Raw genomic sequence first — 112,700 nt, forward strand, 5'->3', positions numbered from 1 at the left:
GAACGTCATCGTCGTCGCGGGGGTGTGCGCGCTCGTCGCGCTCGGCTGCCTCGGGCTGGTCAGGGTGCTCGGCAGACTTGGGTGATCGGGCGTCGGGGAACGCTACGCTTGGTCACATGGAGATCGTGTTCGAGCATGAGTTGCACCCCGACCTCAAGGCCCTCGAGTGGCTGGTGGGGACGTGGGAGGGCGATGGCGTCGGGGACTACCCGTCCATCGAGCAGTTCCGTTTCACCCAGCAGATCTCCTTCACGCACATCGGCAAGCCCTACCTGATCTACACGAGCCGCACCTGGCGGCTGGATGAGGACTTCAAGCAGCGCGAGGCCCTCGCCATGGAGACGGGGTTCTGGCGGGTGCCCGGCGGCGGCCGGAGCGTGGAGGTGCTGCTGTCGCACCCGACCGGGGTCCAGGAGATCTACACCGGCGAGGTCGCGTTCAACAAGGTCGAGCTCGCCACCGACGTCGTCGCGCGGACCGAGACGGCCAAGGAGATCACCGCGGGCAAGCGCCTGTACGGCCTCTTCCCGGCCCAGGAGGGCACCGAGGACCGCGACCTCGGCTGGGTGTACGAGATGGCCGCGATGGGGCACCCGCTCCAGGTCCACATGTCAGCGCAGCTCAAGAAGGCGAAGCCGGAGTAGGCCGGGGCGTGCCGGGTCCGGGGGAGAAAAGGGAAAATCCCCGGACCTTCCGCGCTTGGGGCGGGTGCCGTCAGGACTGGACGGCGGTCCGGGGACCCGGTGTCTGCTGGAGATTCGCCAGGAGACTGCTTGTCCCGCTGGGGCGCTCCTAGCGAGCAGCCACCTCGCAAGTCCTCGAAGAAATCATTTCGTGGACCACCTCCTTTCCTGCGTGAGACCGAAGCTATGCGACGTCCCGGGGTGCAGGCAAACGGTTTTTCCGGACATAGGATCGGGACATGGGTGAGACGACGTGGCAGGAGGAGCTGCGGGCGCGCGGGTACCGGGTGACGCCCCAGCGCCAGCTCGTCCTCGAGGCCGTCGCCGCGCTTGAGCACGGCACCCCCGAGGAGATCTGCGCCCAGGTCCAGCGGACCGCCACCGGGGTGAACATCTCGACGGTCTACCGGACGCTCGAGCTGCTCGAAGAACTCGGTCTCGTGAAACACGCCCATGTCGGGCATGGACCGCCGAACTACCATCTGGCCACCGAGGCCGATCACGTCCATCTGTGCTGTCGCGGGTGCGGGAAGGTCGAGGACGTGCCCCCGTCCGTCGCGTCGGGGCTCGTCGCCGCGCTGGACGCCGACCACGGCTTCGAGACCGACGTGCCCCATCTGACGGTGTTCGGCCGATGCAGGGAGTGCCGCTCATGACGTTCTACGCAGACCCCCCGGACCAGGAGCTCGCCGCGCATTTCGGCGACCCCTACGCCGAGCAGAAGGCCCTGGAGGGCGGTGAGGCGGCCGTCAGGCGGTCGAACCGGGGCGTCGTGCGGGTCAGCGGGCCGGACCGGCTCTCGTGGCTGCACAGCCTGCTCAGCCAGCATCTCAGCGAGCTCACGCCGGGGTCGGCGACCGAGGCGCTGCTGCTGTCGCCTAACGGGCATATCGAACATCATCTCCAGCTCGTCGACGACGGGTCGGCGGTGTGGGCGCATGTGGAGCCGGGGACCGCCGCTGATCTCGCGGCGTTCCTTGACCGGATGCGGTTCATGCTGCGGGTCGAGGTCGCGGACGTCTCGGGTGAGTACGACGTGGTCACCGGGGCGGGGCTTTCCGGTGAGTTGAGCCTTCCGGACGTCGCGGGGATGACGAGTTTGATCGTCCCGGCTGGGGCCGCTGTCGACGGGTGTTCGGATGCGGGGATCTGGGCGTATGAGGCGCTGCGGATCGCGTCGCACAAGGCGCGGCTCGGGGTCGACACCGACCATCGGACGATCCCGCACGAGATCGGGTTCATCGGCTCGGCCGTGCACCTCAACAAGGGCTGCTACCGGGGGCAGGAGACCGTCGCGCGGGTCCACAACCTCGGCAGGCCGCCGCGTCGGCTTGTGTTCCTGCACCTCGACGGCAGTGAGGACAGGCTTCCCGGCAGGGGTGAGCCGGTTCTGGCCGATGGGCGACAGGTCGGATTCGTCGGGTCCGCCGCGCGGCACCACGAGCTCGGGCCGATCGCGCTGGCGCTGGTCAAGCGGACAGTGCCCGTCGAGGCGGCCCTCGTCGTCGACGGGATCGCCGCGGCGCAGGAGGTGATCGTCTCGCCCGATACCGGGGCGAACGTGACGATCGACCCGGCGTTGCGAGGCCGTCGCAGGTGATTGCCGACCGTCAATATGGGATAAAGAGAAGATCGAGGTAGCCCTTCCCAACGAAGGCGGTACGCGGTCATGGTGTCCCGTAAGGCGGCCAGGCGAGGATTCGGCCAGGACGTGGAGCAGATCGCGTGGTGGCTTGTGTTCGCCGCGCTCGTCGGCTTCGGCGTCTTCACCTGGAACTGGCGGGTCCTGCTGTTCACCCTGCTGCTGTGGAGCTTCTACGAGATCTGCCTCGTCCGCACCCGCTGCCGGGTCAAGACCCGTCAGGGCAACGAGTGCATCGAACGCGTCCGCGGCCGTGCCTTCGCGCACAACGCCGCACACCAGGACATCAAGAACGACGGCCTCTGGCAGCTCATCGGCCGCCCCAACCCCTTCTACAAGCCCAAACTCTCCGACCCCAACCGGGCGACGGGCGTCGTCCTCGTCGCCCCCCGAGTCCGCCACCGCCTGGACCAACAAGACCGCTACATCCTCTACGCCGCCTTCACCGGCCTCGTGATCTCCCTTGTGGGGATGCTGTGGGGCCTCTTCTAACCCGGGGGATGGCCGGGGGCGGGGTCAGAGGTCGATGATGAGGGTGATCGGGCCGTCGTTGACCAGGGAGACCTTCATGTCCGCGCCGAACCTGCCGGTCTCGACGTGCGCGCCGAGGGCGCGGAGCTCGGCGACGACCGCGTCGACCAGCGGTTCGGCCACGTCGCCCTTGGCGGCGTCGAGCCAGGACGGCCGACGCCCCTTGCGCGTGTCCCCATAAAGCGTGAACTGACTGATCACCAACAGCGGAGCACCCACGTCCGAACAGGACTTCTCCCCGTCCAGCACGCGCAGCCCCCACAGCTTCGCCGCCAGCTTGGCGGCCTTCCCCCGATCGTCATCATGGGTGACCCCGACCAGCACCATCAGGCCGGGCCCGTCGATCTCCCCGACGACCTCTCCGTCCACCCGGACCGCCGCCTCGCTCACCCGCTGCACCACCGCACGCATCCCCCAAGTCTCCCACCCCCGGGGCCCTTCTACCCTCACGACCGCATGCCGCATGCCGCATGCCGCATGCCGCACGACCGCATGCCGCATGGTCGGGGCCGGGGCCGGGGCCGGGACCGGGGGCCTCCTTCTACTTTCACGGCGCCGGGGACGGGGCTGAGGTGGCAGCCCGTCAGGTGGTAACGCGGGGCTGGGGCCAGAGGCCGGGCCCAGGGGCTGGGGCCAGAGGATTCCTTCTTTACGGCCGCAGGGCCGGGGACCCGGGACCCAAGGGCCGGGGGCAGGGCCGGGGACCGGGGGCCTCCTTCTACTTTCACGGCGCCGGGGACGGGGCCGGGGTGGCAGCCCCGTCAGGTGGTAGCGCGGGGTGGGGGGATCTTGGGGTCGCTTAGGGTTGGGGGATGGGTGAGGCTCATCCGGTTTTGGTCGAGGTGGAGCGGTCCGGGTTCGTGGAGTCGCGGCACCGGGGGGTTGCGGTGGCGCTCGACGCGGACGGGCGGGTCGTGCGCGCGTTGGGGCCCGTCGCGGAGCCGATCTTCCCGCGCTCGACGGTGAAGCCGTTCCAGGCTGTCGCGATGCTGCGGAACGGGCTCGCGCTCGACGGTGAGCTGCTCGCGTTGGCGGCGGCGAGCCACTCGGGGGAGGAGTTCCACGTCGAGGGCGTCGCGCGGATCCTCGCGTCGGCCGACCTCGGTTTCGACGCGCTCGGCTGCCCGCCCGACTGGCCGCTCGACGCCGAGGCGGAGCGCGCGCTCGTCCGCGCGGGCGGGTCGCGCGACCCCCGCTACATGAACTGCTCGGGCAAGCACGCGGCGATGCTCGTCACCTGTCGGGTCAACGGCTGGCCGCTCGACTCCTATCTCGACCCCGCGCATCCCCTCCAGATCTCGATCCGCGCGACCCTTGAGGAGTTCGCGCGCGAACGCGTCGCCATGGTCGGCGTCGACGGGTGCGGCGCGCCCCTCTTCGGCCTGAGCCCGCTCGCCCTCGCCCGCGCTTTCCACAGCCTGGGGATATCCGCGCCCGGCACGCCCGAGGGCCGCGTCGCCGCCGCGATGCGCGCCCACCCCGCCTGGACCTCGGGCACCCGACGCGACGAGAACACCCTCATGTCCGACGTCCCCGGCCTTATCGTCAAGTCCGGCGCCGAGGGCGTCGAAGCCTTCTGCCTCCCCACCGGTGCTTCCGGCCTCGTCAAAATCGACGACGGCTCCGCCCGGGCCCGCACCCCCGTCACCATCGCCCTCCTCACCCTCCTAGGCACCACAACCCCCCTCCTCACCACCCTCGCCACCACCCCCATCACCGGCGGCCCCACCCCCGTAGGCACCCTCCACCCCACCCCCACCCTCCCCTAACCCCCACCCACAGCACCTCCCCCGTAGCCAACCGCACAGCCCACCCGCCCCCCGTGCGGCCCGTCCGTCGCCCTCCACGCCCGGCCTACCCACAGGCCCCCCGCGCCCGCGCTCAGCGCCAGGACCCGGGCCCAGCCGCAGAACCTGCCCACGCCCCAGTCGCCCCCCGCGCGCGCCCCGCCCACCCGCCCCCGCGCGGCCTGCCCGCCTCCTCCACGCCCGTGCTCAGCGCCAGGACCCGGGCCCAGCCGCAGAAGCCGCCCGCGCCCCACTCGCCCCCCGGACAGCCCGCGAACCGCCCTGCGCGCCCAGCGCCAGCCGCAGGGGCCTCCGCACCCGGGGACAGCCCCAGGAATCGCCCGCGCCCCGCCAGAACCCGGGCGCAGCACGGACCCCGCCTGCGCGCCCGGGGCCAGCGGCAGGGCCGCCCGTGCCCGTGCTCAGCGCTAGGGGCCGGGGCCAGCCGCAGGGGCCGCCGCACCGGGGACAGCCCCAGGAGTCGCCCGCGCCTCGCCTGAACCCGGGCCGCGTCGGACCGCCCTTTGCACCCGTCAGCCGCAGGGGCCGCCCGAACCCCGCGCGGCGCGGGCGGCCCCCCTGAGCCCAAGCGCGGCACGGGCCTCTCTGCGCGCCCGGGTTCAGTCGCAGAGCTGCCATGTCCGGGGGGGCTAGCCCTAGGCCCTAGGGCCCGGGTCAGCCGCAGGAGTTGCCCGCGCCCCGCCCGAACCCGCGCGGCGCGGGAAGCCCCACCTGACCCCGACCGCCGCGCGGAACGCCTGCGCGCTCGGGGGCAGCTGCAGGGGCCGCCGCACCGGGGATAGCCCCAGGAATCGTCCGCGCCCCACCCGAACTCGGGCGCAGCACGGACCGCCCCTTGCGGGGCTGCCCGCGCCCCAGCCGAACCCCGCGCGGTGCGGGCGGCCCCCCTGAGCCCAAGCGCGGCGCGGGCCTCTCTGTGCGCCGGGGTCAGCCGCAGGGGCCGTTCGCGCCTCGCCCGAACTCGGGTGCGGGGCGGGGAGCCCCACCTGAAGCCGGGCGCGGGGCGGGCCGCTTGTGCGCTCGAGGTCAGCCGAAGGCTGCCGTGCCCGGGGTCAGCCGCAGGGGCTGCGCGCGCTCCACTCGGACGCCGGGCGGCGGGTGGGCCGCTCTGTGCGCACAGCGTCAGCTGTGGGGGCTGCCGTGCGTGGGGTTGGCGGTAGGGGTCGGGGGCAGTCGCAGGGGCGGTCCGCGCTCCGCTGGAGCGCTGGGTGGGGTGTGGGTGCTCTGGGTGCTCGGCGTCAGTTGTGGGGGGCTGGGAGTGGGGGTGGTGGGGGTGGGTTAGGAGTAGGGGATGGTTAGGGTGGTGGTGGTTAGGGTGAGGGTGGTGGATTCGGTGGCTGTGGTGCGGTAGCGGGGGTCGACGGTGTCGATGACGAGGGTGAGGCGGTGGGTCTTGGGGACGGTCCAGCGGATGGGTTGGAGGGGGAGGGTCAGGGGGTGGGGGCGGCCGGGTGGGACGTTGCGGAGGGTGTAGGGGGCGTGGGTGATGAGGCGGGCGGTGCCGTCAGGGGCCTCGTCGTAGAGGTAGGCGAAGATCGTCGTGTTGCGGGCGGACGGGGTGAGCGTCGTCCGGAGCATTGGCGCGCCGCTGACAATCGCGCGCTTCTTCAGCACGGGAGTGCGGTGGACAAGGGCGTTCGCCCGGTTCACCTGGGATGGCCGGATTGTCCAGTGGATTCCGGCTTGCGCGGCGATCCCCGTCGCCTCGACGATGCCGCTGTCGGCCACGGTGTTCACCCCTGCGGCGATCCGCTTCCGCTTCGGCAGGGTGTACTTGCGGGTCTGTGTGGTCTGCGCCCGCCATGAGGGGAAATACACCCACTTGCCGCCGTTATTGGGCTTCAGCGCGACGGGTCCGGCCGCCCCGATCCCGTTCTGGCGGCCGCGCAGGTGCCGGTCGAACCATTTGAGCGTCTGCGTCCATGTCTCGTTCGGCAGGCCGAGCGCGCCGAGCGCCTCCGGGGTGCCGTGGTCGCCCGCCTGGAACGTCAGGCGCTTGGGCACCTTCAGCCGGTTGTAGAAGTCGACGTACTGGGCCGGCGGGAAGATGCCGTCCTGCCAGCCGTTCGCGAGCATGATCGCCGGCTTGTTGGCGTTGATCTTCTTGACGTAGTGCGCAGCGCCTCGGATCGAGGCGAGTTTCACGGCGGTGCCGAACTTGTCCTTGAGGTAGCCGTCCTGGACTGTCAGGAAGTCCTCGCCCGGGTCGCCCGTGAGGTGCCCCGCGGTCAGCAGGAGCGCCGCAGTCTGCTCGCTCACCGTCTGGTTCTGGTAGAGCGAGTCGGGCAGGCTCGCCCAGCCGCTCATCGCCGAGACCGCGCGGATGCGCGGGTCGTGGGCCGCGCCGAGCAGGGAGATGCCCGCGCCGTAGGAGATCCCGGCCGCGCCGATCCGTCTTCGGTCGGCCCTCGTGTTCCTGAGCGACCAGTCGATGACCTTGCTGACGTCGCCGACGTCGGGCCGTCCCGCGATCTCGATGCGGCCCTCGGAATCCCAGAAGCCGCGCGAGGTGTAGGCGACGACCACGTAGCCGGTCGCGGCGAACTTCGCGGCCGCGCCCGCGTACTCGGCGTGGAAGAGCGACCAGCTCGCCGGCATGACGATCAACGGGAAGGGCCCCTTGCCCTTCGGCTGGTAGACCAGGGCCTTGAGCGGCGTGCCCCCGTGGCCGGGGATTGTCCGGTAGGCGGTGGTGTATCCGGGGGCGGCGACGGCCGGGGGCGCGGCCGTCAGCGTCGCGAGCAGCGCCGCCGCGACGAGGGCGGCGACGGTTGTCGTTCCGCGCACGCGGCACCTCCTCTTTACTCGTGAGTAACGTCGGACGAAGTAAATAACCTCTTACTTGTCGCGAATAGGGCGATTTGTTATGAAACATGGGATCTAATGTGTGGAGAACCGAGGGGTACTACGGGCCGTAGTGACCGGGAGGTAGAATCGGACTTGTGAAGGGTTTGGGAGAGCTTGAACGCGCTGTGATGGAGATCCTCTGGGCACGGGAGGAACCGGCCACGGCACGCGACGTCAGCCGCGCGCTCGCCGACCGCGACCTCGCCCACACCACGGTGATGACGGTTCTCGACCGGCTCGCCAAGAAGGACTTCCTCGTCCGTGAACGCTCAGGCCGCGCCTGGGCGTACCGCCCCGCCGAGTCCCGCGAGGGTTACGTCGCGGAACTCATGCTGGGCGCGCTGGCCATGAGCGGCGACCGAGACGCCGCTCTCGCCCATTTCGCCCGCTCGGTGAGCGGCGACGAAGCGGCCGCGCTCCGGCGCGTCCTGGAGGACCTGGAGTGACCACCCCCGTCCCGCGCCGTCAGCGGGCCCCCCTGAGCGCTCGGGCGATCCCATGAGCACGTGGGTCGCGCTCACGATCATCGCCTTGGCGACGGTGCCCGCGGCCGAGCTCCTCTCCCGCGCCAAGTGGACCTGGCGAACCCCGCGCACGGGCATCCTGCTGTGGCAGGCGCTCGGCCTCGCCTGGGGTCTCGCCTCCATCGGGGCGCTCGTGGGCTTCGCCCTCGCGCCCCTCGGCCGTGGTGTGCTGCACGGTCTTTTTCTCCTTCCCGATGACGGACTGCATCTGTCGCTGCCGCGTCAGCTCGCGCTGCTCGCGGGCATGGCGCTCACCGGCTCGCTGATCGGCTCACTGCTGCTGTCGGGCTTCCGCGTGGTGCGGGCACGGGCCAGACACCGCGCGCTGCTCCGGCTGATCGCCGACCGGGGCCGCCGCAAAGGGGCCCTCGTCGTTGACCATCCGGACGCCGCCGCCTACTGCGTCCCCGGCATGCGCTCCAAGATTGTGATCAGCGCGGGCACGCTGGAACTCCTCGACGACGGCGAACTCGAAGCGGTGCTCGCCCACGAGCTGGCTCACGCGCGTGAGCGCCACGACCTCGTGCTGCTGCCTTTCACCTCACTTCCGCGGATCGGGTTCGTCGGCCGGATCCTCGACTCCGTCGCGCTGCTGATCGAGATGCGGGCCGACGACAGGGCCCTGCGGCACCGTTCGCCCAAGGAACTCGCCAAAGCGCTGCTCCGCTTCGCCACGGCCCCTTCGGCCTCGGCGCCCTCGTGCGCCCTCGCCGTCGCCCATGAGGGCGGGGCCGTCATGGCGCGGGTCCAGCGGCTGCTGAATCCCGAACCCAGGCCCACGTTGGCGCGTTCCGCCGCACTGCTCTGCTCCCTTCTCCTCGTCCTCGGGCCGCTGGGCCTCTGGACGCTCTACTGACGCCCCGGGCCGCCCTCCCGGCCCGGTCGCGACCACTCTCCCCGACTTTTTTCAAGATCGCCCAGACCCCTGTGGATAACTTTCTCAGGGGATTTTTCGCGTCCGGGGTGCGGTGATGTGGGCGGATTCTTGGGGGTTTGATCGTGGAGAAGGCGATCATCCCGATAGGGTTTCCCGGGATCCCGGGTTCGGTTCCGGGAGTCGGGCCGGGGAGTGGATGTGCGCGCGGCGTTGCTCGTGCTGGTGGCGCTCGCGTTGAGCGGATGCGGGGGAAGCGGGCCCGCCCCCGGAGCGACGCCGCCGAGCGCGACCCAGACGCCCGAGGTCAAGCGCGCCCCCGTCGTCATGTTCCTCGGGGACAGCTACACGGCCGGATACCGGGACGTCGAACGCGAGGAGACCTACGCGGGCGTCCTGTCCCGTGCCCTGGGCTGGCAGCCTGTCATCGGAGGGCATCCCGGCACAGGGTTCCTCGCGAAAGGCAAGATCGGCAAGGACTTCGGGCGGCTCTTCGACGACCAGCTCGGCTGGCGGCCCCCACCCGACCTCGTCCTCATCTCCGGCGGCCACAACGACGCCCTGCGCACCCCCACCGCCACCGCACTCGACACCGCGGTCCGCGACCTGCTCACCGACGTCCGGACGACCTGGCCCGGCGTCCCTGTGGTCGTCATCGGGCCCATTTGGGGCGGGACGCCGCCCGAGCGGGCCCTGGCCGTCCGCGACACGGTCCGGGACGCCGCGGCCGCCCTCGGCGTGCCCTTCGTCGACCCGCTCGCCGAACAGTGGTTCACCGGCGACGTCAGCGACGGCACGGGCAACGCCCCCGCCTACATCAGCCGCGACGAGGCACACCCGACGCGGACCGGGCACGCCTACCTCGCCGACCGCGTCTCCGCCGCACTCGCCACGCTCGGCCTACCGGCCTCCGACACGCACTGACCCTTACCAGGGGCCGTACGGGCCCATCCGACGGCCGTCTCCCGAGCCGTACTCCTTGAGCGCGGGACGCACGTCCGCGAGGTAGATCACCGCGGCGACAAAAGCCGCGATCGCAAAGATTCCGAGCGTCGTCACCTGTCCGAGCGCCGCGAGCATCCCGAAGAACGTGGCGACGCCCAGAATGATCAGCCACAGGCGCTTCGTCTGCTTGTTCGCCGCGGGGAACGCGTCAGCCGGCCGGCGCGCCGCGTCGACCAGCGCCCACACCTCGAGCACGAACGCGATGATCGCGAGGCCCGCGAACACCAGCGCCAAGCCTCCATTGACCAGACCCATCGATTCCACCCTCCCTCAAACCCTGCCGCCACACTACAAAAGTTCCCGGCCCCCGCGGACCGACCGCCCGGGTGGCCGGGAAGTGCGGCGTGCGGGTCCTACAGCATGCCGTGGGGGGTCTCGGAGGGGTCGGGGAGGGGCTGGATTACGTCCCAGTGCTCGGTGATCTTGCCGTCGGCGACCTTCCAGATGTCGACGACGGCGACGCCGCGCTCGTCACCCGGCGGGGTCATCAGGTAGTGGGTGACGACGAACTCGTCGTCGGCGATGACGCGCCTAAGGTCGAGCCGTGCGCCCGCGACGGGGGCGGAGGCGATGAACTCGACGAAGGCGTCGCGTCCGCTGGGGTTTCCGGGGCTGTGCTCGATGAAGTCCTCGCACAGGAGGGTCCGGAGAATCTCCACGTCGCCTGCCGCGAACTTCTGGAAGCCGTCGATGATCAGGTTTTTGTTGTGTTCTGCGAGGTTCATTCCCTGACGGTCGCAGCAGGTGTCCGGCGGCGTCGATTACCAGCCTTGTAATGGCGGTGGGCGGCGGCGTCGGGGCAGACTCGGGTCCGTGATCGAGGACAGGCCCGTCGGGCGACTGCTGCGGGAATGGCGGCTGCGTCGGGGGTTGAGCCAGCTCGACTTCGCGATCCAGGCCGGTGTGTCCGCCCGGCATGTCAGCTTTGTCGAGACGGGGCGGACCATCCCCAGCAGCTCGATGGTGCTGCACCTTGCCGAGCATCTGGGCGTCCCCTTGCGCGAACGCAACCGGCTCCTTGTAGCGGCCGGGCACGCGCCGGTCTTTCGGGAGCGACCCCTTGACGACCCCGATATGGCCCGTGTGCGTGAGGCCGTCCTACAGGTCCTGCGGGGGCACATGCCCTACCCGGCGCTGGCTGTGGACCGCCGCTGGAACCTCGTACTCGCCAACGACGCGGCCGAGGTCTTCCTCGACGGGGCCGCCCCCGCGCTGCTCAAGCCGCCGGTCAACATGATGCGGCTCGGCCTCCACCCGGACGGCCTCGCGCCCCGCCTGCGCAACCTCGACCAGGTGCGCGCCCACCTCCTGCCGCGCCTCGCCCGGCAGGCCGCCCAGACCGGCGACCCCGAACTGCACGGGCTCCACGAGGAACTCAGGTCCTACGCGCCCGACGCCGAAGCCCCGCCACCCGACCCCGCCGACATCGCCCTCCCCCTCCACCTCACCTGGCGCGGCGCCGAACTCTCCCTCATCAACACGATCTCCACCTTCGGCACCGCCTTCGACGCCACCCTCGACGAAATCGCCATCGAGTCCTACTTCCCCACCAACCCCCCCACCACCCACTTCTTCCACCAAACCACCCCAGAGGGTTAGAAGGGGAGGAGGTTGTAGGTGTGGAGGATGAGGAAGAAGGGGGGGAAGGCGAGGAGGGGGAGGGCTTGGAGGGGGCGGCGTAGGGGGGTGAGGAGGGTGAGGGCGGTGGCTGTGATGGCGGTGAGGAGGGCTGTGGCGGCGAGTGGGGGGAGGACGGCGAGGCGGGGGGAGTTGAGGGTGAGGAGTTCGTTGACGGCGTTGGGGTCGGCCATGGCGGTGGCGATGCCGGCGACGAAGGCCGTGCTCAGGGTGGCGGCGGTCCAGGTGAGGAGGGAGGCGGCTCGGGATAGGAGGGGGACTTCGGGGGTGCGGTGGCGGAGGGCGCGGGACAGGGCCGTCAAGGGGGTGAGGAGGGAGGTGAGGGCGAGGGCCAGGGCTGAGAGGCCGAGCAGGGCAAGGTGGAGGGACGGGGAGGCGTACCAGGGGAGCTTCGTCCAGGTCTCGGACGGGTTCATCGTGGTGGCGAGGGTGCCGTCTTCGCCGAACGCGAGCCTGTCCTGGCCGCCTCGTTCGCGGAAGACGCCGTCGCCTTCCGGGTCCCAGCGCTGGGTCTCCTTGGCGGGGTCGGCGGACAGGGCCGTGGTGGTGAGGGTGCCGTCGGGGTGGGCCTCGACCGTGGGGGAGGAGAACAGCGCGGCCGCCTTCATCAGGCTTGTGCGGCTCACTCTTAGGGAGCGGTACGTGCCGGCGTACGCGGAGGCGTTCTTCTCGACGGCTTCCGGGGCAGTCGGGGCGGTGGTCTCGGCGGGGAAGTAGCGGTCCACGAACGCGTCGATGAGGGCCTTGGCGTCGGACGGGGCCGAGCCGGCCTCGCCGTCACCGTTGAAGGCGACGTAGACGCCCGTCCGGCTCTCCGGGAGCAGGGCGAGGGCGGAGTGGTGGCCGGGCACGTCACCGTCCTTGAACAGCAGCTCACGGCCGTTGCGCGGGCGCTGTTCGAGGACATAGCCCATGCCGGGGAGGTCGGGGTGCTCGGTGTGGTGCCGCGCGCGCAGCAGGGCCGGGACGCCCTCGCCGAGACGCGGGTCGTCGGCGAGCTGGGCGGTGAGGAAGCGTGCCATGTCGGCGGGCGTGGTCACCGGACCCGTCCCCGAGGGCGTCCACGGGCCGTATTGGCCGCGCACGGTGGTCTGGCCCGCGCCGGATGGGCGGTAGGCCCCGGCGAGCGCCGCGTCGAGTTCCGCAGGGTGCGGCACGGCCATGCTTGTGGAGCCCATACCGAGCGGTCGAAGGATGTGCTCCCGTACGTAGTCGGCGTACGGCTGGCCTGAGGCGAGTTCTACCAGGTGGCCCGCTAGCGCGACCCCGTAGTTGTCGTAGGCGACGTGCTCGCCTGGCGGCCTCACCCTGCGCGGCTGCCTCTCGGCGAGGCTCTCCGCGAGGCCGCCTACGTCCTTCGGATCGGCCTTCGCCAGGCCGACGAGGTCCTCGTCAAAGCCAGCCGTGTAGGTGAGCAGGTGCTTCAGCGTGACGGGACGGCCCGGGTATGTGTCCTCGACCTTGAAGGACTTGAGGTACCGGTTGACGTCCGCGTCGAGGTCGAGCTTCCCGGCCTTGACGAGTTGGAGCGCCGCCGTTGCGGTGAACACCTTCGCGAGCGATCCCGTGAAGAACCCTGTCTCGGCGTTGACGGGCTTGCCTGTGGCGACGTCTGCGACGCCGTACCCCTGCGCGAGTACCGTCCGCCCGCCGGACACGACCACTACGGCCGCCCCGGGGATCCGATCCCTCCGCATCCTCTCTTCGACCTCGCCCGCCAGGAACCCCTCGAGGCCCGTCAGGTCCGGCTTCCCCGATTCCCCGACGGTGGACGACGCGGGGGAGGGGCCGACGGCGGTCGCGGCAGAGGGGACGGGGAGGGCGAGGGCGCAGCCGAGGGACAGCGCAAGGACAAAGCGGGTGAAGCGGGACGATCTCATGCCGCAAGCCTGGCCGGGAGGGGTGGGCGGTCGACAGTGTCAGGCGCACCGGTGGCACATGCAGAATGCACGAAACGGACATTTAGCTAGACTGCGTCGCCGTGGCGGTCCTGCTGATGGTGCTCGCCGGGGTGATGGTCGACCCGCTCGACCCGGTGCCGGGCCCGGCATGGGTCGCCGTCGTCCTGCTCCAGCTCGCGCACGCCGTGCCCGCGTGGCGGCGGCGGTACGGGCCCTTGACGCTCGTCCTCCAGGCCCTGCTGAGCCCCTGGGCGGGGTCCGGCGCGCCCGGCCTCGTCGCCGCCTCGGCCCTCCTGATCGTGCGCGGACCCGCGCGCTGGGCGGCGTTCTGCGCCGTCGTCGCGGCGGCGGCCGTGCTGGGCGCGGGCGACCCGTACACCGTCGTCAACGCGGCGGTGAACGCGCTCATCCAGGGGCTCATCGTCTTCGCCGTGACCCGGCTGCGCGACCTCGGCGTGGCGCTCGCCGCAGCGCGCCACGAGCTCGCCGAGGCGACGGTCGCGGCCGAGCGCGCGCGCAGCTCCCGCGAGCTGGCCGACGCCCTGGGCTCGGCGCTCACCGCCATCGTGGCCCTCGCGGGGCGCGGCAGGGCGGCCGAGGCGGTCGCCGTCGCGCGGAGTGCCGCGGACCGGGCGCGCCGGCCCCCGCCGCCGCCCGACCGGCCCGCGCCGCCCGGACTCGCGCCGCGCCTCGCCGTCCCCGTCCTCGTGGTGGTGCACGCCGGGTTCTCGTTCGTCGCCGTGGTGTTCCTCTGGCAGGAGGGACTCGCGCCGCTTCCGTTCGCCGGGGCGCTCGCGTTGGTCTGCGCGGTGGCGGCGCTCCAGATAAGGCACTCGCTACCGCGGCCGTCGGGAGATCGGCTTCCGCACACGTCGTGGACGCTGCCCCTTCAGCTCGTCCTTTCGCTGGCTCCCTTGTTCCTGCCGGGGACGTCCTACCCTCAGCTCGTCGGTCTTGGGGCGGGGGCGTTGCTCGTCCTATGGCCGCGCCGGGCGGCCTACCCCTCGGTGGCCGTTGTGCTCGGCGTTACGGCGGCTGTTATGGCGGTCCGTGATGTGTCGTGGGCGGACAACCTGTATTGGACGGTCAACGCGCTGTCGATAGCCGTGATGTTCTACGGACTCGCCTTGCACGCCGAACTCGTCGGCCGCCTTGAGCGCGTCAGGCTCGACCTCGCCGCCGTCGCGCTGGCCGGGGAGCGCCGCCGGATCTTCCGCGACGTGCACGATCTGCTCGGCTACAGCCTCTCGGCCATCGCGGTGAAGGGAGAGCTTGCCCGGCGCGTCCCCGAGCGCGCGGAGGCCGAACTCGCAGACGTCGTGCGGATCGCGCGCGGCGCGCTCGCCGACCTCGCCGCCATCCCCGACGACGGAGCCGCGCCGTCCCTCACCGTCGAGCTCGCCTCGGCCCGCGAGATCCTGACGGCCGCGGGCGTCACCGCCGACGTCGCCGCCCCCGGCCTCCCGGCCCGCCTCGCCCTGCCCGGCCACGTCGACGCCCTCTTCGCCACGGTCCTACGCGAAGCCGTCACCAACGCCCTGCGCCACGGCGGCGGCCTCCATTGCCGCATCGACCTCACCTTCGAACCCGGCCCCGACGGCGGGGTCGCGCGCCTGCACGTCCGCAACGACCTCCCCACCCCGCCGACACCGCGCACAACCACGCCGCCAAGCAGCCCAACAGAGACGGCCCAGCCGTACGACCCGGCAAAGGCGGCGCGCGCAGGCAGCACGTCGTCAGCGGGCGGAGGCAGCGTGTCGGGAGCACCGCGCGTAGGCGACGTGTCGGGGGCAGCGCGCGCAGGCGCGTCAGAGACAGCGCTCGCAGGCAGCGTCTCGGGGGCCGCGTGCGCAGGCGGCGCGTCAGAGGCGGTGTGCGCAGGCGGCGTGTCAGAGACAGCGCGCGCAGGCGTGTCAGAGACAGCGTGCGCAGGCGGTGCGTCAGAGGTGGCGCGGGTGGGGAGTGGGCGGGGGCATCTGCGGGAGCGGGTGGCGGCGGCGGGCGGGGAGATGTGGGCGGGCGTGCGGGGGGACGGGTTCGAGGTCGTCGTGCTACAGCCAGCCGGCCTCGGTCGCGATGCGGACGGCGTCGAGGCGGTTGCGGGCCCCTAGCTTCGTGACGGTCGCGGCGAGGTAGTTGCGGACCGTGCCGCGCGACAGGAACAGCGCGGCGGCGATCTCGTCGTTGTCCGCGCCGGACGCGGCCATCCGCAGCACCTCGGCCTCCCGGTCGGTCAGCGGGTTCGGGCGCAGCGCGAGGGCCTCGGCGGCGAGCTGCGGGTCGACGACCCGGTCGCCCGCCGCGACCCGGCGGATCGCGGCCGCGAGGTCCTGCGGCGGGATGTCCTTCAGGACGAACCCGTCGGCGCGCGAGGCGAGCGCCCGGCGCAGCGTCTCGGGCCGTCCGGCCGAGGTGAGCATGAGCACCCGGCAGCCGGGAGCCCGCGCGACGATCTCGGCGGCCGCCTCGATGCCGTCCATTTCGCCCGGCATGTGCACGTCGAGGACCGCCACGTCGGCACGCTGCCCGACCGCCGCCTCGACGGCCTCCCGCCCCGTCCGCGCCTCACCGACCACCTCAAGATCCCCCTCAAGCCCGAGCAACGCCACAAGCGCCCCCCGAATCAAATCCATATCCTCAGCCACCACAACCCGAATCACCCTCCACCCCCTCCCCCCCCCCATCCTCCCAACTCCCCATACCCCCCGAGCAACGGACCCCACAGACACCAGTGGGTTGTCGTGTGTCAGATGGCACGGCGAGGAGGTCCCCGGCGGAGGCGACGGTGAAGCCCGCATCCGCGCCGGGAGAGCCGACGGCCCCCTTCGCGCCAGCCGAACCCGCCCACCCCTCATTACCACGCTAGCTGCGGGGGGTTAGGAGGTTAGGGCTTGGGCTGGTTCTAGGTGGGCGGCTTTGGTGGCCGGGTAGGCGCCTGCGGCGAGGCCGACGCAGAGGCCGGTGAAGGGGCCCGCGGGGATGAGCCAGGGCGGGATGGCGGCCGTCCAGTCTCTGGCGAGGGCGATGCCGACGGTGAGGTCGAGCCCGGCGAGGGTGCCCGCGGCGCCGCCCAGCAGACCGAGCGTTCCGCTCTCGCACAGGAACTGCGTGAGGATCGAGCGTCGGGTCGCGCCCACCGCACGGCGCAGGCCGATCTCATGACGGCGTTCGAGAACCGCCACAAGTGTGGTGTTCCCGATGCCGATGGCGCCGATGAGCAGGGAGACGGCGGCCATCGCCAGGAACAGCGCGCGGGTGTCGGTCTCGACGCTCGCGCGCAGCTGCTCGGGATCCGGCGGGACCTGTGCGACGAGCCGGCCGGGCCGGTCGGGGTCGAGTGCCACCTTGGCTTCCGCGCCGACCTGCCGGGCGGCGCCGGCCTTGGTGCGGATCACGACATACGGGTCGCCGAACGCAAGCCGCGACCACGGGTCACGCGCCACCCATGCGGGGACGATGGCCGACAGGGGCGCCTGCGAGTCGAAATCCGGGGTCGTGACTATGCCGACCAGCAGGTAGGGGACCCCGGCGATGGACACGATCGACCGGCCGTCGACCCGATCGACGCCGAGCGTCCGGGCGGCGATGTCGCCGAGCACGACGACCCGGTGGCGCTCGCGCTCATGCACCGGATCCAGGGCGCGTCCTTGGACGACCTCGACGCCGAGGGCGTCAAAGGCACCGGGGCTCACCGCCATCACCGCGGTCTCCACGGCGGCGGACGAGGGCCGTCCACCGGCCTTGCTGACGGGCGGGAGGGCGTCCCGGGAGACCGCGACGGTGCCGGCCGACACCACTCCGTTGAGGCCGCCGACCCGCGTCAGCGCCTCAGGCGCGACGAGTGGGGCCAGCAGCCCGTCAGCGGTCGTCTCTGAGGGGCCGTCGGCGGTGAACCCTTCGACGGTGACCCTCGTCGCCTTGAGCGCGTCGAACCGGGACGAGACCTGCGCGGCGGCGGTGCTGGTCAGCCCGACGGTGGCGACGAGCGCGAGCACGCCGAACGCCACCCCGGCCACGGTGAGGAGGCTGCGCACCCGGCGTCCGAGGATCGCTTCGACCGATTCGCGCGCGATGTCGAGGACCGACCGGGGATCAACCATGGCCGGTCACCTCCGCGAGCCTGCCGTCGCGCACGCGCAGCACCCGGTCCGCCCGCGCGGCGACGGCGGGGTCGTGCGTGACGACCACGACGGCCAGGCCGTCGCCCGCCATCCGGTCGAGCAGGTCCATGACCGTCGCCGAGGTCTCGGAGTCGAGGTTGCCGGTCGGCTCGTCGCACAGCAGCATCGACGGCCCGTGCACCGTCGCCCGCGCGATCGCGACCCGCTGCTTCTCGCCGCCGGAAAGGGTCGCCGGGTACGCGTCGAGGCGGTGGCCGAGCCCGACCCGGTGCAGCTGCTCCTCGGCCCGTCGCCGCCGGTCCCGGTGGGGAACGCGGGTGTAGAGGAGCGGGAGGGCGACGTTGGCCCACGCGGTCTTGTGCGCGACGAGGTGGAACGCCTGGAACACGAATCCGATGCTCTGCGCGCGGACCCTCGTCCGCTCCCGCTCGGCGAGATGGGCGGTGTCGGAGCCGCGCAGGAGATAGCTGCCGGAAGAAGGCCGGTCGAGGAGTCCGAGGATGTTGAGCAGCGTGGATTTCCCTGACCCCGACGGCCCGATGATCGCGACAAGCTCACCCGCGCCCACCTGGAAGTTCACGTCTGTGAGTGCAGTGACGGTGCCCGCAGGCGAGGCGAAGAGCCGATGCACGTCACGCACGTCAAGGATCGGGGGCATGGGTCAGCTGCCTGAGGGGTCGGCCGTGACGATGACCTCGTCGGACGGCAGCAGTTCCGCGCCGTCCAGGGGCGTGACCGCGACCTTGCCCTCGGTCTCCAGGCCAGGCTCGACGGCGATCTCGACCTCGCCGCCGTCTCTGCGGACGCGCACGACGGTGCGGCCGTCCGGCCTCGACCACAGGGCCGATGACGGGACCACCGGGCCCGTTCCGTCGGTGCTCTCCAAGACGATCTCGGCCCGGTACCCGTCGCCGAGCTTGACCGTCTTGGACGGCCGGAGGGAGACGGTGCCCGCCTCCTGTCCACCTGCGGCGTCTTCGGCTCTGGAGGGTTCCGTGACGTTAGCGCGCTGGACCGTCGCCTTGACGTGTGCGCCATTGGGGGTCGTCACGGTGGCCGTCAGTCCCCGGGTGAGGTGCGGCATCAGCGACATGTCGTATACGGGGCACTGCACTACGGCGCGTCCTGAGGTGAGGACCAGGGCCCCGGTGGCCGCCTTGCCGCCGACCCGCGCCTTCCGCTGGCCAAGACGTGTGGCGCGCTCGGGGACGATCATGACCTCGCTTCTGGGCAGCGTCACCGAGGCGGCGGACGGCCGGTCGGAAGCGCCGGGCTCGTCACCCTGCCCGTCACCCTGCCCGTCTTGGACGGGCTCGTCGCCTTGCCCCGCACCTTGCCCGTTCTCCGGAGGGGCTGACGAGACTCCCGGAGCCGGATACCCCCTGAGCCGGTACAGCCTCACGATCGCCTCCCGCGTGCGCGCGTCGAAGGTCCCGCTCGCCTGCGCGGGACCGAGCAGGCCGAGCCGCACCAGCGACGCCTGCACCTGCCGCACGTCGGGACCCTCCGCGCCCGCGGCCAGATCGCGGTACGCAGGAAGCGCGCCGCGCAGCACGATGACCGGCCGTCCCGACACCGCCATGACGACCATGCCCTCACGGACCTGAGCGCCCTTCTTCACCGGGAGCGCCGTGACGATCGGGACGCCGTACCCGTCCGGCGTGGCCACCGGCACGGGGAAGCGGAGCGCGGGGATCGCGGCGCACTCCAGCCGCGCCGTCCGCGCGAGCCGCTCGACCCGCACCGGAACCGTGATCGTCGACGGCGGCGGCGGTTCCGCCTGGGCCGCGAGCTGCCGCGGCGACCTCGCCTGCGACGCCAGCGCCCACGTCACCCCGGTAACGGCGACGACCCCCGCACACCCGACGGCGACGAAGACACGCCGCCGCCCGGACCCCGCCGCCCCGACCCTTTCCGAATTCCGCCTCATTTCACGATTCACGAGGCGAGAAGCGTTCTCGCCCGGACCAACGCCCCCCGATTCAGCTCCCGAGTCGCAGCGATCTCCGTCTCATACCCACCCATCCCCGCCGCCAGATACCGGTCTTCGAGGATGCGCCTTTTGCGAACGTAATCCGTGTCATTCTCGCATTGCGCGTCCGCAATAGCGAGATCCACTTCCCGGGTGAAGGCGGTGGTCTCATCGCCCTTCTCATAGAATGAAGCGGCGAGGTCCATCGCCTTGGCCGGGGATTCCAGATCAGCGAAGGACTTCGCCGCCATGCACTGCGACCATTCGACATTTAGGGCGCGCATCGCCGGGTCCTTTTCTGCCCGGCTGATCAGACCTTCACGGAAATCGCTGCCGAAACGTTGGCCGAGCAGCCAATGCTCGACCGAGCCCCATAGCGCGGTCCGCGCCTCGGCATCGCACCCTGTCGTCGGCGCGCCCACCTCATCTCCATTCGGCATGGTGACCGATACGTTCGGGGCCTCCTTGCCTCCCGGTCCCCCCAAGGTCTCTCCCCATTTCTTCACCGCTTCCGGGGACATCTTCTTGAGAAGCGCGTCCAGGGGTGAGGGGTCAGGCGGCGCGGTACGTTTTCTGATCTCGTAGCCCTTGCGCCGCGCGGCCTCCTCGGTGATTCCGTACCGGATTTCGAACGCGGGAGGATCGGCGCTCAGGGGCAGTTTCACGTAGGGCTGCCCCGCCTGTCTCATACATCGGAGAACGAGTTCCTCCGACGCCTGGCCCAGCAGCCGCTGTTCCCCGGGAATGCCCAGGATCGCGTCCCTGACCCCCGGTGCCGGGGCGTCGGGCAGCCGACCGATCTTCAGCCCCCCGGAGCTCTCCGGTCTTCGCTCCCGCGAGCTTGTCGGCGAAGGCGTCGGCGAGACCAACAGAACCTTGCCATGAGCTCGTATCCCATGTCCACATGGTCTTGTCAGAATTGACACCAAGGCCAGGACGCAAACGCGAGAGTGGTGCCTCTGTCAAGTAGCGTTTGGATCGGGAGAACGTCCAGGCTCTGTAGGGGATTAACGGGATGGCTGGGGGCCGAGGGTCGTGGCCGGGGGATTTACGAGGGGCCAGGGACGGGGTAACGGTTCTCGTTAGCGGCTGGGAGCAGGGTGGGCAGGGAACGCAAAAGGGGAGGAGGTAGAGCGACCTCGCGTCCGACAACGTCTATGCTCGCCGCCGATCGGTCCTTGAACGAGTTGTTTATTCAGGTGATGGTGGGGCTGCGGCGTTCGAGCAGGATCACGTCGCGCCAGCGGCCGTGGTGGCGGGCGATGCGCTGTCGGGTGCCGATGCGGCGGAATCCCGCGCGCTCGTGCAGAGCGAGGCTCGCGGTGTTCTCGGGAAAGACGCCGGACTGGATGGTCCAGATGCCGACGGCTTCGGTGGAGGCGATCACGGCCGCCAGGAGCGCGGTGCCGACGCCCTGGCCTTGGGCGTCGGGGCGAATGTAGACGGAGTGCTCGACGACGCCCGCGTAGGCGGGACGCGCGGACGTCGCGCTGACGGCGATCCAGCCGAGGACGCTTCCGTCGGGACCGGCCGCTACGTGCCGGTGGTCGGGGAGTCTGCCGGTGTCGAAGGCGGCCCAGTCCGGGGCCCGGGTTTCGAAGCTGGCTTGTCCGCTGTCGAGACCCGCCTGGTAGATGGTGAGGACCTCGTCGGCGTCGTCAGCGCGCATGGGACGCAGCAGGTAGCTCATGAGATGTGCTCCGGACGGGTCGGGTGCGGAGCGCCGCCACAGCAGGAGTCGGGTTCGGGGGCGCGTGGGGTGCCGCATCCGGTGTCCGCGCCGGGGAGGAGGTCCTCGGTGATGAGGCTGGTGGCGCAGACTCCAGTCGCGGGCAGGTCGAGATGGACGGCGTCGGCGGCCTCGCGGTCCCCGGCGAGCGCGGCGACGACGGAGCGGACCTGCTCGTAGCCGGTGGCCAGCAGGAACGTCGGGGCACGGCCGTAACTCTTCACGCCGACGATGTAGAAGCCGGTCTCCGGGTGGGCGAGGTGGCGTTCGCCGTGCGGGGGGACGGTGCCGCAGGAGTGGAAATTAGGGTCGATCATCTCCGCGATGCCGACGGGGGCCTCGGTGGCGGGGTCGAGGGCGGTGCGCACCTCGCGGAGCATGGCCAGGTCGGGGCGGAAACCGGTGGCGGCGACGATGAGATCGGCCGTCAGGGTCCGGGGTCCGTCCGGGGTCGAGCCGGTGACGGCCACCGGCGCGCCGCCGCCGATGCCGGTGATGGTGAACGAGCGGACGAGTTCGATCGCGCCGCCGTCGACCGCCGCCTTCAGCCGGGTGCCGAGCGCGCCGCGCGCGGGCAGGTCGTCGGCGTCGCCGCCGCCGTACAGCCGGGCGACGGACGCGCCGCGCACCGCCCAGGTGATCCGGGTGCCGGGCTCCTGAGCGGCGAGTTCCGCCAGCGCGAGCAGCGTGTTGGCGGCCGAGTGGCCCATCCCGACGACGAGGGTGTGCTGCCCGGCGAACCGTGCGCGGTCGCGGCCGAGCACGTCGGGCAGCGGGCCGGTGATACGCGACGCCGTCTCGTCCTCGCCGGGGGCGGGCAGGCCGGAGTGGCCGAGCGGGTTGCGCTGTCCCCAGGTGCCCGAGGCGTCGATGACGGCGCGGGCCGCCAGATCCCGGACGGTCCCGTCAGCGTCGCGGACGCGCACCAGCAGCGGACGCTCGTCGCGGCCGATCGTGCGGGTGGCGTCGACGCCCTGACGGGTGACGGCCAGGACCCGCGCCCCCGTGCGGATCCGTCCAGCGAGGGCGGGGACTGCGGCGAGTGGCGCAAGGTAGTCCCGGACGAGCTCAGCGCCGGTCGGCAGCGCCTCCGGTTCAGGCGCAATCCAGCCTTCGCCCTCGAGCAGACGGCTTGCGGCGGCGTCGACGTCGTACCGCCACGGCGAGAACAGCCGCACATGCCCCCACTCGGCGACGGCCGCGCCGACCGTCCCCCCAGCCTCAAGGACGAGGAAGTCGAGCCCCCGCTCGGCGAGATGCGCGGCGGCGGCGAGCCCGACGGGCCCGGCCCCGATGACGACGACCGGCAGGTCGTCACCCGGCGCGGAATCGGCAACGCATCCGCACCCGGCGTCGGTCTTGGCCTGGATGACGGTGACGGTGGGGTCAAGGGCCTGCTCGGCGTCGGTACAGCACGCACTGACGCCACAGCAGCCGACGGGTACCGCGGGATCGGTCATGACCGTCTCCTGATTCGAAGTTCATCTAAGTAGCTCCGAGTTTGTCTTTCTGGATAGATGGATGTCAAATTAGAAGCATGTCGAAGTTCCTGGAGCTGGAAGACGTCACGGCCGCGTCGTGCTGCGCCCCGCTGAGCGGCCCGATCCTGGACGAGGACGAGGCCGCCGAGCTGGCGCGCGTGTTCAAGGCGCTGTCCGACCCCGTGCGCCTGCGGCTGCTGAACCTGATCGCCGCCAGCGAGGGCGGCGAGGTCTGCGTCTGCGACCTCACCACCCCGTTCGACGTGTCCGCCCCGACGATCTCCCACCACCTCAAGGTCCTGCGCCAGGCCGGCCTGATCACCGGCGACCGCCGCGGCACCTGGGTCTACTACCGCCCCGTCCCCACCGCGATCACCCGCCTCTCCACCCTCTTCACCCTCCCCCACCTGACCCCGCCCCCCGAGCTGGTCGGCCTTGACGAAGAAGCGTAGTCAGCTCCACAGCGAATAATGTCGGGGGAGTGGTCGATCTGGGTGTGCAGGGTGTAGTGGTGATGAAATCTGGCGAAGAATTAATCGGTTGTATTTATGACTCCTTATGGAATCTACTGAAAGTGCTGCTCCAACATGACGGTGCATGTTTGGCGGACTCCTCACCCACGGGCTCGGAATCGCACAATGGCTCGGGTGACAAGCAGGACATGGCCGAGAGTAGCAACGGCGACAATGTGTCGACGCTGAAGAGTGACGAGGTCGGGTTGTGGAAGATGAACGGCGGCTGGTGACGCGTTCGCTTGAAGACACGGCGACGATTCGAGTCTCGGGCGTGAGCAAGGTCTATCGGTCTGAGGTTGAGGCCGTTCGGGCGAACGGCAGGGCATGGACTCCCGATAGGCTTGTCCCACGGCCGCAGACCGGGGGGAATGGCTTACAAGTACGCCACCACCCGCAGGGACTACGCCTACCTGGCCGGCGGGTCGGTGTTCCACTCCGCGCCCGGCTTCCCCGTCCGGCTGGCAAGCGAGACGTTCCAGCGGGCGCTCGCGCTGCGCGGCGCCGGCGAGCCGGTTGTGCTCTGGGATCCGTGCTGCGGCAGCGGTTACCTGCTCTCCGTGCTGGGCGTCCTGCACCGCACCGACCTCGCCGCGCTGGTGGCCTCGGACTTCGACCCCGAGGCGGTGCGCATCGCAAGCCGCAACCTCGCCCTCCTCGGTCAGGAACCCCTGAAGGCGCGGGCCGCCGAGCAGCTGGAGCGCGCCGAGCGGTTCGGCAAGACGTCCTACGCCGAAGCCGCCGAGGCGGCCGAGCGGATCGCACGCGAGCTGAAGGCGCGCGGCGGCGACCTGCCCCATTCCGTGAGCCGGGCCGATGTGTTCGACCCCGACCGGCTCGCGGCCGTCGTCGCCGAGAGGACGCCGGACATCGTGATCACCGATGTCCCCTACGGCGAGCAGACGGACTGGTCGGGGCCGCATGCTGGGGAAGGCGTGGAGGGAATGGCGCGCTCCCTGGCCTCCGTGCTCCCGGACGAGGCCGTGCTGGCCGTCGCCGTTCGGGGGAGGGCGGTCCCCCAGGGCGGCGTCCGCCCCTCGTCGTCGTTCAGGATCGGTTCCAGGGCCGTCGCTCTGCTCAGGGCAGGAGAGGTGCTCCGGCCCGGCCGGACGGGGCCGCGGCGGGTTTGAACCTGCTCCACCAGGCGCGGTTCTCGCGGTACCAGGCCACCGTCTCGCGGAGCCCCTCCTCGAAGGCGATACGCGGGCGGTAACCGAGTTCCGACCGGATCAGGGAGGCGTCCAGGGAGTAGCGGCGGTCATGCCCCTTGCGGTCTGGCACCCGGCGCACCCGGTCCCAGGTCGCGCCGCACACCTCGAGGAGCAGCGACGTGAGCTCCCGGTTCGTGAGCGCGGTGCCGCCGTCGACGTTGTACACGGCGCCGGCCTCCCCATCCCGTGCCCGGCAGGGGCGCAACCGAAGAAGCCCGCGACGACGAACGTGTCACGTCGCTGTACCCGCGAGTGATCACTGGCGGAGCGGAGTGTCTGGATTCTTAACCACCCCATAACCACCAGGAGCCTTGAGAAGCCGGTGATGACCGTGGACCGCCGAGATCTCGAACAGGAAGGGCCCCTGACCAGATTGCCTGGTCAGGGGCCCTTTTCGCTTGCGTGGCGGCTGGTGGGTTCGAACCACCGTAGGCTGTGCCGACAGATTTACAGTCTGCTCCCTTTGGCCACTCGGGCAAACCGCCGTGGGTCGCTTGCGACGTCAGAAATACTAGCGGATGAGGGGAGTGGTCGTGACACGGGTTTTGGGGGTGGGGGAGGGGGCGGGGGCTGAGAGACTTGGGGGATCAGGGTTGTGAAGGTGAGGAGTTCGGTTTGGCTGGGGAGAGTTCGTTCGACATCGTGTCGAAGCTGGACAAGCAGGAGACGGATAACGCGCTGAACCAGGCGGCCAAGGAGGTGGCGAACCGGTTCGACTTCCGGAACGTCGACGCGGGGATCCGCTGGTCGGGCGAGGCGATCGAGATCCAGGCGAACAGCGAGGAGCGGGCACTCGCCGTCCTCGACGTGTTCAAGGAGAAGCTGATCAAGCGCGGTCTGTCGCTGAAGATCCTCGACGCGGGCGAGCCGAAGGCGTCCGGGAAGATCTACAAGATCGGGGTGAACCTCAAGGAGGGGATCTCGCAGGAGAACGCGAAGAAGATCGGCAAGATCATTCGCGAGGAGGGGCCCAAGGGCGTCAAGGCGCAGATCCAGGGCGACGAGCTGCGCGTCAGCTCCAAGAAGCGCGACGAACTCCAGGAGGTCATCGCGCTCCTGAAGGGCAAGGAGGACCTCGACGTGGCCCTCCAGTTCGTGAACTACCGCTAAACGGTACGAAGTTCATGGCCCGGGACGGACGGGCTTCTCCGGGTGAGCCGACACTCCCGCCCGGAGAAGCCCGCCGCCACGGCGATCGTCCGTCCCGCCCCGACACCCCGCCATGGGCCAGGCGTCCCGACGCGGCCGGGATTCTCCCGCGCGTCCGCCGTCAGGACGGTGCACCGATCTGTCGCGTACTTACCGATTCGTGAGGGCCGCGTGAAGCCGGACGGGGGAGGAGAGGGGAGGGCGAGGGGAAGGGCGCGATGAGGTTCGCGGACAGGGTGGTGCTGGTCACCGGGGCCGGTTCGGGGATCGGGCGGGCCACCGCGGTGCGGGTGGCGGGCGAGGGCGCGCGGCTGGTCCTCGTGGACCTCGACGCCGACGGGCTCGACGGCACGGCCGACGCGGTGGTGGCGTCGGCGTCGAACACCGACGTGGTGCGGATCGTCGCGGACGTGGCCAGGGAGCGCGACGTCGAAAGGTACGTCACCGAGACGGTCAAGACCTTCGGCCGTATCGACGCGTTCTTCAACAACGCGGGCACAACGGGCGGGCAGGGTCCCGTGGCGGACTGTTCCGTCGCGGAGTTCGACCGCGTGGTCGCGGTCAACCTGCGCGGGGTCTTCCTGGGGCTCAAGTACGTACTCGCCCAAATGCGGGCACAGCGCCACGGATCCGTGGTGAACACCGCAGGAGCGGACGGAACCGGCGCGGTCGCCGCGTCCAAGCAGGGCGTGGTCGGTCTGACGCGTGAGGCCGGCGTCGCGTACGCCGGGTACGGCATCACGGTCAACGCGATAGCCCCCGGGGCGATTGGGACACCGCTTCTGGAAACAGAGCTGGCCAGGACGAACCCGGACGACCCCGAGCGCGCCGCGGCGGATCTCGTCGGCGCGAATCCGACGGGCAGGCTGGGCACACCGGAGGAGGTCGCCGCTCTCGTCGCGTTCCTCCTGTCGGGCCAGGCGTCGTTCGTCAACGCGGTGACGATCCCGGTCGACGGTGGACAATCAGCGACGTACTAGAGCAAACCGACTAGCGAAAACCGACCAGCGAAGACACCGACGAAGTGGTCTGACGATGCACAACGCCCATATCGCCATGGTCGGGATTCCCGCCATCAGCCACGTGCTGCCGAGCCTCGAGATCATCCGCGAGCTCGTCGCGCGCGGCCACCGGGTCACCTACGCCAACGACCCCGCGCAGCCCGCCGTGGCCGACGCGATCCGGGGGACGGGCGCGGAACTCGTCCCCTACCGCTCGACGCTGCCCGTGGCCGACAACGACTGGCCCGACGACCCGATCGCCGCCTCCGAGCTCTTCCTTGACGACGCCGTCAGCGTCCTAAGCCAGATCGCTCCCTACTACGACGCACAACCCGCCGATCTCTACCTCCAGGACATCGCCGGTTACGCCGCCCGTGTCTTGGCCGAGTCGCAAGGCCGTCCCCTTGTCCAGCTCTCTCCCGCCTACGTGGCGTGGAAGGGCTACGAGGAGGAGGTGGGCGCTTACCTGAAGGGGTTGCCCGGGGCGTCGGAGTACCACGCCAAGTTCGCGGCCTGGCTTGCGTCGACCCCGGCCACCACCAAGGACCCCGACGCCTTCAGCGGCCGTCCTCCGCGCTGTGTGGCGACGGTCCCGCGCGCGATGCAGCCGCACGCCGACCGGGTGGACGAGTCGGTGGTGACGTTCGTCGGACCCTGTTTCGGCACAAGGGCCGAGCAGGGTACGTGGACCCGTCCCGACGGCGTAGACAACGTCCTGCTCATCTCGCTCGGCTCCGCCTACACAAGGCAGCCCGACTTCTACCGACGCTGTGTGAGCGCGTACGGCGACCTGCCTGGATGGCACGTGGTGCTCCAGATAGGCGAGTACGTCGATATCGCGGAGTTGGGGCCGCTGCCTGCGAACGTGGAAGCGCACGCGTGGGTACCGCAGCTCGCGATCCTCACGCAGGCCGACGCGTTCGTGACGCACGCCGGGATGGGCGGCTGCGCCGAGGGCCTGTACACCGCGACGCCGATGATCGCCGTCCCGCAGGCCGTCGACCAGCCCGCGAACGCCGACCGCCTTGTCGAACTCGGCGTCGCGCGGCGGCTCGACTCCGCGACGGCGACGCCCGCCGACCTCCGCGAGGCGCTGCGCGAACTCACCGCGGACCCCGACGTCCGCGCCCGCTGCGCCGACCTCGCCAAACGCGCCCGCGCTGAGGGCGGCGAGAAGCGGGCCGCCGACGTCGTCGAGTCCCTGCTCTGACCTGCGCGAACGCGACGCCCCCACCCGCCGGTCGCGGACGGTTCCGTAATCGCGACATTACGTGACGGTCATCACGTGTCACGTGTGATGTTGTTTGCCCGGTTATGACCCGGAAAGGGGTTGCGGCACACGAAGTCGAGAGCGAGGAAGGGAAAAGATGAGCACGATCGAGCAGTCGATCGACGTCGAGGTCCCCGTCCGCACGGCCTACGACCAGTGGACGCAGTTCGAGGAGTTCCCCCGGTTCATGGAGGGCGTCGACCGGATCGAACAGGTCACCCCCACCTGGACCCGCTGGGAGACGAGCATCGCGGGCGTGCACCGCGAGTTCGACGCCGAGATCACCGAGCAGCGGCCCGACGAGCGGGTCGCGTGGCGGTCGGTCGCCGAGCCGAGGCAGGCGGGCGTCGTGACGTTCCACCGGCTCGACCCGGTGAACACCCGCGTCATGGTGCAGATGGAGTTCGACCCGGAGGGGTTCGCCGAGCAGGCCGCGGACAAGCTGAACATCGTCGAGCGCAGGGTGAAGGGCGACCTGAAGCGCTTCAAGGACTTCATCGAGTCGCGCGACACCCCCACCGGCGCGTGGCGCGGTGAGATCCCGTCGCCGGACGCGCGCGGCGCGGTCCCGACGGCCCCGGCGAGCGACCTTCCGCCCGCCACTGAGTTCCCCGCCACTGAGTTCCCCGCCACCGAGGGCCCGGCGCGGACCGCCGACCCGCTCGCGGGCGAGCCGTACCCCGCCGACCCGTCGGGCTACCCGGGCCGTCCGCCCCTGTAGACCGACGGCCACGGGAACACCACGCCGTTCCCGTGGCCGCCGCCAAACGGGCGGGCCGTCAGCGCGTCGGGGGCGCTGGCGGCCTTTCCGCATGTCCGGGAGGCGGGACGGCAGGGGCGGCGGCGTAGACGGTGAGCCAGATGGCGCGGGCCAGGGTGCGGGCGAGGGGCGGGTCGGCGGCGGGGGGTTGGGTGCGGCAGTGCATGGAGATGGTGCGTTCGACCATCCAGGTGAGCACGGACGCGGTGGTGGAGGGGTCGAGGTCGGGGGGGACGGCGCCGGACGCCTGGTCGGACTCCAGGCGGTGCCGGGTCAGTTCGGTGAAGCGGGTGAGGCGGGCGTGGTAGAAGGCCGCGACGTCGGGGTCGTAGGCGGACACTTCGCTTAGCGCAAGGAGGACCCAGCGGTTGGCGCGGTACTCCTGGAGCATGCGGGTCATCGCCGTCTCGACGCCGGAGGGGCCGTCGGAGTGGTCGCCGCGCCACCAGGCGACGGCGGCGTCGAACATCGCCTGCCCGCCCTGCTCGGCGAGGGCGATGAGCAGGCGGCTCTTGTCGGGGAAGTGCAGGTAGAACGTCGAGCGGGCGACGCCGGCGGCCTCGGCGATGCGCTGCACGGGCAGCTCGGTGTAGGGGGTTCCGTCGGCGACCAGCGCGTGGACCGCGGCGAGGACCCTGCGGGCCACCTCGTCGCGGCGCTCACGGGCCGCGCGAGATCGCGTGGTGGAGGGCACGGACGCAGTGTAACCCCGGCGGGGACGCTTTGTCGGACAGTGTGTCGACGAAGTGTTGACAGTATGGCCGACGCGACGGACACTCCGAGCGGCGCCCGTCCGCACCCCCCGACACCCCCCGACGACGGGCGACCCGAGGAGGTGCCCGATGGGTTCCGCACGCCGTCGCCTCACCGCCGCCGCCGCCGCCGCCGTCCTGCTCGCCGCGCTCGTGCCGGGCCAGGCGAGGCCGGCTCCGCCGCGCGTACCGATCACCGACGTCAAGCGCTCCGACCTCACGCTCGTGCCGGGCAAGCTCGCCGAACCGTCGGACGACGGCCCGCACCCTGGCTCGCTGACCGAGTGGTGGTACGCGCACGTCATCGACCCCGCCACGAGGCGGACGTTCATCGCGATGCTGTTCACCGCGCCGGTGCCGACCGGGCTGATCTTCTGGTACCCGGAGAAGGGCCGGAAGCTGGCCGTCCCGGCGCTCACGGCCACGGTGACGGCCAAGGCGGGCCCGGTGGTGGAGAGCAGCGCGGGCAGCCTCGTCCATGACGCCGACGCCGGCATGTACCGGCTGCGCTGGCACGGCGGCTTCGCCGAGGCCGACATCTGGTTCACCGAGGCGGTCCCCGGCGTCACCGGAGGGCCGATCGAGTACGACGGCGGCCAGACGATGTACTGGAGCGCGCCCGTCGCGACGAGCAAGGCGAAGGGTTGGCTTAAGCCGCCCGGTACGCGCGAGCGGATAAGCGTCGACGGGTGGCGCGGCTACCACGACCACAACTGGGGCCGCTTCAACGTCGTCGACCAGCGCTACGCGGGCTGGGAGTGGGGCGTGTCCCATGAGCCCGACGGCTCCGCGACGCTGCTCGGCGGCGTGGTGAAGGGCGACGGGACGTGGCAGGGGGTCGTCGGAAGGGCGACCCCGGAGAAGACCTACGGGTGCATGGCCACCTTGAAGCTGTCGGACTGGAAGACACACGGGCTGTTCACCTACCCGGGCACCACGAACGCTTCCTGTCCGTCGTCCCTCCTGGCCACCCCCGAGGGTCTTACCGGGGAGTTGCCTGGCGTGGACGTGGACTTCCACGTGGTCGACCCGTTCATTCTCGACGTAGGGCTCCTCGCGCTACCGGAGTCCCTGGGACGCACAGGGCCCGGCTCGCTGGGGCTCATCGAGCACATCCGCACTCTCGCCGGTCGGGTGAACCCGTGAGCGGGCGGTATCCGGTCGGGCGTAGGCAAGTCCTCGCCTCGGGGCCCTGATGTTCGCTCCGGTTCCGCTGGTTTCCGCGCCCGGTAAGCGGGTCGCCGTACTGGGCGGAGGGATGTCCGGGCTGGCGGCCGCGCACGAACTCGTCGAAAGGGGCTTCGCCGTCACGGTGTACGAGCGCAAGGCGCTCGGCGGCAAGGCGCGCAGCATCCCGGTGCCGGGGACGGGCTCGGGCGGCCGCGGCCCGCTGCCCGCCGAGCACGGGTTCCGGTTCTTCCCCGGCTTCTACCGGCACGTCACCGACACGATGCGGCGCGTCCCGACCGGAGGCGGCGGGAACGTCGCGGACAACCTCGTGGGCATCTCCGCAGGACGCCTGTCGCGCGCCGGAGGCCGCGCCGACCTCGGCGTCCCCGACCTCGGCGCGCCCCGGCGGCGGGCTCGACCCCGCGTGGCTGCGCGAGACGCTGACCGGGCTCGCGCAGCAGCTCGGCGCGCTGCCCCCGGCCGAGGTCGCGTTCTTCGTCAACCGTTACCTGGTGTTCCTGACCAGCAGCGACGCGCGCAGGTTCGGGCAGTGGGAGGACGTGCCGTGGTGGGAGTTCGTCCGCGCCGAGGGCAAGTCCCCCGATTACCGGGCGATCGTCGCGAAGTTCCTGACGCGCGGGCTCGTCGCGGTGAAGGAGGAGGTCGCCAGCACCCGCACGGTCGGGAACATGGGCCAGGCGTTCCTGCTGTCGGCGGTCGGCCTCGGCCGCGACGGCGACGCCGCCATCGCCAGGATGCTCAACGCCCCCACGAACGAGGCGTGGATCGACCCGTGGACGGCGTTCCTCAGGGCACGCGGCGTCCGGTTCGTCCTGGGGCGTACCGTCGAGGGCTTCGAGCTGTCAGGCGGCCGCGTCAGCGCAGCCCGCTCCGTCGACGCCAAGGGCGGCGGGCACCGGATCGAGGCCGACTGGTTCGTGTGCGCGGTGCCGCCCGACCGCGCCGTCCGGTTGTGGACGCCCGAGCTGCTGCGCCGCGCCCCCGCGCTGGAGGGCGTCGGCAGGCTGCGGACCGACTGGATGAACGGGGTCCAGTTCTACCTGCGGGAAAGCCCGCGCGGCCTCGGCGAACTCCTCAGCTTCATGGACTCGCCCTGGCAGCTCACGGCCGTGCTCCAGAGCGCCATCTGGGACAGGGACTTCAAGGCCGACTACGGGGACGGCTCGGTAGCCGACTGCCTGTCTTTGGACGTGTCCGACTGGGACACCCCCGGCGTCCTGTACGGCAAGCCCGCCAAGCGCTGCTCTCCGGGCGAGGTCGTCGCCGAGTGCTGGGCGCAGATGAAGGCGCACCTCGAGGACACCGGGGCGTCCGTGCTGCCGGACGCGATCCTGCACTCGTGGTTCGTCGACCCCGCGATCGTGTGGAACGCGGCCACGGGCGGCAATACCAACGACGAGCCTTTGACCGTCAACACGATCGGCAGCTGGCGGGACCGTCCCGAGGCGCGTACGGGCGTCCCGAACCTGTTCCTCGCGGGCGACTACCTGCGCACGCACACCGACCTCGCGACGATGGAGTCGGCGAACGAGTCGGCCCGTGCGGCCGTCGCGGCGCTCCTCGACGCGGCGTCGTCCCCGTCCGCGCCGCCGCCCGTCTGGCCGCTCTACCAACCGCCGCAGCTCGACGCGCTCAAACGCCTCGACGCCGCCCGCTTCGCGCGCGGCCTCCCGCACGTCCTCGACCTGTGACGCCGCAGGCGCTCAGGCGAACCAGGAGGGGGCCGCGGTCTTGAGGAGGGCGCGGAGGATGGGCGGGGTCTGGAAGGCTTCCTGGAGGTAGCGGGCGAGGGTCTGGAGGGCGAAGGGGTCGGCGGAGGAGGCGACGAACATGGCCGGCTCGGACTCCAGCGTGATGAGGGGGATGAGGTCGGGGGAGCGTGATTCGAGCGTCGAGCGGGCCACGCCGTTCCAGCCCTGGCCGTCGCTCTCGCGGTCGCACTCCTTGAAGACGGGTGCGGTCTCGGCCATGCAGTCGTCGCTGAGCATGAGGCAGTACGTGCCGGGCCTGTGGTCGTACTCAAAGAAGACGAACGGTGCGTACGTGGAGCGATCGGTCACGCGGCAGACCTTATCGGAGGGGGCGTGCTGTGCCCTGTGTGTCAGAAAGGGGTGGTTTGGGGGCTCTTGAACGGGCGGCGGAAGATCCCTACTCTCGGGTAAGGATCGGGTCGGGGGGCCGGTCGGCGCCTTCTGGCGCGCGCTCTCCCACCCCCTTGGAGCAGGTATGACCCGTCGTTTCGCGGCGGCCGTGGCGGCGGTGCTCGCCGCGGCCGCGCTCGTCCCCGCCGCCCCCGCGCACGCCGCACCGGCGCAGCGCACCGTCAAGATCCGCAGCTTTGACGGCGTCCGCATCACCACCCACTTCTTCCGCGCGCCGGGACTGAAGAAGGGCGAACGCCGTCCCGTCGTCATGCTCGGCCACGGATGGGCCGGACGCGGGGAGACGGCACGCAAGGAGGGGCAGCTCGGCTACCTCCTGAAGGCCGGATACAACGTCGTCACGTGGAACGCCAGGGGGTTCGGCTCCGAGGGCGCCGCCAACGTCGACGACCCGCGCGTCGAGGGACGCGACATGAAGCGGCTCATCACGTGGATCGCCAAGCAGCCCGAGGTACGCCTGGACAAGAAGGGCGACCCCAGGCTCGGCATGGCTGGCGGCTCGTACGGCGGCGCTATCCAGCTCGTTACGGCTGGCTTGGACGGCCGCGTAGACGCGATCGTGCCCAGCATCGCGTTCAACAGCCTCGTGGACACCCTCTACACGGACGGCATCTTCCGCGCCGGTTGGGGGACCCTGCTGTGCACCGGAGGGTTCCTCAACGGGAACAAGCTCGCGTGGCAGGTCCAGAAGGGCTGCGTCACCGGGCTGGCGAGCGGCCAGATCCCCGACGACGTCGAACGCTGGTTCCGTCAGCACGGCCCCGACCACCTCGTGCAGCGCATCAAGATCCCGACGCTCGTGCTCCAGGGCACGGTCGACACGTTGTTCACCCTTCGCGAGGGCGTCGCGACCTACCGGACGGTCAAGGCCAATGGCGCGCCTGCGAAGATGATCTGGTTCTGCGGCGGGCACGGCCGCTGCGCCACCGGCGCGGGCCCTGCGGACCACCTGGAGAAGGCAACCCTCGCCTGGTTCGACAGGTATCTGCGCGGCAACCGCAAGGCCGACACAGGGCCGGGCTTCGAGTACATCGACCAGTACGGGGTCTACCGGGGAGCGCCGTCTTACCCGCTGCCCCCGGCCGGATCCCTCGACGCGCGCGGGACGGGTTCCTTGGCGTTCTCCCGCGCCGACGTCTTCCCCTACCTGACGCGCGAGCAGGAGAAGTCACAGAGCGGGCTGCCGTTCCCGTCGTACGTGATGGTCGCCGAGCCCGCGAAGAAGGCGGTGAACGTGCCGATCCCCGCGCCGTCGGGATGGGCGCAGACGGTCGGGTCGCCGAAGCTGACCGTGCACTACAAGGGCAAGGCCAAGCGGGCGAAGACCGCGCTCTTCGCACAGATCGTGGACCGCAAGACCGGCCGGGTCGTCGGCAACCAGGCGACGCCCCTGCCCGTCGTCCTGGACGGCCGCCACCGCACCGTCACCCGCGACCTCGAGGCGATCGCCCACACCCTCACCCCGAACTCCGACCTGGTACTCCAGATCATCCCGATCACGGGACTCTTCGACTGGCAGCGCTCCGCGGGCACAGTCGACCTGGAAGCAAAGATCTCGATCCCCCTGACAACCCCAGGCACCTGACCACCCCCAAACCCCAAATACTTCCCCGCAGTCCCTTCGGGACTGCGGGGAAAGCGAGGTCCCTCCGGGACGGGATCGCATGGGTAGGCCCGAGTCCCTCCGGGACATGCCCGCGCACCAGGCTCGGCCCGTCGGGGCCGCAGGGGCGTAGGGGCTGGAGACTCCGGGCCCCTGACTCCGACGCCAGAGCGCCCGTAGACCTCCCCCGCAGTCCCGAAGGGACTGCGGGGGAGGGGGGTTAGAGGCCCCAGAGTTCGGCGATGCGTAGGTGGGGGGTGGCTTCGGTGTCTTTGTTCTGGCGTTCGAGGGTGCGGCCCAGGAGGAGGTGGGCGTAGGCGTCGGCCGGGTCTAGGTCGAGGATGTGCCGTAGTTCTGCCTCGGCGCGGGTGAGTTGGGCGGAGTGGTAGTAGGCGCGGGCCAGGAGCAGGCGCGTACCGGTCTGGGAGGGGAACTCCTCTACCAGCGGCACGAGCAGGTCGACGGCCGTGCGGTAGTCCTTGGCGTCGAAGAACAGGTTCGCCTGGTCCCAGCGGTCGGCCGCGGACCCTGCGCCCGGGAAAACGGGAACGATCCTCATCGTGCCTCCTCTCACCGGCCGTCAACGACGGTCGGGTCCGGGATATTTCCGGCGCTGACCTGGGCGGGGTTCCGTTACGGGCGTTGGGTGGTGAGATGGGCGGATGGGTGTGGTGACGGCGGACGGGCTGGTGCGGGACTTCGGCGGCGGACGACGGGTCGGGCCCGTCGGGTTCGCGGTCGGGGAGGGCGAGCTGGTCGTCCTGCGCGGCGGGAACGGCTCGGGCAAGTCGACGGTTCTGCGACTTGTGTGCGGGGAGGAGGCTCCCGACGAAGGCGGCGTCGCCGTATGGGGGCGTACGCCGCGCAGAGCCGAGCTGTGGTTCCGCGCCCGCGTGGGCGTCCTGGACGACGTCAGCGCCTTCCCGGAGCTGACCGTCCGCGAGCATCTGACGCTCGTCGCGGTCGGCCACGGCCTGCGCGACCGCGCGGCGGCGAGGGTGGACTGGGCGCTCGACGCGTGCCGCCTCGCCGACCACGCCGACGTCAGCCCGTACAAGCTGAGCCGCGGCCTGCGCCAGCTCCTCGGCCTCGCGGCGGTCCTGATCCCCGAGCAGACCCGCCTCCTGCTCCTCGACGAGCCGGAACGCCATCTTGACGCCCGCGCCCGCGCCTGGCTCGCCGAGACCCTCACCGAGCGCAGGAACTCCGGCACGGCCGTCCTGGCCGCCACGCACAGCCCCGAGCTGCTCGCCGCGGCCTCCCGCACCGTCGACCTCGACCCGGCGGAGCCGTGATGACCGCCCTCGCCGACGACACGCGGGCAGTCCTCGCCCTCCTGCGCACATCCCGTAGGAGAGGCCGCAAAGACGTCCTCTACAAGCTCTACCTAGGCGTCCTCGCCGCAGCCGTCGCAAGCCCGCTGGTATGGACGACGGTCCAGGACGCCCTGCAAGGCGGCGCGAGCCCCGGCCGAGCCGTCGTGCTCGTGCCCTTCGCCGTAGCCCTGACGGCCCTTGCCGCGCTGTGGGCCTCGATCCGCGAGGGCCTGACGCGCGGCGCGGTCTCCCTCGACGCGGCGGTCATCGACTGGGTCCTTCCGTCGCCCGTCCGCTGGGAGAACGTGCTCGGCACCGCGTTCACCAAGGGCGTCGCCCTACGCGCGGCTGCGGGGGCCGTGATCTGCGTCGCTCTCTTGTTCGTCCTCTGGCGGACCGTACTGCCGCTCCCGATAACCCCGGCAAGCACGATCGCCTCAAGCGCGCTCGCGGGCGCGCTCCTCGGTGCCCTGAGCGCCGCGCTCAGGGCGCTGGGCGCGCACCGGCTAAGACGGTCCTGGTACGCGGGCCTGCTCGTGCTCCTGGGCGGCGCGGCCGCCCTCGCCTGGCGCGGCGTGCCCGGCGCGTCGGCGGTGCTCTGGACGGGCCCGTGGGGATGGGCCGCCCAGGCGTTCGTCGGCGGCCCTTATGTCTGGGCCGCGCTGACCGCCCTCGCCGTCGTGACCGCCGTCACTCTCGCACTGGCCTCCCGTCGTCTTACCTCCCTCACCTTCGCCGAGTTGAGACGCGGCGCGGAGACGACCGGCGGCCTCAAGACGGGCCTGTGGCTCGTCGACCCGGCCTGGGCCTCCGGAACAACCCAGGCCGCGAAAGCCGATTTCTCCCCTTCGTCCACCCTCCCGATGCCCTCGCACCGCGCGCTGACGCCCGCCTGGCGCGACGCGGTCTCCCTGCTCCGCGACGCCGACCGCCCGCTCAGGTCGGCCGTCCTGACCGTCCTCGCCCTCCTCGCCGCCCAGCTGCCGGGCCGCACCGCCCTCGCCGCCTCCTGCGCCCTGCTCTACCTCGCGGTCTCCGCCCTGGTCGAGGGCGCGCGCGCCTGCGCCGCCGACCCCGGCCGCACCCGCTACCTCCCGCTGCCCCCGACCGCCCTGGCGCTCGCCTTCGGCATGACGCCCCTGGCCGTCATGGCGGCCATCACCACCGTCGCCGCCCTGGCCCTCGCGCCCCTCGGCGCGGCCCCCGCCGCGCTGGCCGCCGTCGCCGTGCTCCTGCCCGCCGCCACCGCGACCGCACTCGCCGGGGCCTACCGCGGCTTCCTGCCCGCGTCGGCGACGACCGGCTTCGACACCCCCTTCGGCAACACCGCGCTGTTCCAGATCGTCTCCTGGCACGCCGGCGGCCCGATCGCGCTCACCGTCATCGCCCTCCTGGCCGCGACGCCGGGCCCGTCCGGCGCGCTCTGCCTGCTCGCCGGAACCGCCTCCGTGACGCTCTGGGCGGCCCGCAGGGGCGCGCGCGCTTTCGCCGCCTAGGACGCGGGAAGAATCCCCAGCGCCTGCTGACGGCTCCGCCCCGCCCGCCACAGCCGCGCCCACCGCTCATCGAGGTAACTGTCGAGCCGGGAGGACGCGGGACTCGGGTTGCCGGGGAACGAGTGCGACCTGGTGAACTCCTTGGCGAGCCTGTCCGGGTCGATGACGTGCGACGCCCAGAACGCGGCGGCAGACGGGTCGTGTACGAGCTCCTCGTAGTCGAGGAAGGCCACGCGTTCGAGGGGCAGCCGCGCGGTGGCCCGGAGCATCCCGAAGACCCGAAGCCGCAGGTTCCAGCGGTTGAAGAGGGAGAGCAGCGCCGCTCCCGGCCGGGTGAGCTGCACGTGTACGGCGAACCGTACGAGCGCGCTGTTGTCGGTGAGCGCCATCCCGTACGCGGTGCTGCGGGCCCCGCGTGCGAGCGCCCGGTCCGACGAGCCGTGGATGCCCGCAAGGGGACGCCGGGTGAGGATGACGCGCGCGTCCGGGAAGGCGTCGAGCAGCAGCGCTTCGCGCCCGGTGTCCGACGGGTTCTTCAGCACCGCGACGCCGGAGCGCTCCTCGATCTCCCCGGCGACCCTGCGCAGCAGCCCGGCCCCGCGCGCGTGGAACCGCGAGGTGAGCAGCGGGGCGGCCTTCTGGTCGACGAGCAGCCACCCGTACTCCTCGGGCGTGGCGTCGGTGACGGGCCTGGCGTCCACGCCCCGGTCCACCGGCTCGGGCGCGCTGACGAGCGCGTCGAGCCGCGCCGACAGCCCCGGCGAGCCGTGCCGGATGAGGTCGCCGACGGTGAACGGCTCGCCCCCGGACGCGGCGGCGACCGCCTCGAGCAGCACGGTCGTGCCACTGCGGTTGAAACCGCTGACGAAGATGATCAAGCACGCCTCCGGGTGTGTGGTGCGGGCACACGGGAGCCACGAGGTGACCGTGATCATCAAATCTCAGATGTTGGGCACGGACTAGCCACGTTACTGACAAATTTCACAATATTGCGGTGCAACTCTTTTGACAGGTGACGGTTCCCTGTCAACCCCGCCGCGTTGCGGGCGATGCACGCCGCACTAACGGCCAGGCCGTATCCGGACGGTGTCCCGGCGACCCCGCCCTGTGCGTCACCCGGGACAGGCCCGCGTGGGCCGTGACGCCCCGGGCGTCATCGCGTGGTAGACCGTCGGCTTCCCGAACAGGTCGATCACCACCGCGCACGCCCCGGACACCCCGCGCAGCCCGTGGATGGGCGTACCTACGGGGACGAACGGCGCGGTCCCGTCCGGGTAAGACGGCGGGCCCAGGGCCGAGTCCGCCGAGCCGGTCGAAGGCAGCGAACAGGTGATCTCCCCGAGTACGTTCCCCACCCGCGCCGCCGAGACGGTCTCCGGCTCCTTCCCTCCGGTCCACGCCTCGTACTGCCGCCCGTCGAACCACACGAACGCGACCCAGTCGATGATCGCGTCGCCCTCCCCGGTAGGGCAGCCGCGCTCGTCCACATAGGACGGGCTCAGCGCCTGCGGCCACCCGGCGGGACGCGGCACGAGATCGGCCCGCACCGCCCCGGCGAACCCGCCCGCGACCACCACCGCCAGCACGGCCGACGCCCCCGCGACCCGGCCCCACCTGACGCCCCGCGAACCCCCGCCCCGCTCCAACGCGTCCACGACGACCACCTCCCGCCCCCTTGACGGCCCGGGGCCGCCTGAGCGTTGCACAAAGCGAACGATCAGTCGTAACCACGGGACACGACCGTCCGTTTATCCTGACAGCGAGACAACATGGAGAGGAGGGCTGGTGTCCGTGGACTCGGACCCCGGTCATAGACAAGGGCGACCGAAGGCTCGGGAGGTGGGCCGGTGACGGTCGCGCTCGGTCTTCTCGCGGTCGTCCTGTTGACCGCAGCCACGGGTTACTTCGTGGCACAGGAGTTCGCTTACGTCACCGCCGACAGGCTCGCCCTGCAAGAGGCGGCACGGGACGGTGACAAGAACGCGGCCAGGGCCGTCAAGGTGCTGGAGCGCCTGTCGTTCATGCTGTCGGGCGCGCAGCTCGGCATCACGGTGACGACGCTCGTCGTCGGGTTCATCGCCAAGCCGGCCATCGCCGGGGTGATCGCGCCGCCGCTCGCGCCGCTCGGGGTGCCCGAGGCGGCCGTCGCGGGCCTTTCGCTCGGCCTCGCGTTCGTGATCGCGATCGTGATCCAGATGGTCCTCGGCGAGCTGTTCCCCAAGAACCTCTCCCTCGCCAAGCCAGAGACGCTCGCGAGGTTCCTCGCCCCCTCGACGCTGGTGTACCTGAAGCTCGCCCGCCCGGTGATCGTGCTGTTCGACTCCGCGGCGAACCGGCTGCTGCGCGCGGTCGGGATCGAGCCCGTCGAGGAGCTGCACCACGGCGCGACGCTGGAGGAGCTCGGCCACATCATCGGCGAGTCAGAGAAGCACCTCGCGCACGACCACGTCGACCTGCTGGAGCGGGCGCTCGTCTTCTCCGACAGGACCGCGAGCAACGCGATGGTCCCGCGCGTCGACGTCACCACGATCGAGGCGTCGGCGTCGATCGCGGAGATCAACGAGGTGATCGCCAGGCACGGCCACACCCACTACCCGGTCGTCGGGGAGCGGGTTGACGACATCGTCGGCGTGCTCGGCCTGCCCGAGCTGATGCCGGTGCCCGACGGCGACCCGAGGCTCGCGGGCGACCTGGCCCGTCCGGCCCTCGTGGTGCCGACGAGCCTCGCGCTGCCCGCGGTCTTCGCCCAGATGCAGGCACGCGGCGACGAACTCGCCTGCGTGATCGACGAGTACGGCGGCTTCGCCGGCCTGATCACGCTCGAGGACGTCGCCGAGGAGCTCGTCGGCGAGATCTCCGACGAGGACGACGGCGACGAGCCGCTCGCCCGGGTGATCAACGGCTGGTGGCACACCGACGCGGGCCTGCGCATCGACGAGATCGCCCAGCACACCGGCCTGCACCTGCCGGAAGGCGACTACGACACGGCCGCCGGCCTGCTCCAGCAGCGGCTCGGCCGCATCGCGGGCCCCGGCGACCTGATCGAGGCCGACGGCCTGGTCATCGAGGTCATCTCCGTCGACCACCACGTCGCGGAGAAGATCAGGCTGCGGCCGCAGCCGGTGGCCGAGCCGGTGCGGGAGGCGGCCCGATGAGCCTCACCACGGGACTCGTGCTCACGCTCGTGCTGCTCGCGGGGAACGGCTTCTTCGTCGCCGCCGAGTTCGCGCTGGTGGCCGCCAAGCGGCCCAAGCTTGAGCAGGCGGCCGAGCGCGGCAGCCGGGCGGCGGCGCAGGCCGTCGCGGGCATCCGCGAGCTGTCGCTGATGCTCGCGGGCGCGCAGCTGGGCATCACGATCTGCTCGCTCGGCCTCGGCGTGGTCTCCGAGCCGGTGATCGCCTCGGTGCTCACCCCGCTGTTCCACGACGTCGGCCTGTCCGACGCGCTCGCGCACGCCGTGTCGTTCGTGATCGCGCTCGCGCTCGTGACGTTCCTGCACATGGTCGTCGGCGAGATGGCCCCCAAGTCGTGGGCGATCGCGCGGCCCGAGCGCTCGGCGCTGCTGCTCGCGCTGCCGTTCCGCGGGTTCGCGTGGCTGTTCCGGCCGCTGCTGACCGCGCTGAACCACCTCACGAACGGGCTGCTGCGGCTGATCGGGGTGGAGCCGCGCGAGGAGATGGAGGTCTCGCGCACCCCCGAGCAGCTGAGGCATCTCGTGGAGGAGTCGCGACGGCTCGGGCTGATCGAGGAGGCCGACCGCAACCTCCTCAGCCGCGCGCTGGACGCCCCCCGCACGGGTCTGGGGGATCTGGTGATCCCGCTGGGCCGCGCGGTGTCGGTCCCGTCAAGCGCGCTTCCGCAGGAGGTGATCGACGTGTCCACCCGCACCGGCGTCACGCGGCTGCTGCTGTGCGGCGACGACGGCGAGGTGACCGGCGTTGTGCACGCCCGCGAGGCTTATCTGGCGCGGGCCGAGGGCGCGGCTCCGGCCGCCGAGACGATGGCGCACCCGATCCCCGTCGTGCGGCACGACATCGCGGTCGCCGACGCCGTCACGGACCTGCGGCTGCACCGCAGCCAGCTCGCGCTGGTGCGCGGCGAGGACGGGACGATCACCGGCGTCATCAGCCTGGACGACCTCCTGACGCGGCTGCTCGCGCCCGTGTAGGCGTCGCTAGGGCTTGCGGGCCGCCCCGCCGACCATGAACCCGGGCTCGGCGGCCCGCGCGGCCTCAGCGTCCTCAGGACGCCAGTGCGGCAGGTGCACGAGGCCGGGCGGCATGACGTCGAGGCCGTCGAAGTAGCGCATGACGTCGTCGGTGGTGAGCGCGCTGGGCTGCTCGGTGGACAGGACCGACTGGTAGATCTCCACGATCGGCCCGGCGAGGTCGGGCCGCTGGTCGAACACCACGTGCGAAAGCCCGAGGTGGCTGCCGGAAGGCAGGACCTCCATGAGCGCGTGCACGCCCTCCACGGGCCCGTCGGGCTTCGGGATGAACTGCAGGGTGCCGAGCGCCAGCACCGCGACGGGCTCGCCGCCCTCCAGCAGGCAGCCGACGGCCGGTTCGGACAGCAGGTCGGCGGGGCGGACGACGCTGCCGTCCACGACCGCGGTCCCGGCCGCGCCGCCGAGCAGCGCGCGGGCGTGCGCGAGGACGACGAGGTCGTCGTTGACGTAGACGACGCGGGCGGAAGGGTCGACCGCGTGCGCGATCTGGTGGGTGGCGTCACGGGTCGGCAGGCCCGAGCCGAGGTCGAGGAAGCGGCGCACCCCGGCGGCCAGCAGGTGCCGCACCAGACGACGGCGGAAGTCCTGCATCTCCTCGGCCATCGGCTTGATCTCGGGGGCGAGCGCGAGGAGCGCGTCGGCGGTCTCCCGGTCGACGGCGAAGTTGTCCTTGCCGCCCAGGAAGTAGTCGTTCATCCGGGCGATGTTGGGGGTCGCCCGGTCGAGGTCGCGTGCCGCCCTTTCCTCGTTCTCCGCGTCTTCGACCATCCGTAGCCCCCCTCTCGCAGCGCGGTTACGCAACATATAACGAAGTATCCGACTCTCCGCGAACGTGGCCGGTTCGCGCCACCGCGTGTTGACAACGGCAAGACGGCCCGTCGAGGGCGGGAGCAGGGGAGCCGTGCAGTCCTTTCCCCATGGTCGGGTAAATCGACGGTCGGTGACGATCGGGTGGCACTAGGTTGCTGCGGGCATGTCATCCGACGGAGGGGGACCGATTTGTTCGGGCATGTTGTGCGCACAACGGTGATCGCGGCGGTGGCGGCGGGGGCCGTCGCGGGGGCGCCGGGCGCGGCGTCGGCGGCGGCCAAGGCGTGCGCCGTCGGCAAGTGGACGATGGTGAAGCACTCCTTCAGCGCCAAGGGTGAGGGCTACGACTTCACCGGCACGGGCGGCAAGGGGGTGCGCCTGACCGTCGGCAAGAAGTCGCTGTCGTGGGACTTCCGCGGCTCCAAGCGGCTGGTGAGCCAGGGCACCCGCAGCGGCGAGAAGGTCGCCATGTGGAGCCGGTACGACGGACGGCTGCGCGTCCCCGCGTCGTTCAAGGGCAACAAGAAGGGCCTGCTGACCGCCGACGTGCGCAAGGCCAAGGGCGACGCGACGGCACGTACCGGCAAGGTGGGCGCGAAGCGTCCCGACGCGACGTACCCGCTCGCCCCGAACTACCGCAAGGGCAAGCCGGAGACCATCGCGCTCGGCTCGGGCAGCTTCACCTGCACGGGCAGGTCCCTCCACCTTGTGCTCGCGACGAAGTCCGCGACTGACTCGTCGCGGTTCGACACCTGGTTCCGACGCGGCTGACCCGTCCCGCGTACCTGTGCGGCCGTCCTCGTCAGGGGGCGGCCGTTCGCTGTTCCCGGGGCCGCGCCGCGCCGAGACGTCGAGAACGTACTTCCGTGACATACCTGGCGAAAATGGCATCCCTCCGTGATCCGGGACGGGTAGGTTTCGTCCGTTCTGTTTCACGACAACGGAGGTAGGTCTTGTCCAAGAGACTCGGCCGGGCGGGGTTCGCGGCGCTCGTCGTCGCGGGCGGCGTGCTCGTGGCGCCCGCGACGGCCTCGGCCGCGCCCAAGGCGTGCGCGCTCGGCACCTGGAAGGTCAGCAAGCACACGTTCACCCTCACCGGCGACGGCCTGAAGATGACGGGCAGCGGCGGCAAGGGCACCAAGCTCACCATCAGCGCCAAGTCCCTCAAGTACGACTTCTCCAAGTCGACCAAGGTGGTCGGCAAGGGCACCGGTCCCGGCGGCGAGGACCTGGGCAGCTGGGGCAAGTACACCAAGACGATGACCGTCGGCGGCGCGTTCAAGGGCAAGAAGAGCGGCACGTTCGCGCTGCGGCCCAAGACCGCCAAGGGCTCGGCCGTCGTGCGGGGCGGCGACGCCGGCTCGTCCACCCCGACCGAGACCTACAACCTCGCCAAGTCGCTGCGCGCGGGCAACCTCGAGCCGATCATCCCGTTCAGCGGGAAGTTCACCTGCGGCAAGAAGTCCCTGCACCAGTGGTACAAGTACACCGGTGACGGCGGCACGATCAAGGTGGACGTCTGGTTCAAGCGCTGATCCCGGGCGTCCCGCGCGGCGCGCGGGACCTCTGGCAGCGGAAGCCGTGTCCTTCCCCCGCCGGACGCGGCCCCCTCCGAAGGCGTCTCCCGGAGGGCCGTGGAACGTGGCAATGTCCGGTTACTGGGCAGTATTTGCGAAAAGTGGCCATTGAGTAGGGCGTAAGCGTTGATATCCGGGCGAAGCATGGCTAATCATGGCGAACGCGAGATGCGTCCGTAACACCCTGAGCCAGCCGTCCGCGGTGCCCGCTGTCCGTCCGGTCAACCGGCCGGGGAGAAGACCGACGCCCTCGGCGACCGAGCACTACGACGGGCAGGAACCATGACCCACCCCGAATCCACCGCCAAGCTCAACTGGCTCCTCGACGACCTGGTGGAGCGCGTCGAGCAGGTGCACCAGGCGGTCCTGCTCTCCCGTGACGGCCTCATGATGGGCGCGTCGCGCGGCGTCTCCCGAGCCGACGCGGAGTTCCTCTCCGCCCTCTCGGCGGGCTTCAACAGCCTCGCCAACGGCGCCCGCGAGCACTTCAAGGCACGGCAGGTACGGCAGGCAGTCATCGAGATCGACGACAAGCTGTTCTTCGTCGTCCCGGCGGGCAACGGAAGCTGCCTCGCCGTCCTCAGCAGCGCGGGCCAGAACGCGGGCCTCGTGGCCTACGAGATGGCCATGCTCATCAAGCGGGTCAGGCAGCACCTGACGGCCGCGCCGCGCTCTCCCGAGCACCGCCCGGCCGCGGGCTACAGGTAGGAGGGCCCATGGACGGTCCGAAGGAACGCTGGGTCGGCAGAGACGCCGGCCCGCTCGTGCGCCCGTACACCATCACCCGAGGCCGCACCCGGACGTCGGGCATCCGCCTCGACCTCGTGACGATCCTCGTCGCGACCTGGAACCCGGTCCGCGACCACATGCGCCTGACCAGCGAACAGCACAGGCTGCTCGCGATGTGCCGCAAGCCCATCACCATCGCCGACCTCGCGTCCGAGATCGACCTTCCGCTGAAGGTCGTGCACGTCCTGCTCGGCGACCTGTGCGAGCACGGCCTCCTGCAGGAGGTCCCGCAAGCGCAGCAGACCCCCACCGGGCGGCACGACGCCCGGCTACTGATGAGAGTCCTGAATGGCCTACGAGAACTCTGAGCCGGAAGGCGGCCCCGACGACCCGCGCGTCGCGCTGAAGATCCTCGTCGCGGGCGGCTTCGGCGTCGGCAAGACCACCCTCGTCGGCGCGGTCAGCGAGATCCGTCCGCTGCGCACCGAGGAGGACCTGACGGACGTCGGCGCGGGCGTCGACGACCTCACAGGCGTCGAACGCAAGACGACGACGACCGTCGCGATGGACTTCGGCCGCCTCACCTTCGCCGACGGCCTCCGCCTGTACCTGTTCGGCACGCCGGGCCAGGAGCGCTTCTGGTTCATGTGGGACGAGATCGCCTACGGCGCGGTCGGCGCGGTCGTCCTGGCCGACACCAGGCGGCTTGAGGACTGCTTCGGCGCGATCGACTTCTTCGAGCACCGCCGCATCCCGTTCGTCGTCGCCGCGAACTGCTTCGACGGCGCGGCGCGGCACTCGCCCGAGGAGCTGCGCGACGCCCTCGACATCGACCCCCACGTCCCGGTCGTCCTGTGCGACGTCCGCCGCCGCGAGTCCGTCAAGGAGGTCCTGATCGCGCTGATCGAGCTCGCCATCCAGGACTCCACGGCCCCCGCCCCGGTCTCCTCGCGCACCCACTACTAACCCCCCACCCCCACCGGACGCCCCCCGCCGACGCGCGGGGGGCGTCCGGCGTTCTCCGGGTTTTGTCAGACGCGCACGGTAGCGTTCACGGCACGCTCGGCGACGGGAGGTGAGGGGAATGCTTTGGGGGAGATCGCGGTGGTTCGGGGCGGTGCTGTGCGCGGTGTTCGCGGTGGTGTCGTGCGGCGGCTCGGGGGGTGGTGGTGCGCCCGTCGTCAATCTGTACAACGCGCCGCAGCAGAACCTCGCGGGGATCGTGGAGAGGTGCAACCGGGAGGCGGGCGGGGCGTATCGGATCGCGTTGAACACGTTGCCGCGCGGGGCCGACGACCAGCGGGAGCAGTTGGTGCGGCGGCTCGCGGCCGGGGATCCGGGGCTCGACGTGCTGGGGCTCGACGTCACCTGGACCGCCGAGCTGGCCGAGGCGGGGTGGATCAGGGAGTGGACGGGGGAGAACGCGGCGCGGGCGAAGGCCGGGACGCTCAGGCAGCCGCTGGAGACGGCGGTGTGGCAGGGGAAGTTGTACGCCGCGCCGTACAACACCAACGTGCAGCTGCTCTGGTACCGGGCCGACCTTGTGCCCGAACCACCGGCGACGTGGGACGGGCTCATGAAGGAGTCCGCGAGGCTGGCGCGTGAAGGCAAGCCGCACTACGGCGAGGTGACGGGCGCGCAGTACGAGGGCATCGTCGTGTGGTTCAACAGCCTCGTCGCCTCGGCCGGGGGGAGCATCCTCAGCCCCGACGGGGAGAAGGTGGCGCTCGGGCCGCCCGCGGAGAGGGCGCTTGAGGTGATGCGGGCTTACGCGCGGTCGAAGGCGGCTGATCCGTCGCTGTCGAACGCCAAGGAGGACGACGCGCGGCTCGCGGTCGAGGCCGGACGGGCGGCTTACCAGGTGAACTGGCCGTTCGTGTACGCGTCGATGGCGGCGAACCGGCCCGATCTCGTCGGGGACTTCAGGTGGGCGGCGTACCCGGGCGTCAGCGGGCCGGGGCGTGCGCCGCTGGGCGGGGCCAACTTCGCCGTCAGCAGGTACTCGCCGCACCCGGCGGCGGCGTTCGCGGCGGCGCTGTGCCTGCGCGACCCCGAGAGCCAGCGGATCGCCGCCACCAAGGACGGCCTCCCGCCCACGATCGAGGCCGTCTACCGGGCGCGGGGGATGGCCGAGGCGTACCCGATGCGCGACGCGATCCTCGAGGCGGTCCGCACGGCGGTACCGCGCCCTAAGACGCCGACTTACCAGAACGTCTCGACCGTCACGGCCGTCACGCTGTCGCCGCCCGCCGCGATAGACCCGCCGCGCACGCTCGTCACGCTCAGGGAGCTCATCGGGGACGCGTTGCGGAGCAAGGGGGTGCTTCCTTGACGGGCGTACAAGAAGTCCCGCAAGGCGGGCGCGTGGAACTGGGCGAAGGGCAGCGCGCCGAACGGCGGCTCGGGTTGTGGCTGTGCGCCCCGGCCGCCCTGGTGATGCTGCTCGTGGCGGCCTGGCCCGTCGTGTACTCGGTCATGCTGTCGTTCCAGCGGTACGACCTGCGCTTCCCCGGCGACAAGGCGTGGATCGGCCTCGACAACTACGCGACGGTGCTGACCAGTCAGTTCTGGTGGAACGCGCTCGGCGTCACCGCGCTCATCACCGTCGTGAGCGTCGCGGTGGAACTCGTCCTCGGCATGGGGATCGCGATGGTGATGTACCGGACGCTGCTCGGGCGCGGGCTCGTCCGGACCGTCGTGCTCATCCCGTACGGGATCGTCACCGTCGCGGCGGCTTACGGGTGGAAGTACGCGTGGACGCCGGGCACCGGCTGGCTCGCCGCGCTGCTGCCGGAGGGCGCCGCGCCGCTCACCCAGCACTGGCCGGCGATCGGCGTCATCATCCTCGCCGAGGTGTGGAAGACGACCCCGTTCATGGCGCTGCTGCTGATGGCAGGGCTCGCGCTCGTCCCCGAGGACGTGCTGCGGGCCGCCGCGATGGACGGCGCGGGGCCGTGGCAGCGGTTCCGGCTCGTCACGCTGCCGCTGATGCGGCCCGCGATCGTCGCGGCGCTGCTGTTCCGCACGCTCGACGCGTTCCGGATCTTCGACAACATCTACGTCCTCACCAACGGGGCGCAGGACACCAGCTCGGTGTCGATGATCGCTTACCACAATCTGATCGGGGGGCTGAACCTCGGGATCGGGTCGACGATGTCGGTGCTGATCTTGCTGACCGTCGCGGTCGTCGCGTTTGTCTTCGTCCGGGGGCTCGGGGCGAGTGCGCCGGGGGGTGGGCGGTTATGCGGGGGCGTTGGGCGGTGCTGAACCTTCTTGTGCTTCTGTACGCGCTTGTGCCGGTCGCGTGGATCGTGTCGTTGTCGTTCAAGGATCCGGCGACCATCACCGACGGGTCGTTCCTACCTACGAAGTGGACGTTCGCTAACTATCGCGGCATTTTCGCCGACGACGACTTCACGCGCGGACTCGTCAACTCCATCGGGATCGGGCTCATCTCGACGGTCGTCGCGATCGTCGTCGGGACCATGGCGGCCTATGCCGTCGCACGGCTCGCGTTCCCCGGGCGGGCGGCGGTCCTCGGCGTCTCGCTGCTTGTGTCGATGTTCCCGCAGATCTCGCTGGTGACCCCGCTGTTCCAGATCGAACGCTCGCTCGGCCTGTTCGACACCTGGCCCGGCCTGATCCTCCCGTACATCACGTTCGCGCTGCCGCTCACCATCTTCACCCTCGCGAACTTCTTCCGCGAGATCCCCTGGGACCTGGAGAAGGCCGCGAAGATGGACGGGGCGACCCCGTTCCAGGCGTTCCGGCTCGTCATCGCGCCCCTCGCCATGCCCGGCGTGGTCACCACCGCGATCCTCGCGTTCATCGTCTGCTGGAACGACTTCCTCTTCGCGATCTCCCTCACCTCGACCAGCGCGGCCCGCACCGCGCCCGCGACGATCTCGTTCTTCACCGGCGCGTCCCAGTTCGAGGACCCGACGGGCTCGATCGCGGCGGCGGCGGTCGTCATCACCATCCCGATCATCGTCTTTGTCCTGTTCTTCCAGCGCCGGATCGTGTCCGGCCTGACCTCCGGCGCGGTGAAGGGGTAAGTCCATGGCCGAGATCGTCCTCGACGGCATCACCAAGCGTTTCCCGGACGGCGCCGTCGCCGTCCACTCCCTCGACCTCACGATCGCCGACGGCGAATTCGTCATCCTTGTCGGCCCCTCAGGCTGCGGCAAATCCACGACCCTCAACATGATCGCCGGCCTCGAACAGATCACCTCAGGCGAACTCCGCATAGACGGCGTCCGCATGAACGAACGCGCCCCCCGCGACCGCGACATGGCAATGGTCTTCCAGTCCTACGCCCTCTACCCCCACATGACCGTCGCCGAGAACATCGCCTTCCCCCTCCGCCTGGCCAAAACTGACAAGGCCGAGACCGCCCGCAAGGTAAAAGAAGCCGCCCAAACCCTGGACATCGAACCCCTCCTATCCCGCCGCCCCGCCAACCTCTCCGGCGGCCAACGCCAACGCGTGGCCATGGGCCGAGCCCTGGTCCGCAACCCAAAAGCCTTCCTGATGGACGAACCCCTCTCCAACCTCGACGCCAAACTCCGCATCCAGATGCGCACTATGATCTCCCGCCTCCAATCCCGCCTCAACACCACAACCATTTACGTCACCCACGACCAAACCGAAGCCATGACCCTCGCCGACCGCATAGTCCTCCTCAACAACGGCCAAGTCCAACAAATAGGCCCCCCCGAAGCCCTCTACAACACCCCCGCCAACCTCTTCACCGCAAGCTTCATAGGCTCCCCCACCATGAACTTCCTAACCGCCACCCTCACCACCAACGCCCTCCAAACCCCCCTAGGCCCCTTCCCCCTAACCCCCACCCTCCACAAAACCCTCAACTCCCACCCAACCCGCACCATAACCATCGGCATCCGCCCCGAATCCTTCGACCCCGCCCCCACCACCCCCTCCACCACCCCCTCCCTAACTTTCACCGCCCACCCCGACCTCATCGAATCCCTAGGCCCAGAAAAATACGCCTACCTCCCCCTCCCCACCGCCCCCTCCACCCCCCTAGTAGCCCGCCTCCCAGGAAACTCCCCCGCCCAAAAAGGCACCCCCCTACAACTAACCATCCCCACCAACTCCCTCCACCTCTTCAACCCCACAACCGGCCAATCCCTCACCTGACCCAATCCTTCCGCAGCCACTGCCCCGACCACCGGCCAGGGACCATGATGGGTGCCATGGTGGGCGAACTCATCAAGGACCTGAGGGGCGTGCGGGGTTGGTCCCAAGGCCGCCTCGCCGCAGAACTGAACAGGGCGTCCGGTGGCGACAGCCTCAACCGGGAGTACGTCTCCCGGTGGGAGAACGGCAGACGCACCCCGGACGCCTACTGGCTGCGCCACCTGGCTACGGTCCTCGAAGTGCCCCTCGCAGTGCTGGAGTCCGGAGTGAAACGCCGCACCTTCCTGACCGACGTCGCAGCCACGGCGATCGCGCCCGTCGTCGCGGCGGACCTCCTTCGGAGCGGGTTCGCGGCGGCCCTGTCCGGGGGGCCGAGCGCCGACGACTGGTCGGGAAAGCTCGTCGCCTACGGCGAGGACTACATGAAGCTCGGCGCGGCCGAGATCCAGCGCCGCCTCTCACGTGACCTGCTCGTCCTCCAGCAACAGCTTGAAAAGCCGGGAATGTGGCAGATCGCTGCGAAGCTGATGACGCTTTATGCCAAGACCTTCCCCGGCAGCGATGGGACCAAGGCCGTCGGCTGGTACTCGACCGCCATCGAGGCGGCCGACCGCTCCGACGACGCCGCGACCCGCGTCTGGGTGCGAGGCCGGGCCGCTATCGCACTCGGGTACGAGGGCGCGGCTCTGGGAATGGCCGACCTGTTCGCTGAGCAGGCCCTCCAGATAGAGGAGAAACCTTCTCTCGGCCGTGTCAACGCCCTGATGGGCAAGGCTCATGCGGAGGCCCTGAGAGGCAACCTGACGGCGGCGCTGGCCCACGCCGAGGAGGGCCTGCGCGTTTTCGACGTCGTCGGCTCGGGCGACGGCGAGGAGTCCGACTACGCCGTGCCCTACTGGCGCTTCGAGGTCTTCCGCTCACTCCTGTACGCGCGGGTCGGCGACGAAAAGCGAGCTTTGGACGCCCAAGACCACGCCGCGCACTACCTGCCCGACTCTCTCCCCCGATTCCGCACCCACCTGGAAATGCACAAAGGTCTGATGCTGGTCAGATCGGGCGACCGCGAAACCGGAACAGCCCACGCCCAAGCGGCACTAGATGCCCTCCCGCCCGAAAAGCACTCTTTGACCCTCCGGATGCTCATGAACGAGATCACCGCATAACAATAATGGCCACTACTCCGGCCACTACGACGACGGTCCGTAGTTCGCTTCGCTGGTGCCATGAACACCACACCCGCAGAAGAAGGACACCCCGCCGATCTCCCCCCGTCCAAGCTCACGCCTTTGCCCGATATGCACGAAACCTTCCTGGAACTCCTCAGAATCGAAATCGACAGGCACCCCGCACATGGGCGCGGGCATAGTCTCGCGCGACGGACGCCCCGTCCTGTTCGTCGTCCACGGTGAGACAGGCCGAGCCGCCGACATCGGCGTCAAGGCCGAGCCCAGCGCCTACCGGTTCACCTGGGCGACACACGAGGGCGACCGCCACCCCATCGGCACATCCGAACACCTCACCGAAATCGCAGCCACCATCGTTCGGTCCCTCGGACCACCCGGGCTCAGGTGAGCGGCGGTGGATGTGGCGAATCTGCTCAGCCAGTTGGCCCGGCAACGTGGACTCGCCCGATATGGACGACGTTCTCGCGGCGCTTTTCGACGCCGAGGTTGACGCTCTCCTCCGGCCCGCCGAGGGACCACGGGAACCGACGGATTCCGCGCGCCTGACCGACGTCGCGGGACCGGGGCCCCGGTGGTCGATGCGCACGACGTGGACGGCACCGACCTTCTCATCGCCTGGGGTGCCTCGGTGAGGGCGCGGCGGGCCGAGGCCACCAGCGACAGGGTGTGCGCGTCGTCGCTCACTCGGGGGGTCGCTCGACGCGCTTCCGGTTGGCCATGAGGCGGTGTAGGTCTGCGGCACCGATCGACTCACTTCGGGAGATCTCGGCTTCGGCCTCGCGGATCTCCGCGAGAGCGCCCGGCTCGGACAGGAGGTCGAGTGTTTGTTCCAGGGCCGCAAGGTCTGCGACCGCCATGAGCACTGCTTCCGGGTGGCCGTTGCGAGTGATCGCGAATCGCTCGTGTGTGTCGCGCACGGTGTCGAGAAGTGCGGACAGTCTGGCTTTGGCGTCGGCCAGTGGAATTGTCTTCATGAACTGAATCATGGTCACGATGGCGTCGGGTGTCCCTCTTTCCCGCAGGGGTCAGGTGAGGGGGTGGGTGGATTCGTTTTTGGGGAGGTTGCCGGCCAGGAGGGCGGTGAGGGCGAAGAGGGGTGGGAGGAGGCCGGCGGCGAGGAAGATGGTGGGGGTGGGGATTAGGTGGGAGAGGGGGCCGGTGAGGGCTATGGAGAGGGGGAGGAAGGCTAGGGAGACGAAGAAATCCAGGCTGGCTACTCGGCCCAGGAGGTTTGGGGGGACTCGGCGTTGGAGGAGGGTGCCCCAGATGACCATTGCCGCGCCGTCGGTGAGGCCGGCGATGAAGAGGGCGGTGGCCATGAGCCAGAAGGAGTCGGTGTAGCCGAGGACGGCTATGGGGGCGTTGCCGAAGCCCCAGCCCAGGAGCATCGTCGTGAGGTAGCGGCGGGGGAGGCGCCAGGAGGAGACGGCCAGGGAGCCGATCACCGCGCCTACGCCGAAGGCGGTGAGGAGGAGGCCGTAGGCGCGTTCGCCGTTGGTGAAGGCGTCGCGGGCGAGGAAGGGGAGGAGGACCCCTACCGGGCCCATGACGACCATGACCGTCAGGCAGGCGAACAGGAGGGTCCACAGGAGCCAGGCGGTCTGGACGGTGAAGGCGACCGCCTCGCGGAGTTCGGTGAGGACTCCGGTGAAGCCGCTCTTTCCCGGCGAATCCGGCTTCTGTCCGTCGTCTCCTGTGGGCTTGGCGGTGAGGGCTTCCTTGGGGAGGAAGAGGATGAGGGCGAAGGCGACGGCGTAGAGGGCCGTGACGATCAAAGCGCCGGTGGCGGGGAGGAAAGCGCCGACGACGAAGCCGGCGAGGGCCGGGCCGCCCGCCTGTTGGAGGGCGGGGCGGAGGGCGCCTTCTAGGCCGTTGGCGGCGAGGAGGTCGCGTTCGCGGAGGATCGACGGTAGGTAGGCGGTGTAAGCCGGGTAGTAGAAGGCCATCGCCGCGCCCAGCAGTACCGACGCGACGGCGAGGTGCCACAGCCGGATGTGCCCGGTGAACGCCAGCAAGGTCACCACAAGGGTGACCGCCGTATTGAGGGCTTGTACCGCGATCAGTAGCGCGCGCTTGGAGAGCCGGTCAGCTGCGACGCCGCCCGCGAGGGCGAAGACGAACATCCCCGCCGTGAGGCCGGGCGCGACCGCCGACAGGGCCAATGCGCTGTCGCTGATCTCGATCACCTGGAAGACCAGGACGACGGCCCACATGCCGGACGCGCACAGCGACAGCGCCACCGAGCCGATCAGCGGACGGTACGCGGGGGTCCGCAGCGGCGCGAGCGCACGCCACCGGGCGGTCTCCCCTTGCGTCGGCTTCTCGGCCATCCCACGTTCCTAACAGGACGGGGAAACCGGGGTCCAACCTTTTTTGGTGTGACGGCGTCACAGAGAAAGGGGGGAGGGGCCCGGCCGGGCCGTTCAGAGGAAGCCGTCCCTGGGGTGGGGAACGGCTAGATCCGCCGCAGGCGGATGCGCTGGACGGCGTGGTCGGGCCCCTTGTGCAGGACAAGGGTGGCGCGGGCACGGGTGGGGAGGATGTTCTCGGTGAGATTGCGTTCGTTGGTCTCGTGCCAGATGGCCTTGGCGAACCCGACGGCCTCGTTTTCGCTCTGCGCGCGGGCCTGCTCGTGGAAGTAGGAGCGCGGGTCGGCGAACCTCGTCCGGCGCAGCGCGAGGAACCTTTCGACGTACCAGTCGCGGATGTGCTCGACCTTGGCGTCCACGTAGATCGAGAAGTCGAAGTAGTCCGAGACGCTGAGCGAGCCGGTCGGCGGGACCTGCAGGACGTTGATGCCCTCGAAGATCAGGATGTCCGGCGTCCGGACGGTCTGCCGCTCGCCCTTGAGGATGTCGTACTGCAGGTGGGAATAGACGGGAATCGTCTGCTCCTTGGCCCCCGCCTTGATCCGCGAGATGAACCGCAGCAGCGCCCGCCGGTCGTAGGACTCGGGAAAGCCCTTGCGGGTCATCAGGCCGCGCCGCAGCAGCTCGGCGTTGGGGTACAGGAAGTTGTCCGTGGTGACCAGTTCCACCCTGGGGTGCTCGGGCCAGCGCGCGAGCAGCGCCTGGAGCAGCCGCGCAACCGTCGACTTGCCCACCGCGACGCTCCCGGCCACCCCGATCACGAACGGCGTCGGCCGCACGGACTCGTTCAGGAACGTGCTGAGCGCGTCCCGCAGCCCGCTGTCCCCCGTGAAGAACAGATTCAAAAGCCGCGTAAGCGGCAAATACACGTCCTCGACCTCGTTGATCCCGATCGGATCGCGCAACCCGCGCAACTCGTCAAGATCCCCCTGGTCGAGGGTGAGCGGCGTGTTCGCCCTGAGCTGCTTCCAAGCCTCCCGGGAGAACTCGACATAGGGGCTCGGGATCGGTTCCCAGGGCGCGTTCATGGGTGATGAGGGTAACCAGAGGGGTTGCGCTGGTGGGGCGGCGGGGCTCCTGTCTTTGACGGATCGACAGATAGTGTGGCGTTCATGTGCGGAATCGTGGGTTACGTCGGTGGTCAGCAGGCCGAGCAGGTCGTCGTTGACGGGCTGGCGCGGCTTGAGTACCGGGGATACGACTCGGCGGGCATCGCGCTCGTCGTGGAGGGGAAGCTGGCGACGGCCAAGAAGGCCGGCAAGCTGATCAACCTCCGCAAGGTGCTGGAGGAGGAGCCGCCGCCGGCGTCGACGGTGGGGCTCGGGCACACCAGGTGGGCCACGCACGGCGCGCCGAACGACACCAACGCCCACCCGCACGTCGACTGCGTCGGCAGGGTCGCGGTGATCCACAACGGGATCATCGAGAACTTCGCGCCGCTGCGCGCCGAGCTGACCGAGCGCGGGCACGCGTTCACCTCCGAGACCGACACCGAGGTCGTCGCGCACCTGCTCGAGGAGCTGGTGGGCGAGCACGGGCTGCCCGAGGCGATGCGCCGGGTGTGCCGCCGCCTCGAGGGCGCGTACACGCTCGTCGCGGTCGACGCCCAGGACCCCGAGGTCGTCGTCGGCGCGCGCCGGAACTCGCCGCTGGTGGTCGGCAAGGGCGTCGGGGAGAACTTCCTGGCCTCCGACGTAGCGGCCTTCATCGAGCACACCCGCGACGCGATCGAGCTGGGCCAGGACCAGGTGGTGGAGCTGCGCCGTGAGGGCGTGACCGTCACCGACTACGACGGGCGTCCGGCCGAGGTCCGCGAGTACCACGTCGACTGGGACGTGTCCGCCGCCGAGAAGGGCGGTTATGACGCGTTCATGCTGAAGGAGATCGCCGAGCAGCCGCGCGCGGTGGCTGACACGCTGCTGGGCAGGATCGGCACCGACGGCCGCCTGCACCTTGACGAGATGCGCATCACCGACGAGCAGCTCCGCGAGATCGACAAGATCATCATCATCGCCTGCGGCACGTCCTACCACGCGGGCATGATCGCCAAGTACGCGATCGAGCACTGGGCGGGCGTCCCGTGCGAGGTCGAGCTGGCCAGCGAGTTCCGCTACCGCGACCCGATCCTCACCAAGACCACGCTGGTGATCGCGATCTCCCAGTCGGGCGAGTCGATGGACACGCTGATGGCGGTCAGGCACGCGCGCGAGCAGAAGGCCCGCGTGCTGTGCATCTGCAACGTCAACGGCTCGACGATGCCGCGTGAGTGCGACGGCGTCCTGTACACGCACGCGGGCCCCGAGGTGGGCGTCGCGGCGACCAAGACGTTCCTCACCCAGCTCGTCGCGGTCTACCTGATCGCCCTGTACATCGCGCAGGTGCGCGGCACCAAGTGGGGCGACGAGGTCTTCGCGATGGTCCAGCTGCTCGGGTCGATGCCGGAGAAGGTGGAGAAGGTCCTTGAGACGATGGAGCCGGTCCGTGAGCTGGCCCGCTCCCTCGCCGACGAGAAATCGGTGCTGTTCCTTGGCCGTCACGTGGGCTACCCGGTGGCGCTTGAGGGCGCGCTGAAGCTCAAGGAGCTGGCGTACATGCACGCCGAGGGTTTCGCGGCGGGCGAGCTGAAGCACGGGCCGATCGCGCTGATCGAGGACGGCCTCCCGGTGATCGTCGTGGTGCCGCCGCGCGCCCGCGACGTGCTGCACGACAAGATCGTCTCCAACATCCAGGAGATCAGGGCGCGGGGGGCGCGCACGATCGTCATCGCCGAGGAGGGCGACGACTCGGTCGCGCCGTACTCGGACACGCTGATCGAGGTCCCTGCGGTCCCGACGCTGCTCCAGCCGCTGGTGACGACGATCCCGCTCCAGGTCTTCTCGTGCGAGCTGGCGACGGCCAAGGGCCACGACGTGGACCAGCCGCGCAACCTGGCCAAGTCCGTCACGGTGGAATAAGGCGGAACTTTCCCGACCTTTCCGCTGTCTGATCCGTAGGGATCGGACGGCGGGAGGGCGGACTGTGCTGGAGTGCGGTGTCATCGCACGCGGGGTGCGACGGTCGTTCGGCGACGTGAAGGTCCTCGACGGCCTCGACCTCACCGCCCCCTACGGCAAGGTGACGGGCCTGGTCGGCGCGAACGGCGCGGGCAAGACGACCCTGCTGCTGATCCTCGCGACCCTCCTTGCCCCCGACGACGGCGAGATCACCGTCGCGGGCCTCGACGCCCGCGCCAGGCCGCGTGAGGCGCGCGAGCTGCTCGGCTGGATGCCCGACACGTTCGGCGTCTACGACCGCCTGACGGTCGCCGAGTACCTCGACTTCTTCGCCGACGCCCACGGCCTCCGCCCCCGCGCCGGGGCCGCGCGGACCGCCGAGCTGCTGACGCTGATGGGCCTTGAGCCGTGGGCCCGTCAGCCGGTGCACCTGCTGTCGCGGGGCCAGAAGCAAAGGTTGGGCCTCGCCCGCGCGCTGGTGCACCGCCCGAAGGTGCTGCTCCTTGACGAGCCCGCCTCTGGCCTCGACCCGCGCGCGCGGATCGGCCTGCGTGACGTGCTGCGCGGCCAGGCCGCCGAGGGCGTCGCGGTGCTGGTCTCCAGCCACATCCTGGCCGAGCTCGAGGAGATCGCCGACCGGGTGGCGCTGGTGGCGGGCGGCCGCTCCGAGGGCGAGTGGGAGATCGGCGACCTGCTGACGGCAAGGCGCGGCATGTGGCGGCTCCGCGCCCTCGACGGCCCCGCCGCGGCCGCCGCCCTCGACCGCGCGGACGTCCCGCACCAGCCCGCCCCCGGCGGACGCGGCCTGGACCTCGGCCCCCTCGACGAGCCCGAGGCCGCCGACGTCCTCGCCGGACTCGTCACGGCAGGCGTACAGGTCGTCGCCTTCGGCCCGGTGGGCGGCGCACTGGAATCGGCTTTCCTCTCCCTCGCCGAGACGACCGCGCAGCCGGACGACGGCGGCCCCCCGAGCCGGCAGCCCCCCGCCCTCCCCGACGGCTTCGGCCCCCGAGAGGTGATCTGACATGGCGGACGCACCGACCAAGCCGGACGCACCGACCAAGCCGACCAAGCCGTACAGGGCGATAGGGCTGCACGGCGTCCTCGTCGTCGCCCGCCAGGAGTTCCGCACCCGCGTGCGGACAGGCCGGTGGAAGACCCTCCTTGCCGTCTGGTTCGTGGTCCTCGCCCTGATCACCGGCGCGCTGTCCCTCGGTTTCGCCGACGAGGAGGGCTGGGGCGTCGGCGTCTTCGTCGTGCTGCTCTCCTTCGTCCTGCTGCTGACCATGGTGGTCTCGCCCGCGCTCGCCGCCCAGACGATCAACGGCGACCGTGAGCGCGGCACCCTCGCGATGCTGCAGATCACCAGGCTGACCCCCGCCGAGATCGCCGCGGGCAAGCTGCTCGCGGCGTGGGGCGCGGGCCTCGCGGTGCTTGTGGTGACGCTGCCGTTCATCCTGTGGCCGGTGCTGACGGGCGCGGTCGGCGTCCACTCCGCAGTGGTCTCGCTCGTGGTGACGGCGCTGCTCATGGGCGTCGTCTGCGCGATCTCCCAGTTCTTCTCGGCGGTGGTCGCGCGCGGCGTCACCTCGATGCTGCTGTCCTATCTGACGGTGTTCGCCCTGATCTTCGGCACGTTGATCCTGAACGCGATGGCGGCGGTCGTCTCCGCCGAACTCTTCAAGCGCTCGGGTGAGGACCATGGAGGGTGGACCTGGTGGCTGCTCGCCCCGAACCCGTTCGTGGTGCTGGCCGACGCGACCCCGAGCCTGCCGCACGAGGTGAACTGCGAGAAGTTCGAGGGCCCCGTCTACGACGGCCCGGAGACGTCCTACGCCGAGCGCGAGGTCTGCGTCCGGGTCGGCTCGGACCTCGACCTGTTCGGCGACATCAGCGAGACGATGCGCGAGATGCGGCGCGGCGACGACCGCGACGACTACCACGAGAGCGACAGTTTCGCCCCCGGCGAGGAGCCGGGGAACCCGGGCCCGATCTGGTACTACGGCCTCGGCTTCGACCTGGCCCTGGCGGCGGGCGCGTTCACGGTCACCGTGCGGCGGCTGCGCGTGCCCGTCGAGGCGGTCCCGCGCGGGGTCCGCATCGCCTGACGCCGTCGGTACGCTCGTGGGGTGATCGTGGGCATGGGGATCGACGTGGTCGACGTGGCACGGTTCGCCGCGTCCCTCCAGCGGACGCCGAAGCTCGCCGAACGGCTCTTCACCGAGTCCGAACGCGGCCTCCCGGTGCGTTCCCTCGCGGCGAGGTTCGCGGCCAAGGAGGCCCTGGCCAAGGCCCTTGGCGCGCCCGGCGGCCTGCTGTGGACCGACGCCGAGATCCGCCGCGCCCCCTCGGGACGCCCTTCCCTGCACGTCAGGGGCACGATCGAGGCGGTCGCGGAAGCCCTCGGGATCACCGTCTGGCATGTGTCGCTCAGCCATGACGGCGGCATCGCGACCGCGATGGTGATCGCCGAAGCCGTCTGAACGGGTCTGAACGGGTAGGACGCGGAAAGAGGGCCCGAACGCGGGCGAGGCAGGGCACTTCAGGAGGCGGCGGTGCGGTACGCGCACGCGGTGGACGAGGTACGGGCCGCTGAGGCGGCGCTCATGGCGCGGCTGCCCGAGGGCACGCTGATGCAGCGCGCGGCCGCGGGGCTCGCCTCGGTGTGCGCCCAGCTGCTCGGCCGCCTGTACGGGTCGCGGGTGCTGCTGCTGGTCGGCAGCGGCGACAACGGCGGCGACGCCCTGTATGCGGGCGCGCGCCTGGCCCGCAGGGGAGCCCACGTGACGGCCGCGCTGGCCGCCCCGAAGGCGCACGCCGACGCCCTGACCGCCTTCCGCCAGGCGGGGGGCCGCGTCATCGATCACACCCGCCTGGAACCCCTGCTCACCGCGCGGCACCCCTTCCAGGGCACCGACCTGGTGATCGACGGCCTCACCGGCATAGGCGGCCGAGGTTCCCTGCGCGGCCTGTACGGCGCGCTGGTAGCCGCCCTGCCCGACGACGCCGCCGTCGTGGCCTGCGACGTCCCCAGCGGCGTCGACGCCGACACCGGCGAGGTCGCGGGCGAGGCGGTCCGCGCCGACGTCACCGTCACCTTCGGCACCCTCAAGCCGGGCCTGCTCATCGACCCCGGCGCTGATCACGCGGGCGTCGTGGAGCTGATCGACATCGGCCTGTCCGGCCTGCCCGCCCCGACGGTGATCGCCCCCTCAACGTCCGACGTGCGCCCGCCGCGCCCGGCCGCCGAGACCGACAAGTACCGGCGCGGCGTCGTCGGCGTGATCGCGGGCGGCTCCCACTACACGGGCGCGGCCCTGCTCTCGGTCGGCTCGGCGCTGCGCGGCGGCGCGGGCATGGTCAGGTTCGCTTCGGCCGCCCGCGTGGTCGGCCTCGTGGAAGCGCGCTGGCCGGAGACCGTAACGGCGGTCCTGCCGGACGACGGGGAGCCCGATCTCGAAGCCGTCGGGCGCGTCCAGGCATGGGTGGTCGGCCCGGGCCTGGGCGTTGACGAGCGCGGCGAACGCCTGGTCAAGGCGGTCCTGCGCACCGACGTCCCCGTCCTCGTCGACGCCGACGGCCTCACCGTCCTCGCCGAACTCCCGGCGGGGGAGCGCCGCGCCCTCCTCGACCGCCCGGCCGCGACCCTCCTCACCCCGCACGCGGGCGAGCTGTCCCGGCTGACGAACACCGGCCGCGACCAGATCGAGGCGCGCAGGCTCGCCAGCGTCCGCGCGGCAGCCGCCGACCTCGGCGTGACGGTCCTGCTGAAGGGCTCCACGACCCTGGTGGCCGATCCCGGCGGTCCCGTCAGGGCGAATCTCACAGGGACGCCCTGGCTGGCCACGGCGGGCTCCGGCGACGTCCTGTCCGGCCTCGCCGGGTCCCTGCTCGCCCAGGGCGTCAGCGCCGTCGACGCCGGGGCCTGGGCCGCCCACCTGCACGGACTCGCCGCCCGGATCGCCGCCGCGCCCCGCCGCGACCGCGCGCCCGCCCCGATCACCGCCGAGGACGTGCTCGCCGCGCTGCCCGAGGCGTTCGCGCAACTGCCCTGAGCTGCGCCGACCCGCCCCCGCGACGGGTCCGACCGGCCCGCGTCGTGCGGCAGACTTGGGGACCATGACGCATCCGACGCGCGCGCTGGTGGACCTGTCGGCCATCCGGGACAATGTGCGGCTGCTCGCCGAGGCGGCGGGCCGCCCGGTGATGGCGATGGTCAAGGCCGACGCGTACGGCCACGGGGCAGTCCCGGTCGCGCGGGCCGCGCTCGACGCGGGCGCGACATGGCTCGGCGTCGCGTTCGCCGACGAGGCGCTGGCGCTGCGCGCTGCGGGGATCACCGCGCCGCTGCTCGCCGGGGTCTGCCCCCCGGGAGCCGATCTTGTGGCCGCGATCAAGGCCGAGGTAGATCTCGGCGTCGGGTCGATCCGCCTGGTCCGCGAGGCGGCCGACGCCGCCGTCGCGGCGGGACGCCCCGCGCGCGTCCATCTGAAGGCCGACACCGGCATGTCGCGCGGCGGGCAGACCGTCCAGGGCTGGCCCGCGCTGGTCGAGGCGGCGCTGAAGGCCGAGGCCGAGGGGTCGGTCCGGATCATCGGGATCTGGTCGCACATGGCGTGCTCCGACGAGCCGGAGCACCCGTCGGTGGCCGGGCAGACCGCCGCCTTCGCGGAGATGGTCCGCTATGCAGAGAACGCCGGGGTGCGCCCTGAGCTGCGGCATCTGGCGAACTCCTCGGCCGCCCTGCACCTGCCGGACACCCGCTGGGACCTCGTGCGGCCCGGCATCGCGATCTACGGCCTGAACCCCGCGCCCGCGCTGCCCGACCCCGGGCTGCGGCCCGCGATGACCGTCACCTCGACGGTGACCGTCGCCAAACGCGTCCCCAAAGGCTCGGGAGTCTCCTACGGTCATCAGTACACGACCGAGCGGGAGACGACGGTCGCGCTGGTCCCGGCCGGATACGCCGACGGGGTCCCGCGCGCGGGCAGCGGCATCCTCGAGGTCCTGGCGGCCGGTGCCCGCCGCAGGATCGCCGGACGGGTCTGCATGGACCAGTTCGTCCTCGACGTCGGCGACGACGCGGTCGCCGAGGGCGACGAGGTCGTCCTGTTCGGCCCCGGCGACCGGGGCGAGGCGACCGCGACGGACTGGGCCGAGGCCGTCGGCACCGTCTCCTACGAGATCGTGACACGTCTGGGCGGGCGGGTCCCGCGCGTCCACACGGGCTGACCTGACCGCACTCGCCGGAGGACGACTTGGACGGACGGAGCAGAAGAAGGCTCGGCATCGCCGGAGCCGTCGCGGGTATCGGCGCTGCCGGGTTCGGCGCGGCGATCGCGGCCCGCCAGTACGCCGTGGGCAGGGTCCGCGCCCAGCCCGACCCGGAGGCCGCCGAGCCGTTCGGCCGCCCGCGCGGCGACTCCCTGACGGTCCTGGCCGACGACGGCCTCCCGCTGCACGTGGAGGTCGAGGAGGCAGTCTCGGGCAGCCAGGACGCCCCCACGCTGGTGTTCTGCCACGGCTACTGCCTCGACCTGCACACCTGGCACTACCAGCGCCGCGACCTCACCGAGTTCCGGCGGATCGCCTGGGACCAGCGCAGCCACGGCAAGTCGGGCCGCAGCGACCCCCGGCACGCGACGATCGACCAGACCGGCGCGGACCTCGCCGCCGTCCTGCGCGCCACGGTCGGCGCGGACGAGCCGGTGGTCCTGCTCGGCCACTCCATGGGCGGCATGACGGTGATGGCGTTCGCCGAACGGCACCCCGACGAGTTCGGCGGCAGGGTCCGCGGCGTCGGCCTGGTCAACACCTCGATGGGCGACATCCAGCAGATGACGTTGGGCCTGCCGCTGATCCTCGCCAAGGCCGCCCGCCCGCTCACCCCCGGGATCATCAAGGGGCTGAGCAGGCGCGGCGCGCTGGTGGACTCGTCCCGGAAGATCGGCGCTGACCTGGCGTTCTGGGTGATCCGCAGGATGGGGTTCGCCGACAGGTCGGTGAGCCCGACGGTCGTGGACTTCGTGGAGCGGATGATCAGGGCGACCCCGTTCGAGGTGATCGCCGAGTTCTACCCGACCCTGATCGGGCACGACAAACGCGCCGCCCTCGCCGTCCTGGACAAGGTCCCGGCGCTGGTCATGACGGGTGACGCCGATCTGCTGACGCCCGCCGCGCAGGGCGCGCAGATCGCCGAGGGGCTGTCCGACGTGGCGTACGACGCGGTCGAGACCGCGGGCCACCTGCTGCCGATGGAGCACCACGCCCGGGTGACCGCGGCGATCCGGACGCTCGCCGCGCGCGCGGCGGGCCGGGGGAGGAGCGAGTGAAGGTGCGGATCGACACCGCCGAGCGGATGCACTCCCTCGGCCTGGCCCTCGGCGGGCTGCTGCGCGCGGGCGACCTCGTCGTCCTGTCCGGCGGCCTCGGCGCGGGCAAGACCACGCTGACGAGGGGCATCGGCGAGGGCCTTGACGTGCGCGGGCCGGTGACCTCGCCCACTTTTGTCATCGCCCGGGTCCACCCGCCGCTCGGCGACGGGCCGCCGCTGGTCCACGTCGACGCCTACCGCCTCGGCGGCTTCGCCGAGGTGGATGATCTCGACCTCGACGCCGACCTCGCCGCCGCCGTCACCGTCGTGGAGTGGGGCGAGGGGCTGGTGGAGGGCCTGTCGGAGGACAGGCTGGAGATCAGGATGAGCCGGATCGGCGACTCCGAGTCCCGCGAGGTGCTGATCACGGGCGTGGGACCCCGTTGGGACATGTCCGACTGGAACGGGATCGTTCCAGATTAGATAGCTACCGCCTGGTACTCCCGGTTTCCTGTTTAGGTGTCGTAACCTCTAGCGAACATCTTCGATAAGGAAGTGCTTTCCCGGTACAAGACGGGTATGGGAGTCCTCCAGTGGGTGGTCAGAGGCGTAGAAGCACCGGATCCGAGCGGAGCATGGCGATCCTGCTCGCCGGCGCGCTCACCGGTGTGCTCGTGGTGTGTGCGATAGCCGGGCTGTTCATCCTCCGTAACGCCAGCGGCGGCGACCCCACGCAGCTCGCGCCCGGCGCGAGCCACCAGGCCGCGCCGTCCGACGGCGACGCCGAGGGGGCCGAGGGGTTCGTCCCGCTCGACGGGCCCCCGGACGCGTGCTCGATCCTCGCCGAGACCCCCGCCAAGCTCGTCCCCGGCAGCGAGCCGACCCCCGCGACCGCCACCGACACCGCGACCTCGGTCCGCTGCGCCTGGGGCGACGTCGGGCTCGGCGACGACCCGCGCGAGCTGTCCGTCGAGCTGCGCAGCGTCGTCGGGGCCGACCCCGTCAAGGACGCCGAGGCCCAGTTCGCCGAGGAGCACGACAGCGACAAGGCGGGCGACAACCTGCTGCCCGGCCAGCGCCAGCGCCACTTCGGCGACCTCGACGGCGTCGGCGACCGCGCCTACGTCAGGTACCTCACCGAGACGGCGTTCTCCCAGGGGATCGTGAACGCGCGGATCGGCAACATCCTCGTCACCGTCTCCTACGGCGGCAGCAAGGACGACAACACGCCGCTGTCCCAGGACACCTGCGTGAAGGGCGCGACCGACGCCGCCGCCAAGGCCGTCGAGGCGATCAAGAAGATGGGATCGGCCTGACCCGACCGCCGTATAGGCTTGACGGTCGTGCTGGTACTGGCTTTCGACACCGCGACCTCGGCGGTCACCGCCGCGCTCTACGAGTGGTTCCCCGGCGACCCCGCGCGCGAGCTCGCGGCCGTCTCCGGGACCGACCGGCAGCGGCACGCCGAGGTGCTGTCGCCGTCGATCTCCCGGGTCCTCGCCGAGGCGGGGGCGGCTCCGGGCGATCTCGACGCGGTCGCCGTCGGGGTGGGCCCCGGCCCCTACACGGGCCTGCGGGTGGGCCTGGCCACCGCCGACGCCCTGGGCAACGCGCTGCGCGTCCCCGTCCACGGGGTCTGCACGCTCGACGCCGTCGCCTGGGCGAGCGGGCGCACGTCGCCGTTCGTGGTGGCCACCGACGCGCGCAGGAAAGAGGTCTACTGGGCGCGCTACGACGCCTACGACAGGCGGGTGAGCGAGCCGTCCGTCGGCCCCGCCGCCGACGCCGCCGTCTGCGGGCTCCCGGCGATCGGGGAGGGCGCTGCGCTGTACGCGGCGGCCTTCGGCGGCGCCGGGCCCGAGGCGGTGCCGCCGACGGCGTCGGCGATCGCGGAGATCGCCATCAGCCGCCTCGCGGGCAGGCCGGGCCTGCCGCTGCTGCCGCCCGACCCGCTCTACCTGCGCCGCCCCGACGCCCAGGAGATCGGCGCGCGGAAGAAGGCGAGCCAGTGACCGAGGCGAAGATCAGGCCGATGACCGTCGCGGACCTTCCGGCGGCGCTGCGGCTTGAGCACGAGCTGTTCGGCGACGAGTCATGGACCGAGGGCATGCTCCGTGAGGAGCTCGAAGCCGTCCCGCACGCCAGGCACTATGTGGTGCTTGAGCATGAGGGCGAGGTCGTCGGGTACGCGGGGCTGGCCAGCGCGGGCGACGAGGGCGACGTCCAGACCATCGGGGTCGCCGCCGCAAGCCAGGGCCACGGCCTCGGCGCGGCCCTGCTCACCGAGCTGCTCACCGAGGCCGCCCGGCGCGGCTGCCGCAGGGTCTTCCTCGAGGTCCGCGCCGACAACGAGCCCGCCCAGCGGCTGTACGACAGGTTCGGGTTCGTCCGGATCGGCGTGCGCAAACGCTACTACCAGCCGTCCGGCGTGGACGCGATCGTGATGCGGAGGGACGAGAAATGACCGAACCCCTGGTGCTCGGCATCGAGACCTCCTGCGACGAGACCGGCATCGGCATCGTGCGCGGCCACACCCTGCTCGCCGACACCGTCGCCTCAAGCGTCGAGGAGCACGTTCGCTTCGGCGGCGTCGTCCCCGAGGTCGCCAGCCGCGCCCACCTCGAGGCGATGACCCCGACGATCGAGCGCGCCCTCGCCGAGGCGGGCGTCGCCCTGTCCGACCTCGACGCGATCGCCGTCACCGCGGGCCCCGGCCTCGCGGGCGCGCTGATGGTCGGCGTCGCCGCGGCCAAGGCGTACGCCCTCGCGCTGGGCAAGCCCCTGTACGGCGTGAACCACCTCGCCGCCCACGTCGCGGTCGACCAGCTGGAGCACGGCCCGCTGCCCAAACCGTGCGTCTCCCTCCTGGTCTCCGGCGGCCACTCCTCCCTCCTGCTGGTCCCCGACGTGGCCCGCGACGTCCGCCCCCTCGGCTCGACCGTCGACGACGCCGCGGGCGAAGCCTTCGACAAGGTCGCCCGAGTCCTCGACCTGGGCTTCCCCGGCGGCCCCATCATCGACCGCACGGCCCGCGCCGGCGACCCCTCCGCCATCGCCTTCCCCCGCGGCAAGATGGACGACGGCACCTACGACTTCTCCTTCTCCGGCCTCAAGTCCGCGGTAGCCCGCTGGGTAGAAGCCAAAGAACGCGCAGGCCACCCCGTCCCCATCGCCGACGTAGCCGCCTCCTTCCAGGAAGCCGTAGTCGACGTCCTCACCCGCAAGGCCATAGCCGTCTGCAAGGACAACGGCGTAGACCACCTCCAAATCGGCGGCGGCGTGGCCGCCAACTCCCGCCTCCGCGAAATGGCAGCCCAACGCTGCGAAAAAGCCGGCATCCGCCTCCGCGTCCCCCGCCCCGGCCTCTGCACCGACAACGGCGCCATGGTCGCCGCCCTAGGCGCCGAACTAGTCTCCGCCAACCTAGAAGACTCCCGCCTAGACATCCCCGCCGACTCCTCCCTCCCGGTCACCACGGTCCGGCTGTAGTCAGACGGTCAGTTCGAACCAGACGATTTTGCCGGAGGCGGTGCGGGTGGCGCCCCAGCGGCGGGCTAGGCGGGAGACGAGTTGGAGGCCGCGGCCGCCTTCGTCGTCTTCGTGGGCGTCGCGGAGGACGGGGAGGGTGTATTCGTCGTCCATGACCTCGACCAGGAGGTGTTCGGTCTGGACGAGGCGGAGTTCGATGGGGCGGCCGGCGAAGCGGACGGCGTTGGTGACGACCTCGGTCGCCAGGAGCTCGGTGATCTCGATCTGGTCGGCGAGGTTCCAGGCGGTGAGGGTGGCGCGGATGAGGCGGCGGATGCGGGCCGGGGTGGTGCGGCGGGGCTCCAGCATCCAGCGGGCGACGTTCGCGGCGGGGATGCCGGTGAGGTCGGCCATGAGGACGGCGACGTCGTCGCTTCTGTCGTCTATCTGCAGGTGGCGCAGGACGTCGTCGCACTGGGCGTCGAGGGTGAGGCGGCGGCCGTCGAGCGCGGTGCGGAGCTGTTCAAGGCCCGTGGTGATGTCCTGGCCGCGCACCTCCACGAGGCCGTCGGTGCACAGGACGAGCCTGTCGCCGTCGTGGACGGGCACCTCGATCGGCTCGAACGCGACGCCGCCGACGCCGATCGGCACGCCCTCGGGCACGTCGAGGAGTTCGGCGCGGCCGTCGGCGCGCACGAGGATCGGCGGGAGGTGCCCGGCGTTGGCGAACGTGCAGCGCCGCGCGACGGGGTCGTAGACGGCGTACATGCAGGTCGCGAGGTGGTTCTCGCCGAGGCCCTGGGCGAGCCCGTCGAGTTGGCGGAGCACCTGGTCGGGCGGCAGGTCGAGGGCGGCGAGGGTCTGCACCGACGTGCGGAGCTGGCCCATGATCGCCGCCGAGCGCATCCCGTGGCCCATGACGTCGCCGACGACGAGCGCGACCCGGCTGCCGGGCAGGCCGATCGCGTCGAACCAGTCGCCGCCGACGCGGGCGTGGTCGCTGGCCGGGAGGTAGCGGTGGGTGATCTCGACCCCGGCGAAGCGCGGCAGCCGGTTGGGCAGCATGCTGCGCTGGAGGGTGTCGGCGGCGGCCGCCTCCTGCCGGTAGCGGTGCGCGTTGTCGGCGGCGAGGGCGGCCTGGGCGACGAGCTGCTCGGCCATGAGCGCGTCGATCTCGTCGTCGCCGTGGCCGTCGAGGAGGACCGCGCCGAGGGTCCGGCCGCGCACGCGCATCGGGAGGGCGAGCAGCGTCCCGTCACGCAGCGCCGTACCGGACGCGTAAGCGCGCTGGGCCGCCTCGTCGGGCTGCTTGGGGCCCGCGACGAGCCGGAGGTCGTCGCCGAAGTCGGCGCGCTGGCCGAACAGGCTCTCCTGGAGGTACACGGTCGCGCTGCCCGCGAGGCGCGGCACGAGCGCGCTCACCAGCGACCGCGCGGTCTCGGCGGGGTCGAGCCGGGTGCCGATCCGCGCCGCGGCCTCGCCGAGGAAGGCCAGGCGCTCCTTCAGACCGTCGGCGGCGTCGCTCACGGTCACACCCGGCGGCAGTTGTAGAAGAGCTGGATCTCCGGGACGGCCTGGGTCGTGGCCGGCGCGTAGCTGAGGACGTTCTCCTCCTCGATCACGAACCCGGCGGCCTCGACGGCGTCGCGCAGCTCGTCGCGCAGCAGGCCGGAGACCAGCACCTCCTGGCCGAGGAACGGGATCGGGAACTCCTCGAGGTCGGCCTCGACCATCGACAGGCAGAACAGGCCGCCCGGCTTCAGCAGGCGGTGGATCAGCTCGAGGGACTGCGGGATGCCGGGGAGCGGGAGCATGAGCAGGACGAAGAACGCGACGACGGCGTCATAGGAGCCGGTGACGTCGCGGAGGTCGTCCTGACGGAAGGCCGCCTCGGGGACGTTGCGGGCGGCGATCCTGACCATCTCGGCGCTGAGGTCGACGCCGGTGACGGCGTGGCCGGCGTCGGCGATCTGCCGCGCCGTCGGCAGGCCGGTGCCGCAGCCGAGGTCGAGCACGCGCGCGCCGGGCGACAGCCGGTCGAGCAGCCACGCACCCGCGGCGACCTGGCCTTCCTTGTGCGGGAACGCCTCGTCGTAACGGGCGCCGATCACGTCGAACGCCTCAGCGTGGCGTCTTTCTCGTTCAGCCCACTTGGTCACTGCGCAGGGTCCCTGGGTCGGCTCGGGTGACTCGTCTGACTTGGCGGGTAATGCTGACTTGGCTCACTCTGACCTGGCTGGCCACTTTAGAGGTCTTTGTTGTGAATTGGGGGAAGTTCCCGAATCGGCAGCGTGTGATGTCGGTTTCTTGCGAAGATTCCCAAAGTGGATCTTCCTAAGGAGGCTTCTCCAATGCAGGAACCCGTATCTCACGACCTCAGCCGCCGCTCGATCATGACCGGGCTGGTCGCGGGCGCGCTCGTCGTCGGGCTCGACCCCGTCAGCCGGACCTGGGTCACCGCCGCCAACGCCGCAGGCCCCTTCGACGCCGTCCCGCCCCTCGACGGCACGCTCCGCACCGACGCCGCGTCTTTGGCTGCCGCCGCCGACGACTTCGGACACATCATCAGCCGGACCCCGCTCGCCGTACTCGAACCGGGTTCGGTCGCCGACGTCGCCAAGATGGTGAAGTTCTGCCGGCAGCGCGGCATCAAGGTGGCCGCACGTGGCCAGGGCCACACCACCCACGGCCAGGCGCAGGTCGCCGGCGGGCTCGTCATCGAGACGGGTCCGCTCGACGGCGTCCAGATCCTCGCCGACCGTGCCGTCGTCGGCGGCGGGACCACGTGGAGCGCGCTCGTCCAGGCGTCGCTCGCGCAGGGCCTCACCCCGCCGACCCTCACCGACTACCTCGGCCTGTCCGTCGGCGGCACCCTGTCCAACGGCGGCCTCGGCGGGCAGATCATCCACCACGGCGCGCAGGTCGACAACGTCCTCGAACTCGAGGTCGTCACCGGCAAGGGCGACGTGCTGCGCTGCTCGCCCACCCAGCGCAAGGACCTCTTCGACGCCGTCCGCAGCGGCCTCGGCCAGGTCGGCATCATCACCGAGGCCGTCGTGAAGCTCGCGCCCGCGCCCGCGACCGTCCGCAGGTACAACCTCTACTACCCGAGCGTCGCCGCCCTGACGGCCGCGCAGCGCGCCATGTGCGAGGACGGCCGCTTCGACTACCTCGAGGGCCAGATCGGCATCGTCGAGGGCGGCCACACCTTCCTGATGGAGGCCGTCAAGTACGACGCGACCCCCGCTGACGACACCGCCCTCATCGGCGACCTCACCCATACCTCGGTCACCATCGACGACCTCACCTACTGGGACTTCGCCGACCGCATCGGCCCCATCGTCGACATCCTCAAGGCCATCGGCGAGTGGCAGCGCCCCCACCCGTGGCTCGACAGCATCGTCACGGGCTCCTCGGTCAACTCCCTCGTCACCGAAGCCCTCCCGCAGCTCACCCCCGACAAGGTCGGCCTGAGCGCCGTCATCCTCCTCTACCCCATCCCCACCGCCAAGGTGAAGACCCCCCTCCTCCGCCTGGGCGCAGCCCGCGAACTCCACGAAAAGTACGCCTTCCTCTTCTCCCTCCTCCGCACCTCATCCCCGGGCTCCCTCGACCCCGCCGCCATGCTCGCCCTCAACAAGTCCTTCTACAACAAGTCCCGCCTGCGCGGCGGCGGCTGGTACCCCGTAGGTTCCAACCCCCTAACCAAGCCCGAATGGACCCTCCACTTCGGCCCCACCTACCCCTCCCTGGCCCTGGCCAAAACCAAATACGACCCCACCCGAACCCTCACCCCCGGCCAGGGCATCTTCTAACCCCCACCGCGGGGCCCCACCCCGGGGCCCCGCCCATGCCGGTGAGTTCCCCTTCGAAAGCGTGCGGGTCGGCTACGGTCGCCGAGGTGAGCATCTCAACGAGCGTGAGCGGTCCCGGTGAGCTCCGGATGCGTATGGTCGGACGCCTTGTCGACGCGGGCGTGATCGAGGACGGCCCAGTCGCGGAAGCCATGCGGGCGGTGCCCCGTCACGAGTTCGTGCCCGACGCCGAGCTTCGGGCCGCATACCGCGACGAGGCAGTCGTCACCCATCGGGACCCGGACGGGATCGCGCTCAGTTCGGCGTCCGCGCCGGGGATCGTGGGCGCGATGCTCCGGCAGCTCGACGTCCGAGCCGGGCACCGCGTCCTGGAGATCGGCGCGGGAACGGGCTACAACGCCGCGCTCCTGGACACGCTCGTCGGTCCGGACGGGACGGTCACGACCGTGGACATCCTTCCCGAGGCCGTGCGGGAGGCGCGGGCCCGCCTCGACGCCACGGGCCACACCACGGTCCGCGTGGTGCTCGGTGACGGCGAGTTCGGCGACGCCGCGGGCGGGCCCTACGACCGGATCATCGTCACCGCGGGGGCGTGGGACGTCCCCGCCTCCTGGGCCGCCCAGCTCGCTCCGGACGGCCTCCTCGTGGTGCCGCTGCGGATGCGGGGGCTCACCCGGTCGGTGGCGCTGCGGCGGCGGGGCGACCGGTGGGTGAGCGAGGATTCCGCCGAGTGCGGGTTCGTGCCGATCCAGGGCGCGGGCGCGGTCGCCGAACGCAACATCATGCTCGGGGAGAGCTCCGTGCTGCTGCGGTTCGACGACGACCGGCAGGTTCGGAAGGCGGCGCTCGACGAAGCCCTCGACCGGCCCGCGCACACCCGCTGGACCGGCGTGCGGCCGCCGCGCGGGGAGGCGACGCTCGACTTCTGGCTGATGACGCTGCCCGGGTTCTGCCGTGTCATCCTCATGGACGCCGCCTTCGAGCGCGGCCTGCCCCGCGCCCTGAACGCCTGGGGCAGCATGGGCGCGGTACAGGCCGGAACGTTCGCCTACCTCACCGCCCGAGGACAGGGCGACGCCCGCGAACTCGGGGTGTGCGCGGTGGGCGCCGACGGGGCCGGGCTCGCCGAGGGGGTGGCCGAGCGCGTCCGAGCCTGGGACGCCGAACGCGACAGCCGCGCCCGGATCGAGGTCCACCCGCACGGGGGAGCGCCCGAGAACGCCCGCTGGACCATCGACAAGCGCCACGAACAGGTGTCGGTCATCCTTGAGCCCTGACAGCATGAGTCGCGGCGCGTGTTCCTCTCGGTAGTGTCATTCTTTTCGGGCCTGAGAGTTGCATATCCGGGTCTGGGGAGGACAAGCGTCCCCGGCCTACCGTCGGCCACATGAAGCAGACGACGCCCACCGGGCTCACCGTGTCCGACCCGCACGACCTGTTCGACCTCGACGCGCAGGCCACGCCCATCGCCGACGTCGCCACCGTCATGGCCACCCCTGAGTGCACCAGCAACGGGTGCACTCAGGGCGGAGAGCACGACGGGGAGGACTGACCTCCCGTGCCCGGCCTGTTCTCCGCAGGCGAACCCCTTGCCCGGGTCCCGCTGCTCCCGGCGGAACCCGGGCAGGCGGGTGCTCGCCCTCTCGTGGAGGAAGGGGTCTTCCTCGCCTCCAGGTCAGCCGCTTCCGCGCGGCCGACTCACCGGGCGGCTGCGACCGCGCGCGGCTACGAACTGCGCGCCCGTCATCGCCCGACTCCCCATGGTGTCTTCGCCGGAGTCGCGTCCGCGAAGTTCACCGACGATCCGGCGACGCTGAGCCTGGGCACGCACCATGTCTCCCGCACCCATCCGAGCGGGCAGTGGCTGACCGAGGCGGCCGGGGTCCTCCTGAACGACCCGGCTCTGCTCGGGCGGCTGACCTTCACCACGGGCGACCTGATCGGCCGGAGCGGCGACAGGTGGGAGTGGGAAGGACAAACCGCAGAAGGCGTGGTCGAACGGAGGTCGGTCCGGGCCACCCCCGCGGTCGACCTCGTGCTGCGCACGTGCGCGCAAGGCGCTTCCCTCGCCGAGGTGACGGACGCCGTGACCGCCGCCTTCTCCTCCGCGCCCTGCGACGGCATCCGGTCAACCGTCACCGAGCTGACCCGGCTCGGAGCCTTGGTCACCGATTTGCTTCCCGTCGACGTGACCTCCGATCCGCTCGGCCACGTCATGGCGCGCCTGCCCCGGGACCATTCGGCGTGGGGTTCGCTCGCCGCACTCCGCGATCTGCTCACCGCCGCAGACGCCCGCGCACCCGGGGACCCCGAGCGCGGAAGGTTCCTCGCCGCCGCGCGGGACGCCGCCGATCACCTCGTCCGCGGCGACCGGCCGCTCGCCTGCGACACCCGCGTCGACGCGCTGATCGCCCTGCCCCGGCACCTCGCCAGGCAGGCCGCAGACGCCGGAGCCGTCCTGTGGCGGGTCGCGGCGACCGACGATCCCCTCAGGGCCTTCCACGACGCGTTCCTGGAAAGGTTCGGCAGATCACGCCGGGTTCCGCTGGCGGATCTTGTCGACCCCGTCACCGAGATCGGTCCGGGCCCGGGTTCCCCTTCCCCGGCACGGAACGCGACACTGGCCCGGATGCTGGCCGGGGCGATCGCCGACGGCCGCCCGGTGTCCCTCACCGACGCCCTGGTCGCCGAACTCGACAAGGGCGGCGAGCCTCCGCGCTCCGCCGAGATCGTCGTGCGGGTCGTCGCCTTCGGCGAACGGCTCGGTCTCGCGGTCGTGCCCGGCGGCGGCTCGCAGCACGCGGGGGCGACGCTCGGCCGGTTCACCGGCCTCCTGGGGGAACCAGCCCCCGGACGAACGCGGGACGAGGTCGAACTCGTCGTGCGGCCACGGGTCGGCTCCGCGCTGACGCTCGCGCCGCCCACCGGCTGGAACCGTCACCGGATACCCGTCGGGGTGCCTTGCGGCCCGTCTGACCTGCCGTTGGAGGACCTGTCCGTGTTCTCGGACGGCCATCGCCTCTTCGTCTGGTCCGCACGGCTGAACCGGACGATCACCCCGGTTCTGCACTCGCGGCTGTCCCTCGACCTCGTTCCTCCGGTCGCCCGACTCCTCACGCTGCTCGGCCGATCCGGTACCCGGCCATGGAAGACGTGGTCCTGGGGCGTGCTCACCGACGCGCCCTGGACGCCGCGTGTCCTGCGCGGTCCGGTCGTCCTTCACCCCGCCCGCTGGGCGGTCCCCGCCGAACTGCGCGCCGCCGCCGACGGCCGGGAGGAGTGGGGCCAAGGCCCTTGACCGATGGCGTCGCGCCGCCGTGCCCCGGCCGCCGGACGTCGTCGTCACGGACGAGGCCGACCGGCATCTTCCGCTCGACCTCGACCACGCGACGGACCGCGAATTGCTGCGCCGTCATGTCCGTCGAGGGCTGCGCGGGCTGTTCGAGCAGTTCGGCGGTCCCGACGCGACGGCCGCGATCCTGCCCGGCCGCGACGGACCCCATGTCCTGGAGATCGCGGTCCCGCTCCTGCGCGACGGTCCTTCGAAGGCCCCCGCGCCACCCGCTCCGAAGTCGCGGCCGGTCGGAGACGGTCTGTTCCTTCCGGGCGGATCCTGGTTGTCCCTGGTGATTCCGACGCCCCGGCACCGTCAGAACGCGGTCTTGTCCTGGCTGCGCGACGCCGTCGCGGATCACGTCCGCGGCCTCGACCTCTGGTACTGGCTGCGCTACGCCACCCCCGCGCATGGTCCGCACCTGCGGGTTCGGCTTCACGGAGATCCGCGTCTTCTGAACACGGAGGTGCTGCCGTCGCTGTCGGCATGGAGCGGCGGTCTCCTCGCACGCCGCCTGGCCGGAGCCATGGTGATCGAGCCTTACGACCGCGAGATCGAACGCTATGGAGGCCCTGACGCGATCGAGGATGCGGAGCGTGTGTTCGCCGCCGACAGCCGTCTCGTCCTCGCCGCGCTTGACCGAACCTCTGACGACAGACTCGTCCTGGCCGCGCTCACCGCCGCCGGCATCGTCGGCACCGTCGCCGACGGGGACCGCGCCGCCTTGCGCGGAGCGCGGACCACACGCCGCACGCGCGCCCGGTATGAACGACTCCGCGCCCGGACTCGATGCGAACACGAAGACGGCGAAAGCTGGGCCGATCACCACAAAGCCCTCGTTGCCTACCGTGCCGCCCTCGTCGCGGAGACGACCATCGCTTGCGCTTCGTCGCTCGTGCACATGCACGTCAACCGGATAGCCTCCCATGACGAAGAGCCGCTGATCCGAGCGCTCGCCGCCGACCTCCTCGCGCGGAACCGATGAGCACCGACCTCGCGCGCGCCATCGCGGCCCGCTTTCGCGCCCCCGAGGCCGCCGCCGTCGGCGGATCCGGACTGTCCGGCCTCGCCGGAACCGCGCTCCTGCACGCCCGCCTCTCCCCTCTGGACCCCGCCTTCGCCCGCGCCGCCGCCGTCCATTGGGAACACGCCCTTCGGACTTCGCCCCGCACCGGCTCCAGCATCCACCAGCCCGCCGGTGGAGTCGCGGCCTCCCTGATCCTCGGCACCCCCTGCCTGCCGGACCCCTGCGCACACGCCGACGTGGTCGGCCGGGCCGTCCGCTGGCTGTCCGCCCAGGCGACCTCGACCGCCGAGGAAGGCGCGGGCCGACCCCACTCCTGGGACGCGATCAACGGGCTCGCCGCCACAGGCCGCGTCCTCCTGGCCGCCGCCGCTTCGGGGCATGCTGCCGCAGAACCGGGTCTGCGTGCAGCCCTGACCTCCGTCACCGCAGTGCTCCTCGACACCCGCGACGCGCCGAGGCCGGGCTGGTGGACCGCGCCCGAACACCATCTCCGTCCGGCGACGGCACCGGGCTCAGGCTCAGCCGACACCGGACTCGCGCACGGCGTCGCGGGTCCCCTTGCCCTTCTCACGGCGGCGGTCCGCGCGCGGCGCGAGGTCCCTCGACAGACCCAGGCGATCGAGCGGGCCGCCGACTGGCTGGTGAGATGGCGGACCCCGGAGGGGGACTGGCCGCCCCAGATCACCGGCGAAGCGCTGGACACGGGACGACACCGCCCGCTCCGAGGACGCCGTGACGCCTGGTGCTACGGCACCCCGGGCATCACCAACGCCCTCCGGGCGGCGGCCGACACCATGGAGCGTCCCGCCTGGGCGAAGGCAGCCGCCGACGCGCTCGCGGCCTTCGCCGCCAAACCGGCCTGGGACGTCGAAGGCCCCGACGTCTGCCACGGCCACGCCGGAGTCCTCCTCGCGGTTCCGGCCGCCTCCGCCGCGTTCGAACGGGCATACGCCGCCCTCGTCGCCGACACCGTCCCGTCTGCTCCCGGCCTTCTCACCGGCGCGGTCGGCGTCGCGCTGGCCCTCGCGGCACGCTCACCCTCGCCTCAGGGCGAGCCCTGGCGGGCCTGCCTGCTGCTCGCATGACCCGGGTTCGGGGTGTCCGGAAGAGGGGACGCTGACGTGCTGGATCAGCGTGAGCAGCATCTGGCCCGGCGCACCCCCGCACCGCGCGACGTCGGTGGTCATCAGGCTCGCGCAGTCGTCCACGGGTTCCACGCCTTCGCCGACGGCCCTGATCACCACGACCACGGACGCGGACTCGTCACCGGGCCTCGTCCAGCAGGTCGCCCACGCGCGGTCCGGCGCCATCCTCAGCACCCGGGCGAGCGCGACCTCCAAGGACGCCATCAGCGGCAGCGTCTCCGCCTGTCCCGGGTCCACGCGCAGCGCGCGATCGAGCACCATCCGGCGTATCTCCGGCAGAGCGCCCGGCGTGATCGCCTCCAGGCGGCTCACCGGCGCCGACGTCCATATCCAGCTCGCCCATCCGCGTGGCCGCATCAGGTCTCTCCCAGCTGCCCCCGAGGATCTGGTGGCCTCCCGACCGCGACCGGGGGTCGTTGGGCGTGTCGCGGTCGGGAGACCGGTCAGGAAACGCCTCGTGGGCGCTGCGCCGAGCCGTCGAAGGAACCGGCCTCCTTGCGCCTCGGTACGGAGCCGTGCTCCTCGGGCGGGGGAAGGATCTCCGCCCAGACCGTGTGGCCGTGGACCGGGTCGCCGGCTATGCCGTAGCCGTGGGCGAGTTCGGCCACGAGATGGAGGCCGCGGCCACCGGTCGCGAGTGAGTCCGCCGCGCGGACGGCGGGTCGCCCGTTCCCGCCGAGATCAGTCACGGAGACGCGCAGGGTGGGCCCGAGCACGAGTTCGACACCGAACCAGACCTTCCGCCACACCAGGTCCCCCCGGTCGCGCATCCACTCCTGCGCCGTCTGGCTCGGGGCCCGTCCTGTGATGGTCACCCTCTCCTCCGTCCCTCTGCCTCAGGCGACCGCGGCTCGACGTCGCGGTCCAAGGAGTTCGCAAGGCGGAAATCGCGCCTTGCGACCAGGCTGACGGTTCGCGGTGCCGCGTCACGAGGCCCCGAACGTCGCGTCTCGGGGCTCGGCGAGCGTGAATGTCTCGTCTTTGTCGCGCCTTTCGGTGAAATGCTCGCTACCGTCGTCGGCATCGACCGGAAGGGGCGCTGTGGTGGACTCCGAGCCGATTCTGCTCGCGAGGGTGCTTCGCGAGCGTCGCCTAGCCCGCTATGGGTCGTTTTGTAGGGCTTATGAGCAAGCGGCGCGCGGCGTGGGCGCGGTTACGCTGGCTCCGCCCAGTAGGGCCCAGTTCCATCGCTGGGTCACGGGCGACCTGAAGCGCCTTCCCTATACGGACCACTGCCGGGTGCTTGAGGGGATGTTCCCCGAGTGGACGGCCGAAGAGCTGTTCTCTCCGGCGGGCGCGAGTGCGCGGAGTCCTGCCGGAGACACGGAAGAAGGCGTCGTCCTGGAGCCGACGACGGACGGCGGGACGCGGGCCGGGGTCGTGGCGGCCTACACGTCGCGGGCCGAGTTCGCCTCCGCGACGCCGTCGCACACTCTTTTTGAGGGAGCACGGCGTGTGCAGGCGGCGGGTCTGTCGCTGAATGTGATCTGCCGGCGGTGGTCCCGACGTGCGGCTTGCCCGGACTTATGCTGATCGATGGTTCTCGGTGTGTTATGCAGCCTTATCTTCCGGGGACGCGAGGGGTTGACTCGCCGACGTTCGTTATTGAGCGGGCTTTGGGGGGTGGGGGTATGTATGAGACCTTCGATCGGGTGTTCGTTGAGCTTGTCGGACGGAGTCGGGTGCTGTGAGTTGGTCGGTGGGTTCGCTTATGCCGGTTGCTTTGGAGGCTGTCGAGAAGGCCGGGGAGATTGTTGCGGCGGGGGTGCGCGGTGGGGTAAGGGAGAAGGGGGATCGGGACATGGTCACTGAGACGGACTTGGCGGTTGAGCGGATGGTGCGGGGGTTTCTGGCTGAGCGGACGCCGGGGATCGCGGTGCTCGGGGAAGAGGAGGGGGTGAGCGGGGGCGTCGACGCGGAGTATGTGTGGGCTGTTGATCCTGTTGACGGGACCGCGAACTTCGCGCGGGGGATTCCGCTGTGCGGGGTGTCGGTCGGGCTTGTGCACCGGGGGCGGCCTGTTCTGGGGGTTGTCGACCTGCCGTTTCTGGGTGCCCGGTATCACGCGGTGGTCGGGAACGGGGCTTTTCTTGGTGGGCGGCGGCTGCGGGTCAGTGGTACCGGGGTGCTCTCTGAGGCTGTGGTCGCGCTTGGGGACTATGCGGTGGGGGAGGGGGCGGAGGGGAAGAACCGGGTTCGGTTCGCGTTGACGGAGGTGCTGGCGAGCCGGGTGCAGCGGATTCGGATGCTCGGGTCGGCGGCGGTCGATCTGGTGTGGCTGGCCGAGGGGAAGGTCGACGCGAGTCTTACGCTTTCGAACAAGCCGTGGGACACCGCTGCCGGGGTCGTCATCGCCCGGGAGGCGGGCGCGAGCGTTCTCGACGTCGACGGGACCCCGCACACCGCGAGGTCGTCGGCCACCATCGCCACGGCCCCCGGGATCACCGCCCAGATCTTCGCTCTCCTCGACGGCGTCGGCCGCACGCCCTAGAACCCGGTGCCGCTCCTCCCGGCCGGGCTCAGGCGTCGGTCAGGGCCCGTGCCGACTCACCGGCATATCGCCCGGGGGCGGGGTCAGGCGTCGGTGAGGGCCTTTTCGTCGGGGGTGGGGGCTTTCTGTGTGGGGGTGCGGAGGGAGGTGGAGAGGGCGGCGGCGAGGAGGCAGAGGAGGGCGGCGGTGTACCAGGCGAGGTCGTAGGTGCCGAGGGTGTCTTTGACGAGGCCGGCGGCGAAGGCGGCGGCGGCCGCGCCGATCATGTGGGAGGCGAAGACCCAGCCGAAGACGATGGGGCCGGCGGGGCCGAAGAGTTTGGCGCAGAGGGCGACCGTGGGGGGGACCGTGGCGACCCAGTCGAGGCCGTAGAGGACGATGAAGAGGATGATGCCGGGGGAGGTGGCGCTCGGGGGGTTGCCGGAGGCCAGCAGGGTGGGGAAGACCAGGAGGGACAGGCCGCGCAGGGCGTAGTAGACGACGAGGAGTTTGGCGGGGTCGAAGCGGTCGGTGAGCCAGCCGCTGAGGATGGTGCCCGCCACGTCGAAGATCCCGATGACGGCGAGGAGACCGGCCGCCGCCTGCTCGGGCATGCCGTGGTCGTGGGCGGCCGGGATGAAGTGGGTGCCGATGAGGCCGTTGGTGCTCGCGCCGCAGACGAAGAAGCCGATCGCCAGGTACCAGAACCCCCGGTGCCGTGACGCCTCGCGCAGCGTGCGCAGCGCGTGCCCGGCCGCCCCCGCGCGGGGCGTCCGCTCGATCGGGACGTCGGTCCCGTAGGCGGTGAGGCCGATCTCCTCCGGGGAGTCCCGCAGCAGGAACCACACGAACGGGACGACCGCCAGCGCGCTAAGCGAGACCACCACCGACGCCGTCCGCCAGCCCGAGCTCTCGGTGAGCGCCGCCAGCACCGGCAGGAAGATCAGCTGGCCGGTCGCGCCGCCCGCGGTGAGGACGCCCATCACCAGGCCCTTGCGCCGCACGAACCAGCGGTCGGTGAGCGTCGCGGCGAACACCAGCGCCATCGACCCGGTGCCGAGCCCCACGAGGACGCCCCACAGCGCGATGAGCTGCCAGCTCGCCGTCATCCAGACGGTCAGGCCGCTGCCCGCCGCGATCAGCAGCAGCGCGGCGGCGACGACCCTGCGCATGCCGAACCTGTCCATGAGCGCGGCGGCGAACGGCGCGGTGACGCCGTACAGGACGAGGCTCACCGAGACGGCGAGGGAGATCGTCCCGCTCGACCAGCCGAACTCCTCGCGGAACGGATTGATCATGACGCCGGGGGTGGCGCGGAACCCCGCCGCGCCCATGATCGCGACGAGGGCGACCCCGCTCACGATCCACGCTCTGTGCAACCTCATGCCGGAAAGTCTCGCCGAAACCGGACAGTGCCCGTGAGTGTCCCAAAAGACAACTAACGCAAGATTCGCGACAGTAGGATCGACGGCATGACGCACCGTGTCGCCGTCCTCGTCATGGACGACTTCGCCACCCTCGACGTCGGCGTCCCCGGCCAGGTCTTCTGGGCGGCCCGCGCCGGATACGAGGTCATGACCTGCTCGGACGGCGGCAGACCCGTCAGGTGCCGCGCGGGCTACTCGATCACCCCCGACCACGACCTGTCGCTGCTCGCGTCGGCCGACACCGTCGTCGTCCCCGGGGTGCACGGCGGCGTCGTCATGGACGGGATCGTCTCCGACGCCGTCCGCGCCGCCCTGCGCGGCACGTCCGCCCGGATCATGTCGATCTGCACCGGCGCGTTCGTCCTCGCCGCCGCCGGCGTCCTCGACGGCCGCCGCGCCACCACCCACTGGCGCGACGCCGCGCGCCTCGCCGCGCTCTTCCCGAAGATCGACGTCGACCCCGACGTCCTGTTCGTGGACGAGGGCGACGTCCTCACCTCCGCCGGCGTCGCCGCCGGGATCGACCTGTGCCTGCACGTCATCCGACGCGACCACGGCGCCGTCGTCGCGGGCCGCACGGCACGCCGCTGCGTCACCGCCCCCCTGCGCGACGGCGGCCAGGCCCAGTTCATCGAGCGCCCGGTCCCCGACCCGTCGGGCACCTCGACGGCCCCCGCCCGCGCCTGGGCCCTGGAACACCTCGCCGAACCCCTGTCCGTGCCCGTCATGGCGGCCCGCGCGGGCATGGGCGCGCGCACCTTCACCCGGCGTTTCCGCGACGAGACGGGCATGAGCCCCGCCCGCTGGCTCACCCAGCAGCGCCTCGCCCACGCCCGCGAACTCCTTGAGGCGACCGACCTCCCGGTGGACGAGGTCGCCCGCCGCAGCGGCTTCACCACCCCCGTGACCCTGCGCACCCACCTCCACACGGCGGTGGGCCTGACCCCGCTCGGCTACCGGCACTCCTTCCGGCACTGAAGCCGGTCAGATGTCGTCCGCGTCCGTGATCCGGTAGGCATACCCCTGCTCGGCCAGGAAGCGCTGCCGGTGCGCGGCGAAATCCTGGTCGAGGGTGTCGCGCGCCACGACGCTGTAGAACCGCGCGGTCTTCCCCGACGCCTTCGGCCGCAGGACGCGCCCGAGCCGCTGCGCCTCCTCCTGCCGCGACCCGAACGACCCCGAGACCTGGACGGCCACGGAAGCCTCGGGCAGGTCGATCGAGAAGTTCGCGACCTTCGACACGACAAGGCAGGAGATCTCCCCCGTCCGGAACTGCTGGAACAGCCGCTCCCGCTCCTTGATCCGCGTCTCGCCCTTGATGACGGGTGCGTCGAGCCGTTCGCCGAGCTCGTCGAGCTGGTCGATGTACTGCCCGATCACCAGGACCTGCTCGTCCCGGTGCGTCTCCACGAGCCGCTCCACGACCCGCGTCTTGGTCTCCGTCGTCGCGCAGAACCGGTACCGCTCCTCGGGCTCGGCGGTCGCGTACGCGAGCCGCTCGGAGTCGGTGAGCGTGACCCGCACCTCGACGCAGTCGGCCGGGGCGATCCACCCCTGCTGCTCCATCTCCTTCCACGGCGCGTCGTAACGCTTCGGCCCGATGAGGGAGAACACGTCGCCCTCCCGGCCGTCCTCGCGCACGAGCGTCGCGGTGAGCCCGAGCCGCCGCCGCGCCTGGAGGTCGGCGGTCATCCGGAAGATCGGCGCGGGCAGAAGGTGCACCTCGTCGTAGATCACCAGACCCCAGTCGCGCGCGTCGAACAGCTCAAGGTGCCCGTAGACGCCCTTACGCCGCGAAGTCATGATCTGGTACGTCGCGATGGTGATCGGCCGGATCTCCTTCTTCGAGCCGGAGTACTCGCCGATCTCCTCCTCGGTCAGCGACGTGCGACGCAGCAGCTCCTGCTTCCACTGGTGCACGCTGACGGTGTTCGTCACGAGGATCAACGTCGTCGCCCCCGCGTGGGCCATCGCGGCGGCCCCCACCGTGGTCTTCCCGGCCCCGCAGGGCAGCACGACGACCCCGGACCCGCCCTGCCAGAACGCCTCGGCGGCGTCCTTCTGGTACGGCCGCAGCGACCATCCGTCCTCGGCGAGGTCGATCTTGTGCGCCTCGCCGTCGACGTATCCGGCGAGGTCCTCGGCGGGCCACCCGATCTTCAGCAGCGCCTGCTTGAGCGACCCCCGCTCCGACGGATGCACCGCGACGGCGTCCTCACCGACCCGATCGCCCAGCATCGGCTTGATCTTCCGCGACCGCAGCACCTCTTCGAGCACGGCCCGGTCGGTGGAGATCATCACGAGTCCGTGCGCCGGATGCTTCTCCAGGCGAAGCCGCCCATACCGTCCCATGGTGTCCGCGACGTCGACGAGCAGCGCGTGCGGCACCGGATACCGGGAGAACTCGATCAGCGCGTCGACGACCTGCTCGGCGTCGTGCCCCGCCGCCCGCGCGTTCCACAGCGCCAACGGCGTGACCCGGTACGTGTGCACGTGCTCGGGCGCCCGCTCCAGCTCGCAGAACGGCGCGATCGCCCGGCGACAGTCCGCCGCCCGCGCATGATCGACCTCGAGCAGCAACGTCTTGTCAGACTGCACAATCAACGGACCATCGTTCATAGCCATTAATCCTGCAACACCCGGGGGTGCGTTGGTGTTCCGCGGCTAGACGCGTTGGCCGGAGTCCTCGAAGTAGGTGTCGTAGGTGCTGGAGTCGGCGAACGCGATGAAGGCGAAGACGAGGAGGGCGGCGGCGACCATGGCGACGGCGAAGATGATCCAGCTCGCGGTGGTCAGCCTGCGCGCCGACATGGGGTCGGTCTGGTACTTGCTGAGCGCGATGGCGGCGGTGATGATGCCGGGGATCGCGAGGATGTTGCAGCAGAAGAGCGTCACGACGCAGTTGGCGACGAGGGCCCAGACGCCGGGGCCGTTGCTGGCCGGGGGAGGGGGCGGCCCGTAGCCGCCGTACGGGTTGCCGTACTGGCCGCCGTACTGGTTCGGGTGCCCGGGGATGCCGTAGCCGTAGGAGCTCGGATCTTGCGGGGAGTAGCCGTAGCTCACGGGGGCAGCACCTTCTCGCGAGAATACAGCGAGGGAACGCGGAACCGTCCGGTCGCTGTCGGTCTTGTGTGGTTTTGACTGAGCAGCGTAGCGGTTGGTTCCCGCAACTCACACGTTCCTTATACCGGTGATCCGGTGGAGGGTGAACCGCTGGACGGAAGCCTTGGTCCGGTCGTAGGCGGTGAGGTACCCGCCGTCCACCCTGACGGGCTCGACGATCCGGCTCGTCGCCTGTCCCTGCTGGTCGAGGTAGCCGATCCACACGCGGGTGCCGATGGCGGCGCGGAGCCGTTCGATGGTCGCCATGGACGGGGTGCGCGGCGGCTCACCTTCGGGCGGTCCGATCGCCGCGGCCTCCTCCCCGGCCCGTAGCGCGCGCACGGCGGCGGCCGCGATATCGGCGGTGACTGCCGTGTCGTGCTCGACGGGAGGCCGCGCGGGCGTCTCGGTGCGGTGCGCGTCGGTCCTGGTGACGACGAGGCCGCCTTCCGCCGACTCGGGAACCGGCGAGAACCCGACCGACCGCAACGCCTCGAGCAGATCCTGACGGGAAAGCCGTGAGGCGAGGACCGTCGGCGCGAGCCGGTGCAGCCGCAGCGTCGCCGCACGCCGGTCCGCAAGGATCTCGTCAAGGACGGCAGGGTCGTCGCACCGCACATACGACAGCGCGGTCCCGACCCGCAACCGCCCGTGCTTGCGCCCGACGTCCTCCACGAGGTAGGCCAGCGGCTGCGGCACGGGTGTGGCGCTGTGCCTGGTCAGCAGGTCGATCAGCTCAGAGACGGTCCGCCCGGCGTCCATCGCCCGCCGCACCGACTCGGGCGTGAACCGGTAGACCGTGGCCCCGCCCGTCGACTCGACGTCGGCCGCGAGCGCGAGCTCCCTGGCCAGCTCGGGCACGAGCGGCCCCGGCGCGACGGCGGTGAGGTCGGCCTGGAGCAGCACATGGTCGACGGGTTCGGGCAGCAAGGCCCCCAGCGTCTCGCTGACGTCCTCACCGGCGAGAAGCGCGTCCGTATACGAAGCCTTCGCCCCGAACCCGGTGACGCCGAGGAAGGCCGCCTCCCGAAGGGTCCAGGACACAAGCCTGTCGTGCAGCCCGCCCGTACGCCGCGGCGTACGCCAGGCGAGCCTTTCCAGCACGGAGTCCTCGGTGGCCGCGACAGCGTCGGACAGCGCGTCAAGGGTCTCCCGCCGAATCCGGGGGGCGTGGGTGCGCACCGACTCGTCAGCGAGCGCGTTGACGGTCTTGTCCCGCTCGTCCTTCCCGCCCGCGAGCCCCGGCACCCGGTCGGTGTCCAGCCAGGCCCCGGCGATGTCGGCCCACCGCTCGGCGGCCCCGCGCAGCATCCACAGGTCATAGGAGCGCGTCGGCGTCCACTCGACGTCCCTGGCCAGCAGCCCCGCCGCGAGCGCGAGCTCGGCGAGCAGCGCCGCGTCATGCTCCGGCACGTCGAGCAGCACCGCGGCGGCCTTGAGATCGCGGACGGCGAGCCCGCCGCTGCGCAGCACGGGCGGCGGCTCCAGCCCCCACGCGTCGAGCAGCCCCTCCATGAGCCGCAGCGCGGTGAACGCCTGCCCCGAGGCGATCTGGTCGGTGAGCCGCCGCGGCCGCTCGGGCCCGCGTAGCGGCGGCTCGGCGAGCACGTCCTCCCGGAACAGGACGCCGCCGCGCAGGTGCAGCCCGACCTCACGTGGCAGCGTGACGGTCCGCTCGTCGGTCGCGACGAGCAGCCCGCGCGCCAGCAGCCGCTCGATCGGGCTCGCCGCGCTGTCCAGGCGCACCGGCCGCCGCGCGTTCTCGATCCGCCCCGACGGCGGCCCCCACGCGAGCCGGTCGAGCGCGGTCCGCGCGTCGGCCCCGGCGTCCTCCACGAGCTCCGACGGGTCGGCCAGCCGCTCCGCGACGATCTCCGCGAGCCCCGCCGCGTTCGCGAACGACGTGGACAGCCCGAGATCCGACGCGAGCGCGATCAGCCGCTCCAACGGCAGCGCAGCCAGCGCCTCACGCGCGGGCGGTCCCAGCCCGGCGGGCTCCCGCAACGCCGCACGCACCCCCGGCGCGGCCTGGTACGACCGCCGCCGCCCCGGCCAAAGCAACCCGAGCCCGACAAGCCGCTCGACGACCTCGGGCGCCCGCCCCCCGAGCGCCTTCTTCAACGCCGTCATCGTCGCCGACGGCAGCACCACCACGGCCTCCAGCGTCGCCAACGCCCCCCGGTCAAGCCGGTCGAGCGCCCGCGAGACAGAGGTGGGCGCGGACGCGCGCGCGGCGAGCGCCCCGAGGTCGGCGGGCATCGGCGTGACAAGCTCAGGGCGCGCCCGCACGAGCGCCGCCAACTCCTCGTCGGTGCGCCCGCGCAGCCAGTCCCCGTAGCTGTCCACCCGCGGTCCCCCGTGCCCAGGCGGCCTCAAGCCTGCGGCAGCAGCCCGAGCGCGAGCCGCGCCCACGCGCTGGCGAAGCGCTTCTCGTCGATCCTGATGGGGGCCTCGTACAGCGACTCGTTGGCCAGCCAGTAGTTGACGACCGAGCCGCCGAGCACCGACGCGACCGCGTCCCAGTCCTCGGTGACGCCGACGAACTCCGGCTGCGCCGAGATCCACTGGGCGATGCCCTCGTACAGCGGGTTGACGACGCCGTCGCGCATGTCGGCGACGAGGTGGGGGAACTGGTCGAGGTCGCGGAACAGCACGCGCACCAGCTCCTTCTCCTCGCGCATCTTCTGCAGGCCGGCCACGCACGTCATGCGCAGCCGCAGCTCAAGCGGCTTGTCCTTGTACTGCTCGGACTGCTCGAGGGTGGTGACGACCTGCTGGCGGGTGCGTTCGATGTGCTCGCGCACCGCGGCGGCGAGCACCTCCTGCTTGGACGGGAAGTGCCGGTACAGGCCCCCGGCCCCGGGCGACAGCCCGGCCGCGGCCTCGATCTCGGCCACCGAGGTCGCCGCGTAGCCGCGCTCGGCGAAAAGGCGCAGCGCCTCGGCCACGATCCGCTCGCGCGTCGATGTGCTCATGCTTGTGATCCTCCCCTAAGAGCCTAGGGCAGGTCACACGTCGATGTCGTCGGCGACCGCGCGCAGCACCGTGGCGATCTTCTTGGCCTCGGCCCCCGAGGGGTGCTTGCCGCGCCGGTAGGTCTCCGAGACGTGGTCGAGGAGCTTGATGAGGTCCTCGGTGATGTTGACCATGTCGTCGGGCTTCTTGCGCTTGGCCTTGGCGATCGTCTTCTCGACCGAAGGAGGCGTGTCGAGGACCCGCACCGAAAGGGCCTGCTGCCCCCGGCGTCCCTCGACGACCCCGAACTCGACCCGCTGGCCCTGTTTCAGCGTGGTCGCTCCGGAGGGCAGGGCGGACGAGTGGACGAACACCTCACCGCCGTCATCGCGGGTGAGGAAGCCGAAACCCTTGTCGGAGTCATACCACTTGACCTTGCCAGTGGGCACGGTTGACCTCTGTGTCTTGGCTGCGGGCGCTTGGGATCTCCAAGGCTAATGCCTTACGGCGAAAGGGCGATACTCCTTATCACCCGATCCTTCCCCTCGCGCGAGGCCCTTCAGCGGCCGGTGAGCCAGGTGGGGAAGGCCGTGAGGTCGGGCAGCACGTGGTCGGCCCCGTAGGCGGTCAGGGCGTCGGCGGTGAAGGGCCCGGTGGCGACGGCGAGGCTGAACGCGCCGGCCGCGCGGGCGGCGTCGACGTCGCCGGTGTGGTCGCCGACGTAGGTGTGCGCGCCGTGCTCGCGCAGCGCCGCGCCCTTGGCCGACGACCACAGCCCGCCGACGACCACGTCGGCGGTGAGGCCGAGATGGGCCAGCGTGGCGAGGGCGTGCGGCCGGTTCTTCCCGGTGACGACGACGATCCCGGCCCCCGCCGCGCGCACCGCGTGGAACGCCTCCGACGCGCCCGCCATGAGGTCGGTCGCCGGGATCGCGAGCTCGGGGTACAGCGCGCGGAACCTGAGGATCATCTCCGGGATGTGCTCGGGCGGGTACCAGTGTGCGAGTTCGACGTCCAGGGGCGGCCCGAGCCGCGCGGTGACGGCGGCGACGTCGATCGCGACGCCCGTCTCGGCCGCCAGCGCGCTGTAAACCGCGCCGATCCCCCTGCGGGTGTCGGCGAGGGTCATGTCGAGGTCGAATCCCACCATTCCCATCGTCAACACCTCATCGCGGGCCCTCATGGGCCGTCAGCATAGGCGGCGCGGGCGACTCCGACGGCGGGCGCGTGCACGGCCATACCTCGGGATGAGCGACAATCGGTGTGTGACCTCTCTCCACCCCGCCGCTTCCCGCCGCAGCCGGACCCCGGCCGCAGACACGGCATGTGTACAGGCCGTCGAGCCAGCACTGGAGGCGGCGAAGGAGACGGCCAAGCCCTCCGAGGTCGGTGCGCACCTCGGTTGGGCGGTCGAGGGCGACCGGGTGGTCACGCACTACTTCGCCTGTCTCGACCCCGGCTACCGGGGCTGGCGCTGGTCGGTGACGGTCACCCGCGCCGCCCGCGCCAAGAACGTCACGATCTCCGAGACCGCGCTGATGCCCGGCGACGAGGCGATCATGCCGCCGCCGTGGGTGCCCTGGCTTGAGCGGCTGCGCCCCGGCGACATGGGCCCCGGCGACCTGCTGCCCACCGCCGACGACGACACCCGGCTCGCCCCCGGATTCACCGAGGCCGAGGTAGAGGACGGCGACGTCGAGGCCCAGTGGGAACTCGGCCTCGGCCGCGCCCGCGTGCTGTCGGCCGAGGGCCGCGACCAGGCCGCCGAGCGCTGGTACGACGGCACCGCAGGGCCCGCCGCGCCGATCGCGGTCGCCGCGCCCGCGCCGTGCAGCACCTGCGGGTTCTTCATCCCGCTTTCCGGGGAACTGCGGCTGTTGTTCGGGGTGTGCGCCAACGCCTACGTGCCCGACGACGGCCGCGTCGTCGCCGCCGACCACGGCTGCGGCGGCCACTCCGAGGCCGTCCGGGTGCCTTCTGCGGCCGAGGCCCCGCCGCTGATCCTCGACGAACTCGCCTTCGACGCGATGCCGGCCGACGCCGTCGCGGAGGTTCCCGAGCAGGTTTCCGAGCAGGCCCCTGAGCAGGCCCCTGAACCCGCGGAAGATCCCGTGGCCCGGGACGGCCAAGGCTGAGGCCGCGATGAGCGACCCCGCGTCCGAGCCGGGCGGCGCAGCGCCGTCCGATCCGCTCGACCCGTTCGGGACCGCCGCGATCCGCGGCCGCGTCCTCGCCGCCTGGACGGCGTCCCCGGCCCGTTTCCGCGAGGACGCCAACGCCGAAGAAGACCTCGCCCTGGGCGGCTACCGCGACCGCGTGGTGATCGAACTCGCCCAGAACGCCGCCGACGCCGCGATCCGCGCCGGCGTCCCCGGCGAACTCCACCTGACCCTCAACGCCGGCGTCCTCACCGCCGCCAACACCGGCGCCCCGCTGACAGCTGAAGCCGTCGAATCCCTGTCCACCCTCCGCACCTCCACCAAGACCCACTCCGACGCCGTCGAGAGCGCGCAGGCGGGGGAGCGCAAGGAGACCGCGGGGAGGTTCGGGGTCGGGTTCGCGGCGGTCGTGTCGGTCTGCGACAGGCCGTCGATCGCGTCGGCGACCGGGGCGGTGGCGTGGTCGGCCGAGGAGACGCTTCAGCTTGTGCAGGGGGTGCCTGAGCTCGCCGGGGAGCTGGGCAGGCGCGGGAACCATGTGCCGGTGCTGCGGCTGCCGTTCGCGTCGTCCGCGCCGCCGCCCGGCGGGCACACCACCCAGGTCACGCTTCCGCTGCGCGACGAGGCCGCCGAGCAGGCCGTCAGGGCGCGGCTTGAGGAGTTCGGGCCCGAGCTGATGCTCGGCCTTCCCGCGCTCGGCATGGTCACGGTGACCGTCGACGGGCGCAGCCGCGTCCTCCAGGCGTCCGAGGCCGACCCGGGCCTCGTGGTGATCGTGGAGACCGGCGGCGACGGCTCGGCCGTCACGCAGTGGCGCACTGTCGAAAGGCAGGGCGAGGTCCCGCCCGCGCTGCTCGCCGACCGGCCCACCGAGGAGCGGGCGCGGCCGTACTGGTCGGTGCGCTGGGCGGTGCGCGCCGAGCCGCGCGGCCCCCTCGACGGCCCGCCCAAGGGCCCCGGCGTGCTCTACGCGCCGACCCCGAGCGACGAGGGGCTCGACCTCCCGGCGCTGCTGATCGCCAACTTCCCGCTCGCGCCCGACCGCAGGCACGTCCAGCCCGGCCCGTTCACCGACTTCCTCGTCGCCCGCGCCGCCGAGGCGTACGCCGACCTCGTCGCGGGCGCGACCGGCCCCGAGGCGCTGGACCTCGTGCCCGGTCCCGTCGGCTCCTCCGCGCTGGACGGCGCGGTGCGCGCGGCGGTCCTCGACCTGCTGCCCGACCGGCCGCTGCTCCCGCTCGCCGAGGACGGCAGGGCCCGCGTGCGCGGCCGCGACGCCGCCGTGGTCGACGCGCCCCCGGCCGTCGTGGAGGCGCTGACGGGCGTCGTCCCCGGCCTGCTCCCCAAGGGCTGGACGGCGGGACACCGCGCCCTGCGCGCGCTCGGCGTGCGCCGGATGGGCCTCGCCGACGTCGCCGACGCGCTCGCCGCCGTCGAACGCGAACCGGCATGGTGGCGCGGGATCTACGCCGCGCTCGCCTCGGCCGACCCCGGCGAGCTCGGCGCGCTGCCCGTCCCGCTCACCGACGGACGGCTCGTGCGCGGCCCGCGCGGCGTTCTCCTGGGCCGCGACCTGCCTTCCCCGGAACACCTGGAGATCCTCGGCCTGCGCGTGGTCGACCCGGACGCCGAACACCAGCTCCTGCTGCGGCTGGGCGCGGTCGAGGCCGGGCCGCGTCAGGTCCTTTCCGACCCGGCCGTGCGCGCGGCGGTCGAGGGGTCGCTGGACGCCGAGGACCCCGAGGCCGTCGCGGACGCCGTCCTATCGCTGGCCAGGGGGCTGATCACGCCCGGCGAGCCGTGGCTCGCCGAACTCGCCCTGCCCGCGCAAGACGGCGAGCTGTACCCGGCCGGAGAACTGACCTTCCCCGACGCGCCGCTACGCGACGTCATGGGCGAGGACTCGCCTTTCGGGGTCGTCGCGGCCGAGCTGATCGAGGAGTACGGCGAGGACGCCTTGGCCGCCGTGGGCGTGCTGCGCGGGTTCGCGCTCCTGCGCGTCCAGGACGCCGACCCGGAAGACCTCGACCTCGACGGCGTCGAAGACTGGGACCTGCCTTCCGGTCACATCCCTGAACTCGTCGCCGTACGTGATCTCGAACTCGTCAAAGACTGGGAGGCGGCTCTCACGCTGCTGTCCCGGCCGCCCTACCGCGACGCGATCATCGAGCCCGTACGGTTCATGGACGGCCGCACAGCGCCCTCCTACACCGCGTGGTGGCTCGCCGAACACGAGGTCCTGGGCGGCCCGCGCAGGGCCGAGGACGCCGACCCCCTGCTCGACGGCCTCTACGCGCCCGCCCCCGCCGGCCTCGACGCCGGGTTCGCCCGCGCGCTGGGCGTCCGCGCGGCCCTGTCCGACGTGCCCCCCGACGAACTCCTCGACCGCCTCGCCGACCCTGCCCTCCCCGTCACCAGGCCGCAGCTGCGCGCCCTGTGGGCCTGGCTCGCGGGCACAACGGACGCGACCCCTCCCACCCGCGTACGCGCGCTGTCCGGTGGCGTCCCCGAGGTGGTCCCCGCCGAGGACGCGATCATCGTCGACGTCCCGTACGCGCTCCCGCTCCTGGCGGGCCAACCCCTCATCCTCCTCCCGCTCGACCGCGCCGCGGCCCTGGCCGACCTCCTGGACCTGGCGGTCGCCTCCGAGGAGATCCCCGGCGAACTGGCCGCCGACGGCGAGGAACGCGAAGTCCCCGCCCACATCCGCGCCCTCTTCCCCGAATCCCCGGAAACCTACGTCCACCACGACACCCTCGTCGTGGACGGCCACGAGGTCCCCTGGTGGTACGACGGCGCACCCCACGCCGCGACCCCCCACGGCCTGGCCCGGGCCCTCGCCTGGGAGATGGGCCGCTGGGACGACCGCCTCCTCCTGGCCGCCCTCCTGGTCGCCCCCGCCGAGACCGAAGCCCTCCTCACCGAAGCCGACCTGGCCTAGGTCAGCTGGACGAGCGGGTCAGCCGCCGGACGAGCGGGTCAGCCGGACGCGCGGGTCAGCTGGACGAGCGCGGACCGTCCGACGGCTCCGCGGGCTCGCCCGCCTCCGGCGCTTCCGCGGCCGACGCCGTCGAGGCCCAGGTGGGGGAGGTGGCGCCGGAGTGCTGGCCGGGAAGCCGCTCGACGGTCTCGGTGAGTGCGTCGGCGACCGAGGAGTCGGTGTCGGGCGGGGTGCGGCCGCGCTCGAAGCGCGGCAGGTAGAGGCAGGCGAACACCCCGATCGCCGTGCCCATGACGCACACCCACAGCCACCAGCGCTCGTCCTCCGGCAGCCCGACGACCAACAGCACGACGAACGCGATGACCCAGACCACGCTCCCGGCGGCGGCGATCCGGACGTTGTCCGTCTTGATCGGCTCCGGTTGCGGCAGCTCAACGCGTGACATGCCGTAAGAGTATCCCTGTGTTTTTTGGGGCCTGACGGCCGTGCGCCTTGAAGCCCAGCACTGTCCCTCCGGCCCTGGGGGCCTACGGGACAGCACTGGGCGCGCACGGCCGCCAGGCCCGGTGTCTTCACTATCGGGGTATAGGACCGGCCCAGCATTCCTTGTAACCCTCACGGGTTCTCTGGGCGCGGGTCCGTAGCCCACGGTGGGGCGCTGACGCGGTACCCCGTGCTGGGGCGCTGATGCCGTACCTCGCGTTGGGGCGGCGACGCTGTACCCCGCGTTGGGGAGCTGACGCCGTACCCCGCGCTGGGCGGCGACGCCGTATCCCGTGCTGGGACGGCGACGCGGTGCCCCGCGTTGGGGCGCTGGCGCTGCATGCTGGTGGTGTCGGCTGCCGTGGGCTGGTGGGATCGTTTGGGGAATGTTCTGGGGAGGGGGTATTGTTAGCGAGGGTAATGACTCTTGCTAATGAATTTGATGATGGAATCCACGATGACGGGCGATCCCGGGGGTCGGGACTTGGCCGGGTTGGCGGCGGAGTTGCGGATCTCGGTGGCCAGGCTGTCCAGGCGGTTGCGCCGGCAGGCGGTGAGCGAGATGTCGATCACGCAGTTCTCGACGCTCGCGAGCCTGGACAAGCACGGGGAGATGACGCCGCGCGCGCTGGCCGAGCACGAGCATGTGAAGCCGCCGTCGATGACAAGGACGGTCGCGTCGCTGGAGGCCGCCGGGCTCGTCGCGCGGCGCGCGCATCCGACCGACGGACGCCAGGTGGTGCTCGCGCTCACCGATTCCGGGCGCTCCTTGCTCGCCGAGCACCGCAGGCTGAAGGAGGCGTGGCTGGCCCGGCGGCTGGCGGAGCTCACCCCGGACGAACGGGCGACGCTGGAACGCGCCGCCCCGATCCTGGACAAGCTCAGCAGGAGCTGAGGAAGACCCCGCCGCAGGACAGACCCGTCCTGGCACAGGCGCAGTCCGAGCTGGAGACCGTCCAGCCCGAGCTCGAACCCGAACCACCGGAACCCGGTCCCGGCCAGCGGGCCGGGATGTTCCGCAGCCTGCGCAACCGGAACTACCGGCTGTTCATGTCCGGCCAGGTGATCTCCAACACGGGCACCTGGATGCAGCGCATCGCCCAGGACTGGCTCGTGCTGCAGCTCACCCACGGCAGCGGCACCGCCCTGGGCATCACCACCGCGCTGCAGTTCCTGCCGATGCTGCTGTTCGGGCTGTGGGGCGGCGTCATCGCCGACCGCTACCCGCGCCGCAAGCTGCTCGCCGCGACCCAGGTCGGCCTCGCGCTGCCCGCGCTCGCCCTCGGCCTGCTCGACGTGTCCGGGTTCGCCCAGGTCTGGCATGTGTACCTGCTGGCGTTCGCGCTCGGCATGGCGACGGTGTTCGACAACCCGGCGCGCCAGGCTTTCGTGAGCGAACTGGTCGGCAAGGAGGACCTGCCCAACGCCGTCGCCCTCAACAGCGCGACCTTCAACGGCGCTCGGGTGGTCGGCCCCGCCGTCGCGGGCGTGCTCATCGCCCTGATCGGCACGGGACCCGTCTTCCTGATCAACTTCGCGTCGTTCGGCGCTGTGCTGTTCGGGCTGTGGCGGATGCGCGAGAGCGAGCTGCTGACGCTGCCGCCGGTCCCGCGCCAGAAGGGCCAGCTGCGCGAGGGCCTGCGCTATGTCCGCAACCGGCCGGACCTCATGCTGATCCTCGGCACCGTCGCGCTGGTCGCCGGTTTCGCGATGAACTTCCAGATCACCACGGCCCTTGTGGCGACCGAGGACTTCGGGAAGGGCGCGTCACAGTTCGGCCTGGCCAGCACCGCGATGGCCGTCGGCTCGGTGACCGGCGCGCTGCTCGCCGCGCGGCGGGTGCGGCCCAACAACCGGCTGCTCTACGGCTCGGTGCTGCTGTTCGGCGTCGCCACGGTGCTCGTCGGGCTGATGCCGACCTGGCCGCTGTTCCTTGTCATGCTGGTCCCGACCGGCGTCCTGCTGATGACCTTCACCACCGCCGCCAACGCGACGATGCAGCTCGGCATCGTCCCGGAGATGCGCGGCCGCGTCATGGGCCTGTACATGCTCGTCTTCATGGGCGTGAACCCGATCACCGCGCCGTTCGTCGGCTGGATGGCCGAGCGGTTCGGCGGGCGCGCCTCGATCGTCTTCGGCGGCCTGGTCGCGGTGCTCGCGGCCGGCGCGGTGATCGCGCTGCGGCGCGTGCGCGGCCCGGCGCGGACGGAGCCGGGGGAGAAAAAGGAAACCGTCGGTGCGACGGCATAGTCTCACCTCTAGTCCGTCGCCCGGTCTCGGGTGATCAGGTGACAATCGGCGGGGCGGCTTGAAAAGCTTGTCCCGGCGAACCGACGGAGGAAGAGGGGCACGAGCGGTGACTGTTTCGTTGCAGAAGGGCCAGCGGATCTCGCTGAGCAAGCCGGGCGGGGGCGGGCTGACCCTCGTCCGCATGGGCCTCGGCTGGGACGCCGTCAAGAAGAAGGGGTTCTTCGGCTCGCGCGAGCAGGACATCGACCTCGACGCCTCGGTCGTGGTCTTCGCCGACCAGCAGGTCGCCGACGTCGTCTACTTCGGCCAGCTCACCAGCCGCGACGGCTCGATCCGGCACACCGGCGACAACCTCACCGGCGCGGGCGACGGCGACGACGAGTCGATCATCGTCGACCTGTCGCGGGTTCCGGTGCACGTGACCTCCCTGGTGTTCGTGGTCAGCTCCTTCCAGGGCCAGACCTTCAACCAGGTCGAGAACGCGTTCTGCCGCCTCGTGGACGAGACCAGCGGCGCTGAGCTCGCCCGCTACACCCTCACCGGCGGCGGCGCGCACACCGGCATGGTGATGGCGCGGCTCTACCGGCACGGCCAGGAGTGGAAGCTCGGCGCGATCGGCGAACCAAGCCAGGGCCGCACCTTCCAGGACATGCTCCCGGCGATCGCGGCCCACGCCTGACGGTGACCGCACTCGTCCGCGGGGCCAACGCCCCACTGCGAGCCGCCAGGGTCACCGTCACCCACACCTGCGCGGCCCCCGCCGACCTGAGCGCGCTGCTCGTCGGCCGGGACCTGCGGGTGCGCTCCGACGACGACCTCGTGTTCTACAACGCCCCCGTCGGCCCCGGCGTCCGCTGGAGCCAGGAGGCGCTGGAGATCGACCTCGCGGCGCTGCCGTCGGACGTGCACGCCGTGCTCGTCGCGCTCAGCCTCGGCGACGGCGCGCCGTTCTCGACGGTCTCCGCCCCCACGGTCCTCGTCGACGGCCACACCTTCGTCATGGCCGGACTCGGCGACGAAACGGCCCTCGTCGCCCTAGAGCTCTACCGCCGCGCGGGCGAATGGAAGGTCCGCGCCGTCGGCCAGGGCTACGCCTCGGGCCTGGCGGCCCTCCTAGCCGACCACGGCGTAGACGTAGAAGACCCGGGCCCCCAACCCCCGGCCCCCCGAATCCTCCCCGACCCCCCGACCCCACCCCTGGGCCACCAACTCCCACCCCAACCCGCCCCCCACACCCAGCCGGGCGGGCAAGGGCAGCACGGCGCTGTGGGGCCGCAGGGGGCGGGGGCTGTGCCGTTTGTGGATCGGGTGTGGATGGTGTGGGAGGACGCGAGCCGGTCGCTCGACTCCTATCGGGGGTCGCTTGAGCACGCGCTCGGGGTGCGGGACCAGGAGGTCACCGGGAACGCGCCGCGCGGGCGGGCGCAGCAGCTGATGGACGCAGGGATGGAGCGGCTGACGGCCGACATGGCGCAGCTCGCGGGCGAGCTCGCCGCGCACGAGGGCGTGGTCGGGGCCGAGGTGTCGCCGTTCTCCGCGCCGTCCTGGCTCACCTGGCAGCCGTCCGACCGGGTCGGCGAGGGCCTGCTGCTCGGCCATCTGGACGCCGACGAGGTCTCCACCCTGCGCGTCCCGCTGATCCTGCGCGTCCCCTTCGGCCGCCCCGTCTGGATCGACAGGGGCAGCGGCCCCGGCGACGCGGCGGCCTTCGCCTGGTCGCTGGTCACCAGGTTCCTCGCCGCGGTCCCGCCCGGCGCGGTGGCGCTCGACGTCATCGACCCGACGGGCCTGTCCGGCGCGGGCTGGCTCAACGCCCTGCCCGAGCCGAGCCGCGACTACCTGTGCGGCGGCGGCGTCGCGGTCGGCCCCGAGGTCGGCAACCGCCTGGACAAACTGCTCAACCTGGTCGATCTACGCGCGGTGGGCGGCGAGGAACAGATGTTCCTGGAAGGCGCGCCCCCGGTGCGCCTCGTCGTGGTCTTCGACGTCGGCGCGGCCCTGGAGGAACACGGCGACAAGCTGATCCGCCTCGCCAAGGAGGGCCCGCCGCTCGCGCTCCCGGTGATCTGCGTCGAGACCGACACGCCCACCGACGAGTCGGTCCGCGCGATGCGGATCAAGATGTCCGGAAGCACCCTCCCGCCCTCCGGCGGCACCCTGAGCGACCCGTGGGTGGGCGGTTCCTGGACCCTCACCCCCGACCTGCTCCCCGACGGCTCCTTCGACCGCCCTCCGGCCCTGCTCACCCATGTCCTGAACGCCCACGCGCGGGTCTTCGGCTGACCGTGCGCCTGTTCGCCGCGCTGCACCCGCCCGCCGCCGTCCTCGACGCCCTCGCCGGGGCCGTCGAGGACGCCCGCGGGTCCCACCCCGCCCTGCACTTGACCGCGCGGCGCACCTGGCACCTCACCCTCGCCTTCTACGGCGAGACCGACGAACCCGCCGCCAAGGCCCTCCCCGGCCTCCTCGCCGACGCCGTGGCCGCGAGCCGCCCCCCGCGCCTCCACCTGTCCGGCGCCGGCGCGTTCCCCACCCGCACCCCAGGCCGCGCCAAGGTCCTCTGGACCGGCGTAGAAGGCGATCTGGCGGCCCTGGCCGACCTCGCGGAACGCTGCGCCGAGGCGGGAACCCGGGCGGGCCTCGACTCCCCGGAGCGCTCCCGCCCGTTCCACCCCCACCTGACCCTCGCCCGCACCCGCACCCCCCGCGACCTGCGCGCCCCCGCCGCCCTCCTCGCCGCCTTCACCAGCCCTGAATGGACCCCCAAGGCCCTCGACCTGATGCTCAGCCACTACCCGAGCCCGGGCCACACCCTGCTGAGGTCCCTGCCCTTCGAGAGCCCCTGAGGGCCCGTCAGATCTCCGGAGGCGGCGCGGCGGACCCGGCACCGTCCGGCGGCCCCCACGGCAGCCCGTAACGCTCACACGCCCTGCGCAGTTCGGCGAGGTCGGGCGCGAACGAAACACGCCGCAGCACACGTCCGGCAGGACTCCACACCACAAGACGCGGAATGCCCTCGCCCGAGTGATCGATCCCCACCCCGCCGACGGTCTCGCGCCGCAGGCTCCAGTCCGTGCGGCCCAGCCTGGTCACCGACGCGATCCCGTGCACCGAGACCCGCAGCTGGGAGCGGTTGCGGTCGTACAGCCACGCCCCGACGAACCCGATCGCCAGCCCCAGCGGCACCGACCATGCCATGACGGGGCTGAACCCGAGGAACACCCACGCGATCGTGACGGTGATCAGCAGCGTCACCGCGGCCGTCACCCCGTAGGCCCACAGCCTGGCGCGCGGCGTGACGTCGAGCAGCGCGCCGGGCCCGCCCTCGGGGGTGGGCAGCGGCGCGGGGTCCTCGGCGGCGATCGTGGAGACCGCGCCGTGGAAGGCGGCGCTGAGGTAGGCGTCGTACTCGGCGTCGGTGACGGGCAGGCCCACCGCCCGCGCCTTCTCGCGAAGATCGGTCCTGGCGATCCGCAGCGCCTTCAGCGGCGCGGCGAGGAACTCCTCGCCGTCGGTGTCGTAGACGCGCAGCCAGGCGTGCCCGTCGACGGTGAGCAGTTCCACGACGCCGATCCGCTCGGCGGGCATCTTCAGCATGACGTCCCCGGCCATGTCGGCCCAGCCAAGGCCGTCCTCGCCGACGACGAGGCGACCGCCCGGCACCTGGGAGAAGATCTCGGGGAGCCCGTCGAGCCCGTACTCCGACGGCCTGATCGCGGCGGGCGCGGTGGACACCACGCGGTAGCCGTGTTCGTCGAGGGTGTGCGCGAGCTGGAACTCGTCCATGCCGCGCGCGTTGAGCTGCCCGATCACCCGCAGGCCGTGATCGAAGACGACGGCGGTGAGCGGCGCGTACTCCGGCTCGCCGCTGAGCGGGTTGAGCTCGGGCCCTGGCCCGAGCAGCAGCGCCCCGATCGAGTCGGCGGGAACCCCTTGGACCGCCTTGTCGGAGATCTCCCACCGCACCGGCGAAGTCCTGCGCAGCCGCCGCCGCACCGCGAGCGCCGCCAGGGCCCCGCCGAGCGCCCAGAGCCCGGCCCCGAACCGCGCCGACAAGGTCTCAGTCCCCTGAACCGCCGACACGACGACCATCAGCCACGCCAGCGCGACGGCGGTCCCGCCGAGCAGCGCGGCCCGCAGCCGCGACGCCCCGTCCCCCTGCGACGTCAGCGTGACGGCCTCACCCGACGGCGACGCCGCCTCGACCACCGCCGACATCAACGCGGCCTCGACGTCGAGGTAGTCCTGTTCCTCGTCCGGGTCGGGCGCGAAGTCACCGTCCACCACATGGACGGGTATCCCGGCCCGCCGCGCGGTCACGAAGAAGGCGTGCGGCTCGAACCCCATCTCCGGCAGCGTGCCGAGCTGGGTCGCGCCGAACTTGTGGTGCACGGTGAGCACCTGTTCGTCCGCGCTGATCGACAGCTCCTGGACGCGTCCGGGCGCATAAGACTGAAGGATCTCCCCGTCACGTCCGACGAGTTCCAGCCCCGCCGACGAAAGTTTCCAGCGGGGTCCGGGGCGCTGGCCGGGCAGCACGAGGGGCAGCGCGGCGAGACCGAGGACGAGGGCCGCCCACAGCCAGGACGGCTTGAGCGGGATCAGCGCGACGGCGAAGGCCAGCAGGGCGAAGGGCGCGCCGCCGGGCGGGCGACGGCCCTCGGCCCTCAGGCCGACGAGCTCGTGGTCCACAGGAGGAATAGTGACACGCTCCGCTCACTTTCGTCTGCGCCCGAGGAACACCGCTGCCAACGTGACGCCACCCAGAAGCAACAATCCTGCGCCCTTATTAGTTCCTGAAGTTCCCTTTTCCGCGGCGGCGGCCGTCGGGGAGGGTTCGGGGAGTGCTTCTTCGGGAAGGGGAACCCGCCAGACTTTGCGGTCCGCGCCCTCGGAGCTGATCAGCAGGGCCTTGCCGTCGGGGGTGTAGGTGACGCCCTCGCCCTGCTCCTGGAGCGGCAGCGAGATTCGCTCGACCTTCTCGCCGGGCGCACGGTAGACCGTCGCGGAGGTGTAGCCGCGGATCACGAAGGTGCTCCCGTCGGGCGCGAACGCGCCGTCCGTGGCGAACGAGGGCGCGTCCCCGACGGCCTTGAGCACGTTCTTGCCGGTCGTCTTCAGCTTCTTGGGCGCCCGGTACAGCGTGCCGCTGCCGAACGCCTTGGAGGCGATGTACAGGCGGTTGTCGCGCGGGTCGATCAGCAGGGACTCGGCATCCCTCGGCCCGTCCTCGTAGGTGAACCGGAACGCCGTGACGGGCAGTGTCGCGTCCCGCAGCCGCTCGGGCTCGGGGATGCGGAACACCGCGACGTGCGGCCAGGCCCCGCGCAGGTTGTCGCCGATGTCGGCGAGGTACAGGGCCGATCTGCCCTGTTCGTCCTTGCCGATCGCCATGCCCTCCCAGTCGCGGGCGGTCAGGCCCGCGAAGGTCAGCACGGCCTTGGTCCGCCCGGTCTCGGCGTCGACGGCGTAGACGCGCGCCTCGCCCCCTGAGTCGTTGTGCGTGTAGACGATCCCCGGGTGCAGGGTCGAGGCGGCGAGGCCCGACGACTCGGTGATCCGGTCGTCGGTGAAGGAGAACTCCACTCGCGGCTCGCCGCCGCTCCCCAGCGGGAGGACGGCGGCGAGCAGCGCGCTGGTGAAAGCGATCACCTCAGGAACGTACCCAGGATCACTGCCAGGACCAGCAGGATCAGGAGCGTGGGCAGAAGCCAGCGAGTCGGGCGGTACACGCCTTCGAGCCTATTGCCGTCTCCGCGATGCCCCGGCCTGGGGTGGGCGGTCGGCTACAGCCGCTCGAGCACGTAGTCGACGCAGACGGTCAGCGCCTCGACGTCGGCCGGGTCGATCGCCGGGAACATGCCGACGCGCAGCTGGTTCTTGCCAAGCTTGCGGTACGGCTCGGTGTCCACGATGCCGTTGGCGCGCAGCGTCTTGGCGATCGCGGCGGCGTCCACGCCCTCGGCGAAGTCGATCGTGCCGACGACCTGGGAGCGGTCGGCGGGGTCGGTCACGAACGGGGTCGCGACCTCGGACTTCTCGGCCCACCCGTACAGCCGGGAGGACGAGTCGGCGGTCCGCTCGGTGGTCCAGGCAAGGCCCCCGTTGACGTTCATCCACTCGATCTGCTCGGCGAACAGCAGCGCGGTGCCCACGGCCGGGGTGTTGTAGGTCTGGTCCTTGGAGGAGTTGTCCACGATGGTCTTCAGGTTGAAGAACTCCGGGATGTACCTTCCGGACGCGGCGATCTCGTCGATCCTGGCCAGGGCCTTGGGCGAGACGATCGCGACCCACAGGCCGCCGTCGGCGGCGAAGCACTTCTGCGGCGCGAAGTAGTAGACGTCGGTCTCGGAGACGTCGACGGGCAGGCCGCCGGCGCCGGAGGTGGCGTCGACGAGGACCAGGGACTCGTCGTCCACGACCCGCTTGATCGGCATCGCCACGCCGGTGGAGGTCTCGTTGTGGGTGAGCGCGTAGACGTCGACGCCCTCCTCGGGACGGGCCAGCGGGTGCGTGCCCGGCTCGGAGGAGATGATCGTCGGCTCGTCCAGCCAGGGCGCGCCGGAGACGACCTTGCCGAACTTCGAGGAGAACTCGCCGAACGACAGGTGCTGCGACTTGGCCCTGACCAGGCCGAACGCGGCGGTGTCCCAGAACGCGGTGGTGCCGCCGTTGCTGAGCAGGACCTGGTAGCCGTCCGGGAGCTGGAACAGGTCGGTCAGACCGGAGCGGATCCGGCCGAACAGCGACTTGACCGGCTTCTGGCGGTGCGAGGTGCCGAAGTAGGTGCTGCCGGACTCGTACAGCGCCTTGAGCTGCTCGGGCCGTACCTTGGAGGGGCCGCAGCCGAATCGGCCGTCGGCGGGCTTGATCTCAGCGGGGATGACGATGTCGCTCACGTCAGCACAGCCTACGTGACCTGCGTCGAAGATCGTTCCTCCGGTCCGCCGCCCGGCGCGCGATACCTGGCCAGGGCGGGGAACGCCGCGCCGACGACCACGACGAGGACGGCGCACGCGATCCCGCCGACCACCCACGACACGCCCGCGCCGAACGCGACGGCCATCAGTCCCGCGCGCAGGTCGCCGAGGCGCGGCCCGCCCGCGACGACCACGGTGAAGATCCCCTGGACGCGCCCGCGCATCTCGTCGGGCGCGTACGTCTGCAGGATCGTCTGCCGGAACACCGCCGAGACGAGGTCGGCGACCCCGCCCAGGGCCAGCAGCAGCACCGCCAGCCACAGCGACTGCTGGAGGCCGGCGAGCGCGACCGCGACGCCCCAGAGCGCGACCGCGACGATCAGCGCGAGGCCCTGGCGGCGGACTCTGCCGATCCAGCCGGAGAACAGCCCGCCGAGCACCGCGCCGATCCCGATCGACGCGTACAGCCAGCCGACGGCGAAGCCGCCGTCGGGCGTGTCGCCGAAGCGCGTCTCGGCAAGTTCGGGGAAAAGCGCCCTGGGCATGGCGACGCCCATGGCGATGATGTCCACGACGAACGAGAGCAGCAGGACGGGTTGCGTCCACAGGAACCGCAGCCCGTCGAGGACCGAGCGCAGGCCCGGCGTCCCGAGGACGGTTCCGTCGGACTGCGGCGGGATCGACGGGAGCCGGAACGCCGCCCACAGCATGACCGTGAACAGCACGGCGTCCAGCGCGTACGCCCACGCGTAGGAGCCCGTGGCGAGGATGACGCCCGCGAGCAGCGGCCCGCCGAGCGTCGCGGCCTGGGTGAACGTGTACGTCAGCGTGTTGGCCGCCGGGATCATCGCGGCCGGGAACAGCCGGGGGATGATCGCCCCGCGCGTCGGCGAGGACACCGCGAAGCCGGTCGACTGGAGCGCGGTGACCGCCATGATGATCCACAGCTGGTCGAGCCCGAGGACGGCCTGGCCCAGCAGGCCGAGCGTGGCCGCCCAGGTGAGCACCGACGACCACACGAGCAGGCGGCGGCGGTCCATGTGGTCGGCGACCGCGCCGCCCCACAGCCCGAAGACGATCAGCGGGACGAGCGTGACCATGCTGAGCACGCCCACCCAGAAGGACGACTCGGTCAGGTGCCACACCTGGACGGGAACTGCGACGGCGGTCACCTGGAAGCCGATGAACGAGACCCCGTTGCCGATCCACAGCCGCCGGTAGGCGGGGTTGCGCAGGGGGGTGACGTCGAGCAGGAGTCTCACGGAGCCAGGCGCTCCCGCAGCCAGCCGCCGCCTTCACGGGTGTAGCGCAGCCTGTCGTGCAGCCGGTCGGGACGGCCCTGCCAGAACTCGACGTAGGACGGCTCGACGAGGTAGCCGCCCCAGAAGTCCGGCACAGGCACGTCGTCCGCTTCCGGCCATCGGGCCGCGGATTCGGCGAACCGATTCTCCAGTTCGGCCCGCCCGGCGATCACCGAGGACTGGTGTGACGCCCACGCGCCGAGGCGCGATCCGTAAGGCCGGGACCGGAAGTAGGCGGCGGACTCGTCGTCGGGCAGCCTGACGCACGTCCCCCCGACGATCACCTGCCGGTGGATCGGGTGCCACGGGAACAGCAGGCTCGCCCGGGGGTTCTCCGCGAGGTCCCTGCCCTTGCGCGAGGCGTGGTTGGTGAAGAAGCGGAACCCGTCGGTCTTGAAGCCCTTCAGCAGGACCGTCCGCGCGCGCGGCTCGCCGTCGGCCGACGCGGTGGCCAGGACCATGGCGTTCGGCTCGGGCAGCCCGGCGCTGACGGCGTCGGCGAACCAGCTCGTGAACAGCGCGAAGGGCTCGGCGGGGGCGGAGTCTTCGGCGAGTTCGCCCCTGTCGTAGGAGATCCGGAGGTGCGCGGGGTCCGCGAGTGAACGATCCACGGTCATCAAGCTTCTCATCCCCGGTGGGACGCGCCGGGCGCGCGGGGGTACTGCTCTGCGTGAGGGCGGAGTCCGGGTGAGGGCGGGGTCCATGGGCGTGACCCCGGCCGCCGGGCTGGAGAGGCGGGCCGCATGAGTGACTTCAAGCCGGGTCTTGAGGGCGTCGTCGCCTTCGAGACCGCGATCGCCGAGCCGGACAAGGAAGGCGGCGCGCTGCGCTACCGGGGCGTCGACATCGAGGAACTCGTCGGGAAGGTCCCGTTCGAGAGGGTCTGGGGCCTGCTCGTGGACGACTCCTTCGACCCCGGCCTCGACGCCGACCCGCCGCACCCGCTGCCGGTCAGCTCGGGCGACGTCAGGGTCGACGTCCAGGCGTCCCTGCCGACCCTCTCCCAGACCTACGGGCTGCGGCCCCTGCTCGACGCCTCAGACGCCGAGGCCCGCGCCGACCTCGCGCGAGTCTCCGCCCTCGCCCTGTCCTTCGCCGCTCAGAGCGCCCGGGGTGCGGAGCTGCCCGACGTCCCCCAGCACCTCGTGGACGCCGCGACGGGCGCGACCGAGCGGTTCATGGTCCGCTGGCGCGGCGAGCCCGACCCGCGCCACGTCAGGGCCATCGACGCCTACTGGGTCTCGGCCGCCGAGCACGGCATGAACGCCTCGACCTTCACCGCGCGGGTGATCGCCTCCACCGGCGCGGACGTCGCCGCCGCCATGTCCGGGGCGGTCGGCGCGATGTCCGGGCCCCTGCACGGCGGCGCTCCGGCCCGGGTGCTGCCGATGGTCGCCGAGGTCGAGCGCAGCGGCGACGCGCGCGGGGTCGTCACCGGCATCCTTGATCGCGGAGACCGTCTCATGGGGTTCGGGCACCGGGTCTACCGGGCCGAGGACCCCAGGGCGCGGGTGCTGCGCAGGACCGCGCGCGAGCTCGGCGCGCCGCGCTACGAGGCGGCCAAGGCCCTTGAGGACGCCGCCCTCGCCGTCCTGCACGAGCGCAGGCCCGACCGGGCGATCGAGACGAACGTGGAGTTCTGGGCTGCGGTTATCCTCGACTTCGCCGAGGTTCCCACCGCCATGATGCCCGCGATGTTCACCTGCGGGCGGACCGCCGGGTGGGCGGCGCACATCCTCGAACAGAAGCGGACGGGCCGTCTCGTCCGTCCCAGCGCGCGCTACGTCGGGCCCGGCGACCGTCCGATCCGCGACGTTCCCGGCCTCCCTGGCGACACGGAATAACCAGGTGGGCCGAAAACGCTGAACAAAGCCCGGAGACTCGGGCATCTGGAGGGTGGCTGAGAAGTAGACTGCGAGCTGGAGAGTGGAGGGACCTTGAGCTCACACGGACTGATCGACACTACGGAGATGTATCTCCGCACGGTGTTCGAGCTTGAGGAAGAGGGGATCGTCCCGCTGCGGGCGCGGATAGCCGAGCGCCTGTCGCAGAGCGGCCCGACGGTGAGCCAGACGGTCGCCAGGATGGAGCGCGACGGCCTGCTGCGGGTCGAGGGCGACAGGCATCTCGTGCTGACCGAATCCGGCCGCGAGCTCGCGGTCCGCGTCATGCGCAAGCACCGGCTCGCCGAGTGCCTGCTCGTCAACGTGATCGGACTGCCCTGGGAGGACGTGCACGCCGAGGCGTGCCGCTGGGAGCACGTCATGTCCGAGCAGGTGGAGGCCAGGTTGGTGGCCCTGCTGGACAACCCGACCGCGTGCCCGCACGGCAACCCGATCCCCGGTCTTGAGGAGCTCGGCGGCCAGGCGGCGGCCTCCGCGGAGCCCGTCACGGCGATGACCACGGCCGCCACGCGCGACGGCCAGGCCGCGGTGATCCGGCGGATCGGCGAACAGGTCCAGGCGGATCACGATCAAATGCTTAAACTCAAGCAGATCGGGATACAACCCGGACGCGAGGTGACACTCGCGGTAGGCGACGACGATGGTGTGCGAGTTATCTGTGACGACTCCGGGGATGGTCCTGAGACAGAGCTGCCTCGGCGCATCGCCGAGCACGTCTTCGTCGCGAAGCTCTGACGTCTTGCCGTTCGACACCCTGCTCTGCGAGGACTCAGCCGACGACCCGCCCGCCGGGTGTCCGTCCGCCGCACCCGCGGACAACTTGGCCGACGATCTCCATGTTTTGCCCGCCGCGCGCCCGGCGTTCGTCGTTGAATGGGCGCCGGAGGTGAGCGGATGAGCCAGTGGGGTGCCGCCGAGGAGGGTGCGCCGCCCGCCGTCGGCGCGCAGGCCGTGGGCGCGCACGACGCCGCGCCGGATTCCGCACGCGGTTTCGGCGGCCACGCCTTCGACGCCGAGCTGCCGCCGGAGACCGTGTTCGGCCAGGTGGAGATGGCGGTCATCGTCACCGACCGCTTCAGCAACATCATCTCGTTCAACGCGTTCGCCAAGAAGCTGTTCGGCTTCGGCGGCGACGAGTTCATCGGGCAGAGCGTGCTCTCGCTGGGCATCGCCGAGGAGGACCACGACCAGGCAATGGACCTGGCCAGGCATGTCCTGCGCGGCGGCGTCTGGGAGGGCACGTTCTGCAATCTGCGCGACGACGGCACCCCGGTGTACACCCGCGCCCAGGCGGTGCCGCTGCGCCACCCGTCAGGCTCGATCGACGGGGTCGCGATCTTCGCCCGCGAGGCGCTGCGCAGCAACCAGCGCGAACAGGACAGATACGGCCTGCTCGACCGCATCGGCACCCGCCTCGCCGCCTCACTCGAACTCGACGTGACCCTGCGCGCGGTCGCCGGGACCCTGGTCCCGCAGTTCGCCGACCACCTGTTCATCGACCTCGTCACCGGCGACAAGCTGGTCCGCAGGGTCGCCGAGCACGCGCGCGGCTGGACCCCGCCGCCCGGCACCTGGGCCGAACCCGGCGAGCAGGTCGACTACCCCTATGACGACCTCGCGGCCAAGGCCATCCGCCGCCGCGACGCCGTCCTCGCCGAGTCGACCGGCCCGAACAGCGACTTCGGCGTCACCTCGCTGATCGCCGCGCCGCTCGTCGCGCGCGGCGAGGTCCTCGGCGTGATGAGCCTCGCCCTGTCGAACCTCGGCCGCCGCCCCGACCCGCACTACGACGAGTTCGACCGCACCCTCGTCGGCGCGATCGCCTCCCGGGTGGCGCTGTCGATCGACAACGCGCTTCTGTTCGAGGAGGAGCGCCAGACCGCGCTCGCCTTCCAGCGCCAGCTCCTGCCCGGAGAACGCCCGCCCGACCTCGACGGCCTGAAGATCGCCTGGCGCTACGAGCCCGCGCCGCCGCTGGAGTCGCACGGCCAGGGCGTGCAGACCCAGGTCGGCGGAGACTGGTACGACGTGATCCCGCTGTCGGCCGGGCGCGTCGGCATCGTCATCGGCGACGTCGAGGGCAGGGGGGCCCGCGCCGCCGCCGTCATGGGCCAGCTGCGCGCCGCGCTGCGCGCCTTCGCCCAGGACGACAAGTCACCCGCCGACATCATGCGCAAACTGGATGAGTGGACGCGCGGCATGGCCCGCCCTGACTCGCCGCGCCCGCCGCTGGTGTCGTGCAGCTACTTCGTCTACGACGCCTGGTCGCGCGAGCTGACCTGGGCCAACGCCGGGCACCACCCGCCGCTGCTGGCCGTCGGCGACATCGTCGGCGACCTCGACTTCAGCCGCTCCACGGGCGCGATGCTCGGGATGCGCTCGGCCGGCTTCGGCGGCGACACAGTCTTCGAGGAGGAGACGGTCGTCCTCGCGCCCGGCAGCATGCTCGTGCTGTACACCGACGGCCTGATCGAGCGCAGGCCCAAGGCCGACGGCTCGTTCTTCACCGGCGAGGAGTCGCGCGGCCTGGTCCGCGAGGCGGTCGCGCGGGCCGCGCGCGGCGACGTCGAGGGCGTCGCGCACGCGGTGTTCTCCGCGGTCCCCGGCGAGATCGACGACGACGTCGCGCTCGTCGTCATCAGGACCGCGCCCGAGGAGCTCGCGGTGCGCGAGCGCACCTTCCCGGCCGAGCCGATCATGGTCTCGGAGGCGCGGCGGCTCGCGTCGGACGCCTTCACCGCTTGGGGCCTCGGCGACGACGCCGCCGAGACCGCGTGCCTGCTGGTGTCGGAGATCGTCACCAACGTCGTGCTGCACGCCACCAACGTCCCCGCGCAGAAACGCGCCCTGGTCGGCGCGCCCGAGCTGTCGTTCGATGAGGACGACTGGGACCTCAGCGGCGGCCTCGGCAGGCCGGAGCCCGTCAAGCCGGAGTTCCGGCTGAGGCTGCGGCGCGGCGCGCGCGCGCTGTGGGTCGAGGTCTTCGACCCCGACCTGCGGCTGCCCAGAATCCGCAACGCCGGCGAGACCGACGAGGGCGGCCGCGGCCTCTACCTCGTCGACCAGATCGCGGCACGCTGGGGATCGCGCCCGACCCCCAACGGCAAGGCAGTCTGGTTCGAGCTCCCCCTGGACTGAGCCTCAGCGGGGCCGGGCCGCCAGGTGCGCCCAGGTCTGGGTGAACCACAGCTCGCCGCCGATGACGCGCGGGCTCGCACCGGTCTTCGGGCCGCCGTCCACCTCGGCGAGCAGCACCTCGCGCAGCCGCTCGGCGATCCGCGGGTCGGGCGCGGCCTCGAGCCAGGGCGCGGCCGGGCGCTCGACGCTCAGCAGGTCCATCCCGGTGATCCGCGCGCCCGCGCCCTCGACCATGCCGATGAGGTCGTCTATGCGGGGGATCGACCGGAATCCGGGGTCGCGGACGCGTTCCAGCGCGTCGCGGTGGTCGCTCGACAGGTTCGTGCGGGAGAGGTCGGCGACGACGATCCGGCCCGACGGGTGGCACACCCGCAGCATCTCCGCGAGCGCGGCGGCGGGATCGGCCAGGCGGTGCAGCGCGAAGCGCGCGGTGACCAGCGAGAACGACCCGTCGGCGAACGGCAGCGCGGTCGGGTCGGCGTGCACCTGCCCGGACTGCCCGGAATCCCCTGCCCCGATCGCGGCGGCGGTGATCCGCCCGACCCTGCCGTCGAGCGCGTGCGTCATGAGGCTCGGCCCGCAGCACACGTCGAGGACGTCGTCGTGCGGCGACGGCTCGGCGAAGTCGGCGAGCCTGACGAGGAAGGTGGAAAGGGTTCCTGCGACGGCGGCGGTGGTCGACACGGCGGCTCCCTCCCCAGGGCATGGTCAACACGATGAGACGTGCGGGGGAGCCGTACGGTTCGCCGTTAATTCAGTGTCTCGCCCCACAAACCCAGAACAACAAGGACAAAAACAATCGCGACCGAGCTCGCGAGGGGTGCGGGCAGCCGCAACTTCAACGCGACCCAGCGGACGCAGAAGGCGGCGAGGATCGCGAGCAGCGCGAGGGTGACGAGGCCGTCCATGCGCCCACAGTAGACCGCGCCCCCGCACGTCGAACCTGGGGAATCTTGAAGGGGCGCGGGGATTGCCCCGGAACGCGTCGCGGGTAGGCGTCCTGACTGAGGGGACGGGCACGGCATCACGGGCGGCGCGAGAGGCGGCATGGGGCGGCACACGGGGGAGACTTCGCGCGGGGGCGTGTGGGTCGTCATCGCCGCGCTGATGCTCGGCATACTGCTCGGCGCGCTCGACCAGACGATCGTGTCGACCGCGCTGCCGACGATCGTCAGCGAGTTCGGCGGCCTCAACCACCTGTCGTGGGTCGTCACCGCTTACCTCCTGGCCAGTACCGCCTCGACGCCGCTGTGGGGCAAGCTCGGCGACCAGTACGGGCGCAAACCCCTGTATGTCGCGGCCATCATCGTCTTCCTCGTGGGGTCGGCCCTGTGCGGCGCGGCCTGGGACATGCTGTCGCTCATCGTCTTCCGCGCCTTCCAGGGCCTCGGCGGCGGCGGGCTGATCGTGCTGGGCATGGCGATCGTCGGCGACGTCGTCCCGCCCAGGGAACGCGGCAAGTACCAGGGGTTCTTCGGCGCGATGTTCGGGGTCGCGAGCGTCGCCGGGCCGCTGCTCGGCGGGTTCTTCGTGGACAACCTGACATGGCGGTGGGTCTTCTACGTCAACCTGCCGATCGGGCTCGTCGCGCTGGCGATGGTGTCGTTCGCGCTGCACGGCAAACGCGACGGGACGAAGCACCGGATCGACTACGCGGGAACCGCCGCCATCGCGGGCGCGGCGGTGTGCCTCGTGCTGGGGACGACGTGGGGCGGCACCGAGTACTCGTGGGGCTCGCCGGTGATCATCGGCCTGTTCCTCGGGGCCGTGGTCCTGCTCGTGCTGTGGTGGCTCGCCGAGCGGCGGGCCGCCGAACCCGTGCTGCCGCTGCACCTGTTCGGGAACCCTGTCTTCTCCGTCGCGGGGTTCCTCGCGTTCGTCATCGGGTTCGCGCTGTTCGGGTCGGTGACGTACTTCGCGGTCTACCTCCAGGTCGTGAAGGGGGAGTCGCCGACGGTCTCCGGGCTGAGCCTGATCCCGCAGATGCTGGGCGTGCTTGCCGCGTCGATCACGTCGGGGCTGCTGATCACCAGGACCGGGCACTACAAGGTGTTCCCGATCGTCGGGACCGGGCTGATGACCGTCGCGCTCGCGCTGTGCTCGCGGCTCGCGCCGGACACCCCCGTGTGGGAGCAGAGCGTCTACTTCGCGCTGCTTGGCGTCGGGCTCGGCAGCGTCATGCAGGTGCTGATCATCGCGGTGCAGAACTCGAGCCCGTACGCGGACCTCGGGGCGGCGACGTCGGGGAACACGTTCCTGCGCTCGATCGGCGGGGCGTTCGGCGTCGCGGTGTTCGGCACGATCTTCAGCAACCAGCTCGCCACCAACGTCAGCCGGGCGCTGGTCGGCATCCAGCTGCCTCCCGGGGTCGACCCGGCCGAGGTGCAGGAGAACTCGGCGATCCTGCGGACGCTCCCGCCCGAGCAGTCGCGGGCGATCCTCGGCGCGTACGCCGACGCGATCCAGACGGTGTTCCTGTGCGCGGTGCCCGTCGCCGCGCTCGCGTTCGTCGCCAGCTGGTTCCTGCGCGAGGTGCCGCTGAAGACCGCGACGCGCGAGGCGGGCATGGGCGAGTCGATGGGCGCGCCGACCGAGCGGTCGTCGCGGGCCGAGCTCGAGACGTGCCTGGCCCGGCTGCTGCGCCGTGACCCGAAGGCCCGCGTCCTGTACGCGCAGCTCGCCGCGCGCGCCGGCCTCGACCTGCCCGCGGGCAGCGTGTGGGCGCTGTGCGCGATCGCGCAGGAGGGCAGCGTCACCGGACGCGAGCTCGCCGGGACCGCAGACACGACCCGGGACAAGGGACGGCCTTACGTTGACGAGCTCGTCGCGGAAGGGCTCGTCGACCGGGAGGGCGAGCTGCTGGTGATCACCGGGACCGGGCGGGCGTTCGCCGAGCGGATCTGGGAGACGCGGCGGCGCGGCCTCGACAACCTGCTCGAGGGCTGGGACCCCGAGCGGCATCCCGAACTCGTCAGGCTGCTCGACCGGATGAGCCGTGAGTCGCTGGGCGATCGCAGCGACCTTTCCGCGCTCACGCGCTAGGCCGGTTTTTCCGCTTCGTGTCCGGGGTCACCTTCGACTTGCGGGGTACCGGCGGGTAAGCTGATTCTGACCGAACCCCATTCGGTCCACCCAAGTCCGAGTGACACGGGACGGAACCCACCCCTAAGAGCTTTGGAGGCGCAGTGGCCGAGGCGTACATCGTCGGAGCGGTCCGTACCCCCGTCGGGACCAAGAAGGGCGCGCTGGCCGGAGTCCACTCCGCGGACCTCGGCGCACACGTGCTCAAGTCCCTCGTCGAGCGGACGGGCATCGACCCGGCCGCCGTCGAGGACGTGATCATGGGCTGTGTCATGCAGGTCGGCCAGCAGACCCTCGACGTCGCCCGCACCGCGTGGCTGTCGGCCGGGCTGCCCGAGAGCGTTCCCGGCGTCACCATCGACCGTCAGTGCGGCTCCTCGCAGCAGTCGATCCACTTCGCCGCGCAGGGCGTCCTGTCCGGCACCCAGGACCTCGTCATCGCGGCGGGCGTCGAGAACATGGCCGCGGTGCCGATGGGCTCCTCGGTGCCCTTCACCGCCGACGGCGCGACCGCGGGCCTGCCCTGGGGCGAGGGCTGGGGCGCGCGCTACGGCAAGCAGGAGATCTCCCAGTTCCGCGGCGCCGAGCTGATGGCGCAGAAGTGGGGCCTCACCCGCCGGCAGCTCGAGGAGTTCGCGCTCGAGTCCAACGTCCGCGCGGGCAAGGCCATCGCCGCCGGGTACTTCGACCGCGAGATCGCGCCGCTGGCCGGCGTCGAGCGCGACGAGTGCGCCCGCCCGGACACCACGCTGGAGAAGATGGCGCAGCTGAAGACCCTGCGCGAGGACGGCGTCATCACCGCCGCCGTCTCCTCCCAGATCGCGGTCGGCGCGTCCGCGCTGCTCATCGCGTCCGAGGAGGCCGTGCGCACCCACGGGCTCACCCCGCGCGCCCGCATCCACACCCTCGCCCTCGCCGGCTCCGACCCGGTCTACATGCTGACCGGCCCGATCCCGGCGACCGAGAAGGCCCTCAAGAAGTCCGGCCTGAAGATCGACGACATCGACGTCACCGAGATCAACGAGGCGTTCGCCCCCGTCGTCCTCGGCTGGCAGCACGACATCGGCGCCGACCCCGCCAAGGTCAACCCCAACGGCGGCGCCATCGCCCTCGGCCACCCCCTCGGCGCGACCGGCGGCATCCTCATGGCCAAGCTCCTCCACGAACTCGAGCGCACCGGCGGCCGCTACGGCCTCCAAACCATGTGCGAAGGCGGCGGCCAGGCCAACGCAACCATCATCGAGCGTCTCTAGCCTTTCCCTCGCCGCGCGGGGTCGGGACGAATCCGTCCGGGCCCCGCGCGTCTTTGTGCGCAGAGGGGTCCTGCTTCACCGGGAGGTGGTGGGCGCGAAGTTAGTGTCCTGAGGCATGTCGGACGAGACCACTGCCGCGCCCGTGCCCGCCGTGCCCACTCCCGCCCGCATGGCGGGCAAGCCCAAGCGCCGCATCCCGGTGCCGCCCATCCTGCCGCCCGCCCCCGACACGCCCGCAGAAGACCCACAGGGTTCCAGCTAAGCCGGGGCCACGGCCTCGGTCCTTAACGCCCCGAGAGCGTTCCTCCTCAGCCGGGGCCACGGCCTCGTGCCTTATGCCTCAGAGTGATTGGGCGCGTCGCCGTCTGGACCGGAGGACTTGCGAGCCGCCAGGCGAGCAAGTCCGGAGGGAAGACGGCGACTTCAAGGCGCCCAATCACCGGCCGAGCGGAGCGAGGCCCAAAAAACACAGAATCGCTTGACCGGGTCGGGTGGGGCGTGTTCGCTTTGCGTGATGGACGAGACACGCAGGCCCACGCTGATCGCGTCGGTTCAGCGCGCGCTTCATCTGCTTGATCGGATCTCGCGGCATCCTTCGGGCGCGCCGGCCAAGCAGCTGGCGCGGGAGACCATGCTGCCGTTGGCGACGGCATACCACCTGTTGCGGACGCTCGCCCATGAGGGCTACATCGTCAAGCTGCCCGACGGGGCGTGGGTGATGGGGGAGCGGGTCGGGGAGCTGCACGGCAGGGGGCGCGGGCAGGTCGTGCTCGGCCGGATCCGGCCGATCCTCGACGCCCTGCGCAAGTCGCTCAACGCGGCCGCCTACCTCGCCGTCCACGAGGACGACAGGATCAGGCTCATCGACATCGCCGACTCGCCCCGCACGCCGCGCGTCGAACAGTGGGTCGAGTTCGACGAGGCCGCGCACGCCACCGCGATCGGCAAGTGCCTGCTCGGCCAGCTCGACGCCGCGAGCCGCCGCGACTACCTGGCCCGTCACCCGCTGGTGTCCCTGACCCGCAACACCATCACCGAGCGGACCCGCCTTGAGCACGCCCTCACCGTCGACGGCCTGTCGGTCGACCGCGAGGAGTACGCGCTCGGCACGGGCTGCGCGGCGGTCCCCGTCAGCGACGCCCAGGGCGAGGTCGTCGGGGCGCTCGCGGTGTCGTGCAGGCCGCAGCGGCTCGGCAGGGTGGCCGCCGACCCGGCCCCGCTGCGCAGCGCCGCCGCACAGGTCGGCCGCGCCCTCACCCTCGCCTGAAGGGCGGGCGCGGGGCGGTGGGCGGCGGTAGGCTCGTGACCCGTGTCCGAGAAGAACCAGCCGGTCCAGCCCGCAGCGGGCGAAGGCGCGCTCGAGAACCACCTCGGTGGCGACGAGGCGCGCAACTACCGCAAGTACGAATACGACATGGTCGCGCCGCACGTCGGACGGTCGCTGCTGGAGATCGGGTCGGGCCTCGGCCACTTCTCCGAGCAGTTCGCCGGACGGCTCGACTACCTCGCCGTGAGCGACAACGACCCGTACTGCGTCGAGCAGCTGGGCAAGCGCTACGCCCAGGACCGCGACGTCGAGGTGCTCTCGCTCGCGCTCCCGGCCAAGGTCGAGCTGCGCCAGAAGGTCGACACGGTCGTCATGATGAACGTCCTGGAGCACATCGCCGAGGACGTGCAGGCGCTCAAGGACCTCGCCGCCGTGGTCGAGCCGGGCGGCCGGATCGTCATCTGGGTGCCGGGGTACATGCAGCTTTACGGGGACTTCGACCGAAAGGTCGGACACGTCACCCGGTACACCCCCAAGACGCTCGGCAGGACCATCGCCGGGGCGGGCCTTGAGGCCGAGGTGCTGAAGCCGATCAACTTCCTCGGCGGCATCGCCTGGTGGGCCGCCGTGCGGCGCGGCGGCGTCGGCTACCCCGACCCGCGCCTCGTCAAGATCTACGACCGCACGGTCATCCCGACCACCCGCTTCATCGAGAAGC

At 71.5% G+C, this 112,700-nt stretch carries 111 protein-coding genes, 1 tRNA gene and 1 pseudogene (1 of these 113 running past the window's edge); 71 read left to right on the forward strand and 42 right to left on the reverse strand.

The window, feature by feature from the left end:
* The first annotated feature begins 116 nt into the window (after window positions 1-116).
* The 4 genes from R9X44_RS00835 (at window position 117) to R9X44_RS00850 (ending at window position 2,817) form a co-directional block, all read left to right on the forward strand.
* Window positions 117-644: an FABP family protein gene (locus R9X44_RS00835; RefSeq protein WP_319811963.1), complete on the forward strand. Its 528-nt coding sequence runs from the start codon at window positions 117-119 to the stop codon at window positions 642-644.
* Between the two features lie 278 nt (window positions 645-922).
* A complete protein-coding gene (locus tag R9X44_RS00840; RefSeq protein ID WP_319811964.1) occupies window positions 923-1,339 on the forward strand; it encodes a Fur family transcriptional regulator in 417 nt (138 codons plus the stop codon).
* Entirely contained in the window at window positions 1,336-2,283 is a 948-nt protein-coding gene (locus tag R9X44_RS00845) for a YgfZ/GcvT domain-containing protein (RefSeq protein ID WP_319811965.1), read from the forward strand. Before R9X44_RS00840 ends, R9X44_RS00845 begins: the two co-directional genes overlap by 4 nt.
* A gap of 69 nt (window positions 2,284-2,352) precedes the next feature.
* Window positions 2,353-2,817, forward strand: coding sequence for a hypothetical protein (locus R9X44_RS00850; protein WP_319811966.1), 465 nt, complete (start codon window positions 2,353-2,355; stop codon window positions 2,815-2,817).
* A 24-nt stretch (window positions 2,818-2,841) separates the two neighbouring features.
* Here R9X44_RS00850 and dtd read toward each other — a convergent pair whose 3' ends face one another.
* A complete protein-coding gene (gene dtd / locus R9X44_RS00855; protein WP_319811967.1) occupies window positions 2,842-3,267 on the reverse strand; it encodes a D-aminoacyl-tRNA deacylase in 426 nt (141 codons plus the stop codon).
* Window positions 3,268-3,668: 401 nt separating this feature from the next.
* Here dtd and R9X44_RS00860 point away from each other — a divergent pair, with 401 nt between their 5' ends.
* Entirely contained in the window at window positions 3,669-4,625 is a 957-nt protein-coding gene (locus R9X44_RS00860) for an asparaginase (protein ID WP_319811968.1), read from the forward strand.
* 1,317 nt (window positions 4,626-5,942) lie between these two features.
* On the opposite strand, the gene R9X44_RS00865 is transcribed toward R9X44_RS00860, so the two are convergent.
* Window positions 5,943-7,451: a CocE/NonD family hydrolase gene (locus R9X44_RS00865; protein ID WP_319811969.1), complete on the reverse strand. Its 1,509-nt coding sequence runs from the start codon at window positions 7,449-7,451 to the stop codon at window positions 5,943-5,945.
* A 155-nt stretch (window positions 7,452-7,606) separates the two neighbouring features.
* Between R9X44_RS00865 and R9X44_RS00870 the strand changes: the two genes are divergently transcribed.
* The 3 genes from R9X44_RS00870 to R9X44_RS00880 all read left to right on the forward strand — a co-directional run bounded on the left by R9X44_RS00870 (window position 7,607) and on the right by R9X44_RS00880 (window position 9,833).
* Complete coding sequence (locus tag R9X44_RS00870; protein WP_319811970.1) at window positions 7,607-7,957, forward strand: BlaI/MecI/CopY family transcriptional regulator; 351 nt, start codon at window positions 7,607-7,609, stop codon at window positions 7,955-7,957.
* A 52-nt stretch (window positions 7,958-8,009) separates the two neighbouring features.
* Entirely contained in the window at window positions 8,010-8,891 is an 882-nt protein-coding gene (locus R9X44_RS00875) for a M56 family metallopeptidase (protein ID WP_319811971.1), read from the forward strand.
* A gap of 219 nt (window positions 8,892-9,110) precedes the next feature.
* Window positions 9,111-9,833: an SGNH/GDSL hydrolase family protein gene (locus R9X44_RS00880; RefSeq protein ID WP_319811972.1), complete on the forward strand. Its 723-nt coding sequence runs from the start codon at window positions 9,111-9,113 to the stop codon at window positions 9,831-9,833.
* Window positions 9,834-9,836: 3 nt separating this feature from the next.
* Here the strand turns inward: R9X44_RS00880 and R9X44_RS00885 are convergent, their stop codons facing one another.
* Both R9X44_RS00885 and R9X44_RS00890 read right to left on the reverse strand, forming a co-directional pair.
* Entirely contained in the window at window positions 9,837-10,169 is a 333-nt protein-coding gene (locus tag R9X44_RS00885) for a DUF2516 family protein (RefSeq protein ID WP_319811973.1), read from the reverse strand.
* A 98-nt stretch (window positions 10,170-10,267) separates the two neighbouring features.
* A complete protein-coding gene (locus tag R9X44_RS00890) occupies window positions 10,268-10,639 on the reverse strand; it encodes a nuclear transport factor 2 family protein (protein ID WP_319811974.1) in 372 nt (123 codons plus the stop codon).
* A gap of 88 nt (window positions 10,640-10,727) precedes the next feature.
* Between R9X44_RS00890 and R9X44_RS00895 the strand changes: the two genes are divergently transcribed.
* Window positions 10,728-11,513, forward strand: a complete 786-nt coding sequence (locus R9X44_RS00895) for a helix-turn-helix transcriptional regulator (protein WP_319811975.1) — start codon at window positions 10,728-10,730, stop codon at window positions 11,511-11,513.
* On the opposite strand, the gene R9X44_RS00900 is transcribed toward R9X44_RS00895, so the two are convergent.
* Window positions 11,510-13,432 (reverse strand): serine hydrolase domain-containing protein, encoded by a 1,923-nt coding sequence (locus R9X44_RS00900; RefSeq protein WP_319811976.1) that lies wholly within the window; start codon window positions 13,430-13,432, stop codon window positions 11,510-11,512. The genes R9X44_RS00895 and R9X44_RS00900 overlap by 4 nt on opposite strands.
* A 101-nt stretch (window positions 13,433-13,533) precedes the next feature.
* Here R9X44_RS00900 and R9X44_RS00905 point away from each other — a divergent pair, with 101 nt between their 5' ends.
* Window positions 13,534-15,564 carry a histidine kinase gene (locus R9X44_RS00905; protein ID WP_319811977.1) on the forward strand — a complete coding sequence of 677 codons (2,031 nt, stop codon included), beginning with the start codon at window positions 13,534-13,536 and terminating at the stop codon, window positions 15,562-15,564.
* Here the strand turns inward: R9X44_RS00905 and R9X44_RS00910 are convergent.
* From R9X44_RS00910 to R9X44_RS00940, 7 genes are all read right to left on the reverse strand, one after another.
* A complete protein-coding gene (locus R9X44_RS00910; RefSeq protein ID WP_319811978.1) occupies window positions 15,505-16,113 on the reverse strand; it encodes a response regulator transcription factor in 609 nt (202 codons plus the stop codon). The genes R9X44_RS00905 and R9X44_RS00910 overlap by 60 nt on opposite strands.
* Window positions 16,114-16,329: 216 nt before the next feature.
* Window positions 16,330-17,553 (reverse strand): ABC transporter permease, encoded by a 1,224-nt coding sequence (locus R9X44_RS00915; protein WP_319811979.1) that lies wholly within the window; start codon window positions 17,551-17,553, stop codon window positions 16,330-16,332.
* A complete protein-coding gene (locus R9X44_RS00920) occupies window positions 17,546-18,232 on the reverse strand; it encodes an ABC transporter ATP-binding protein (protein WP_413774888.1) in 687 nt (228 codons plus the stop codon). The genes R9X44_RS00915 and R9X44_RS00920 overlap by 8 nt, the downstream gene beginning before the upstream one ends.
* A gap of 3 nt (window positions 18,233-18,235) precedes the next feature.
* On the reverse strand, window positions 18,236-19,504 hold the full coding sequence (locus R9X44_RS00925; RefSeq protein ID WP_319811981.1) for a hypothetical protein: 1,269 nt from the start codon (window positions 19,502-19,504) through the stop codon (window positions 18,236-18,238).
* Between the two features lie 8 nt (window positions 19,505-19,512).
* Complete coding sequence (locus R9X44_RS00930) at window positions 19,513-20,211, reverse strand: hypothetical protein (protein WP_319811982.1); 699 nt, start codon at window positions 20,209-20,211, stop codon at window positions 19,513-19,515.
* Window positions 20,212-20,741: 530 nt separating this feature from the next.
* Complete coding sequence (locus R9X44_RS00935; RefSeq protein ID WP_319811983.1) at window positions 20,742-21,236, reverse strand: GNAT family N-acetyltransferase; 495 nt, start codon at window positions 21,234-21,236, stop codon at window positions 20,742-20,744.
* A complete protein-coding gene (locus R9X44_RS00940) occupies window positions 21,233-22,735 on the reverse strand; it encodes an FAD-dependent oxidoreductase (protein ID WP_319811984.1) in 1,503 nt (500 codons plus the stop codon). The genes R9X44_RS00935 and R9X44_RS00940 overlap by 4 nt, the downstream gene beginning before the upstream one ends.
* A gap of 77 nt (window positions 22,736-22,812) precedes the next feature.
* On the opposite strand from R9X44_RS00940, the gene R9X44_RS00945 reads away from it, so the two are divergent.
* From R9X44_RS00945 to R9X44_RS00955, 3 genes are all read left to right on the forward strand, one after another.
* Window positions 22,813-23,208: a metalloregulator ArsR/SmtB family transcription factor gene (locus tag R9X44_RS00945; RefSeq protein ID WP_319811985.1), complete on the forward strand. Its 396-nt coding sequence runs from the start codon at window positions 22,813-22,815 to the stop codon at window positions 23,206-23,208.
* Window positions 23,209-23,237: 29 nt separating this feature from the next.
* Window positions 23,238-23,501, forward strand: coding sequence for a hypothetical protein (locus tag R9X44_RS00950; RefSeq protein WP_319811986.1), 264 nt, complete (start codon window positions 23,238-23,240; stop codon window positions 23,499-23,501).
* Window positions 23,502-23,639: 138 nt separating this feature from the next.
* Entirely contained in the window at window positions 23,640-24,398 is a 759-nt protein-coding gene (locus tag R9X44_RS00955; RefSeq protein WP_319811987.1) for an rRNA methyltransferase, read from the forward strand.
* On the opposite strand, the gene R9X44_RS00960 is transcribed toward R9X44_RS00955, so the two are convergent.
* Both R9X44_RS00960 and R9X44_RS00965 read right to left on the reverse strand, forming a co-directional pair.
* Window positions 24,346-24,645: a hypothetical protein gene (locus tag R9X44_RS00960; protein ID WP_319811988.1), complete on the reverse strand. Its 300-nt coding sequence runs from the start codon at window positions 24,643-24,645 to the stop codon at window positions 24,346-24,348. The two genes, R9X44_RS00955 and R9X44_RS00960, sit on opposite strands and share 53 nt — an antisense overlap.
* A 237-nt stretch (window positions 24,646-24,882) precedes the next feature.
* A tRNA-Tyr gene (locus R9X44_RS00965) sits at window positions 24,883-24,964 on the reverse strand.
* A gap of 130 nt (window positions 24,965-25,094) precedes the next feature.
* Between R9X44_RS00965 and R9X44_RS00970 the strand changes: the two genes are divergently transcribed.
* From R9X44_RS00970 to R9X44_RS00985, 4 genes are all read left to right on the forward strand, one after another.
* The gene (locus R9X44_RS00970) at window positions 25,095-25,589 is read left to right on the forward strand and encodes a YajQ family cyclic di-GMP-binding protein (RefSeq protein ID WP_319811989.1); all 495 of its coding nucleotides are present in this window, start codon (window positions 25,095-25,097) and stop codon (window positions 25,587-25,589) included.
* 257 nt (window positions 25,590-25,846) lie between these two features.
* On the forward strand, window positions 25,847-26,608 hold the full coding sequence (locus R9X44_RS00975; protein ID WP_319811990.1) for an SDR family oxidoreductase: 762 nt from the start codon (window positions 25,847-25,849) through the stop codon (window positions 26,606-26,608).
* Window positions 26,609-26,663: 55 nt separating this feature from the next.
* Window positions 26,664-27,839, forward strand: a complete 1,176-nt coding sequence (locus tag R9X44_RS00980; protein ID WP_319811991.1) for a macrolide family glycosyltransferase — start codon at window positions 26,664-26,666, stop codon at window positions 27,837-27,839.
* A 157-nt stretch (window positions 27,840-27,996) separates the two neighbouring features.
* Window positions 27,997-28,620, forward strand: coding sequence for an SRPBCC family protein (locus R9X44_RS00985; protein WP_319811992.1), 624 nt, complete (start codon window positions 27,997-27,999; stop codon window positions 28,618-28,620).
* Window positions 28,621-28,678: 58 nt separating this feature from the next.
* Here the strand turns inward: R9X44_RS00985 and R9X44_RS00990 are convergent, their stop codons facing one another.
* Window positions 28,679-29,353: a TetR/AcrR family transcriptional regulator gene (locus tag R9X44_RS00990; protein ID WP_319811993.1), complete on the reverse strand. Its 675-nt coding sequence runs from the start codon at window positions 29,351-29,353 to the stop codon at window positions 28,679-28,681.
* Between the two features lie 148 nt (window positions 29,354-29,501).
* Here R9X44_RS00990 and R9X44_RS00995 point away from each other — a divergent pair, with 148 nt between their 5' ends.
* The 3 genes and pseudogenes from R9X44_RS00995 to R9X44_RS01005 all read left to right on the forward strand — a co-directional run bounded on the left by R9X44_RS00995 (window position 29,502) and on the right by R9X44_RS01005 (window position 32,293).
* Window positions 29,502-30,557 (forward strand): hypothetical protein, encoded by a 1,056-nt coding sequence (locus tag R9X44_RS00995; protein ID WP_319811994.1) that lies wholly within the window; start codon window positions 29,502-29,504, stop codon window positions 30,555-30,557.
* Between the two features lie 49 nt (window positions 30,558-30,606).
* Window positions 30,607-30,858: pseudogene (locus tag R9X44_RS01000) on the forward strand (FAD-dependent oxidoreductase); the annotation flags it as partial.
* A gap of 235 nt (window positions 30,859-31,093) precedes the next feature.
* Window positions 31,094-32,293 carry an FAD-dependent oxidoreductase gene (locus R9X44_RS01005; protein WP_319811995.1) on the forward strand — a complete coding sequence of 400 codons (1,200 nt, stop codon included), beginning with the start codon at window positions 31,094-31,096 and terminating at the stop codon, window positions 32,291-32,293.
* Between the two features lie 12 nt (window positions 32,294-32,305).
* On the opposite strand, the gene R9X44_RS01010 is transcribed toward R9X44_RS01005, so the two are convergent.
* Window positions 32,306-32,662 carry an Imm51 family immunity protein gene (locus tag R9X44_RS01010; protein WP_319811996.1) on the reverse strand — a complete coding sequence of 119 codons (357 nt, stop codon included), beginning with the start codon at window positions 32,660-32,662 and terminating at the stop codon, window positions 32,306-32,308.
* Between the two features lie 166 nt (window positions 32,663-32,828).
* Here R9X44_RS01010 and R9X44_RS01015 point away from each other — a divergent pair, with 166 nt between their 5' ends.
* Window positions 32,829-34,349: an alpha/beta hydrolase family protein gene (locus tag R9X44_RS01015; protein WP_319811997.1), complete on the forward strand. Its 1,521-nt coding sequence runs from the start codon at window positions 32,829-32,831 to the stop codon at window positions 34,347-34,349.
* Window positions 34,350-34,587: 238 nt separating this feature from the next.
* On the opposite strand, the gene R9X44_RS01020 is transcribed toward R9X44_RS01015, so the two are convergent.
* On the reverse strand, window positions 34,588-34,926 hold the full coding sequence (locus tag R9X44_RS01020) for a tetratricopeptide repeat protein (protein WP_319811998.1): 339 nt from the start codon (window positions 34,924-34,926) through the stop codon (window positions 34,588-34,590).
* Between the two features lie 103 nt (window positions 34,927-35,029).
* Between R9X44_RS01020 and R9X44_RS01025 the strand changes: the two genes are divergently transcribed.
* Together R9X44_RS01025 and R9X44_RS01030 are read left to right on the forward strand one after the other, a co-directional pair.
* Window positions 35,030-35,662 carry an ABC transporter ATP-binding protein gene (locus R9X44_RS01025; protein WP_319811999.1) on the forward strand — a complete coding sequence of 211 codons (633 nt, stop codon included), beginning with the start codon at window positions 35,030-35,032 and terminating at the stop codon, window positions 35,660-35,662.
* On the forward strand, window positions 35,662-37,179 hold the full coding sequence (locus R9X44_RS01030) for a DUF6297 family protein (RefSeq protein WP_319812000.1): 1,518 nt from the start codon (window positions 35,662-35,664) through the stop codon (window positions 37,177-37,179). Before R9X44_RS01025 ends, R9X44_RS01030 begins: the two co-directional genes overlap by 1 nt.
* On the opposite strand, the gene R9X44_RS01035 is transcribed toward R9X44_RS01030, so the two are convergent.
* The gene (locus tag R9X44_RS01035; RefSeq protein WP_319812001.1) at window positions 37,176-38,057 is read right to left on the reverse strand and encodes a sulfotransferase; all 882 of its coding nucleotides are present in this window, start codon (window positions 38,055-38,057) and stop codon (window positions 37,176-37,178) included. The genes R9X44_RS01030 and R9X44_RS01035 overlap by 4 nt on opposite strands.
* 234 nt (window positions 38,058-38,291) lie before the next feature.
* Window positions 38,292-38,834: a hypothetical protein gene (locus tag R9X44_RS01040; protein WP_319812002.1), complete on the reverse strand. Its 543-nt coding sequence runs from the start codon at window positions 38,832-38,834 to the stop codon at window positions 38,292-38,294.
* 192 nt (window positions 38,835-39,026) lie between these two features.
* On the opposite strand from R9X44_RS01040, the gene R9X44_RS01045 reads away from it, so the two are divergent.
* Together R9X44_RS01045 and R9X44_RS01050 are read left to right on the forward strand one after the other, a co-directional pair.
* Window positions 39,027-40,334 carry a hemolysin family protein gene (locus R9X44_RS01045; RefSeq protein ID WP_319812003.1) on the forward strand — a complete coding sequence of 436 codons (1,308 nt, stop codon included), beginning with the start codon at window positions 39,027-39,029 and terminating at the stop codon, window positions 40,332-40,334.
* On the forward strand, window positions 40,331-41,347 hold the full coding sequence (locus R9X44_RS01050; protein ID WP_319812004.1) for a hemolysin family protein: 1,017 nt from the start codon (window positions 40,331-40,333) through the stop codon (window positions 41,345-41,347). The genes R9X44_RS01045 and R9X44_RS01050 overlap by 4 nt, the downstream gene beginning before the upstream one ends.
* A gap of 6 nt (window positions 41,348-41,353) precedes the next feature.
* On the opposite strand, the gene R9X44_RS01055 is transcribed toward R9X44_RS01050, so the two are convergent.
* Entirely contained in the window at window positions 41,354-42,175 is an 822-nt protein-coding gene (locus R9X44_RS01055) for an SAM-dependent methyltransferase (protein WP_319812005.1), read from the reverse strand.
* A 231-nt stretch (window positions 42,176-42,406) separates the two neighbouring features.
* On the opposite strand from R9X44_RS01055, the gene R9X44_RS01060 reads away from it, so the two are divergent.
* The 11 genes from R9X44_RS01060 to R9X44_RS01110 all read left to right on the forward strand — a co-directional run bounded on the left by R9X44_RS01060 (window position 42,407) and on the right by R9X44_RS01110 (window position 51,255).
* Complete coding sequence (locus R9X44_RS01060) at window positions 42,407-42,988, forward strand: hypothetical protein (RefSeq protein ID WP_319812006.1); 582 nt, start codon at window positions 42,407-42,409, stop codon at window positions 42,986-42,988.
* Window positions 42,989-43,170: 182 nt separating this feature from the next.
* Window positions 43,171-43,752, forward strand: a complete 582-nt coding sequence (locus R9X44_RS01065; RefSeq protein WP_319812007.1) for a hypothetical protein — start codon at window positions 43,171-43,173, stop codon at window positions 43,750-43,752.
* Window positions 43,753-44,076: 324 nt separating this feature from the next.
* A complete protein-coding gene (locus R9X44_RS01070) occupies window positions 44,077-44,502 on the forward strand; it encodes a roadblock/LC7 domain-containing protein (RefSeq protein WP_319812008.1) in 426 nt (141 codons plus the stop codon).
* Between the two features lie 8 nt (window positions 44,503-44,510).
* Window positions 44,511-44,891: a DUF742 domain-containing protein gene (locus tag R9X44_RS01075; RefSeq protein ID WP_319812009.1), complete on the forward strand. Its 381-nt coding sequence runs from the start codon at window positions 44,511-44,513 to the stop codon at window positions 44,889-44,891.
* On the forward strand, window positions 44,872-45,489 hold the full coding sequence (locus tag R9X44_RS01080; protein WP_319812010.1) for an ATP/GTP-binding protein: 618 nt from the start codon (window positions 44,872-44,874) through the stop codon (window positions 45,487-45,489). The genes R9X44_RS01075 and R9X44_RS01080 overlap by 20 nt, the downstream gene beginning before the upstream one ends.
* Before the next feature lie 118 nt (window positions 45,490-45,607).
* A complete protein-coding gene (locus R9X44_RS01085) occupies window positions 45,608-46,855 on the forward strand; it encodes an ABC transporter substrate-binding protein (protein ID WP_319812011.1) in 1,248 nt (415 codons plus the stop codon).
* A gap of 32 nt (window positions 46,856-46,887) precedes the next feature.
* Complete coding sequence (locus tag R9X44_RS01090; protein ID WP_319812012.1) at window positions 46,888-47,790, forward strand: sugar ABC transporter permease; 903 nt, start codon at window positions 46,888-46,890, stop codon at window positions 47,788-47,790.
* A complete protein-coding gene (locus R9X44_RS01095) occupies window positions 47,766-48,578 on the forward strand; it encodes a carbohydrate ABC transporter permease (protein ID WP_319812013.1) in 813 nt (270 codons plus the stop codon). Before R9X44_RS01090 ends, R9X44_RS01095 begins: the two co-directional genes overlap by 25 nt.
* A gap of 4 nt (window positions 48,579-48,582) precedes the next feature.
* Window positions 48,583-49,683, forward strand: coding sequence for a sn-glycerol-3-phosphate ABC transporter ATP-binding protein UgpC (locus R9X44_RS01100; protein ID WP_319812014.1), 1,101 nt, complete (start codon window positions 48,583-48,585; stop codon window positions 49,681-49,683).
* 56 nt (window positions 49,684-49,739) lie between these two features.
* Window positions 49,740-50,846 (forward strand): helix-turn-helix transcriptional regulator, encoded by a 1,107-nt coding sequence (locus tag R9X44_RS01105; RefSeq protein ID WP_319812015.1) that lies wholly within the window; start codon window positions 49,740-49,742, stop codon window positions 50,844-50,846.
* A 187-nt stretch (window positions 50,847-51,033) separates the two neighbouring features.
* On the forward strand, window positions 51,034-51,255 hold the full coding sequence (locus R9X44_RS01110; RefSeq protein ID WP_319812016.1) for a hypothetical protein: 222 nt from the start codon (window positions 51,034-51,036) through the stop codon (window positions 51,253-51,255).
* A gap of 292 nt (window positions 51,256-51,547) precedes the next feature.
* Here R9X44_RS01110 and R9X44_RS01115 read toward each other — a convergent pair whose 3' ends face one another.
* The 3 genes from R9X44_RS01115 to coaA all read right to left on the reverse strand — a co-directional run bounded on the left by R9X44_RS01115 (window position 51,548) and on the right by coaA (window position 54,264).
* The gene (locus R9X44_RS01115; RefSeq protein WP_319812769.1) at window positions 51,548-51,853 is read right to left on the reverse strand and encodes a type II toxin-antitoxin system Phd/YefM family antitoxin; all 306 of its coding nucleotides are present in this window, start codon (window positions 51,851-51,853) and stop codon (window positions 51,548-51,550) included.
* A gap of 39 nt (window positions 51,854-51,892) precedes the next feature.
* The gene (locus R9X44_RS01120; RefSeq protein WP_319812017.1) at window positions 51,893-53,197 is read right to left on the reverse strand and encodes an MFS transporter; all 1,305 of its coding nucleotides are present in this window, start codon (window positions 53,195-53,197) and stop codon (window positions 51,893-51,895) included.
* Window positions 53,198-53,322: 125 nt separating this feature from the next.
* Complete coding sequence (coaA, locus tag R9X44_RS01125) at window positions 53,323-54,264, reverse strand: type I pantothenate kinase (protein WP_319812018.1); 942 nt, start codon at window positions 54,262-54,264, stop codon at window positions 53,323-53,325.
* 84 nt (window positions 54,265-54,348) lie between these two features.
* On the opposite strand from coaA, the gene glmS reads away from it, so the two are divergent.
* From glmS to tsaD, 12 genes are all read left to right on the forward strand, one after another.
* Entirely contained in the window at window positions 54,349-56,190 is a 1,842-nt protein-coding gene (glmS, locus tag R9X44_RS01130; RefSeq protein WP_319812019.1) for a glutamine--fructose-6-phosphate transaminase (isomerizing), read from the forward strand.
* A gap of 94 nt (window positions 56,191-56,284) precedes the next feature.
* A complete protein-coding gene (locus R9X44_RS01135) occupies window positions 56,285-57,253 on the forward strand; it encodes an ABC transporter ATP-binding protein (RefSeq protein WP_319812020.1) in 969 nt (322 codons plus the stop codon).
* 1 nt (window position 57,254) lies between these two features.
* On the forward strand, window positions 57,255-58,337 hold the full coding sequence (locus tag R9X44_RS01140) for an ABC transporter permease (protein ID WP_319812021.1): 1,083 nt from the start codon (window positions 57,255-57,257) through the stop codon (window positions 58,335-58,337).
* Window positions 58,338-58,358: 21 nt separating this feature from the next.
* Window positions 58,359-58,712: a holo-ACP synthase gene (locus R9X44_RS01145; protein WP_319812022.1), complete on the forward strand. Its 354-nt coding sequence runs from the start codon at window positions 58,359-58,361 to the stop codon at window positions 58,710-58,712.
* 72 nt (window positions 58,713-58,784) lie between these two features.
* A complete protein-coding gene (locus R9X44_RS01150) occupies window positions 58,785-60,284 on the forward strand; it encodes an NAD(P)H-hydrate dehydratase (protein ID WP_319812023.1) in 1,500 nt (499 codons plus the stop codon).
* 64 nt (window positions 60,285-60,348) lie between these two features.
* Complete coding sequence (alr, locus tag R9X44_RS01155; protein WP_319812024.1) at window positions 60,349-61,461, forward strand: alanine racemase; 1,113 nt, start codon at window positions 60,349-60,351, stop codon at window positions 61,459-61,461.
* A 26-nt stretch (window positions 61,462-61,487) separates the two neighbouring features.
* Window positions 61,488-62,561, forward strand: coding sequence for an alpha/beta hydrolase (locus tag R9X44_RS01160; RefSeq protein ID WP_319812025.1), 1,074 nt, complete (start codon window positions 61,488-61,490; stop codon window positions 62,559-62,561).
* Window positions 62,558-63,025, forward strand: coding sequence for a tRNA (adenosine(37)-N6)-threonylcarbamoyltransferase complex ATPase subunit type 1 TsaE (gene tsaE, locus R9X44_RS01165; RefSeq protein ID WP_413774889.1), 468 nt, complete (start codon window positions 62,558-62,560; stop codon window positions 63,023-63,025). Before R9X44_RS01160 ends, tsaE begins: the two co-directional genes overlap by 4 nt.
* Window positions 63,026-63,177: 152 nt before the next feature.
* Window positions 63,178-63,858, forward strand: coding sequence for a hypothetical protein (locus R9X44_RS01170; RefSeq protein WP_319812026.1), 681 nt, complete (start codon window positions 63,178-63,180; stop codon window positions 63,856-63,858).
* Between the two features lie 27 nt (window positions 63,859-63,885).
* A complete protein-coding gene (gene tsaB / locus R9X44_RS01175) occupies window positions 63,886-64,554 on the forward strand; it encodes a tRNA (adenosine(37)-N6)-threonylcarbamoyltransferase complex dimerization subunit type 1 TsaB (RefSeq protein WP_319812027.1) in 669 nt (222 codons plus the stop codon).
* The gene (rimI, locus tag R9X44_RS01180) at window positions 64,551-65,006 is read left to right on the forward strand and encodes a ribosomal protein S18-alanine N-acetyltransferase (protein ID WP_413774890.1); all 456 of its coding nucleotides are present in this window, start codon (window positions 64,551-64,553) and stop codon (window positions 65,004-65,006) included. The genes tsaB and rimI overlap by 4 nt, the downstream gene beginning before the upstream one ends.
* Entirely contained in the window at window positions 65,003-66,031 is a 1,029-nt protein-coding gene (gene tsaD, locus R9X44_RS01185; RefSeq protein ID WP_319812028.1) for a tRNA (adenosine(37)-N6)-threonylcarbamoyltransferase complex transferase subunit TsaD, read from the forward strand. Before rimI ends, tsaD begins: the two co-directional genes overlap by 4 nt.
* Here tsaD and R9X44_RS01190 read toward each other — a convergent pair whose 3' ends face one another.
* Together R9X44_RS01190 and R9X44_RS01195 are read right to left on the reverse strand one after the other, a co-directional pair.
* Window positions 66,032-67,537 (reverse strand): ATP-binding SpoIIE family protein phosphatase, encoded by a 1,506-nt coding sequence (locus R9X44_RS01190; protein ID WP_319812029.1) that lies wholly within the window; start codon window positions 67,535-67,537, stop codon window positions 66,032-66,034.
* 2 nt (window positions 67,538-67,539) lie between these two features.
* Window positions 67,540-68,169, reverse strand: a complete 630-nt coding sequence (locus R9X44_RS01195) for a class I SAM-dependent DNA methyltransferase (RefSeq protein ID WP_413774891.1) — start codon at window positions 68,167-68,169, stop codon at window positions 67,540-67,542.
* Between the two features lie 192 nt (window positions 68,170-68,361).
* Between R9X44_RS01195 and R9X44_RS01200 the strand changes: the two genes are divergently transcribed.
* The 6 genes from R9X44_RS01200 (at window position 68,362) to R9X44_RS01225 (ending at window position 75,271) form a co-directional block, all read left to right on the forward strand.
* Complete coding sequence (locus tag R9X44_RS01200) at window positions 68,362-69,825, forward strand: FAD-binding protein (protein ID WP_319812031.1); 1,464 nt, start codon at window positions 68,362-68,364, stop codon at window positions 69,823-69,825.
* An 86-nt stretch (window positions 69,826-69,911) separates the two neighbouring features.
* Complete coding sequence (gene fxlM, locus R9X44_RS01205) at window positions 69,912-71,102, forward strand: methyltransferase, FxLD system (RefSeq protein ID WP_319812032.1); 1,191 nt, start codon at window positions 69,912-69,914, stop codon at window positions 71,100-71,102.
* Between the two features lie 110 nt (window positions 71,103-71,212).
* Complete coding sequence (locus R9X44_RS01210) at window positions 71,213-71,377, forward strand: hypothetical protein (protein ID WP_319812033.1); 165 nt, start codon at window positions 71,213-71,215, stop codon at window positions 71,375-71,377.
* Between the two features lie 93 nt (window positions 71,378-71,470).
* A complete protein-coding gene (locus R9X44_RS01215; RefSeq protein ID WP_319812034.1) occupies window positions 71,471-73,123 on the forward strand; it encodes a lantibiotic dehydratase family protein in 1,653 nt (550 codons plus the stop codon).
* A 19-nt stretch (window positions 73,124-73,142) separates the two neighbouring features.
* Complete coding sequence (locus R9X44_RS01220) at window positions 73,143-74,144, forward strand: thiopeptide-type bacteriocin biosynthesis protein (protein WP_319812035.1); 1,002 nt, start codon at window positions 73,143-73,145, stop codon at window positions 74,142-74,144.
* Window positions 74,141-75,271 carry a lanthionine synthetase LanC family protein gene (locus R9X44_RS01225; protein ID WP_319812036.1) on the forward strand — a complete coding sequence of 377 codons (1,131 nt, stop codon included), beginning with the start codon at window positions 74,141-74,143 and terminating at the stop codon, window positions 75,269-75,271. Before R9X44_RS01220 ends, R9X44_RS01225 begins: the two co-directional genes overlap by 4 nt.
* Here the strand turns inward: R9X44_RS01225 and R9X44_RS01230 are convergent.
* Window positions 75,221-75,688 (reverse strand): hypothetical protein, encoded by a 468-nt coding sequence (locus R9X44_RS01230; RefSeq protein WP_319812037.1) that lies wholly within the window; start codon window positions 75,686-75,688, stop codon window positions 75,221-75,223. The genes R9X44_RS01225 and R9X44_RS01230 overlap by 51 nt on opposite strands.
* Window positions 75,689-75,774: 86 nt before the next feature.
* On the reverse strand, window positions 75,775-76,146 hold the full coding sequence (locus R9X44_RS01235) for a hypothetical protein (protein WP_319812038.1): 372 nt from the start codon (window positions 76,144-76,146) through the stop codon (window positions 75,775-75,777).
* Window positions 76,147-77,054: 908 nt separating this feature from the next.
* Between R9X44_RS01235 and R9X44_RS01240 the strand changes: the two genes are divergently transcribed.
* Complete coding sequence (locus R9X44_RS01240; RefSeq protein WP_319812039.1) at window positions 77,055-77,822, forward strand: inositol monophosphatase family protein; 768 nt, start codon at window positions 77,055-77,057, stop codon at window positions 77,820-77,822.
* A gap of 83 nt (window positions 77,823-77,905) precedes the next feature.
* Here the strand turns inward: R9X44_RS01240 and R9X44_RS01245 are convergent, their stop codons facing one another.
* On the reverse strand, window positions 77,906-79,186 hold the full coding sequence (locus R9X44_RS01245) for an MFS transporter (RefSeq protein WP_319812040.1): 1,281 nt from the start codon (window positions 79,184-79,186) through the stop codon (window positions 77,906-77,908).
* A gap of 87 nt (window positions 79,187-79,273) precedes the next feature.
* Between R9X44_RS01245 and R9X44_RS01250 the strand changes: the two genes are divergently transcribed.
* The gene (locus tag R9X44_RS01250; protein WP_319812041.1) at window positions 79,274-80,206 is read left to right on the forward strand and encodes a GlxA family transcriptional regulator; all 933 of its coding nucleotides are present in this window, start codon (window positions 79,274-79,276) and stop codon (window positions 80,204-80,206) included.
* 6 nt (window positions 80,207-80,212) lie between these two features.
* Here R9X44_RS01250 and R9X44_RS01255 read toward each other — a convergent pair whose 3' ends face one another.
* The 6 genes from R9X44_RS01255 to R9X44_RS01280 form a co-directional block, all read right to left on the reverse strand.
* The gene (locus tag R9X44_RS01255; protein ID WP_319812042.1) at window positions 80,213-81,847 is read right to left on the reverse strand and encodes a DNA repair helicase XPB; all 1,635 of its coding nucleotides are present in this window, start codon (window positions 81,845-81,847) and stop codon (window positions 80,213-80,215) included.
* A gap of 45 nt (window positions 81,848-81,892) precedes the next feature.
* Window positions 81,893-82,291 (reverse strand): hypothetical protein, encoded by a 399-nt coding sequence (locus tag R9X44_RS01260; protein ID WP_319812043.1) that lies wholly within the window; start codon window positions 82,289-82,291, stop codon window positions 81,893-81,895.
* A gap of 108 nt (window positions 82,292-82,399) precedes the next feature.
* A complete protein-coding gene (locus R9X44_RS01265; RefSeq protein WP_319812044.1) occupies window positions 82,400-84,676 on the reverse strand; it encodes a helicase-associated domain-containing protein in 2,277 nt (758 codons plus the stop codon).
* A gap of 26 nt (window positions 84,677-84,702) precedes the next feature.
* Window positions 84,703-85,305: a TetR/AcrR family transcriptional regulator gene (locus R9X44_RS01270; RefSeq protein WP_319812045.1), complete on the reverse strand. Its 603-nt coding sequence runs from the start codon at window positions 85,303-85,305 to the stop codon at window positions 84,703-84,705.
* A gap of 33 nt (window positions 85,306-85,338) precedes the next feature.
* The gene (locus tag R9X44_RS01275) at window positions 85,339-85,734 is read right to left on the reverse strand and encodes a cold-shock protein (RefSeq protein ID WP_319812046.1); all 396 of its coding nucleotides are present in this window, start codon (window positions 85,732-85,734) and stop codon (window positions 85,339-85,341) included.
* 110 nt (window positions 85,735-85,844) lie between these two features.
* A complete protein-coding gene (locus tag R9X44_RS01280; RefSeq protein ID WP_319812047.1) occupies window positions 85,845-86,441 on the reverse strand; it encodes an HAD family hydrolase in 597 nt (198 codons plus the stop codon).
* A gap of 109 nt (window positions 86,442-86,550) precedes the next feature.
* Between R9X44_RS01280 and R9X44_RS01285 the strand changes: the two genes are divergently transcribed.
* The gene (locus R9X44_RS01285) at window positions 86,551-87,420 is read left to right on the forward strand and encodes a DUF3027 domain-containing protein (RefSeq protein ID WP_319812048.1); all 870 of its coding nucleotides are present in this window, start codon (window positions 86,551-86,553) and stop codon (window positions 87,418-87,420) included.
* A 7-nt stretch (window positions 87,421-87,427) separates the two neighbouring features.
* Complete coding sequence (locus R9X44_RS01290; protein WP_319812049.1) at window positions 87,428-90,385, forward strand: sacsin N-terminal ATP-binding-like domain-containing protein; 2,958 nt, start codon at window positions 87,428-87,430, stop codon at window positions 90,383-90,385.
* 55 nt (window positions 90,386-90,440) lie between these two features.
* Here R9X44_RS01290 and R9X44_RS01295 read toward each other — a convergent pair whose 3' ends face one another.
* The gene (locus R9X44_RS01295; protein ID WP_319812050.1) at window positions 90,441-90,830 is read right to left on the reverse strand and encodes a DUF2530 domain-containing protein; all 390 of its coding nucleotides are present in this window, start codon (window positions 90,828-90,830) and stop codon (window positions 90,441-90,443) included.
* A gap of 522 nt (window positions 90,831-91,352) precedes the next feature.
* Between R9X44_RS01295 and R9X44_RS01300 the strand changes: the two genes are divergently transcribed.
* From R9X44_RS01300 to thpR, 5 genes are all read left to right on the forward strand, one after another.
* Complete coding sequence (locus R9X44_RS01300; protein ID WP_319812051.1) at window positions 91,353-91,763, forward strand: MarR family transcriptional regulator; 411 nt, start codon at window positions 91,353-91,355, stop codon at window positions 91,761-91,763.
* A 116-nt stretch (window positions 91,764-91,879) separates the two neighbouring features.
* The gene (locus R9X44_RS01305) at window positions 91,880-93,118 is read left to right on the forward strand and encodes an MFS transporter (RefSeq protein WP_319812052.1); all 1,239 of its coding nucleotides are present in this window, start codon (window positions 91,880-91,882) and stop codon (window positions 93,116-93,118) included.
* Window positions 93,119-93,224: 106 nt separating this feature from the next.
* Window positions 93,225-93,797: a TerD family protein gene (locus tag R9X44_RS01310; RefSeq protein ID WP_319812053.1), complete on the forward strand. Its 573-nt coding sequence runs from the start codon at window positions 93,225-93,227 to the stop codon at window positions 93,795-93,797.
* A 2-nt stretch (window positions 93,798-93,799) separates the two neighbouring features.
* Window positions 93,800-95,401, forward strand: a complete 1,602-nt coding sequence (locus R9X44_RS01315; RefSeq protein ID WP_319812054.1) for a TerD family protein — start codon at window positions 93,800-93,802, stop codon at window positions 95,399-95,401.
* A gap of 2 nt (window positions 95,402-95,403) precedes the next feature.
* Complete coding sequence (gene thpR, locus R9X44_RS01320; RefSeq protein WP_319812055.1) at window positions 95,404-95,964, forward strand: RNA 2',3'-cyclic phosphodiesterase; 561 nt, start codon at window positions 95,404-95,406, stop codon at window positions 95,962-95,964.
* A 7-nt stretch (window positions 95,965-95,971) separates the two neighbouring features.
* Here the strand turns inward: thpR and R9X44_RS01325 are convergent, their stop codons facing one another.
* The 5 genes from R9X44_RS01325 to pdxH form a co-directional block, all read right to left on the reverse strand.
* Window positions 95,972-97,810, reverse strand: a complete 1,839-nt coding sequence (locus R9X44_RS01325) for a hypothetical protein (RefSeq protein ID WP_319812056.1) — start codon at window positions 97,808-97,810, stop codon at window positions 95,972-95,974.
* A 24-nt stretch (window positions 97,811-97,834) separates the two neighbouring features.
* Entirely contained in the window at window positions 97,835-98,770 is a 936-nt protein-coding gene (locus R9X44_RS01330; protein ID WP_319812057.1) for a hypothetical protein, read from the reverse strand.
* 134 nt (window positions 98,771-98,904) lie between these two features.
* Entirely contained in the window at window positions 98,905-100,017 is a 1,113-nt protein-coding gene (gene serC, locus R9X44_RS01335; protein ID WP_319812058.1) for a phosphoserine transaminase, read from the reverse strand.
* A gap of 11 nt (window positions 100,018-100,028) precedes the next feature.
* Window positions 100,029-101,300 carry an MFS transporter gene (locus tag R9X44_RS01340; protein ID WP_319812059.1) on the reverse strand — a complete coding sequence of 424 codons (1,272 nt, stop codon included), beginning with the start codon at window positions 101,298-101,300 and terminating at the stop codon, window positions 100,029-100,031.
* Complete coding sequence (gene pdxH, locus R9X44_RS01345; RefSeq protein ID WP_319812060.1) at window positions 101,297-101,956, reverse strand: pyridoxamine 5'-phosphate oxidase; 660 nt, start codon at window positions 101,954-101,956, stop codon at window positions 101,297-101,299. Before pdxH ends, R9X44_RS01340 begins: the two co-directional genes overlap by 4 nt.
* A 126-nt stretch (window positions 101,957-102,082) precedes the next feature.
* Here pdxH and R9X44_RS01350 point away from each other — a divergent pair, with 126 nt between their 5' ends.
* From R9X44_RS01350 to R9X44_RS01360, 3 genes are all read left to right on the forward strand, one after another.
* The gene (locus R9X44_RS01350) at window positions 102,083-103,183 is read left to right on the forward strand and encodes a citrate synthase 2 (RefSeq protein ID WP_319812061.1); all 1,101 of its coding nucleotides are present in this window, start codon (window positions 102,083-102,085) and stop codon (window positions 103,181-103,183) included.
* 93 nt (window positions 103,184-103,276) lie between these two features.
* Window positions 103,277-103,978: a metal-dependent transcriptional regulator gene (locus R9X44_RS01355; protein WP_319812062.1), complete on the forward strand. Its 702-nt coding sequence runs from the start codon at window positions 103,277-103,279 to the stop codon at window positions 103,976-103,978.
* A 159-nt stretch (window positions 103,979-104,137) separates the two neighbouring features.
* A complete protein-coding gene (locus tag R9X44_RS01360; protein ID WP_319812063.1) occupies window positions 104,138-106,381 on the forward strand; it encodes a SpoIIE family protein phosphatase in 2,244 nt (747 codons plus the stop codon).
* A gap of 3 nt (window positions 106,382-106,384) precedes the next feature.
* Here R9X44_RS01360 and R9X44_RS01365 read toward each other — a convergent pair whose 3' ends face one another.
* The gene (locus R9X44_RS01365; protein ID WP_319812064.1) at window positions 106,385-107,065 is read right to left on the reverse strand and encodes a class I SAM-dependent methyltransferase; all 681 of its coding nucleotides are present in this window, start codon (window positions 107,063-107,065) and stop codon (window positions 106,385-106,387) included.
* A gap of 65 nt (window positions 107,066-107,130) precedes the next feature.
* Window positions 107,131-107,289, reverse strand: a complete 159-nt coding sequence (locus R9X44_RS01370; RefSeq protein ID WP_319812065.1) for a hypothetical protein — start codon at window positions 107,287-107,289, stop codon at window positions 107,131-107,133.
* A 175-nt stretch (window positions 107,290-107,464) separates the two neighbouring features.
* Between R9X44_RS01370 and R9X44_RS01375 the strand changes: the two genes are divergently transcribed.
* From R9X44_RS01375 to R9X44_RS01395, 5 genes are all read left to right on the forward strand, one after another.
* Complete coding sequence (locus R9X44_RS01375; RefSeq protein ID WP_319812066.1) at window positions 107,465-109,423, forward strand: MFS transporter; 1,959 nt, start codon at window positions 107,465-107,467, stop codon at window positions 109,421-109,423.
* Window positions 109,424-109,566: 143 nt separating this feature from the next.
* The gene (locus tag R9X44_RS01380; RefSeq protein ID WP_319812067.1) at window positions 109,567-110,715 is read left to right on the forward strand and encodes an acetyl-CoA C-acetyltransferase; all 1,149 of its coding nucleotides are present in this window, start codon (window positions 109,567-109,569) and stop codon (window positions 110,713-110,715) included.
* A gap of 115 nt (window positions 110,716-110,830) precedes the next feature.
* Window positions 110,831-110,977: a hypothetical protein gene (locus R9X44_RS01385; RefSeq protein ID WP_319812068.1), complete on the forward strand. Its 147-nt coding sequence runs from the start codon at window positions 110,831-110,833 to the stop codon at window positions 110,975-110,977.
* Window positions 110,978-111,229: 252 nt separating this feature from the next.
* A complete protein-coding gene (locus tag R9X44_RS01390; protein ID WP_319812069.1) occupies window positions 111,230-111,982 on the forward strand; it encodes an IclR family transcriptional regulator in 753 nt (250 codons plus the stop codon).
* Between the two features lie 42 nt (window positions 111,983-112,024).
* Window positions 112,025-112,700, forward strand: the 5' portion of a protein-coding gene (locus R9X44_RS01395; protein WP_319812070.1) for a class I SAM-dependent methyltransferase. The gene runs 56 nt beyond the window's last position; 676 of the gene's 732 nt are visible here — the first part of the coding sequence; the start codon lies at window positions 112,025-112,027; its stop codon lies off the right edge, out of view.

Source organism: Actinocorallia sp. A-T 12471 (assembly GCF_033875155.1).
Taxonomy (GTDB): Bacteria; Actinomycetota; Actinomycetes; order Streptosporangiales; family Streptosporangiaceae; genus Actinocorallia.

Coding starts and splice junctions, on each gene's coding strand:
- R9X44_RS00835 (WP_319811963.1), top strand. CDS start 117: ATGGAGATCGTGTTCGAGCATGAGTTGCACCCCGACCTCAAGGCCCTC.
- R9X44_RS00840 (WP_319811964.1), top strand. CDS start 923: ATGGGTGAGACGACGTGGCAGGAGGAGCTGCGGGCGCGCGGGTACCGG.
- R9X44_RS00845 (WP_319811965.1), top strand. CDS start 1,336: ATGACGTTCTACGCAGACCCCCCGGACCAGGAGCTCGCCGCGCATTTC.
- R9X44_RS00850 (WP_319811966.1), top strand. CDS start 2,353: ATGGTGTCCCGTAAGGCGGCCAGGCGAGGATTCGGCCAGGACGTGGAG.
- dtd (WP_319811967.1), bottom strand. CDS start 3,267: ATGCGTGCGGTGGTGCAGCGGGTGAGCGAGGCGGCGGTCCGGGTGGAC.
- R9X44_RS00860 (WP_319811968.1), top strand. CDS start 3,669: ATGGGTGAGGCTCATCCGGTTTTGGTCGAGGTGGAGCGGTCCGGGTTC.
- R9X44_RS00875 (WP_319811971.1), top strand. CDS start 8,010: ATGAGCACGTGGGTCGCGCTCACGATCATCGCCTTGGCGACGGTGCCC.
- R9X44_RS00885 (WP_319811973.1), bottom strand. CDS start 10,169: ATGGGTCTGGTCAATGGAGGCTTGGCGCTGGTGTTCGCGGGCCTCGCG.
- R9X44_RS00890 (WP_319811974.1), bottom strand. CDS start 10,639: ATGAACCTCGCAGAACACAACAAAAACCTGATCATCGACGGCTTCCAG.
- R9X44_RS00900 (WP_319811976.1), bottom strand. CDS start 13,432: ATGAGATCGTCCCGCTTCACCCGCTTTGTCCTTGCGCTGTCCCTCGGC.
- R9X44_RS00915 (WP_319811979.1), bottom strand. CDS start 17,553: ATGGTTGATCCCCGGTCGGTCCTCGACATCGCGCGCGAATCGGTCGAA.
- R9X44_RS00920 (WP_413774888.1), bottom strand. CDS start 18,232: ATGCCCCCGATCCTTGACGTGCGTGACGTGCATCGGCTCTTCGCCTCG.
- R9X44_RS00925 (WP_319811981.1), bottom strand. CDS start 19,504: ATGAGGCGGAATTCGGAAAGGGTCGGGGCGGCGGGGTCCGGGCGGCGG.
- R9X44_RS00935 (WP_319811983.1), bottom strand. CDS start 21,236: ATGAGCTACCTGCTGCGTCCCATGCGCGCTGACGACGCCGACGAGGTC.
- R9X44_RS00940 (WP_319811984.1), bottom strand. CDS start 22,735: ATGACCGATCCCGCGGTACCCGTCGGCTGCTGTGGCGTCAGTGCGTGC.
- R9X44_RS00945 (WP_319811985.1), top strand. CDS start 22,813: ATGTCGAAGTTCCTGGAGCTGGAAGACGTCACGGCCGCGTCGTGCTGC.
- R9X44_RS00955 (WP_319811987.1), top strand. CDS start 23,640: ATGGCTTACAAGTACGCCACCACCCGCAGGGACTACGCCTACCTGGCC.
- R9X44_RS00975 (WP_319811990.1), top strand. CDS start 25,847: ATGAGGTTCGCGGACAGGGTGGTGCTGGTCACCGGGGCCGGTTCGGGG.
- R9X44_RS00980 (WP_319811991.1), top strand. CDS start 26,664: ATGCACAACGCCCATATCGCCATGGTCGGGATTCCCGCCATCAGCCAC.
- R9X44_RS00985 (WP_319811992.1), top strand. CDS start 27,997: ATGAGCACGATCGAGCAGTCGATCGACGTCGAGGTCCCCGTCCGCACG.
- R9X44_RS00995 (WP_319811994.1), top strand. CDS start 29,502: ATGGGTTCCGCACGCCGTCGCCTCACCGCCGCCGCCGCCGCCGCCGTC.
- R9X44_RS01015 (WP_319811997.1), top strand. CDS start 32,829: ATGACCCGTCGTTTCGCGGCGGCCGTGGCGGCGGTGCTCGCCGCGGCC.
- R9X44_RS01020 (WP_319811998.1), bottom strand. CDS start 34,926: ATGAGGATCGTTCCCGTTTTCCCGGGCGCAGGGTCCGCGGCCGACCGC.
- R9X44_RS01025 (WP_319811999.1), top strand. CDS start 35,030: ATGGGTGTGGTGACGGCGGACGGGCTGGTGCGGGACTTCGGCGGCGGA.
- R9X44_RS01030 (WP_319812000.1), top strand. CDS start 35,662: ATGACCGCCCTCGCCGACGACACGCGGGCAGTCCTCGCCCTCCTGCGC.
- R9X44_RS01050 (WP_319812004.1), top strand. CDS start 40,331: ATGAGCCTCACCACGGGACTCGTGCTCACGCTCGTGCTGCTCGCGGGG.
- R9X44_RS01055 (WP_319812005.1), bottom strand. CDS start 42,175: ATGGTCGAAGACGCGGAGAACGAGGAAAGGGCGGCACGCGACCTCGAC.
- R9X44_RS01070 (WP_319812008.1), top strand. CDS start 44,077: ATGACCCACCCCGAATCCACCGCCAAGCTCAACTGGCTCCTCGACGAC.
- R9X44_RS01075 (WP_319812009.1), top strand. CDS start 44,511: ATGGACGGTCCGAAGGAACGCTGGGTCGGCAGAGACGCCGGCCCGCTC.
- R9X44_RS01080 (WP_319812010.1), top strand. CDS start 44,872: ATGGCCTACGAGAACTCTGAGCCGGAAGGCGGCCCCGACGACCCGCGC.
- R9X44_RS01085 (WP_319812011.1), top strand. CDS start 45,608: ATGCTTTGGGGGAGATCGCGGTGGTTCGGGGCGGTGCTGTGCGCGGTG.
- R9X44_RS01095 (WP_319812013.1), top strand. CDS start 47,766: ATGCGGGGGCGTTGGGCGGTGCTGAACCTTCTTGTGCTTCTGTACGCG.
- R9X44_RS01100 (WP_319812014.1), top strand. CDS start 48,583: ATGGCCGAGATCGTCCTCGACGGCATCACCAAGCGTTTCCCGGACGGC.
- R9X44_RS01105 (WP_319812015.1), top strand. CDS start 49,740: ATGGTGGGCGAACTCATCAAGGACCTGAGGGGCGTGCGGGGTTGGTCC.
- R9X44_RS01110 (WP_319812016.1), top strand. CDS start 51,034: ATGGGCGCGGGCATAGTCTCGCGCGACGGACGCCCCGTCCTGTTCGTC.
- R9X44_RS01115 (WP_319812769.1), bottom strand. CDS start 51,853: ATGATTCAGTTCATGAAGACAATTCCACTGGCCGACGCCAAAGCCAGA.
- R9X44_RS01120 (WP_319812017.1), bottom strand. CDS start 53,197: ATGGCCGAGAAGCCGACGCAAGGGGAGACCGCCCGGTGGCGTGCGCTC.
- coaA (WP_319812018.1), bottom strand. CDS start 54,264: ATGAACGCGCCCTGGGAACCGATCCCGAGCCCCTATGTCGAGTTCTCC.
- glmS (WP_319812019.1), top strand. CDS start 54,349: ATGTGCGGAATCGTGGGTTACGTCGGTGGTCAGCAGGCCGAGCAGGTC.
- R9X44_RS01140 (WP_319812021.1), top strand. CDS start 57,255: ATGGCGGACGCACCGACCAAGCCGGACGCACCGACCAAGCCGACCAAG.
- alr (WP_319812024.1), top strand. CDS start 60,349: ATGACGCATCCGACGCGCGCGCTGGTGGACCTGTCGGCCATCCGGGAC.
- R9X44_RS01170 (WP_319812026.1), top strand. CDS start 63,178: ATGGCGATCCTGCTCGCCGGCGCGCTCACCGGTGTGCTCGTGGTGTGT.
- tsaD (WP_319812028.1), top strand. CDS start 65,003: ATGACCGAACCCCTGGTGCTCGGCATCGAGACCTCCTGCGACGAGACC.
- R9X44_RS01200 (WP_319812031.1), top strand. CDS start 68,362: ATGCAGGAACCCGTATCTCACGACCTCAGCCGCCGCTCGATCATGACC.
- R9X44_RS01210 (WP_319812033.1), top strand. CDS start 71,213: ATGAAGCAGACGACGCCCACCGGGCTCACCGTGTCCGACCCGCACGAC.
- R9X44_RS01225 (WP_319812036.1), top strand. CDS start 74,141: ATGAGCACCGACCTCGCGCGCGCCATCGCGGCCCGCTTTCGCGCCCCC.
- R9X44_RS01230 (WP_319812037.1), bottom strand. CDS start 75,688: ATGCGGCCACGCGGATGGGCGAGCTGGATATGGACGTCGGCGCCGGTG.
- R9X44_RS01245 (WP_319812040.1), bottom strand. CDS start 79,186: ATGAGGTTGCACAGAGCGTGGATCGTGAGCGGGGTCGCCCTCGTCGCG.
- R9X44_RS01250 (WP_319812041.1), top strand. CDS start 79,274: ATGACGCACCGTGTCGCCGTCCTCGTCATGGACGACTTCGCCACCCTC.
- R9X44_RS01255 (WP_319812042.1), bottom strand. CDS start 81,847: ATGAACGATGGTCCGTTGATTGTGCAGTCTGACAAGACGTTGCTGCTC.
- R9X44_RS01270 (WP_319812045.1), bottom strand. CDS start 85,305: ATGAGCACATCGACGCGCGAGCGGATCGTGGCCGAGGCGCTGCGCCTT.
- R9X44_RS01280 (WP_319812047.1), bottom strand. CDS start 86,441: ATGGGAATGGTGGGATTCGACCTCGACATGACCCTCGCCGACACCCGC.
- R9X44_RS01290 (WP_319812049.1), top strand. CDS start 87,428: ATGAGCGACCCCGCGTCCGAGCCGGGCGGCGCAGCGCCGTCCGATCCG.
- R9X44_RS01295 (WP_319812050.1), bottom strand. CDS start 90,830: ATGTCACGCGTTGAGCTGCCGCAACCGGAGCCGATCAAGACGGACAAC.
- R9X44_RS01305 (WP_319812052.1), top strand. CDS start 91,880: ATGTTCCGCAGCCTGCGCAACCGGAACTACCGGCTGTTCATGTCCGGC.
- pdxH (WP_319812060.1), bottom strand. CDS start 101,956: ATGACCGTGGATCGTTCACTCGCGGACCCCGCGCACCTCCGGATCTCC.
- R9X44_RS01350 (WP_319812061.1), top strand. CDS start 102,083: ATGAGTGACTTCAAGCCGGGTCTTGAGGGCGTCGTCGCCTTCGAGACC.
- R9X44_RS01360 (WP_319812063.1), top strand. CDS start 104,138: ATGAGCCAGTGGGGTGCCGCCGAGGAGGGTGCGCCGCCCGCCGTCGGC.
- R9X44_RS01370 (WP_319812065.1), bottom strand. CDS start 107,289: ATGGACGGCCTCGTCACCCTCGCGCTGCTCGCGATCCTCGCCGCCTTC.
- R9X44_RS01385 (WP_319812068.1), top strand. CDS start 110,831: ATGTCGGACGAGACCACTGCCGCGCCCGTGCCCGCCGTGCCCACTCCC.
- R9X44_RS01390 (WP_319812069.1), top strand. CDS start 111,230: ATGGACGAGACACGCAGGCCCACGCTGATCGCGTCGGTTCAGCGCGCG.